This is a genomic window from Bradyrhizobium sp. HKCCYLRH3073, from assembly GCF_051167995.1.
In the GTDB taxonomy this organism is placed as follows: Bacteria; Pseudomonadota; Alphaproteobacteria; order Rhizobiales; family Xanthobacteraceae; genus Bradyrhizobium.
This window is the reverse complement of record NZ_JBNPUD010000005.1, coordinates 171,760-285,409: the sequence shown is the minus strand read 5'-3', so window position 1 is coordinate 285,409 and position 113,650 is coordinate 171,760. Positions and strand designations below refer to the sequence as shown.

Sequence of the window (113,650 nt, the reverse complement as noted above, 5' to 3'; positions counted from 1 at the left end):
GAAATTGCGCACCGGGATGATCCAGCGCGTGCGTCCGCATCAGGACGGCGAACTCCGCGAGATCCTGTTCGGTGACGCCGTATTCGTGCATGTAGCGCGAGGCGACGAGGCCGTAATAGGCAGGGATCGTCGGCCCGAGCGGCAACTCATAGTCGGGATGGCCGACTTGCGCCAGCGCCTGGATCGAGGCGTCGCGGCTCTGCCCGGTCAGGCGGTTCTCGCCGGCGACGACGAGCATGTGTCTGACGACGCCGGCTTCGACCAGATGATGCGCCAGCATCACCATCGCGAGGCCGGTGGCGCCGCCGACCTGCACGGCGTGGGCATAGGAGGGCGTGATGCCGAAATGCTCGGCGAACACGGTGGCAAGCATGATGTGCGGCGACACCGTGGAATAGCCGCACAGGATGCCGTCGATGTCACGCCGTGTCAGCCCGGCATCGTCGAGCGCAAGCTGCGCGGCCAGGCTCATCAGGTCGAGCGAGGAGCGGCCGTCGTGACGGCCGAACGAGGTGAGGCCGGTGCCGGTGATGTAGGTCATCGTGCCACTCGCTCCCCCGTCATTCCGGGGCATCGCGCAGCGATGAACCCGGAATCTCGAAATGAGAGACGATCGTGCACGACAAGCTCGAGATTCCGGGTTCGCGACTTCGTCGCGCCCCGGAATGACGAGGTCTGACGTACAGAGTCTATTTTTGATCGAGGACGATGCTCCGAGGACAACTGCGCTCCCCTCCCCCTTGCGGGGAGGGGTTGGGGGTGGGGGTAGCCACACAACGAGTCTTTGTGGGGTACCCCCCTCCCTGTCCCTCCCCCACAAGGGGGGAGGGAATGCTGGCATTGTGCGTCCATCACGTCTGCGTTCGCCATCTCAGTGCAATTCATCCTCAATACGATTTCGGCAGGCCGAGGACCTTTTCGGCGATGAAGCTCAGGATCAGTTGCGGGCTGATTGGGGCAATGCGGGGGATCAGGGATTCGCGCAGGTAACGTTCGACGTGGTACTCGCGCGCGTAGCCGAAGCCGCCGTGAGTCATCACCGCCTGCTCGCAGGCGTGGAAGCCGGCCTCTGCAGCGAGATATTTGGCGGCGTTCGCCGCTGGCCCGCACGCCATGCCCTGGTCATATTGCCAGCCGGCCTGCAGCACCATCAGCCAGGCCGCCTCCAGCTCCATCCAGTTCTTGGCCAGGGGATGCTGGATGCCCTGGTTCTGGCCGATCGGGCGGTTGAACACGTTGCGCGTCCGCGCATAGGCTGACGCGCGCGACAGCGCGAGCTGGCCGAGGCCGACGGCTTCGGCCGCGATCAGGATTCGCTCCGGGTTCATGCCGTGCAGGATGTAGTCGAAGCCCCGGCCCTCCTCGCCCAGCCTATCCTCGACTGGAATTTCAAAATCCTCGAAGAACAGCTCGTTGGAGTCGACCGGCTTGCGGCCCATCTTCTCGATCTCGTGCACCTTGATGCGGCCGCGATCGAAATCGGTGTAGAACAGGCTGAGCCCATGGGTCGGGCGCTGCACCTCCTCGAGCGGCGTGGTCCGCGCCAGCAGCAGGATCTTCTCGGCGACCTGCGCGGTCGAGATCCACACCTTCTGGCCGTTGACGATGTAGCGGTCGCCCTTGCGCACGGCGCGCGTCTTGAGCTGTGTGGTGTTGAGGCCGGTGTTCGGCTCGGTCACGGCGAAGCACGCCTTCTCGCTGCCATCGACGATGCGCGGCAGCATCCGCGCGCACTGCTCTTTGGTGCCGAACACGACGACCGGATTGAGCCCGAACACATTCATGTGGATCGCCGAGGCACCGGACATGCCGGCGCCCGATTCCGCGATGGTCCGCATCATGATCGCGGCATCGAGGATGCCGAGACCGGAGCCCCCATACTCCTCGGGAATGCAGATGCCGAGCCAGCCGGCGTCCGCCAAGGCCTTGTGGAAGTCGGCGGGAAAACCGCCCTCCTTGTCCTTCTTCAGCCAGTAGGCGTCGTCGAAGCGCGCGCAGATTTTGGCCACCGCATCACGGATCGATTCCTGGTTGGCGGAGAGCGCGAAATCCATCGTCTCACTCCCTGGCAGGCGCCGGCGTGGTCACGCCGTCGCGGATCATCGCGGCGATCTCCTCGTCCGAGAAACCAAGCTCGTGCAGGATCTGCGCGCCATGCTCGTTCGGCCGCGCCGCCAGACGCTGCGGCTCGGCCTTGGTCTCGGACCAGGTCGCGGAAACGCGGGTGCTGCGGATCGGGCCTTCGGTCGGATGTTCGACCACGGGAAAGAAATCGGTCGCCACGAGGTGCGGATCGTTCAGCAGGCTTTGGAGATCGTGCATCGGCATCACCGGAATGTCCGCCTTGTCCAGCAGTGCGGTCCACTCCGCCGTGGTGCGGGTCTGGAAGATGCGCGCGAGCTCGCCATAGACGATGTCGATGTTGGCGGCGCGACGGGCAAAGCTGTTGAAGCGGTCATCGGCGCGGAGGTCGGTGCGGCCGGATGCTTCGAAGAACGCGTCCCATTGCTTGTCGTTGTAGACGATGACGCAGATGTGGCCGTCGGCGGTCTTGTAGGGCCGGCGGTCCTGCGACAAATGCCGCGCATAGCCGCCGCGGTCGAGCGGCGGCTCATAGGTGAGACCGCCCATGTGGTCGCCCATGATGAAGGCCGACATGGTCTCGAACATCGGCACGTCCAGGCGCTGGCCGCGCCCGGTGCGGTCGCGATGCACAAGGCTGGCGCAGATTGCGCCGACCGCCGTCAGGCCGACGATGCGGTCGACCAGGGCATTCGGCACATAGCGCGGCGTGCCGTCGCCGGCGACGGCCATCAGGTGAGACAGCGCCGCCCCGCCCTGGATCAGGTCGTCATAGGCCGGCTTGGCCGCATAAGGTCCGTTCTGGCCGAAGCCGAACACGCCGGCATAGACCAGCCGTGGATTCAGCGCGGCGACCACCTCGTAGCCGAGGTTCAGCCGTGCCATCGCCTGCGGACGGATGTTGTAGAGCAGGACGTCGGCATCCTTGACCATGCGCAGCACGGCTTCCCGTCCCGCCGGCTTCTTGAGGTCGAGGCAGATCACGCGCTTGCCGCGGTTGGTGTTGAGGGTCACCGGCCCCATGCCGGGATGACGCCAGGGGCCGATCTTGCGGGTGACGTCGCCGTCGGGTGATTCCACCTTGATCACGTCGGCGCCGTAGTCGCCGAGCGTCTGGGCGGCATACGGCCCCATCAGCACGGTGGTCATGTCGATGACCTTGATGCCGGCAAGCGGTCCCATCGCGGCGTCAGCTCCCTCGTTCGTCGTTATGGACAGAGCTAACGGCACACCCGGTTCCGGGGCAAGCGGGCGCGCGCGTATGGGGCCATGCGTGGGATTGCGCCGTCGCAACATTCCGCCGCGCGGATCACTGCCGGACGCCCGCCGTTGCATCGCACCAGATGTTCCGTGCCAACACCTGCATTCTGCGATTCCCTTTCGCCGGGCAGCTGTGTCAGCATGGCAGTCCAACATCCAAAAAGACGATTGAGGGAGAACGCTGTCATGACGCTGTATCAGGGCAAATGCTTCTGCGGCACGGTCGAGCTCGAGGCCGATGGCGAGCCGGAGGCGATGGGTTATTGCCACTGCTCGTCCTGCCGCTCCTGGTCGGCCGGCCCCGTCAACGCCTTCACCTTGTGGAAGCCTTCGAACGTGCGCGTCACCAAGGGCGCGGAGGCGATCGGCACCTATCACAAGACCGACATGAGCCACCGCAAGTACTGCACCAAGTGCGGCGGTCATCTGATGACCGACCATCCGCCGCTCGGCATGATCGACGTCTATGCCGCGACCATTCCGACCTTGAAGTTCACGCCCGGCGTCCACGTGAACTACGCGGAGAGCGTGCTGCCCATCAAGGACGGCCTGCCGAAGCTGAAGGATTTTCCGGCCGAGTTCGGCGGCTCCGGCGAGATGATGCCGGAGTGAGCCAAGGTTCGCTTTCAACAGGCGGGCAAGCATCACCGGCCTCGCGACAGGATTTGTCCGAGCTCTGCTGATCGATGTGGCCCTCTCTTGAAAAAGAGGGCGCAGGGAAGGCCGGGTGCCGACTGGCACCCGTGGCCCCCGTGCGAAAGAAAGCACGGGGAGAGAACCACAGGTTCAGCCGGATCAACCCGGCCCTCCCTGCGCGATGGTCTTCACGCTTATTTCGCGCTCTCCTCGGTGCACCGGCTTTTGGCCACCGTCGCCATTGGGCTCATCATCACCCGCAGGCTTGGCATCAGCGTCGGGATGCCGGGACCACGCGACTTCACGTCCGCAACCTGCCGTTCGTCCACGCGAGCCAAGCTGCGCTGCGACACGTCGCGGCCACCGCATCCCTGCCTCAACGTTCGTGACGATCGCGAAGCGCCCCTCGTGGCGAAGCAGGATGGGGAGAGTGAACCATATATTCTGGAAAAACGAAACAACTATATTTTTCGCCCGGGGACTGGACAGGGCAAATCAGCTTGAATGCGCAAGAGAAATTCGCCGCTCGGCGCAGCCACAGGCAGCGTCATTCCGGGGCAAGGCCGCAGGCCTTGAACCCGGACTCTCGATCTTGTCTTGCATCTCGTGCAAACCAGCTCGGGATTCCGGGTTCAATCGTCAACGCGCAAGCGCCTCGACGATTGCCCCGGAATGACACTGAGAGTGAGGTTGCCGCGGCGGAAAAGGCATTGTTGGCAAAGCCGCGTCCCGAAGACTTGTAGCGACATCGCCCGCCGGCGTGATCAGCTCAAATCGGGATACTCTCCGCCGCTCGCTGCGGCGCCAGCTCCGGCGCTGGATCAGGCGGCCGCGTATCCAGCTCCTCGATCATGCCGCGCGCGATCTCGCGCTCGCCCATGATCACCATATCGGCGCCGAGGGATCTGAGATGCTCGACCTCGGCATCGGAATGGGCGCGCGCCACGATGTGCAGCGCCGGATTGGCGGCGCGGGCCTGCTCGACGATCTGTCCGGCCTCGAACGCCTCGGGAATGGCAATGACGAGCGCATGCGCGCCGGCCAGATTCGTCGCCCGCAGCACGTTGCTGCGCGCGGCGTTTCCGGTGATGGTCTCGACACCCGCGCTCTTCAGCTGCTTCAGGATGTCCTCCGACGTTTCCACCGCAAGGAACGGATGCCCGCGCTGCTGCAGCGCCTCGCCGACGAGGCGTCCGACGCGGCCATAGCCGACGATGATCGTGTGCTCGGTCAGTTGCGTCACCGGGATCTCGGCCGGCGGTGTTGCTGAAGGCGTCGAGGCATCGGCCCGGCGGCGCTCCAGCCGCGGCATCAGCCAATCGAGCGCGGCGAACATCAGCGGATTGAGCATGATCGAGATGATGGCGCCGGCCAGGATCAGGTCGCGCCCGGCTTTCGGCAAGAGATTCGAGGCGCCGCCGATCTCGGCGAGGATGAAGGAGAATTCGCCGATCTGCGCAAGGCTCGCGGAGATCGTCAGCGCGGTCGAAGCCGGACGGCGGAAAGCGATCACGATCAGGAACGCGGCAACCGACTTGCCGAACAGGATGATGAACAAGGTCGCGAGCAGCGGCCAGGGCTCGCGGATCACGCTTCCCGGATCGAACAGCATGCCGGCGGAGACGAAGAACAGCACCGCGAAGGCATCGCGCAGCGGCAGCGATTCCTGCGCGGCGCGCTGGCTCAGCGGGGACTCGCCGAGCATCATGCCGGCGAAGAAGGCGCCGAGCGCGAGCGACACGCCGAACAGCTTTGTCGAGCCGAAGGCGACGCCGAGCGCGATTGCGAGCACCGCCAGGCGAAACAGCTCGCGCGAGCCGGTGTGGGCGATGTAGTGCAGGATCCACGGGATCAGGCGGCGGCCGACCAGCAGCATCACCGCCATGAACACGCCGATCTTGACGAAGGTCAGCAACAGCACGCCGGTCAGCCCGAGCCCGAAGCGGGCGGCGAGCGGATCGGCGGCGGCGACGTCGCCATTGCCGTTCTGCAGGCTGGCAAAGGCCGGGATCAGCACCAGCGCCAGCACCATCGCGAGGTCTTCGACGATCAGCCAGCCGACCGCGATGCGGCCGCGCTCGGTTTCCATCAGCCGCCGCTCCTGCAAGGCGCGCAGCAGCACCACGGTGCTGGCGACGGAGAGCGCGAGGCCGAACACGAGGCCGCCGCCGATCGACCAGCCCATCGCCCAGCTCAGGGCCATGCCCATCAGGGTCGCCACCGTGATCTGCACAATCGCGCCGGGCACGGCGATCGCGCGCACCGACATCAGATCCTTGAGCGAGAAGTGCAGGCCGACGCCGAACATCAGGAGAATGATGCCGAGCTCGGCGAGCTCGGTCGCCAGCGCCTGGTCGGCGACGAAGCCGGGCGTGAACGGACCGACGGCGACGCCGGCGAGGAGGTAGCCGACCAGCGGCGGGAAACGGAACCGCTGCGCGAGCGCTCCGAAGACGAAGGCCAGTCCAAGGCCGGCGACGATGGTCGCGATGAGGGGTGTGTCGTGCGGCATCTCAACTTGTTGCACGGGAGGCGCAGCGATGCACCGCGACCAATTGTGGCAGAGTTCCGCAAATGCGCATGGGGATGGTGCACGGACGGCTGCGGAAATCGGTGGTGAATGGCGTCATCAGTTCCGTATGATGTGAAGCGAGCCATCACGGGGTGCCCTGTCCCAATGCCCGCCGATCTCGTCCAGACGTTTCGCGCCTTCGCCTATAATAATTCATGGGCCAATCACCGGCTGCTGACCGCCTGCGGCCAGCTCAGCGCCGAGGATTTCGCCGCGGAGCGCGCGGGCTTCTTCCCCAGCCTGCAGCGGACGCTGAACCACATCTACATCATCGACCTGTTCTACATCGACGCGCTAGAAGGCGGCTGGCTCGGCCCGATGGCGTGGCAGAACCAGGTGCCGTTCCCGCGTCTCTCCGATCTCGTCAAGGCGCAGGGCGCAATGGACCGCCGGCTGATCGCATTCTGCGAGGCGCTGACGCCGGCCCGGCTCGACGACACCGTCCGCATCAACCGCGAGAGCCGGGTGCAGAACGAGCGCTGCGACCGGCTGCTGCTGCATCTGTTCCAGCACGACATCCATCACCGCGGCCAGGCGCATGCGATGCTGTCGGCGACGTCCGTCAAGCCACCGCAGCTGGATGAGTTCTTTCCGGCCGATGACGCCGGCCTGCGCGCGAAGGATTTCGCCGAGTTGGGGTTCAGCGAGGAGAAGATCTGGAAGCCGTAGCCCAGATGACTGCCCACGACGCACACTCTCTCCGTCATTCCGGAGCGCGCGCTGCGCGAGCCCCGGAACGACGAGGAGGAGAGATCAGCGCGAGGCGCCTTCCCACAGGGCGCGTGGGAGCCGGTACATCACTTGCCGGCACAACGGGCTGTCCGCCTCGACGCGCGGATGATCGAAATCGGAGGCCTCGTCCCTGATCATGCCGAGCTTGCGCATGACGTTCTGCGAGGCTTCGTTGGCCGGCGCGGCGTAGGCGATGATCTCATCGAGACCGAGCCGATCGAAGCCGAAGGCGAGCGATGCGCGCGCGGCTTCCGTCGCGATCCCCCGCCCCCAGGCCGCGCGCGCGAGCCGCCAACCGATCTCGACCGCCGGCGTGAACGGCGCATCGAAGAACACGCGGAATAAGCCGGTTGCTCCGAGGAAGCTGCCGGTGGCGCGGTCTTCGACCACCCAGAAACCGAAGCCGTGCTCGGCCCAATGCTTGATCTGAAAGTCGATCCACTGATCGCAGGCCTGCCGCGTCGGCAGCGCGCGCAAGTATCGCATCACCGCGGTATCCGCCGACATCGCCGCGAACGGCGCGCGATCATCGTCGCACCATTCGCGCAAGATAAGGCGGTCGGTTTGGATGATCATGACAGATCACTGAGGAGGCTGACGACCAGATTACCCTGCCTTGAAGCCCCCCTGGGTCACCGTCATTGTGAGGAGCGAAGCGACGAAGCAATCCAGAATCCCGCGCGCGGCCCTGGATTGCGTCGCTGCGCTCGCAATGACGGTGGATGGCCCCTCTTGAAACGTAGCCTACTTCGTCGGCTCGAGAATCGACACATAGTTGGCCACCGCGGCGCCGCCCATGTTGAAGATGCCGCCGAGCTTGGCGTTGGGGAGCTGCATGCCTTCGGGCGCGGTGCCGGTGAGCTGCATCGCCGTCATGACGTGCATGGAGACGCCGGTGGCGCCGATCGGGTGACCCTTGGCCTTGAGGCCGCCGGACGGATTGACCGGCAGCTTGCCGTCCTTGAGCGTCCAGCCCTCCTTGATGGCGCGGGCGCCCTGCCCCTTCGGGGTGAGGCCCATCGCCTCGTACTCGATCAGCTCGGCGACCGTGAAGCAGTCATGGGTCTCGACGAAGGAGAGATCGGACAACGTGACGCCGGCCTTTTCCAGTGCGCGCTGCCAGGCCACGGTGCAGCCCTCGAAGGCGAGGATGTCGCGCTTGGACATCGGCAGGAAATCCTGCGCGTGCGCGGTGGCGCGCACGTTCACCGCTTTCGCGAAGGACTTCGCGGTCTCGCTGTCGGTCAGCACCAAAGCGGCGGCGCCGTCGGACACCAGCGAGCAGTCGGTGCGCTTCAGGGGGCCGGCGACATAGGGGTTCTTGTCGCTCTCGGAGCGGCAGAACTCGAAGCCGAAATCCTTGCGCATCTGCGCATAGGGATTGGCGACGCCGTTCTTGTGGTTCTTGGCCGCGATCAGCGCCAGCGCGTCGGACTGGTCGCCATATTTCTGGAAGTAGCCCTGCGCGATCTTGCCGAACACGCCAGCGAAGCCGCCGACGGTGTCGCCGTCCTCCGGCAGATAGGACGCCTTCAGCAGGTTCTTGCCGATCTCCGGCCCCGGCGTGCGGGTCATCTGCTCGACGCCGACGACGAGCACGATCTTCGCGGCGCCGGCAGCGATGGCGCGGATGCCCTGGTGCACGGCGGCCGAGCCGGTCGCGCAGGCGTTCTCCACCCGCGTCGCCGGCTTGAAGCGCAGTGCCGGATCGGCCTGCAGCACCAGCGAGGCCGTGAAGTCCTGGGCTGAGAAGCCGGCGTTGAAATGGCCGAGCACGATCTCGTCGACGTCGCCCGCCGAAATGCCGGCGTCGGCGAGCGCCTCATTGGCGACCTTGACGACGAGGCTCTCGACGGTCTCGGCGTCGAACTTTCCGAACGGCGTATGCGCCCATCCGACGATGCTGGCGGTCATGATTTCTCTCCCGAATGTCTCCCTGCTCAAATGGCGCTTTGCGCCATTGGAGTCCAGAGGCTGGTGGCGTTCTCAGGCCACGAACTTACCACCGAGCTCGTCCTCGATGTGAATCCGGATGATGTCGTCGAACGTCTTTTCCTCGGTGGTGAAGCCGAGCTCGCGGGCCCGCTTGGCCTCGAAATTCCGCGGCCAGCCGGCGACGATGCCGATGATGAAGGGATCCGGAACCCTCTGGATGCGGTTGGCAACGTTGTCGCCCGCCACGCGCCGAAGCGCGGCGATCTGCTCGCCGACGGTGGCCGTCAGGCCGGGCATGGTGAGATTGCGGCGCGGGCCGATCTTCGCGGTGTCCATCGTCGCGGCATGCAGCAGGAAGCCGACCGCCGAACGCGGCGTGGCGTGCCAATGCTGGACGTCCTCGGACACCGGCAGCACGGCCTCCTTGCCGGCGAGCGGCTCGCGCAGGATGTTGGAGAAGAAGCCCGAGGCGGCCTTGTTCGGCGCGCCGGGGCGGATGCAGATGGTCGGCAGGCGAATGCCGACGCCGTCGAAGAAGCCGCGGCGGCTGTAGTCGGCCAGCAGGAGCTCGCCGATCGCCTTCTGGGTGCCGTAGCTGAGTAGCGGCGCATTGACGAACTCGTCGCCGATGGCGTCGGGGAACGGCGCGCCGAACACCGCGATCGACGAGGTGAAGACCAGGCGCGGCTTGTAACCGTCGCCGATCAGCCTGACCGCGTCGAACAGCATCCGCGTGCCGTCGAGATTGATGCGGTAGCCCTTGTCGAAATCGAGCTCGGCCTCGCCGGAAACGATCGCGGCGAGATGGAAGATCACGTCGGGACGCGCGGCGACGAGCTTCTCGGCGAAGCCTGCGACGGCGAAGTCGCCGGCAATGGTCTCGACGGCGATGGGCGTGTCCGGCTTCGCCGGCGCGACGATGTCCTGCAAGGTCATACGGGTGATGGCCGCCTGGCCGAGGCGGCCGTCGCGGACCAGACGCTCGACCAGCTTGCGTCCGACCATGCCGGCGGCGCCGAGAACGAGAATATGCAAGGGGATGCTCCTTGTTTCTTGTTGTTTCACCATGCGCGACGACGATCATCGACGCAAAGCGGTGCTCATGACTGCGCCCTCTCCCCTTGTGGGAGAGGGCTACACTGCCGGTGCCGCACGCTCGCTTGGGTGAGGGGTTTGGTCCCACAAACTCCGCCATCGCGGAGAGAGACCCCTCACCCGGCGGCGCGCTTCGCGCGTCACCACCCTCTTCCACAAGGGGAGAGGGTGCACCGCCCGTGCGGTGAGATTGAAGTGCTGTGCGAGCGCCCTACTCCTTCACCGCGCCGGTCATGGCCGACACATAATGCTCGACGAAGAAGGCGTAAAGGATGACCAGCGGCAGCGAGCCGACCAGGGCGCCGGCCATCAGCGATCCCCATTTGTAGATGTCACCGTCGACGAACTCGTTGACGATGGCGACCGGCACGGTCTTGTTCGGCGTCGACTGCAGGAAGGTCAGCGCGTAGATGAACTCGTTCCAGCACAAGGTGAACGAGAAGATGAAGGCCGAGATCAGGCCGGGCACGGCGAGCGGCACGACGATCTTGACCAGGATCTGCCAGCGGCTGGCGCCGTCGATCAGGGCGCATTCCTCGAGCTCGAACGGGATGGTCTTGAAGTAGCCCATCAAGAGCCAGGTCGAGAACGGGATCAGCAAGGTCGGATAGACCAGGATCAGCGACAGCGGCGAGTCGAACAGCCCGTAGGCCTGGATCACCGAGGCCAGCGGGATGAACAGGATCGACGGCGGCACCAGATAGGCGAAGAAGATCAGCACGCCCACCGTGTCGGCGCCCTTGAAGCGCAGCCGCACGATCGCATAGGCCGCGAGCACGGATGCGAAGATCGACAGCGTGGTGGCGCCGACCGCGACATACATCGTGTTCCACAGCCAGCGCGGATACTGCGTCTCGAACAGCAGCTTGGAGATGTGCTTGAAGGTCGGATGCACCACCCAGAACGGGTTGTACTTCTCCATGTCGATCAACTGCTCGTCCGGTTTGATCGACGTCAGCCCCATCCAGTAGAACGGGAACAGCAGCACCAGGAGAATGATGCCGAGCGGCAGATACAGCGTGATCAGCCGTCGCGGCAGCGACTCGAGATAGCTCATGCCCTCGCTGTCGTCGTCGGCCGCGAGCGCGGCCGCCGTCGTCGTCGTGGCGTTGGATTGCGTCTTGGATTGCAGCGCAGCAGTCTCGGTCATTGGTCGGATCCTTGCTGCCATTTGCGCCGTTGCATGCCGAACCAGGAGATCGCGATCGCCGCGAGCAGGAACGGGATCATGGCGGTGGCGATCGCTGCACCCTCGCCGAGGCGGCCGGAGATGATGCCGCGCTGATAGCTCAAGGTCGCCATCAGGTGGGTGGCATTGACGGGACCGCCGCGGGTCAGCGCCCAGATCAGCTGGAAATCGGTGAAGGTGAACAGTACCGAGAAGGTCATCACCACCGCGATGATCGGGGTCAGCAACGGATAGGTGATGAAGCGGAAGCGCTGCCAGCTGGTGGCACCGTCGAGCGTGGCGGCCTCATACAGGGAGGGCGAGACGGTCTGCAGGCCGGCCAGCAGCGTGATCGCGACGAACGGTACGCCGCGCCAGATGTTGGCGATGATCACGGAGGCGCGTGCCCAGTTGGTGTCGCCCAGGAAGTTGATGTTCTGGCTGATGAGGCCGAGCTTGATCAGCGACCAGGAGATGATGGAGAACTGGGAATCGTAGATCCACCAGAACGCGATCGCCGACAGCACCGTCGGAACGATGAAAGGCACCAGCACGATCGCACGGACCATGGCCTTGAACGGCATCCGCCGGTTCAACAGCAGCGCCAGATAGAGGCCGATCGCGAATTTGATGGCGCTTGCGACGATCGTGTAGAGCAGCGTGTTGAACACCGCGAGCCAGAAGATCGCGTCATCCCACAGCCACTCGTAGTTCTCCAGCCCGACGAAGACGCCGGCGCGGCCGATCTTCTCGTCGGTGAAGCTCATCCAGACGCCGAGGCCCAGCGGATAGGCCAGGAACAGGATCAGGAATGCTGCCGCCGGCAGCATGAACCAGAGCGCGACGAAGTTGCGGTTGGTCTTGATGCGTTCCCACGCGGAGGGCTCGCCGGTCACGGCCGCGCCACGTGGCAGCGAAGTCTGAATGGTACTCATCGTATCGAGCAGCTCCCTTCGAACCTAGGGATGGGCAAACCGCAGCATGCCCACCGGCGTTCGGGACGGATGGTTCTGTTCCGCCATTGCGAGAAGCCCCCCGGGTCTCGCCGTCGGCGAGCCCGTGGGCAGGCTCCGTGACGAAGCAATCCAGAGTCGAGCGCACTGCCCTGGATTGCTTCGCTTCGCTCGCAATGACGGCGAGCACGGCGGGTTGCGCCCTTGCCCAGCCTACGCAGTCATCACCTCAGCGGAAGATGCGCTTGGCGGAGCGCTCGGCGCTCGCCATCGCCGTCTTCACGTCCTCGCGGCCCGTGCAGTAGTTCGCGAACATGTCGACCACGACGAAGTCGGCGATCGCGGCGGCTGCCGCCTCGCCGAGCTTGCCGACGCCGGCCGGCGTGACAGCCGTCGCCGCGACGTCGCGATACGGCGTGTTCTTCGGATCGGCGGTCCAGATCGGGTTGGCGTCGTAGGCCTTGAGGAAATGCGACAGGTAGCCCTGCGCCGCCTCGATCCACGGGTTGAACTGCTCCGGCTCCAGCAGGAAGGCCGTGAACGCCTTGCAGGTCTGCGGGAACTTGGTGAAGTTGTAGATCAGGATCGGGAAGCCGAGATGCAGCTCGCGGGTCTTGCCGTCGAGGCCCGCCGGCAGATGCGCGTGGTTCATGTCCTTCGCGACTTCCGGATTGTCCTTCTTCGCCGCGACGTAGATCGAGATGCCGTTCACCGTCAGATAGAGCTGTCCGGCCACGAACGCCTTGTTGTTGGACGAGTCGTTCCACGACGCGGTGCCCGGCACGAAATTGTCGTACAGGCCCTTGACGTATTCGAGCGCCTTGGCGGTCTCCGGCGAGTTGATGACGACCTTGTTGTCCTTGTCGATCAGGTTGCCGCCATGCGCCCACAGCGCCCAGTGCAGCCAGCCGTTGGCGTCGCCCGAGGCGTGGCCGAGCGCCATGCCGCCCGGCGTGCCGTTCTTGTTCATGCCCTTCACAAGGTCGGCGAAGCCCGCGAGATCCTTCGGAAACTCCTTGTGGCCGGCCTTCTCCATCGCCGAGATGCGGTAGTTGACGAGGCCGCCGGTGGCCGCCACCGGGATGCCGATCCACTTGCCGTCGAGCATGCCGTAGGCCTTGCCCGAGTCGGTCCAGCCGCCGCACTTCTTGCCGAGATAGTCGGCCACGTCGCTGACATCGGTGACCTTGTTGGAGAACAGGAACGGCAAGGTGTAGAGGCCCCACACCATGTCGAGGCCCTGACCGGTGTTGGCGGCGACCGAGGCCTTCGGCTGGATGTCGTCGTAGGATTCGTTGGAGACGTTGATGGTGACGTTGTTGGCCTTCTGGAACGCATCGACGATCTTCATGAAGGCCACGTCCTCGGCCTCGACGAAGCGCTTCCAGCGCAGAAGATTGATCTTGGCACCGGCTTCCGGCTTCCACGGCGAGGTCTGCGCCCAGGCCTTGGCATAGCCGAGCAGTTCGTCGGCCGACATCGTCGCCGCGGCCGCCAGCAAGGTCGCGCCACCCTTGAGCAGGGACCGGCGATCGGTGGGGAAATGAGTCATCTGAAGTTTTCTCCCGTTGAGTATTTGCTTGTTTTGTTTGTTGTCAGTTCTGCGCCTCGAGCGCCCGGATCAGAGTCTCCGGCCGCTGTCCTTGTCGAACAGATGCGCCGCCGACGCGCGCGGGCGCAAATGGATCTTCTCCCCGGGATTGACCTCGTGGCGGTCGCGGAACACCGCGATGATGTCCTGGGTGCCGATGCGGGCGACGATCTGCGTCTCCGAGCCGGTCGGCTCGACGACGACGACCTCGGCCTCGATGCCGTCATCGGCAAGCTCGAGATGCTCGGGCCGCACGCCGTAGACCACGGGGCGGCCGTCGGAGGCGGCCGGCGCGGTCAGCAGCGGCAGCTTGGCGCCGTTGTCGGTCTCGACATAGACCGAGCCGTTCGACTTGAGGTGGCCGTCGAGGAAGTTCATCGCCGGCGAGCCGATGAAGCCGGCGACAAACTGGTTGTCCGGCTTGTCGTAGAGATCGAGCGGCGAGCCCATCTGCTCGACGATGCCGTCATGCATGACGACGATCTTGTCGGCCATCGTCATGGCCTCGATCTGGTCGTGAGTGACGTAAACGGTGGTGGTCTTGAGCCGCTGATGCAGCTCCTTGATCTCGGTGCGCATCGCGACGCGCAGCTTGGCGTCGAGATTCGACAACGGCTCGTCGAACAGGAACACCTGCGGATCGCGCACGATGGCGCGGCCCATCGCGACGCGCTGGCGCTGGCCACCGGAGAGCTGGCGCGGATAGCGGTCGAGCAGCGGCGTCAGCGCCAGGATCTCGGCGGCGCGCGCGACGCCCTTCCTGATGTCCTCGGGCCGTGCGCCGCGCAGCTTGAGCGAGAAGCCCATGTTGTCGGCGACGGTCATGTGCGGATAGAGCGCGTAGTTCTGGAACACCATCGCGATGTCGCGCTCTTTCGGCTGCACGTTGTTGACGACGCGTTCGCCGATCGAGATGGTTCCGGAGGTGATGTTCTCGAGCCCTGCGAGCATGCGCAGCAGCGTCGACTTGCCACAGCCGGACGGCCCGACCAGCACGACGAACTCGCCATCCTCGATCGGAATCGTCACGCCGTGCAGCACCTCGAATCCGCCGAATGATTTGCGCACGTCGCGAATTTGCACCGACGACATCAATTTCCTCCTCAAAGACCGACAGCATTGGCTGCTTGCCGGCGGCATTCTGACCGTTGTTCTCGGCCGTTTGATCAGGCCGTTTGTCGTTTTGTAGTCCTGGTCGTGCAGTCTTGTTCTTGGTGGTCTTGTTGTTGGCTCCGGTCGCTCCGACTGGCTCCGAAACAGGGCCAGCTCGGCTGGCATTGTCCGCAGTTCAGTTCGCTTCCGCAATGTCTCGCTTAGCAACCGCGTGATAGCGCTGTCAATATCGCTTGTGTACCAGACCGCCTATGCTATGAGCGAGGCATGGGACGGAAACGCATCGAGCCGGGCAAAGTCCGGCTGACCGAAGTTGCGGCACTGGCGGGCGTCAGCCCGATCACGGTGTCACGCTTCTTCCGTAATCCCGCCACGGTCTCGGCCGGCCGCCGCACGCGGATCGAGAGCGCCGCCAAGGAGCTCGGCTACGTGCCGAACCTCGCCGCGCGCGCGCTCGCATCGCAGCGCACCGAAGTGATCGGCGTGCTGATACCGTCCCTCACCAACAACGTGTTCTCCGACGTGCTGCGCGGCATCTATGATGCGTTCGAAGGCAGCCGCTACAGCATCCAGCTCGCCAACACCCGCTACAGCGTGTTGCAGGAGGAGCGCCTGCTGCGGTTGTTCCTGATGCAGAAGCCGGCCGGCTTGATCGTGACCGGTCTCGACCAGACGGCGGAGAGCCGGTTGATCATCCAGGCGGCAGACTGTCCCGTCGTGCAGATCATGGAGCTCGGCGCCGACCCGATCGACATGATGATCGGATTTTCGCACGTCGATGCCTGTTTTGCAGCCATTTCACACCTTCTCGCGCAGGGCTGCCGCCGCATCGGCTTCATCGGCGCCCGCATGGACCCAAGGGTGCAGCGCAGGCTGCAGGGCTATCAGAACGCGATGAAGGGGGCCGGTTTGTTCGACCCGCGTCTCATCGTCACGGCGCCTGTTCCGACCTCGACCACGATGGGCGGCAGCCTGTTCTCCGATCTGCTGATGAAGGCGCCGGATCTCGACGCGGTGTTCTGCGCCAATGACGATCTCGCGCTCGGCGTGCTGTTCGAATGCCAGCGCCGGCACATCGCGGTGCCCGAGCAGATCGCGATCGTCGGCTTCAACGACATGGAGTTCATGGCCGCGGCGGTTCCGACGCTCACCAGCGTGCGCACCAATCGCTACGAGATGGGTCGGCGTGCGGCGACGATGATCATGGACGCCGTGGAAGGCCGTCCCGTGGCGCAGCGTGTCGTCGATCTCGGCTTCGAGGTGATCGAACGGCAGAGCTCGACCTTGCAGCGCGGCACCGCAAATCCGCAGCCTGCGTCGGGGCGCGCTTCCGGAACAAAATGGTAGCGCAACCAAAAACCATGCACTAGAACCACTCGAACCAACAACGACTTGAACGAAAGACGTAGGCGATCCTCGACAGCGGGCCGATGGCGCACAGACGACGGACCGGCCTCGCCACGTTTGCACTGCGGGAGAAAACACATGACGAACTCGAACGGGCATGCCGGCAACGGCGCTGACAAGAGCCGCAAGCTGCGCTCGCAGGCGTGGTTCAACGATCCGCACAATCCGGGCATGACCGCGCTCTATCTCGAGCGCTACCTGAATTACGGCCTGACCCGGGCTGAGCTGCAGTCGGGCAAGCCGATCATCGGCATTGCCCAGACCGGCAACGATCTCTCGCCCTGCAACCGCCACCACATCGAGCTGGCGCACCGCGTCCGCGAGGGCATCCGCGCCGCCGGCGGCATCGCGATGGAATTTCCGACCCATCCGATCCAGGAGACCGGCAAGCGCCCGACGGCCGCGCTCGACCGCAACCTCGCTTATCTCGGCCTGGTCGAAATCCTTTTCGGCTATCCGCTCGACGGCGTGGTGCTGACCACCGGCTGCGACAAGACGACGCCGGCCTGCCTGATGGCCGCGGCGACCGTGAACATCCCCGCCATCGTGCTGTCGGGCGGCCCGATGCTGAACGGCTGGCACGAGGGCCAGCGCACCGGCTCCGGCACCGTGGTGTGGAAGTCGCGCGAGCGGCTCGCCGCCGGCGAGATCGGCTATGAGGAGTTCATGGAGATCGTCGCCTCCTCGGCGCCGTCGGTCGGCCATTGCAACACCATGGGTACGGCCTCGACGATGAATGCGCTGGCCGAGGCGCTCGGCATGTCCCTGCCCGGCTGCGCCGCGATTCCAGCTCCATATCGCGAGCGCGGCCAGATCGCCTACGAGACCGGAACGCGCATCGTCGACATGGTGTGGGAAGACCTGAAGCCGTCGGACATCCTGACGCGCAAGGCATTTGAGAACTGCATCGTCGCCAACTCCGCGATCGGCGGCTCGACCAACGCGCCGATCCACATCAACGCGCTGGCGCGCCATGTCGGCGTCGAGCTCGACATCGACGACTGGCAGAAGGTCGGCCACGACGTACCGCTGCTCGTCAACATGCAGCCGGCCGGCTTCTATCTCGGCGAGGAATTCCATCGCGCGGGCGGCGTGCCGGCCGTGATCGGCGAGTTGATGCGGCACAAGCGCATCCACGAGGACGTCATCACCGTCAACGGCCGCAGCATGGGCGACAATTGCCGCGAGGCGCCGAAGCCGGACAACGACGTGATCTGGTCCTACGACAAGCCGCTGGTGAAGGATGCCGGCTTCCTGGTGCTGCGCGGCAACCTGTTCGATTCCGCGATCATGAAGACCAGCGTGATCTCCAAGGAGTTCCGCGACCGCTATCTCGTCAATCCGAAGGACCCGAACGCCTTCGAGGGCCGCGCCATCGTGTTCGAGGGTCCGGAGGACTATCACGACCGCATCGACGATGCATCGCTCGAGATCGACGAGCACTGCGTGCTGTTCATCCGCGGCGCCGGCCCGATCGGCTATCCCGGCGGCGCCGAAGTGGTGAACATGCAGCCGCCGGCAGCGCTGATCAAACGCGGCATCCTGTCCTTGCCCTGCATCGGCGACGGCCGGCAATCCGGCACCTCGGGCTCACCGTCAATTCTCAACGCGTCGCCGGAGGCCGCCGCCGATGGCGGGCTCGCAATCCTCAAGACCGGCGATCGCGTGCGCATCGACCTCAACAAGGGCTCGGCCAACATCCTGATCTCGGACGAGGAGCTTGCGACGCGGCGCGCCGAGCTGAAGGCCAAGGGCGGCTTCCCACACCCCGCCAACCAGACGCCGTGGCAGGAGCTCTATCGCAACACCGTCGGCCAGCAGGCCACCGGCGCCTGCATGGAGCTTGCCACGCGCTATCACAACATCGCCGGCACTGTCGGCGTGGCAAGGCATAATCACTAGACACGCCGCGCAAAGCCGGCCACCGTCATTGCGAGGAGCGAAGCGACGAAGCAATCCAGAGCCGCGCGCGCAGCCCTGGATTGCTTCGCTGCGCTCGCAATGACGAAAGAATCAACGAGCATCCCAAGGGAGACCCCATGTCCGACCGCCTCAAGGGCAAGCGCGCCTTTGTCACCGCCGCCGCAGCCGGCATCGGCCGCGCCTGCGCGATCGCTTTCGCGCGTCAGGGCGCGACCGTGTTCGCCACCGATATCGATGAGAACGGCCTGAGCACGCTGAAGAGCGAAGGCATTGCCGAGGTCGCGACGCTCGACGTGCGCAACACCGCGGCCGTGAACGCGATGGCCGATCGCGTCGGCAAGGTCGAGATCCTGCTCAACGCTGCCGGCTTCGTGCACAACGGCACCATCCTCGACTGCTCCGACGACGACTGGGATCTCTCGTTCGACCTGAACGTCAAGTCGATGCATCGCACGATCCGCGCCTTCCTGCCTGACATGCTCGATCAGGGCGGCGGCGCCATCGTCAACATCGCCTCCGCCGCCGGCGTGTTCAAGGCGGCACCGAACCGCTACGTCTACGGCGCGACCAAGGCGGCGGTGGCGGCGCTGACGCGCTCGGTCGCAGCCGATTTCGTCGGCAAGAAAATCCGCTGCAACTGCATCTGCCCCGGCACGATCGAAACGCCCTCGATGCTCGGACGGGCGGCCTCGGCCGGCCCGAACGGGCTCGAGATGTTCATCTCGCGCCAACCGATGGGCCGGCTCGGCACGGCGGAGGAGATCGCCCATCTCGCGGTCTATCTCGCCAGCGACGAGAGCGCGTTCACGACCGGCGTCGCGCACACCATCGACGGCGGCTGGACACTGTAGCTTCTCCTCATCCTGAGGAGCCGCGCAGCGGCGTCTCGAAGGATGAGGCCCGGATGTCAGGGGCCTCATGGTTCGAGACGCGCTGCGCGCTCCTCACCATGAGGGTCGAAAGAGGAGTCTTTCTTCATGAACCACATCGATCTCGCCAACCGCTGCGCCGTCGTCACCGGCGGCGCGCAGGGCTTTGGCCGCGCCGTCACCGAGCGCTTCAAGGCCTCCGGGGCCAAGGTCGCGATCTGGGATCACGACATCGCGCTGGCGGAGAAGACCGCGCAGGAGATCGGTCCGGAGGTGCTGGCGCTGCAGGTCGACGTCACCGACACCAAAGCGGTCGAAGGCGCGCGTGACGCGACGCTGGCCGCGTTCGGCAGCATCGACATCCTGGTCAACAATGCCGGCATCGCCGGCATCAACAAGACGGTGTGGGAGACCGATCTCGATGAGTGGCGCAAGGTGCTGCGCATCAATCTCGACGGTCCCTTCATCTGCGCCAAGGCGATCGTGCCGGTGATGCTGAAGCAGGGCTATGGCCGCGTCGTCAACATCGCCTCGATCGCCGGCAAGGAGGGCAACCCGAATGCCGCGCACTACTCGGCGTCCAAAGCCGGCCTGATCGCGCTGACCAAGTCGCTCGGCAAGGAACTGGCGCAGCACAACATCACGGTGAATGCGGTGACGCCGGCGGCGGCGAAGACCGCGATCTTCGACCAGATGACGGACGCGCACATCAACTTCATGCTGTCGAAGATCCCGAAGGGCCGCTTCGTGCTGGTGGAAGAGCTCGCCGCGCTGGTGTCGTGGCTGGCCTCGGAGGAGTGTTCGTTCTCGACCGGCGCCGTGTTCGACATTTCCGGCGGCCGCGCGACCTATTAGTTTGCGGCGGGGCGAGCAAAGGTGCCAACGCAGACGGCGATGGGCCCACCTTCGTCTCGCTGGCGATACGGATGTCCCGATCCATGGAGCTTGCCTGATGACCCACCACGGCGGCTGCTTCTGCGGCGCGGTGCGCTTCCAATGCACGGGCGAGCCGATCAATGTGCGCGTCTGCCATTGCCGCAACTGCCAGCGGGCGACGGGCGCGCCGTTCTTCGCCCGCGCGCTGTTCTCGCACGACGCTTTGACGATCACCGGCGAAACCGCGCGCTTCCCCTCCTCCGACGCGCTCGACCGCATGTTCTGCCCGCGCTGCGGAGTCAGGCTGTTCTCATGGCGCACCACGCGCCCGGTGGTCGGCGTGGCCCTGGCCTGCTTCGACGACCGCAACGCCTTTGCCCCGACCGAGCACATCTGGGTCTCGGAAAAGATCGATTGGGTGCAGCTCAGCGACGGACTGCCGCAATTTCCGGAAAATCCCGCGTAGCATCAAGGAACCATCGTGCCTATGTAGGGCACAACGCGTCCGGAAACCCGATCCTTGAACATCTCGCTCTACGGCATTTCCGTCTGGATCCTGCCGATCATCATCGCCATCACCTTTCATGAGGCTGCTCACGCCTTCGTCGCCTGGCGGTTCGGCGACGAGACCGCGTTGCGACTCGGTCGCGTCAGCTTCAACCCGGTCCGGCACATCGATCCGTTCGGCACGATTCTGCTGCCGGGCATGCTGCTGCTGTCCGGCTCGCCGTTCCTGTTCGGCTACGCCAAGCCGGTGCCGGTCGATTTTCGCAATCTGCAGCCGCTCCGCGCCGGCATGGTGATGGTGGCGCTGGCGGGACCCGCCACCAACATCGCGCTCGCGCTGGCGGCGGGACTGGCGTTCCACGCCCTTCCGCTGGTTCCACCTGAGGCCGCGCGGTGGGTGGCGAGCAATCTATGGAATATTTTCTCGTTCAACATTCTGCTCGCCGTGTTCAACATGCTCCCGATACCGCCGCTCGACGGGGGCCGGGTCGCGGTCGGTGTCCTGCCGGCGGTGCTGGCGCGGCCGCTGGCCCGGCTCGAGCCGTACGGCATGCTGATTCTGATCGGATGCCTGATCCTCCTGCCGCTGGCGGGTTCCCAGTTCGGTCTCAATCTTGATCTTGTGTCGGGGCTGCTCCGCGCCACGACCGATTCTCTGAAGCAGCTGCTTCTGCTATTGACGGGTAATGCCTAGATCTACCCGTCAGGGATGGTAACGAACGAGCCCCGAGGCACTCTTGGTCAAAGCCGCCGACATGATGATCGCACGCCGCGCCGACACCCGCGCCCGTGCCGATTTCGCGACCTGGAAGATGATCGCCAAGCTGAACGGCGCCTCCGGCCTGCCGCCGGCGGCGCAGGAATTCCTGGCCAGCTACAAGGCCCGCCTTGGCGACATGCCGGAGGACGAGGCGACCGAGGCCACCATCCGCGAGATGTACAAGGCCTATTATGCCGAGATGGGCGGCGGCGGCGCCCCGCCCGAGGTCAAGCCGGTCACAGCTGAGCCGGTGACCGACAATGTCACCGCCTTCCGCAAGCTGCCGCCGAAGCCGAAGGCGGCGCAAAGCGGGACGACCGCTCCGCGCAAGCTGCCGGTCGGGCTGATCTTCGCCGCGCTCTGCGTGGTCTATGTCGGGATCAGACTGTATTGGCAGTGACGCTCGCGGTCGGCCGCTCGTCCTGACGTCAGGTCTTGGTCGCCGGGAACTTGACGACGATGTTGAAGGGGATCTCGTCGTCGGAGACTTGCGCCGGCGGCTTGGGGAACGGGTCGGAGCGGCGGACCATCGCCACGGCCTCGCGGTCGTAGTCCGGATCTCCGGACGATTGGATCACGTCGACAGAGATCACGTTGCCGCGGCGGTTCAGCTTGAACGACACCCGCACGCTGCCGCCTTGCGTCTTGCCGGCCGGATATTTCTGGTTCTTCTTCACGATCAGGCTGAGCTTGCGCTGCCAGTTCGTCGTCTGCGGATCCCGGTCCTTGCCCATGCCGGTCGGATCGGGCGCCTTGACCCGCTCGGCGTCGGGCACCTTCGCATCGAGCGTCTTCCGCGAGCTGTCGATGGCCGAGTCGTGCGCCTCGGAGGCGTTCGTCTCGACGGCGGCGACCTTCTCCTCCTCCGTCGGCTTCTTGACCTCGGTGGGCGAGACCCGCTGGTCGGCCTCCTCCGTGGTGGTTGGAACACCCTTCTGCAGATCCGCCTGCTCGGTCTCGGCCTTCTGCTCCGGGGTCGCGACCGAAGCCGTCTCCGCGACGGAATCGACGCCGTTGGGCAGATCGTTCTCCTCGACCTTCGGTGCGGCCAGCTCGACATCGATGACGTCAGCGGCGGTGCCGAGCCCGCCGCCGTCATCGTCGCCATGGGCCGTGGTCAGCGCCACCGCGACGCCCCCGACATGGAGCGCGACGGCCACCATTGCGGCCGCGAACCAGGCGACCCGCGAAGTCGAAAGTCCGGTCTCGAGGTCACTCATCTCAGAACGGCCGCTCAGGGTTGTGGGGCCGGCGCCGCGGCGGCGTCACCCGCCGCGCTAGGCACGCGCTCCAGCGCCACCAGCTTGAATTTATAGCCGGCACTGCGCAGCAGCTCCAGGACCTCCATGACCTCGCCATAGGGCGCCGCGCGGTCGCCGCGCAGGAACACGGTTCGGTCGTCCGCGGCGTGATCGGCCATCACCCTGTTCAGCTCGGACAGCAGGTCGACCCGCTTCACGGGGCTCTCGCCGATCGCCAGCGTGAGGTCGGGCTTGATCGAGACGTAGGTCGGCTTGTCCGGCTTCTTCTGCGGCGTCGCCGTCGACGACGGCAGATCGATCGGAAGGTCGACGGTCGAGAGCGGCGCGGCCACCATGAAGATGATCAAGAGCACCAGGATGACGTCGATGAACGGCGTCACGTTGATGTCGTGGGTCTCGTCGAAATCGTCGTCGAGATCGCCTTCGGAGAGCGAGACGGCCATCGCCTGCTACTCCGCCGCCCGGACGTGAAGACCGCCATGGCTGCGATCGAGATCGCGCGACAGCAATCGTCCGGTGGTGCCGGAGGCGCGGTTGACGAGCTCGAGATAGCCCTTCGTGACCCGCGAGAAGTGGTTGTAGATGATGACCGCCGGGATCGCGGCAGCGAGACCGATCGCGGTCGCCAGCAGCGCTTCCGCGATGCCCGGCGCGACCACCGCGAGGTTGGTGGTCTGCGATTTGGAAATGCCGATGAAGCTGTTCATGATGCCCCAGACGGTGCCGAACAGCCCGACGAACGGCGAGATCGCGCCGACGGTGGCGAGCAGGCCCATGCCAGTGCGGACGCGGCGCGCTTCGGCGCGGACGATCTCGGTGAAGCTCGAGGCCGCGCGCTCCTTGATGCCCTCGTCACTGCCGAGCCCGGCCGAGAGCCGCGCCTCGGCGATCGCAGCCTGCAGCAGCACGGTCGCGACGTTCTTGCTCTGTCCGAGCGCGAGCTGGGCCTCGGCCAGCGACTTCGCCGCGGACAATTTGCGCAACGCCCCGACCAGCCGGCGACGCAGGACGGAAAATTCGAGGCTCTTGGCGATCAGGATCGTCCAGCTCGCGACCGAGGCCAGCGCCAGCATGATCATGACCGCTTTGACGACGATGTCGGCCTTGAGAAACATGCCGAGCGGTGACAGCTCGTCGAGCCCGGTGCTCACCGACTTGCCAGCTCGGGTGGCGCTCTCACTGCCCGCCGGCGCAGCGGTCGTTGCGGCCGTCTGGCCCGACGCAGGAGGAGCCATCGTCTGCGCTGTGCCCGGTGCCGGCGCGGAGAGATCGGTCGAGACCGCCGGCGCGGACCTGGCCGGCTCCTGCTGCGCATGTGCAGGTAGCCCCGCAGCAACAGACAGACATGACAGGACGATTGCAAACCTAACGAGGAACGATGTCATCATATCTCGGCCCATTAGACCTCGGCCCACTGCCGGATCAGATTGTGATAGATGCCGGTCAGCTTGACAGCATCGGGATCGTCCCTCCCGAGGCGTTCCGCCAAGCTCTGGATCGCCGTGTCCAGATCGAAGATCATGCTCCGGACGTGGGCATCCCGTATCATGCTCTGCATCCAGAAAAAAGAGGCGACCCGGGCGCCGCGCGTGACCGGCGTGACCATGTGAAGGCTCGATGACGGATACAGCACCGCCTGCCCCGCGGGCAACTTGACTTCGTGTGAGCCGTAGGTGTCCTCGATCACAAGCTCGCCACCGTCATAGCTGTCGGGCTCGGCCAGGAACAAGGTCATCGACAGATCGGTGCGGATGCGCAGGCCTGTCAAGGGATCGCCACGCACGGCATTGTCGACATGGATGCCGAAATGGTCGCCCCGCGCGGCGGTGTAGCGGTTGAACAAGGGCGGAAAGATCTGCAGCGGGATCGCCGCCGACAGGAAGCGCGGATTTTTCGTCAGCGCCGTGATGATGCGCTGGCCCAGCACCCGCGCCGCCTCGCCGCTGGGCGGCAATTGCTCGTTGCGCTTGACCATGGCCGACTGCGCCCCGGCCGTCGAGCGGCCGTCCTCCCAATCCGCCGCATCCATGATGCGGCGGAAGTCGGCCACCTCGTCTTTCGACAGAACGTCCGGGATGCAGATCAGCATGATCAAAACTTCGCAGTGGTGACGATGTAGAAGGCGCGCCCCGGCGCCACGGCGACGAACGGCACCGCGCTCCGATACAGCGTGTCGTAGTACAGCTTGTTGGTCAGGTTCTGCGCGTAGAGCTTCATCGTCCAGTTCTTGTCGAGCTGCTTCTCGACGAAGGCGTCGAAGCGCCAGTAGCTCGGCAGCTCGTTGCCGGTGTTGGCCGCGAAGGTGCCGCCATACACCTTGGAGCGGTAGACCGCCTGCCCGCCGATCTCCCAGCCATTGTCGAGCTTGTACTTCGACAGCATGCTGAACGACTGGTGGGCGATATTGGCGAGCTGCAGGCCGATGTTGGAGGCGACGCCGCTCTGCGTGACCTTCGACTGCATCAGCACCAGGCCGCCGAAGATGCTCCAGCGATCGGTAAGCTTGCCTTCCGCCTCGATGTCGATGCCCTGGATGCGGTAGGCCGCGCCCGAGGTGAGCAGGCCGCCGACGGTCTCGCGGGCATTGTCCTTGGTTGTCTGGAACAGCGCAGCTGAGACCAGCAGATGGCGATCGACCAGCTCCCATTTGGTGCCGAGCTCGGCCGCCTTGTTGCGCTCGGGTCCGAGCAGGACTGCGGTGTTGGCGGGCACGCCGCCGTAGTCGGTACCGGTGGCGTCGAGCTCGGAGCCGAACGGATTGGCCGAGGTCGCATAGGCCGCGTAGATGCTGCCGATCGGCATCGGCTTGTAGACCAGGCCGACATTGTAGTTGACCAGGTCGGCGTTCATCTTGAGGTATTTCGGCGAATTGGTCGACGAGCTCATGTTGTAGCCGTCATAGCGCACCCCGCCGTTCAGGATGATGATGTCCCGCCAATTGGCGGTATCCATCGCGTAGACGCTGTTGGTGTTGACGCCGTAGCGCGTCGGGTTGCCGGACAGCGACGGTGTGTTGCTGAACGGAATGTAGGTATATTGCGGCGAGTAAACGTTGACGCCGGTGACGGCGCCGTTACTGGTCGAGCCGCCGCCGAACAGCTCCGATGACAGTCCGGTGTAGCGGTCGATCGAGATGTTCTCGTTCGAGAACTCGGTGCCGAGCACGGCGGTGTGCTTGACGCCGCCGGTATCGAGCTTGAACGTGGCGTCGTTCTGGTTGGCCCAGACGTCCACGGTCTGATAGCGGCTCTGCGCACTGGCCGTGGTGGTCCAGAGCAGCGGATTCGCGTTGGTCGTGTTCGGATTCTGCGGCAGCGTGCCGATATAGTTGAGCAGCGAGTGCTCGCCGCGGAACTTGCTGCTGAGCGTGATGGCCTCGTTGACCTTGTACTCGGCCGCGGCGGTGCCAAAATCCTGCCGCGCGGTCTGGAAGTCGCGATTGAGGAAGCCATACCAGGTGCCGCGCGGAATGCCGGCCGAGGTCACCGGCACGTTGCCCTGCTTGTAGTAGGGCACGCCGAAATCGGGATAGCCGGACAGATCGGTGTGAACGTAGTTGGTCGTGATTTTGAGATCGTCGATCGGCGTCCACTTGGTCGAGAGAAAGGCGCCCCAGCGGTCGTCGGTGACGAAATTGCGCCCGGCGACGTTGGAGTCCTGGAACAGACCGCCGGTGCGCACCGAGACGGTCGGCGAGATCACCTGGTTGACGTCGAGCGTGACGCGCTTCTGCTGATCGGTGCCGAACTCGGTATCCATCCGCTTGAAGTTGGTGTCGCCGGCCTGCTTGGTGACGATGTTGATGGCACCGCCGGCCGTGCCGCGCCCTGCATAGGACGACGCGGGGCCGCGCAGGATCTCGATCTGCTCGGTGAAGAAGTTCTCGCGGATCGATACCGCGGGATCGCGGATGCCGTCGATGAACACGTCGTTGCGGGCATCGAAGCCGCGGATGAAGAAGCGGTCGCCGAATGCATTGCCGCCCTCGCCCGAGCCGAGCGTGACGCCGGCGGTCGAGCGGCCGATTTCCTTGAGCGCCGTGACGTGCTTGTCGGCAAGCACCTCCTTGCTCATCACCGTGATGGTCTTGGGCGTGTTCAGCAGCGGCTCGGGAAACTTGCCGGACGCCTGCACGCGGTTGACCTTGTAGGGCTCGGCGGCGTCCGCGTAGGGGTTGGCGTCCGGCGCGGACAGGCCGCCTGCGTTCGGGAACGCCACCGCGGCCTGCTGCGCCGCCTGTTGGCGGGCCGCCGCGCGGCGCAGGGCATTGCGCGCGCGGACCTGCTCGGCGGTCGGCTTGGAGGACGTCGGCTTGGCCCGCGCGATCGGCGCATCGACGTTGACGGGCGGCAGGTCGGATGCCGGCTGCGCCTCGGCCGACGACATCGACGCCACCGCCATCAGCCCGGCCACCGCCGACACCTTGGTGACGGAGGGCCCCTCTCCTCGTCCGTCATTGAACTTCATCGCTGCGGCTCCACGCAGCGACCGCGGTGCTCTCACCTGTCCCATTTATTTTCACGCGCCCCAGATTTTCATTCCACATCGCTTACGCGGATCATTCGCAGTGCGACGATGTGTCGTTGGTATCGGGCGCGTTTCAGGGGGTCAATTTGAGGAGCCCTAATTTGGCCTTGAATAGTTCCAGATCAAAACAATTCTAAAAACGCGCAACTAACAACGTGCGGAACTTGAAATCGTTCTAAACAGCGCGATTCGCCTCGCGCTGCCGTCGAATCACCACTGCGTCGCACGTCACTCCGGCGCAGGTCAGTTCGACGAGCCAGCCGGCCCGTCGCTGCTCGGCGGCTTCATCAGCGAGAACAGCTCGTCCACGGTCTGCACCGCGATCTGGCGCACGCGATCGGAATCGTCGATGCCGGCGATCCGCACGCCCTTGACGACGGCCCTGATCTCATCGCGAAAATCGGTCAGGAAGCGCAACGGATCGCGCTGCTCGTTGGCGACGCGTGCGATCAGACCAGTGACCAGGATCTGGCACGCGAGCATCTTTCCATTCAGTTCTTCCATCGTGAGCTCCCCATTCGCTATCGTCGCACGGCGCATCGTCGGACGACGCGGCCTCGCTCCGGTTGAATCCTGCCGCTGCCCGACGGCGCCATGACGGCGGCCGGACTCATCGGCTTCTAATCAGCTCCCATCGGGCGCGACAAGACGGCGAGAATAGGTCGGAGTGCGGCGTTCGCACGAGAGACCCGCGCGGCCCGCGAATGGTCCGGAGCGGCGCGCTGCCCAACGATGGCGGCAGAGGATCGCCACAGACCGCCCTGCTCTCGCGCAGGCCACGCTGCGCGGCAAGGCCAAGCTTGTCCGCGGCTTTTCGCACTCAAGATGTTTTACGATACGACACAACTCAAGATGAGACCGGTCTGCGCTGCGCCTCGGCTATTTGAGCGCCACCTCGGCTTTCGGATCGGACAGCGTCTTGATCCGATCCTTCAGGTCCCTGAGCGTCGACAGGCTGGTGGCGACGGCCTCGTCCGGAATGTCGTGCAGAACGTCGCCGGCGATCGCATCGCGCAGCTCGTCGAGATCATCGACGAGCTCTCGTCCCGCGGCGGTGAGATGGAGACGGTTCGCGCGGCGATCCCTCGGATCGTGCCTGCGCTCCAGCAACCCCTGCTCCACCAGCCTGTCGAGCAGACGCACCAGTGAAATCGGCTGCAGTTCCAGCACTTCTGCGAGATCGACCTGTGACATCCCCTCATGCGCGCGCAGCCGAAACAGCACCACCCATTGGGCGCGGGTCGTGCCGCGCTGTTTGGCACGATGATCAATATAGTTGCGCAGGATGCGCGAGCTTTCGACAAGCTGCGTAACGAGCTGCCGTCTCATATCCAGCGACATGGCTGTGAACTCCCTTGCGATCCCTCGAAGCTTGCCGATTGTTTAGGTTTGTCCACGCGCTCGTGTGTTTACACATTAATTGCGTGCGTACTATATCTGGCATGCTGGGAATGGTTTTAAAGACCGGTTATCCTGTTCGTCTCAGCATGTGGGCCAGCATGAAGACATCACGAACCCTCGGTTGGATCCTGCTTGTCGCGGCTCTCGGCGGCGCCGGCTATTATGGCTGGCAGCGTCATCAGGGCGCCGAGGCAGCGAAGAAGACCGCTGAGCAGAAATCGGCCCGACCGCAGGCGGTTCGGGTCTCGACCGTGCCGGTCGAGAAGACGGACTTTCCGGTCTTCCTCACCGGCCTGGGGACCGTGCAAGGCTTCAACACCGTCCAGGTCCGCACCCGCGTCGACGGCCAGATCGACAAGATCGCCTTCACCGAAGGCCAACTCGTCAAGGAAGGCGACCTGCTGGTCGAGATCGACCCGAGGCCGTTCCAGGCCGCGCTCGACCAGGCCAAGGCCAAGCGGGCGCAGGACGAGGCCAATCTCAACAACGCCAATCTCGACCTGCAGCGCACCACCAAGCTCGGCGAGTTCGCGACCCGGCAGCAGCAGGACACCCAGCGCGCCACCGTCGCACAGCTCACGGCGCAGATCGCCGCCGACGACGCCGCGATCGCCAATGCCCAGACCCAGCTCAGCTACACCCAGGTCAAGGCGCCGATCTCCGGGGTCGCCGGCCTCCGCCAGGTCGACATCGGCAACATCGTCAACGCCTCGAGCCAGACCGGCATCGTCTCGATCGCGCAGATCGAACCGATCGCGGTGATCTTCACCGCGCCGGAAGAGCAGTTGCCCTACATCAACGAGGCGCAGAAGACCGCCCCGTTGAAGGTGATCGCGTTCACCACCGACGGCAGGAAGCAGCTCGCCGAGGGCAAGCTGATGGTCGTGAACAACCAGGTCGACACGTCCAGCGGAACGATCCGGCTGAAAGCGGTGTTCGACAACAAGGACCACGTGCTGTGGCCCGGACAGTCGGTCTCGACGCGGCTCCTGGTGCGGACGCTGAAGGACGCCACGGTGGTTCCTGACGACGCGGTCCAGCATTCGACCAGCGGGCTGTATTCCTACACGGTGAGCCCGGACAACAAGGCCGAGCTGCGCAAGGTGAAGGTCGGCGTTTCGCTCGATGGCCGGACCGTCGTCGAAGAAGGGCTGACGCCCGGCCAGCAGGTGATTACCGGCGGTCAATTCAAAGTGCAGCCAGGCTCGGTCGTGACCACCGCGGTGGCCAGCTCGGAGCCGGCGCCAGCTAAGGTCCGGCAGGAATGAACGGCGGCGGCATCTCGGCACCCTTCATCAAATACCCCATCGGCACCTCGCTGCTGATGGCAGGTATCCTGTTCATTGGCCTAGTTGCCTACCCGCTGCTGCCGGTCGCACCGCTGCCGCAGGTCGACTTCCCGACCATCCAGGTGACCGCCAATCTGCCGGGCGCCAGCCCTGAGACCATGGCGACCTCGGTCGCCCAGCCGCTGGAGCGGCAATTCGCACAGATTCCCGGCATCGCCCAGATGACGTCGACCAGTTACCTGGGCACTGCATCGGTCACGATCCAGTTCGACCTGAATCGCAACATCGACGGCGCCGCCAACGACGTCCAGGGCGCCATCAACGCCGCCTCGGGCCAGTTGCCCAAGACCCTGCCGTCGCCGCCGACCTACCGCAAGGTCAACCCGGCGGACGCGCCGATCCTGATTTTGTCCGCCACGTCCGAGACGCTGCCGCTGACGACGGTCTCCGACTCCGTCGATGCGCAGCTCGCGCAGCAGATCAGCCAGATCTCGGGTGTTGCCCAGGTGATCATCGGCGGCCAGCAGAAGCCGTCGATCCGTATCCAGATCGACCCGGCCAAGCTGGTCGCCAAGGGCCTCTCGATGGAGGACGTGCGCAGCCAGATCGCGATCACCACGGTGGACAGCCCGAAGGGCAACATCGACGGCGAGCGTCGGGCCTACACCATTTACGCCAATGACCAGCTCACCGAGTCGAAGGACTGGAACGACGTCATCATCGCCTACCGCAATGGCGGTCCGTTGCGCATCCGTGACATTGGCCGGGCGGTGACCGGACCGGAGGATGCCAAGCAGGCCGCCTGGGCCAACGGCAAGCGCGGCGTGTTCCTGGTGGTCTTCAAGCAGCCTGGCGCCAACGTCATCGAAACCGTCGACAAGATCAAGGCGACGCTGCCGCGCCTGGTTGCGGCGATCCCGCCGGCCATCAAGGTCGAGCTGATGTCGGATCGCACGACGACCATCCGTGCCGCGGTCGAAGACGTCCAGTTCACGCTGCTCCTGACCATCTTTCTGGTGGTCATGGTCATCTTCATCTTCCTGCGCAGCTTCTGGGCCACGGTGATCCCGACGATCACCGTGCCGCTCGCCCTGCTCGGCGCCTGCGCGATGATGTGGGGGGTCGGCTATTCACTCGACAACCTCTCGCTGATGGCGCTGACGATCGCGGTCGGCTTCGTCGTCGACGACGCCATCGTCATGCTCGAGAACATCTCTCGCTATGTCGAGGAAGGCGAGTCCCCGATGGCTGCCGCCTACAAGGGGGCCAAGGAGATCGGCTTCACCATTGTCTCGATCTCGATCTCGCTGGTCGCCGTGCTGATCCCGCTCTTGCTGATGGGCGGCATCATCGGGCGCCTGTTCCGCGAATTCGCGGTCGTGCTGGCGATGACGATCTTCGTCTCGATGTTCGTCTCGCTGACGTTGACGCCGATGATGGCCTCGCGTTTCCTGCGCGGCGGCCACCAGGCTCATGGCAAATTCTACCAGTGGAGCGAGCGCGGCTTCGAGGCGCTGCTCAGGGCCTACGAGAAGGGATTGGACATCGCACTGCGCTGGCGCTTCACCACGCTGATGGTGTTCTTCGCCACGCTCGGCCTGTCGATCTACCTGTTCGTGCTGATCCCCAAGGGTTTCTTCCCGCAGCAGGACAACGGCCTGATCACCGCCGCGTCGGAGGCGTCGCAGGACATCTCCTTCAAGGCGATGCAGTCGCGCCAGGAGGCGCTGGCCAAGATCGTGCAGGATGATCCGGGCGTGGCCAGCGTCGCAATGGCGATCGGCGGCTCCGGCCGCGCCGGCAATACCGGCAATCTGTTCATCACCTTGAAGCCGCGTGACGAGCGTGATGCATCGGCGCAGCAGATCATCGCACGCCTGAGGCCGCAGCTGGAGAAGGTCGAGGGAGCCCGGCTCTACATGCAGGCCGCGCAGGACGTCCGCCTCGGCGGCCGGCCGTCCCGAACCCAGTTCGAGTTCACGCTGCAGGACTCCAATCTCGCCGAGCTCAACGAGTGGGCGCCGAAGATCCTGGAGAAGATGCGCTCGCTGCCGCAGCTGCGCGACGTCGCCACCGACCAGCAGGCCGACGGCACCACCGTGCAGCTCACGATCAACCGCGACACCGCCTCGCGGTACGGCATCTCGCCGCAGCTGATCGACGACACGCTGTATGACGCGTTCGGCCAGCGTCAGGTCGCGCAGTACTTCACCCAGCTCAACTCCTACCGCGTGATCCTGGAGATCCTGCCTGAGCTGCAGGGCAATATCGACACGCTCAACAAGCTCTACGTGAAGTCGCCGACCACCGGCGACCAGGTGCCGCTCTCGACCTTCGCCAGTTGGACCAACGTGCCGGTGCGGCCGCTGTCGATCAGCCACCAGGGTCAGTTCCCGTCGATCACGATCAGCTTCAACCTCGCCCAGGGCGTCGCGCTCGGCCAGGCCACCGATGCGGTGCAGCGCGCGATGGTCGAGCTCGGCGCGCCGGCAACCTTGAACTCGAGCTTCCAGGGCACCGCGCAGGCGTTCCAGCAGTCGCTGTCGACCGTGCCGCTCTTGATCCTCGCCGCGCTCGTCGTGGTCTATCTGATCCTCGGCATCCTCTACGAGAGCTACATCCACCCGATCACGATTCTCTCGACGCTGCCCTCGGCCGGCGTCGGCGCGCTCGCGATCCTGATGGCGTTCGGCTACGATTTCAGCCTGATTGCGCTGATCGGCGTCATTCTGCTGATCGGCATCGTGAAGAAGAACGGCATCATGATGGTCGACTTCGCCATCGCCGCCGAACGCGACCAGCATCTGCCGCCGGAGCAGTCGATCCGCCAGGCCGCCCTGCTGCGCTTCCGTCCGATCATGATGACGACGATGGCGGCCCTGCTCGGCGGCGTGCCCCTGATGCTCGGCAACGGCACCGGCTCGGAGATCCGCCAGCCGCTCGGCTATGCGATGGTCGGCGGCCTGATCGTCAGCCAGATGCTGACGCTGTTCACCACGCCGGTGATCTATCTCTATCTCGACAAGGTCAACAACGCCTTCGCGCGCTGGGGCCGCGCGCATATCGACCACGAGCCCGACGCGGCCGCTGCCGGCGGCGCCGTGAAGGAAGCGGCGGAATAACGATCCGCCGCTCCCCTGGACGTCGACTATTGTCGCGCCATCTCGGCGTTGCCGACGCTTTCGCCATCCAGGCTCTGCTCGTTCTGCATCGTCACGGTCACGTGCGACAGCCGTCCGGTGAATGCGAACGGCGCCGCGTAGTCCGACACCGGGCTGCCGCGGTCGTGGCCGATGTCGAGCCCCGACCATGAGATCAGCGTGTGAAAGGCCAGCTGCGTCGTCAGCGCGCCGGCCTCCTGGCCGTCGATCAGCAACGTGTACTGGCTCATGCCGGTGCGCGCGCCCTTGGCCGGCTCGGTCTGCCGCCTCAGACGTTCGACGCGCACGCCCAGGCGATGCGATCCCGCCGGCACCGGGCGGGCCGATCTGACGATCTCGTGGCGGCCGCCGATGTTGAGATCGTGCACGAGATGGCCGTCCTTGACGTAGAGGCTGTAGCCTGACGTGGCATCGCCATGGGCGATCAGTACGCCGGATGCGCCCTCTGCATCGATCTCGACATGGGCCTCGATCAGATAGTCGCGGCTGCGCACGTCGGGGGCGACGTCGGTCGGCACATGGCCCATGCCGGCGTGGAACGTGAAGCGCGTACGCGCACCGTGGAAACGCGCGGCGTTCTCGGCAAAGCGCGGGCCGAAGCGATCGTCGAGCGGCAGCACCTGGTGCGCCTCCGCCTGCTCCCACCACAGCTTCACCAGTGCCGCGAGCCGCTCCGGCTCGGCGGCGGCGAGATTATGCGTCTCGGAGAAATCCTGCGCCAGATGGAATAGCTCCCATTTGTCGTTGTCGAACGGCGTACCGGTGGGGTGAAACGCCACCGCCTTCCAACCGTCGTGCCAGAGGCCGCGATGGCCGAACATCTCGAAATATTGCGGCACGGGCTTCGACGGCGCGGACGGATCGGTGATGGAGGCGGCGAAGCTCACGCCCTCGAGCGGCATCTGCGGCACACCCGCGATCGTGGCCGGCGCATCGATGCCGATCAGGTCGAGCAGGGTCGGCACGAGGTCGCAGGCATGGACGAACTGGTGGCGGACTTCGCCGCGCGCCGCGATGCGCTGCGGCCAGGAGACGATGAAGGGATCGCGGATGCCGCCGCCATGGGTGTTCTGCTTGTAGCGGCGCAGCGGCGTGTTCGACGCCATCGCCCAGCCATGCGGGAAGTTCGAGTGCGTATCCGGCCCGCCGATGTCGTCGATCCGCGCGAGCTTCTCGGCGACCGGCTCCGGCTTGAAGTTGAATGGTCCCATCGCGTTGACGAAGCCGAGCGGCCCGCCCTCCTGGCTGGCGCCATTGTCGGACATGACGATCACGAGCGTGTTGTCGCGCTGGCCGGTCTTGTCGAGAAAGGCGAGCAGCCGCGCCAGGTGCTGGTCGGCATGATCGAGCATGCCGGCGAAGGCCGATTGCAGCCGGGTGAAGACGCGCCGTTCGTCGTCGGAATGCGCGTCCCAGGCCTTCACGCCGTCATTGCGCGGCGGCAGATCGGTATTTTCCGGCACCAGCCCCATCGCCTTCTGCCGCGCCAGCCGCTGCGCGCGCTCGGCGTCCCAGCCATGAGCGAAGGCCGGGTCGTAGCTCTCGATGATCTCGCGGGGCGCCTGGTGCGGCGCGTGGCAGGCACCGAGCGCGAGCCAGGTCAGCCACGGCAATTCCGGTCGGTCGGCGGTGTGGTCGGCGATGAAGCGAATGGTCTGATCGACCAGATCGGCAGTCAGGTGATAGCCGTCGGCGTAGCTGCCGGGCGGACTGACAGGGGTGTTGTCGAGCACGAGCTCCGGCGCATATTGATCGGTTTCGGCGTCGAGGAAGCCGTAGAAGCGGTCGAAGCCGCGCCCCAGCGGCCAGCCGTCGAACGGCCCGGTCGCGCCGCTCTCGGTCAAGGGCGTCACGTGCCACTTGCCGACCATGTAGTTGCGATAGGCATGGGTGCGCAGCATCTCCGCCAGCGTCCCTGCCTCGCGCGCGATCTTGCCGCGATAGCCGGGATAGCCCGAGTCGAAATTGGCAAGGCAGCCGACGCCGACCGAATGATGGTTGCGGCCGGTGAGGAGCGCCGCCCGCGTGGTCGAACACATCGCGGTGGTGTGGAAGCCCGAATAGCGCAGGCCCTGCGCGGCCAGCGCGTCGATCGCGGGGGTGCGGATGGGCGAGCCGTAGCAGCCGAAATCGGAAAAGCCGACATCGTCGAACAGCACCACCAGGATGTTGGGCGCGCCCTTCGGCGGCTGCTGCGGCGCCGGCCACCACGGCCTGGAGCCTGCAATGGTCCTGCCGATCGTGCCACCGAATGCGGGCTCGCTCATGCCTCGTCCTCCCTCTTGCTCGCGTCCCGGCCGCGCCTGGCAGCCCGCACGAGTTGTATCGTTCTGATGGCTCTGGGATCCGCGACGTCCCAGGCAGGGGCGGCACGGCCAGGCTTGCCTCAGATCATAATCATAATTATGATTATTGTTCTAGAGGGAGCCAGCGACATGCCTCAGCGGATCGCGCCGGACCACCTGCCCGGCGTCACCCCGTCGCGGCAGCAGCGCAGCCGCGAGACGACGCTTGCCCTGCTGACGGCCGGCGCGGAGCTGCTGCACACGCGCGGCCTCGCGGAGCTGTCGATCAGCGACCTCTGTGCGCATATCGGGGCAACGGTCGGCGCCTTCTACAGCCGGTTCGACAGCAAGGAGGCCTACTTCAACGCCCTGCTCTCGCTCACCCTGGCGGACGGGCGGAAGCAGCTCTCGAGACTCCAGCCGCCCGATCCCGCCCGCGCGGGCAACCTGAACCGGCAATGCCACCTGCTGGTGCGCGGCACCGTGCTGTGGATGCGCCGTCACAAGGGCGTGCTGCGCGCCGCGCTGGTGCGCAGCGAGCGCGGCGCGAACCACTGGAGCGGCTTCAAGGAGCTGGCACAGGCACTGTCGGAGCGTGCGGCGCTGCTGCTGCCTGGGGGCGGGCGCGCCGGCGCGGCGTCACGCACGCGGTCGGGAACAGCGGACGCGCGAAAGACGGTCGCGTTCGGCGTCCAGGTCGTGCTCGGCACCCTGGTGAACGCCATCCTCAACGATCCCGGCCCGCTGTCGATCGACGACGACGAGATTGCGGAACGGCTCGGCGCCTGTCTGGTCCTGCTGGTGCGCGGCGGCCCGGACGGCACGCCGCGAAAGCCGCGGGCCGCGAGAGGCGAGCGCTAGACCCGGCCAGCCCGTGGCGCGACGGGCGGCAGAGCACGTTGGAAATCCGTCATCCAGCGGCTTGCCAAAGCCTGATACATACGGGTAGAAGGACGCGTCGCCGCCGCCCGAGCTTTGCCGGCCGGCGCGCAGAACGGTGCCAAACAGTCCGGCAATTGCTTGAAACTGCAGGGCATTCCGTTGGGGAATGGTGTAACGGTAGCACAACAGACTCTGACTCTGTTTGTCTTGGTTCGAATCCAGGTTCCCCAGCCAGCTTGATCATCGCCGCGACGGCTTGAAGCTCCACCGCCTCGTCCTTGTGATCTGAGAAGCATCCGGCTCGGTTTTGCCCTACGCCCGAGATTGCATGCCCATGCGGGACACGCTGCGGCGTCCGCCCCTTCGGCACGCGGTCCCGCGCGTTAACGTCTGCTCATTGCGAATCGGCGAGAACGGAACAACCATTGCGAGCAATGGACCGGTTCCGTGGAGGACACACTTGCAAAGCAGCGTCGGCTCCCGCGCCTTCCAAAACGCAAGGCTGCAAAAGCGGGCCAAGAAACAGGCGGACGTGCTGCTGCCGGCAGCGGTCAAGGCCTACCGCGAGGGCCGGCATCCGGAGGCTCAGGCCCTGTGCCAGCAGATCCTGCAGGACCTGCCGCACCATTTCGGCGCCCTGCATCTGCTCGGCGTGTCCGAGCGGGACTGCGGCCGCTTCGACCAGTCGGTGCGCGTGCTGACACGCGCGACCGAGATCGATCCGCGCTCGGCCGACGCCCAGTCTGATCTCGGCCTGTCGCTGTCCCGGCTCGGCCGCCACGAGGACGCTCGCGCCCGCTTCGAGCGCGCCATCGCGCTCAGGCCGAACTTCCCGACCGCGCTCACGCATCTGGGCAACGCGCTGATGAGCCTCTTCCGTTTCGAGGAGGCGATCTCAGCGCATGACCGCGCCATTGCCCTGAAGCCCGACTATGCCGAGGCCTACGCCAATCGCGGCATGGCGCTGCTGTTCACGAGCCGCAACGACGAGGCCGGTCAGAACTTCGATCGCGCGCTGGCGCTGCAGCCGCGGTTGCTGACGGCCCTGTTCGGCAAGGGCGTGGCCAGCATGAACCTGCGGGAGTTCGATTCCGCGCTGGCCGCGCTGGATGCGGCGCTGGCGATCAATCCGAAGGCTGCCGCCGTGCTCGCCCAGCGCGGCCGGGCGTATCAGGAGATGGGCAAGTTCGACCAGGCGGAAGCCGATTTCGACGCCGCGCTCGCGCTCGAGCCGCTGCTGGAAGAAGCACTTTGCGGCAAGGCCGCGGTGACTCTCGTCCATGGCAATATCGCGCTCGCGATCTCCGTTATCAACAAGGTGCTGGCACAGAACCCGGACTCGGAGATCGCCTGGACCCTGCTCGGCGTCTGCGCTGCAGCGCAGGGCGACACCGCCACGGCGATCGAACATTACGACCGCGCGCTCGCGATCCGACCGAACCATGAGGACGCGATCACCAAGAAGATCTTCGCGCTGGATTTCCTGCCCGACACCGGGGTGGAACGTCTTCAGGAAGCGCGGAGATATTGGTGGGATGCGATCGGCTCGCGATTGGAGCGCCGCTCGCTCGGCGTGCGAAACATCGACCCCGACCGGCGGCTTGTCGTCGGCTACGTCTCGTCCGATTTCCGCGACCATTCAGCGGCCTTTGCCTTCCTGCCCCTCCTGCGCCATCACGATCGCAACAAGTTCGAAATCCTCGCCTATTCCTGTTCGCCGATGAAGGATGCCAAGACCGACCTGTGCCGCTCGCTGGTCGATCGCTTTGTCGACGCCTCGCTGTGGGGCGACGACAAGCTCGCCGATCAGATCCAGGCCGACAAGGTCGACATCCTCGTCGACCTCTCGGGGCATTCCGCCGGCCACCGGCTCACGATGTTTGCGCGCAAGCCCGCCCCGGTCCAGGTCTCGGCCGTCGGCAGCGTCACCGGGACGGGCCTGCCCGTCATGGATTATCTGCTGGCCGATCCGGTGACGATTCCACCCGCGGTCCGGCATCTGTTCGCCGAAAAGATCTACGACCTGCCGTCGCTGATCACGATCGAACCCCCGCCTCCCATTCCGCCATCGCCGCTGCCGATGCTTCGTAACGGCCACGTCACCTTCGGCGTGTTCAATCGCATCGACAAGATGTCCGAACCTGCTCTCAGACTCTGGTCGCAGCTGATGGCTGCAACGCCCGGCTCGATCATCGTCGTCAAGAACCACTCGATGGGCGATCCCCTGCTGCGCGACCGATTGGTTGCACGCTTCGTCGCTCACGGCATTACCGCGGACCGCGTCCGTTTTGCAGGAAAGACGACGCGCCAGGAGCATCTTGCGATGTTCGCCGAGATCGACATCTCGCTCGATCCGTTCCCGCAGAATGGCGGCATCTCGACCTGGGAATCGCTGCAGATGGGCGTGCCTGTGGTCACCAAGCTCGGCAGCGGCCCTGCCGCCCGCGCGGGCGGCGCGATCGCCAAGGCAGTGGGCCTGGACGCGTGGGTCGCCGATGACGACGAAAGCTATCTCGCGACAGCGCTGAAATTCTGCTCGCGGCCTGCCGAGCTTGCCGCGCTCCGCGCCGAGCTGCCGGCCAGGGTCTCGCATTCAGCGGCCGGAAACGGCGCGCTCTACACGCAGCATGTGGAACAGGGATATCGGACGTTCTGGCGCGACTATTGCCGGCAAGCGCCGATCCGCTAGCGTTTCCTGTTTTGATTGGATCAGGACCGACCGGGCCGGCAGAGCCTCGCGCCCGTGCGCCGTTCCACCCATGCGAGATACTCTTCCGACCGGGCCAGCACCTGCGCCCGCGACAATCCGAATTGCTCGAGCGAGTAGACATGCTTGAAACGGCGGCTGATGGACTCCGCCTGCAAGTGCCGTCGCATGAGGGTCTCGAACTCGCCCGTGAAATCGTAGCCGAACTTCGCATAGATGGTGCGAACGGTCGCGATCGGGTCGCGAGTCAAATCCTCGAACAGGACATCGATGAATTGGCCGGATCTCGCCTCCTCGTCGGCCTGCATCATCCGGGCCATCGACTGCTCGAACAGCTCGAGCATGCGCTGGCCGAGGTCGTGGGCATCGAGGCGCGGCGTATAGGCGATCTGCATCTGCGCGATCAGGCTGGCGAGGGCCGGAATGATCTGGCAGGGATCCCGATGCAGCCGAACGATCCGTGCGTCGGGAAAGCTCTTGAACAGCACCGGAAAGAACTGCGCATGAGCCAGCGACTTGCTGACCCAGTGCCCGCCGCGATGAAACAGTTGCAGGTGCTGAACCTGACGTCTGTAGCCGGCGTACAGCATGTCCAACTCTGACGGACTCACCCCTCGGAACCATTGCCAATAGTCCGGTGACCTCAGCCCGAGGATCATGTGCTGCGGGCCGTGCCACATCATGAGCTGGCACTCCTCGGGGGCCGCGGGGGCGAACTCATGGATCTTGTGCAGATCCGGCATCACGGCCGACCTAAAATCGGCGTGCACGCGAAGCCGGTCGATCCGCGGATCCGTCTCATACGTCTCCCGACGAGGCGGTGGCGACGGCTCCTGCAACTCCCAGAGCCGCGGTGCCCGCGCCTGGGGATCGAGGGCCAGCAGATGATGCAGAAACGTGCTTCCGGTCCGGCCGAAACCGACGAGAAACAGAGGCTTTGCAACGGGCACGTCGACGATGTCGGGGAAGTCGGCCACATCCTGCTCGAACTGAAGGTACCGCTCGAGCCAGCCATAGATGTAGTGGCTCGCCATGTAGCGGCCGAGATCGTCATAGTGGGTATCGCGTGCGATCGAGCCTGCCAGGCACCTGATCCCTTCGAGATGCAGTTCGCCGCGCGTCCCCAGCGGCACCGAGCCGACGCGGCTTTGCGCCAGGTCGAGCAACTGATCGACGTCCAGCACTTGCCTCGCGCCAAGTTCGCGATCCAGGGAGAGCATCCTCGTCAGGAGCTGTGCGGCCTTGGGCGAGCGCAGCTCTGGAGCGACGACGATGGTTTCGTCGGAATCGACTTTCCGGCGAGGCATGGAACGCTTCCCTGGGCGCGGTGAGGCGTCCATGCTAGCGAACGGCCCGCCCGATCACAACAGAGGCGCCGCGATCGAGGCTGAATGCGACGCTTGCGCTGCGTCGACGACGCTGTCCTGCCGGTCCCCGCCTCGCATCGTCTCCTCGACTTCACGATCTCGCCAAGGTGCGCCCGATCACGGAATTAACCCGTCATTCACCACGATCCTCATCCGGCCGGAACGATGCAATTTGCTTCAAATTGTCTGGCCAGGGAGACGGGACATGACCAAGCTGATGGACCTCGAAGACCAGATCGAACGCGCCGAGCGGCTCGCGCGCAGCATCACCGACACGCTGACGATCGAGCGGCTGCGCCAATTCGCGGCCGAGTGCCGGTGCGAGCGCGAGCGGCTGTCGCATCAACGCCACGTGGCCTGAAGGATCGCATCAGAGGGCGCAGCCGCTCACGAGCAGGTCGTCACCATGTTGGTGCAGAGCTGCCGCGTCCAGCCGACGCCTTTCTTGACGCGGATCCTGGCGAAGTCGCCGAAGCAGCCGAGCAGCTCGACCGCCTGGTCACCGCTCGCATGCGGGTCGAGCTTCGCGCTCGATGTGGCGTGATCGCGGTAGATGGCCGCGCCGTTCTGCAGGCCGCCGGCGCCGACGATGCTCCGATGCAGGAAGCCCCTGCCCTGAAAGATCACGGTCTCCTTGCCTTGCTCGACGTCGTTCAGCACGGCCCGGTCGATCTCGAACCAGTCACCCTGCTGCGCGGTGAGATGCACGACGATCCAGCCGTCGCTGGTCGGATTTTTCAGAACCTTGGTGATGCTGCCGCCAGGCTCGGCGCGGACATTGGCGCCGTTCGGATCGCGGTCGATGATGTCGGCCTCGACGTTGCAGGCCTCGCGATGCGGCACTTGCGCCGCCGCCATGCCCGGCACGATGAGCATCGCGGTCAGCAACAGAATTCTCGTCAGCATTGAGCGGTCACCGGCCTCCGGTCCATCCCGCATTGGTCGCGCCGCCGACGCCGCGGTTCAACACCGAGCAAATGGCGGCGACCAGCCGGGCTCACGGCGACCGCCGATCAGGTCTATCCGGAGGACATCATCGAGATGTTCCGGCATCCGGAGGTCTGGTGAGCGGCGCTACAGCCGACCGCCCGCGAGCGCGGCGGCGCGCGGCCGGCCGACGTCGTCCAGCGCCTGCGGCATCGGTGAGACCGGAAACACCGCGTTGATCTGGCCCGTCCCCGATGATGGGAAGAACGGCGTCACCACCTCGACGCCGCGGTCGTAGTGGTTCCAGCCGAGCGCGCCCAGCAGCATGGCCGTATCGTGCATGAAGCCCTCGCCATGGCCCTTGCTGGCATATTCCGGCAGCATGTCGCAGAAATCCGGCCACTCGCCGTGCTCCCACATCTGGATCACCTCGTGGTCGAGCCGCTCCAGGAACGGGCTGAACATCCGGTCGCGATACTCGTCGGCGGTGCCGTTCTGGGCGAAGCGGTGGCTCAGCGAGCCCGAGGCGAAGAAGGCGACCGTGCCGTCGTAATGATCCTCGACCGCGCGGCGGAACGCCCAGCCGAGCTTGGCGCTGTCGGCGAGATAATGCGAGGTGCACAGCGCCGAGACGGAGACGACCTTGAAGTGGCGGTCGGGGTTCATGTAGCGCATCGGCACCAAGGTGCCGTATTCCAGCGCCAGCGACGTCGCATCGTGGGCCATGGTGGCAACACCATGGGCGTTGGCGCCCTCGGCGAGGATGTGGCCCAGCTCCGGGTTGCCATCGTATTCATAGGTCATGTTGGCGATGAAGTGCGGCAGCTCGTTCGAGGTGTAGAGCCCTTCGAAATGCGGCGCGCAATTGATGTGGTAGCCGGCATTGACCAGCCAATGGGTGTCGAACACGACGATGGTGTCGACGCCGGCCTCGCGGCAGCGCCGGCCGATCTCGATATGACCGTCGATCGCCGACTGTCGCTTGCCCTTGGCCGGACCATCCAGCTCGCTGAGATACATCGACGGCACATGCGTGATCTTGGCCGCCAGTGCGAGCTTGCCCATCCTCTCGTCTCCCTTCCGGTCGTTCCACGGTCCGGCATCGCCGACCGTTTGCTTGGGAGGCAGATTACCCCTGCAGCTCCGCGAAAAAAAGGGCCGCGCGCGCGGCCCTTCCTCGGCGTCCGATCCATCGTCTGTCCCATGATCATGGGACAGAAAGCCACAGGATGCGGTCACGCCGCCTTGATGTCGATGGTCTTGGCGGCCTTCTGTACCTCGGGTTTCTTCGGCAGGGTGACCTTGAGCACCCCCTGCTTGAACACGGCCTCGATCTTGTCGGTGTCGACGCCGTCGGGGATCTGGAAGGAGCGTTCGAACGAGCCGAAGCTGCGCTCACGGACGTAATAGTCCTTCTTCTTCTCCTCCTTGTCCTCCTGCTTCTCGCCCTTGATCGAGAGCACGCCGCTCGCAACCTTCACCTCGACGTTCTTCTCGTCGAGGCCGGGCAACTCAGCCGTGACCTCATAGGCATTGTCGTGCTCGGCGACGTCGACCGCCGGCGCCACGGCAAAGGACCGTGCGCGGGCCAGACCCGGCAGTTGGTCGAACAGCGACGGTGTGCGCCAGATCCCGCCATGGAAGTCCTCGAACACGCGATCGATCTCGCGGCGCAGGTTCTCGAACGGCCGCCATCCCTGCATGGAGGGCGCACCTGCCTTCTCGGTGTTGACGGGCAGCTTGGTAGGTTCAGCCATAACATCATCCTCCTGCTTCACGCGAGGATCAGGTCTGCAACGGCATGGGCGCGACCAATGTCATCCGACGAGATCGGCCGGCATCCGCTCCCTCGCGCTTGACGGGAAAGATATAGCCGGCACGCCCGGGTTCCAGATTGATTGCGATCAAATCGCTGAGCGGCCGGACGGCTTTCGGATCGGTGCGGCAACCCATCCAGGTTGCTTTCGGGGTCGGGGCGTCCAGCGCCGAAGAGCCCTGAAGGAAGAGCCTTGGAGATGGTGAACCGGACGTTAACCCGAACGGCTCGCGCAACGCTTTAGGGAAGGATGCAGAAATCCTTACACTCCAAAGTGTTAGGCCCCATTGAGGAGGCGCGATCGCAACGCCCCGCGCGCCCCTCCGACGGCCGGACCGGGCGCCGGCGCGTTCACAAACATTGCCCGCTTAACAAATTTTCCAGTCCCAGCAGAGAAGGTGTCAGCTCAACAATTCACCACAGGTTTCATGACCGTGACATCCTTCGGACGCGTGATCTCGGTGCGGGGCTCCCAGGCCCGCGTCGGCATTCTGTCGAAACAGCAGATGAACGTCTCCGATATCCGCGCGACAGTCGGCCGTTTCATCAGCATTCGCTGCCCGAGCGCCACGATCATTGCGATCATCACCGAGGTGACCAGCGAGGACCTCTCGCATGCCAGCGAATACGTCGCGACGGCGTCGGTAGACCTGCTCGGCGAGATTCTCGGGCCGGCCGAACGGCCCAAGTTCCAACGCGGCGTCACCCACTACCCGACCATCGGCGACGCCGTCGACATGATCACGAGCGAGGAGCTGCGCACGATCTACACGCCGACCGCCGGCGACCACATCGACATCGGCGCGCTGCAGCAGGACACCTCCGTGCGCGCCTGTGTCAATGTCGAGGAAATGCTGTCGAAGCATTTCGCGGTGCTTGGATCGACCGGCGTGGGCAAATCGACCGGCGTGTCGCTGCTGCTCAACGAGATCCTGAAGGCGCGGCCGAACCTGCGCATCTTCCTGCTCGACGTCCACAACGAATATGGCCGCTGCTTTGGTGAAAAAGCGCTGGTGCTGAACCCGCGCAACCTGAAGCTGCCGTTCTGGCTGTTCAATTTCGAGGAGATCGTCGACGTCCTGTTCGGCGGCCGGCCCGGCGTGCCGGAAGAGCTCGACATCCTGGCCGAAGTGATCCCGCTGGCGAAGGGCATCTACACCCAGTACCAGAACACGGACCGCATCGGGCTCAAGCGCGTCGACCCCAAGATGGTCGGCTACACCGTCGATACGCCGGTGCCCTACCGCCTCGTCGACCTGATCAACCTGATCGACGAGCGGATGGGCAAGCTCGAGAACCGCTCCTCGCGCATCATCTATCACAAGCTGATCTCGCGCATCGAGACCGTACGCAACGACCCGCGCTACGCCTTCATGTTCGACAACGCCAATGTCGGCGGCGACACCATGGCCGAGGTCATCAGCCATCTGTTCCGCCTGCCCGCCAATGGCCGGCCGATGACGGTGATGCAGCTCGCCGGCTTCCCGGCCGAGGTTGTCGATTCCGTCGTGTCGGTGGTGTGCCGCATGGCGTTCGATTTCGGGCTGTGGAGCGACGGCGTCTCGCCGCTGCTGTTCGTCTGCGAGGAGGCGCACCGCTACGCCTCCGCCGACCGCTCGATCGGCTTCGGCCCGACCCGCAAGGCGATCTCGCGCATTGCCAAGGAAGGCCGGAAATACGGCGTCTATCTCGGCCTGATCACCCAGCGGCCGGCCGAGCTCGACGCCACCATCATCTCCCAGTGCAACACGCTGTTCACGATGCGCCTCGCCAACGAGCGCGACCAGTCGCTGCTGCGCTCGGCGGTGTCGGACGCCGCCGCCAACCTGCTCTCCTTCGTCCCCTCGCTCGGCACCCGCGAGGTGCTGGCGTTCGGCGAAGGCGTCGCGCTGCCGACCCGGCTGCGCTTCAAGGAGGTGCCGCTGCATCAATTGCCGCGCAGCGAGGCGACGATCGCCACCGTCCGCTCGGTGAATGCCGGACACGACATGCATTTCGTCAGTGCCGTGCTGGAGCGCTGGCGCGGAGCGACCTCGAGCCGGGACGCCTCGAGCGGCGACGGCGGCGCCGGCAACCTCGGGGATCGAGGAAGTATGTCCGCATCGCTGGACGCGCCAATGCTGCAGCCGTCGATGGGGCTCGATCCGGACCGCTTCTCCCTGTTGAAGAAGCCGCTGCGCTAAACACGGCGGCCGCCGCTCTCAAATCCCGGTCGATGACGCCCCGAGGAGGCGTTGCGGGCACGTCGCCAAAAGCAAGGTGATGGGCTGAGCTGGACCGTTGCGCCTGCGCGGCGATCGACTAAGGTTCGCCCCCTGCCACGCACGCCGGACCCGTTGCCATGACGCAAGCTCCCATCAGCCGCTTTCCCGTTCCCGCAATCGACGCCTTGCCGGACGACATCCGCACCCGGCTGCTCGGCGTGCAGGAGAAGAGCGGCTTCGTGCCCAACGTGTTCCTGACACTCGCGCACCGGCCGGACGAGTTCCGCGCGTTCTTTGCGTATCACGACGCGCTGATGGAGAAGGACGGCGGGCTGACCAAGGCCGAGCGCGAGATGATCGTGGTGGCGACCTCGAGCGCCAACCAGTGCCAGTATTGCGTCATCGCGCATGGCGCGATCCTGCGCATCCGCGCCAAGAGTCCCCTGATCGCCGACCAGATCGCGATCAACTACCGCAAGGCCGACATCACGCCGCGGCAGCGGGCGATGCTCGATTTCGCGATGAAGGTGGCGCTCGAGGCGCAGACCGTCGGGGACGCCGATTTCAAGGCGCTGGCCGGCCACGGTTTCAGCGACGACGACATCTGGGACATCGCCGCAATCGCGGCATTCTTCGCGCTGTCGAACCGGATGGCGAATGTCACAGGCATGCGGCCCAACGACGAGTTCTACCTGATGGGGCGGCTGCCGAAGACCAAGTGAGACGATCAGTCGTCCGACGCCGGCCCGCACCAGCCGGGCAGATAGACCGCGTCGTGGCTCTTTGCGGCCGCCAGGGCGTGCTCCATGGCGGCGGCGAAATGGGTCTCGACCGTCTTGCGCTTGACCTTGCGGCGCAGGAAGTCGGCCCATAGGAACTCGCTGAACGGCGTCGTGTCCTTGGCAAAGCCGCCGGCGCGGCGCAGCTCACCGGCCAGGCTGCGGAACGGATCGTCCTTCAGATTCGCGACGGTCTTCGGCAGGTCCTTGAAATGCCGCCGCACGCCCTTGGCGTCGTAAGGATAGACCCAGCGCTTGTTGTCCATCACGCCCCAGAACGCCTCCCGATCGACCATCGAGAGGTCGCCGATCACCGTGACCAGCACATCCTTGACGCCCTCGTCATGGAGCGCGCGGGCGAGGTGATGGTGGTCGACGACGTAGTGCCGCTCGTCGGGACCGAGCACCACCGGGATCATGTGCTTGCCGAGCAGCTCGGCCTGCTTCTTCTTCGACTTGTGCTCGCGCCAGCGCTCGCGCTTCTCCTTCACCTCGCGCATGCCGACGGTCATCTGGGTCGGGCGCAGCGACAGGATCGGCACGGGATGAAGCAGCGGCTCGCGGGTATTGGCCATGGCTGGGCTTCCAGGGGGATGATCAGCATTATGCCACGCCTGCCGAGCCGTTCCAGCGCATCTTCCCCGAGCTGCGACGCCGTTCGGACCGACCGCGGCAGGTTCCAATCACCCGCGGAGCAGGCGCCGACTGGATGCATCCGAGGAGGGAGATGTTTTGCTGATGCAGCTCAATTATGGCAAAGTTTCTTTGTGAGAGGTTGGGCCCGCGTGCTAAAAAGGACCATCGGAGTCGAGGCATGAAGTCCCAGCGCCCCATTGCAGCGGAGGAAGAGCATCGCGTGGTGCCGTTCCGGCCGCGCAGCAGTCCGGTGCGGCGCGCGGCCGAGGGCGGCAGTCCGCCGATTCAGCTGCACCGGCGCGAGCAGCCGACACTCGATCTCTCCCGGTATGAGCAGCCGCGTGAGGAGCCCGATGACTTCCGCCACCGCATCCTGGCCAACATCGCCGCCATCGCCTTCACGGTCGCGTTGACCGCGATCGGCATCTGGCTGGCGATGAGCATTGCCGACCTGCGCAAGACCCAGGACTGCCTGCTGACCGGACGGCGCGACTGCGCCCGCATCATCACTGAGACCTACACGCCCTGATCCCCTGCTGGACGCGGCTGCCGCGGCCGGCGGGGCATCACAATCCCGCCACAACCGCCGTGTCCGGCTCCATTGAACTCACCGCGTCGCTCCGATATACGGGCACACGACTCCCCGGGCGACGGGGGTAAAAGGGCTCGCATCAGACGCCCCCGGGGGCGCGGTGTCCTCCCGTCGCCACCTACCGGATTAGCTCCAAAATATCAAAGGCTTAGTGATGTCCTCAACATTCGATCAGGTCGCCACGATCATCGCTGAAACCTGCGACATCCCGCGCGACACGATCACGCCGGATAGCCACGCCATCGACGATCTGGGCATCGACAGCCTCGATTTCCTCGACATCGCGTTTGCGATCGACAAGGCCTTCGGGATCAAGCTGCCGCTCGAGAAGTGGACGCAGGAAGTCAACGACGGCAAAGCCAGCACCGAGCAGTATTTCGTGCTGAAGAACCTGTGCGCCCGCATCGACGAGCTGGTCGCCGCCAAGGGCGCGTGAGCGCCTGCCATGCAGATCGAATACTTCCTGCTCATCGACCGCATTCTCGATCTTCGGCTGGACGAGAAGGCCATCACCGTCGAAGCCAAGGTCCCCACCGAAAGCACGATCTTCGAAGGGCATTTCCCGGGCTATCCGATCATGCCCGGCGTTCTCCTGATCGAATCGATGGCGCAGACATCGGGCTGGCTGCTGCTCGCGCTCATGAAGTTCGAGCGGATGCCGTTCCTCGCCGCGGTCAAGGAGGCCAAGATGCGCGGCTTCGTGTCGCCGGGCGAGGTGCTGACCGTCGAGGCCAACGTGCTGCACGAGGGCTCCGGCTATGCCATGACCGAAGCGCGCGTGAAGGTCGGCGGCAAGCTACGCTCGAACGCGACGATCACCTTCAGCCACGTCCCCTTCCCCAATCCGGAGCTGCGCGGACACATGGACGCCGTCGCCGAGCGCGTCGGCTTTCCGCAACAGGTCCTACAGCGATGAGTGAGACGACAGCCGTGACCTCCGAGCCCGTCGAAGTCTGGATCACCGGTATCGGCCTTGCGACCTCGCTCGGCGAGGGACTCGATGCGAACTGGGAGGCCCTCAACGCCGGCCAGATCAACGTCGACGAGCAGGGTTTTGCACCCTACATCGTGCATCCCTGGGCCAAGGTGAATCTGGAAGCGCAGATCCCGAAGAAGGAGCAGCGCCAGATGGAGGCGTGGCAGCGCATCGGCACCTATGCCGCCGGGCTTGCGCTGGATTCCGCCGGCCTCAAGGGCAACAAGGACATCCTGTCCCGGATGGACATGATCGTGGCCGCGGGCGGCGGCGAGCGCGACATCTCCGTCGACACAGCGATCCTCAACGCGGAGGCCCAGGGCAATTGCACGCCCGGCTTCCTGAACGACCGGCTGATGAGCGACCTGCGCCCGACCCTGTTCCTGGCGCAGTTGTCCAACCTGCTCGCCGGCAACATCGCGATCTCGCACGGCGTCTGCGGCACCTCGCGCACCTTCATGGGCGAGGAGGTTGCGGGCGTCGACGCGTTCAAGATCGCCTTGGCCCGCATCGCCGGCCGCCAGAGCGACATCGCGCTGGTCGGCGGCTCGCACAATGGCGAGCGCAAGGATCTGCTCGTGCTGTACGAGTTCGGCGACTACAATCTGAAGAACGAATTCAAGCCGGTCTGGTCCCGCAAGGACCATCCGGGCTTCGCGCTCGGATCGGCCGGCGCGTTCCTGGTGCTGGAATCCAAGCCGCATGCGGAGGCCCGCGGCGCCAAGCCGCTGGCGCGGCTCAGCAAGGTCGTCGCCGACCGCGCCCGCCGCAAGGAGGCAGGCGCGGTGACCGGAACGCTGGACCGTCTATGGTCGGCGCTCGACGTCCACGAGGCCCCCGGCGCCATCATCACGGGCGCGACCGGTGCGGAGCCGGTGACCTCGGAGGAGCGCGCCTTCCTCGACCATCACAAGGCGTTCGCGGTGCGCTCGAGCGGGACCCGTTTCGGCCACACGATGGAAGCGCATTTCGCGCTTGGTCTGGCGCTTGCCGCACTTTCGATCTCGCGCGGCGCCCTGTTCGCACCGGGCGACGCCTCGGGTGTGGAGGCAGAGATGAAGGAGGCTCCGACCCAGATCGTGGTGGTCGGCGCCGGCCACTACCGCGGCGAAGGCATGGCCTTGGTCGAAGCAGTCAAGTGAACACGGTACGGCCTTAAGAAGACGCGACGGGGGACATCATGAGTGTACGCGACAAGTTTGGACGCCCCATCGTGGTCGTGACCGGGATGGGCATCGTCACCTCCCTTGGGGCCGGCAAGTCCGATAATTGGAACAAGCTCGTGGCCGGCGAGTCCGGCATCCGCACCATCACGCGCTTTCCGATCGACGGCTTGAAGACGACCATGGCCGGCACGGTCGATTTCGTCCCCGTGGCGCCGTTCACGTCGACGGGCCTGTCCGAGCGGCTCGGCCACATGGCCGTCGAGGAAGCCATCGCGCAGGCTGGAATCGGCAGCAAGGGCGACTTCCCGGGCCCGCTGTTTCTCGCCGTGGCGCCCGTCGAGATCGAGTGGCCGCAGCGCCTGGAGCTCGCGCATGAGGTTGGCGGCACTCAGTTCACCTATGACGACCTGCTGAAGGTCTGCGGCGGCGGCAAGTTCGTCAACTATCACCACCGCTTCCTGTTCGGCTCGGTCGCCGATTCGCTGTCCGACACCTTCGGCACCAAGGGCTCGCCGATCTCGCTGTCGACTGCCTGCGCCTCCGGCGCGACCGCGATCCAGCTCGGCGTCGAAGCCATCCGGCGCGGTGAGACTGACGTCGCGCTATGCGCCGCCACCGAAGGCTCGGTCAATCCGGAAGGGCTCGTGCGCTTCTCGCTGCTGTCGGCGCTGTCGACCCAGAACGACCCGCCGCAGGCCGCCTCCAAGCCGTTCTCCAAGAACCGCGATGGTTTCGTGATGGCCGAGGGCGCCGGTGCGCTGGTGCTGGAAAGCTACGACGCGGCCGTGGCGCGCGGCGCCAAGATCCTCGGCGTCGTCGCCGGCTGCGGCGAGCTGACCGACTCCTTCCACCGCACCCGTTCCTCGCCGGACGGCAAGCCGATCATCGGCTGCATCCGCAAGGCGCTCGCCGATGCCGGCATGGCGCCGGAGCAGATCGACCATATCAACGCCCACGGCACCGCCACGCCCGAGAACGACAAGATGGAATATGTCGGCGTCTCCGCCGTGTTCGGCGAGCACACCGGCAAGATCCCGGTGTCGTCGAACAAGTCGATGGTCGGCCACACCATCTCGGCGGCCGGCGCGGTCGAGGCGATCTTCTCGCTGCAGACGCTCGAGCATCAGCGTATTCCGCCGACCATCAACTACGACATTCCGGATCCCGCGATCCTGTTCGACGTCGTCGGCAACAAGGCCCGCGATGCGCGCGTCACCACCGTGATGTCGAATTCGTTCGGCTTCGGCGGCCAGAACGCCTCGCTGATCCTGACGCGCGAACCGGCCTGATCCGCCTGTCACATCGATGAGTCTCCTGCCCCTCCGGACCAAGCTCGTGATCCGCCGAGCCGTGAAGTCGGCCGGGGCGTCCGCCGTCGGCGCGCTGACGGTAGGCATGCTCAGGACCACGCGCTATTTCGATCCGCAGAAGACGGCCGACCGCTTCGCGCGCCTCGCGCAGTGGATCGGTCCGCGGCTGCGCGAGCAGCGCATCGGCCGCGACAATCTCACGGCGGCCTTTCCGGAGAAATCGCCCGAGGAGATCGAGAAAATCCTCGCCGGCGTGTGGGACAATCTCGGCCGCGTCGGCGCCGAGTTCGCCCATCTCGACAAGATCTGGGATTACGACGAGGCTCATCCGGAGCGCAGCCGGATCGAGCTGTCGCCGCGCACCCATGAGCTGTTTCATCAGCTCCGTCTCGACGGCAAGCCGGCGCTGATCTTTGCCAGCCACCTCGCCAATTGGGAGATGCCGGCGCTCGCCGCGGTCGCCCACAAGCTCGATACGGCGATCCTCTATCGCCGGCCCAACATCGCCGCCGCCGACCGCATCATCCAGGAGATACGGCAGGTCAAGATGGGCACACTGGTCCCGGCCGGCCGCGACGCGCCGCTGCGGCTGGCACAGGCGCTGAAGAACGGCCAGCACGTTGCCATGCTGGTCGATCAGTACCTGACCGGTGGCGTCGAGGTCACCTTCTTCGGCCGCAAGACCCGCGCCAATCCGATGCTGGCCCGTCTGTTACGCCAGGTCGAATGCCCCGTGCACGGCGTCCGCATCATCCGCCTTCCCGGCAACCGCTTCCGCGCCGAAGTCTCGGAGGAGGTGAAGCCGGTCCGGACGGCCGATGGTCAGATCGACATCCAGGGCACGACACAGGCGATCACCGACGTCGTCGAGAGCTGGGTCCGCGAATATCCCGAGCAATGGCTCTGGCTGCATCGGCGCTGGCGGTAGCCCGCGCCCGGACAAACTCCGCTGCGGGGAAGCAGCGCTGCAGCACCACTTACCGCTGACGGGCCGTTCAAAGAAAACGCTTACCTCATCCATCGACGCTCGCTACCTTGGTCGCGTATCCGACGGCTGTTCGGAAGCTGCAGGGAGGACAAGCGCGAATGTTTTCGCATGTGATGATCGGCACCAACGACCTCGACAAGGCCAAGGCCTTCTACGACAAGCTGCTGGGAACGCTCGGCGTGAGGCCGGCACGGGTCGACGGCCACCGCATCTTCTACATCACGCCGACCGGCATTTTCGGGGTGTCGAAGCCGATCAACGGTGAGCCGGCCACGCACGCCAATGGCGGCACGATCGGCTTTGCCTGCAACTCACCTGAGCAGGCAGACGCCTGGCATGCAGCCGGGCTCGAAGCCGGCGGCACCAGCTGCGAAAATCCGCCCGGCGTTCGTGAAGGCTCCGCCGGCAAACTCTATCTGGCATATCTGCGCGACCTCGACGGCAACAAGCTCTGCGCGATGCATCGGCTGGGGTAATCCCGCGGAGTCATTGCGAGGAGCAACGCGACGAAGCAATCCAGATCTTCTTCTCAGCCCTGGATTGCTTCGCAGCGTTCGCAATGCCGGCAGCAGCGCTGGCTACCGCCCGGTCTTCACCTTCGTCCAGAGCCGGTTGATGACGCGCTGCGTCGCGGGCTCGCGGGCGGTGATGACGAACAGCTTCTTCAGCGTCGTCTCATCCGGATAGATGTTCTTGTCGCCAAAGATTTTTGGATCGATCAGCTTCTGGCTCGCCAGGTTGCCGTTGGCATAGGACAGGAAGTCGGAGTTCTTGGCCGCGACCTCGGGCCGGTAGAGATAATTGATCAGCGCATAGGCTTCGGCCACGTGCGGAGCGTCAGTGGGAATCGCAAAATTGTCGAAGAACATCTGCGCGCCCTCTTTCGGGATTGCGTAGCCGATCTCGACGCCGTTCTTCGCTTCTTCCGCGCGGCTGCGCGCCTGCATGATGTCGCCGGACCAGCCGACGACGAGGCAGATCTCGCCGGTGGCGAGCGCGCTTAAGTATTCCGACGAATGAAACTTGCGCACGGATGGTGCGACCTTGCCGACCACCTCGGCCGCCTTCTCCAGATCGGCCTGCCTGGTCGAGTTCGGGTCGAGGCCAAGATAGTTCAGCGCCGCCGGAAAGATGTCGTCGGCGGAATCCAGCATGTGGACGCCGCAGTCCTTGAACTTGGCGAGGTTCTCCGGCTTGAACACCATGTCCCAGCTGTCGATCCGCGCGCCGGGCCCCAGGATCTTCTCGACCGCCTTGACGTTGTAGCCGATCCCGGTCGTGCCCCACATGTAGTTGGCGGCGAACTGATTGCCGGGGTCGTAGGTCGCCAGACGCTCGGTCACGGCGGGCCACGCATTGACGAGATTGGGCAGCTTCGACTTGTCGAGCGGCTGGAATATCTTGGCCTTGATCTGGCGCTGCAGGAAGTACGCGGTCGGCACCACGACGTCGTAGCCGGATTTGCCGGCGAGCAGCCGCGTCTCCAGGGTCTCGTTGGCGTCGAATGTGTCGTAGACCACCTTGATGCCGGTCTCCTTGGTGAAGTCGTCAAGGACACCGGGCGCCATGTAGTTCGACCAGTTGTAGAAGTTGACGACACGCTCCTCTGCGCGACCGGCCGCCCCCGTGAGCGTCAGCGCCGCGACAGCCAGCGCCAGAGCCGAACCCATGCAGCCGCGCGTCATCACTCGTGTCTCCTAGCGCCGGTGGATGGCGTCCGAGAGGCGCTCCAGCGCCGTATCCAGGGTGGCGTCCTTCTTGGCGAAGCAGAACCGCACCACGGACGTCACGGCATTCGTCTCGTAGAACGCCGACACCGGGATGGCGGCCACCTTGTAGTCGTTGACGATGCGACGGCAGAACTGCTCGTCGGTCTCGTTGAGGCCGAGCGGCGAAAGGTCGACGGTCAGGAAGTAGGTCCCCTGCGCCTTCAGCACGGGAAAGCCCAGGCTTTCGAGACCGGCCGTGAGCCGGTCGCGGCTGCGCGCGAGCTCGCTGCGCATGTTGATGAAGTAGTCGTCCGACTTGCCGAGGCCGTAGGCGACCGCGACCTGCAGATTCGGTGCCGTCGTGAAGGTCAGGAATTGATGCACCTTGGCGGCGACGCGCAGCAGATGCGGCGCGGCGCAGACGAAGCCGATCTTCCAGCCCGTCAGCGAGAAGATCTTGCCGGCCGAGCCGACCTTGATGGTGCGGTCGCGCATGCCGGGAATGGTGATCAGCGGGATGTGCGCGCGGCCGTCGAACACGACGTGCTCCCAGACCTCGTCGCAGATCGCGACCGCGTCGAACTCCTGGCAGAAGCGCGCCAGCAGCTCGAGATCCTCGCGCGGGTAGACCACCGCGGCCGGGTTGAGCGGGTTGTTGAACAGCACCGCCTTGGTCTTTGGCGAGAACGCCTGCCGCAGCATCTCCTCCGACAGCCGCCAGTGCGGCGGCTCCAGACGGACGAGGCGCGGAATGCCGCCGGCCTGGCGGATGATCGGCAAGTATGAATCATAGACCGGCTGGAAGCAGATCACCTCGTCGCCCGGCTCCACCACCGACAGGATCGCCGACGTCAGCGCCTCGGTGCCGCCGGAGGTGACCATGACCTCGCTCATCGGATCGAGATCGAGCTTGTGCCAGTGCTTGTAGTGCGCGGCAATGGCCTGGCGCAGCTCCGGCAGGCCCATCATCGACGGATACTGGTTGTAGCCGTTGAGGACCGCGTCGGCCGCGGCACGGCGGATATCCTCCGGACCCGGATCGTCGGGAAAGCCCTGCCCCAGATTGATCGCGTCGTTGTCGCGCGCGAGCTGCGACATCTGCTCGAAAATGGTGACGGGCAGGTCGGCAAAGACCTTGTTCTGCGAGATCATGATCGCCTGTCAGCCGCCAGTCCTGGTCGGCAGGCCAGCCGCCTTCCAGCCGAGCATACCGCCCTGGAGATGCTTGTCGTAGGGCAGACCGGCGGCCTGCGCGGCCAGCGAGGCCGTGACCGAGCGCTTGCCGGAGCGGCAGGCGAACACGACGTCCTTGCCTTGCGGATCCGGGATCAGCTTCGGGTCGAAGCCCGACAGCGGAACGACGACGCCGTCGGGATAGGCTTCCGCAGAAACTTCATTCGGCTCGCGCACGTCAACCAGAAGAATTCGCCCTTCCGCGATCCCCTGGGCCACGTCCTGCGGGGTCAAATCGTGCACAACAGCCACGCCCATCCTCCAAGCCTTCAGCAGGGCCATATCGGCCCCAATCTGGTCGCCAAACTCACCCCAGACGCTACGAAAATCAAGCGCTTCGGCACGCTGAGGAGACGGGTCTCGAGCTCAGATCGTAACCTGGGTGCCGACCTCCACCACCCGTCCGCTCGGGATCTGAAAATAGTCGGTCGCGTCGTTGGCGGAGCGGCTCATTGAGATGAACAGGTGATCCTGCCAGCGCGGCATGCCTGAATGCGCAGCCGGCTTCAGCGCACGGCGCGACAGGAAGAACGAGGTCGACATGATGTCGAACTGCCAGCCGAGCTTGCGCGCGATCGCAAGTGCGCGCGGCACGTTGGGCGATTCCATGAAGCCGAAGCGCAACGTCACCTTGGAAAACGTCGGACTGATCTGCTCGAGGCGAACCCGTTCGGACGGCTCGATGCGCGGCGTCGGCGCGGTCTCGATCGTCAGGATGACGTTCTTTTCGTGCAGCACCTTGTAGTGCTTGAGGCTGTGCATCAGCGCGGTCGGCGCGCTCAAGGGATCGCTGGTCAGGAACACGGCCGTGCCGGCCACCCGCTGCGGCGGACGCTTCTCAAGCATGGTCACGAGATCGGCGAGCGGGAATTCGAGCTTGCGCGACTTGTCGAACAAGAGCCGGCTGCCGCGCCGCCACGTGTACATCAGCGTCATCACGAAGCCGCCCAGCGCCAGCGGCACCCAGCCGCCTTCGAACACCTTCAGGAGATTCGCCGCCAGGAAGGTCAGATCCAGGAACAGGAACGGCGCGATCAGCGCGGCCGCCGCAATCGGCGACCATCGCCAGACCTTCCAGATCACGACGAAGCCCATCATGGCCGTGACGACCATTGTGCCGGTGACCGAGATGCCGTAGGCCGAGGCGAGCGCGCTCGATGACTTGAACATCAGCACCAGCAGCATGACCGAGATCAGCAGCAGCTTGTTGATGCGCGGAATGTAGATCTGGCCCGAATGCGCCTCGGAGGTGTGGCGGATCTCGAAGCGTGGCAGCAGGCCGAGCTGAATCGCCTGCCGCGTCAGCGAATAGGCACCGGTGATGACGGCCTGGCTCGCGATGACGGTCGCCATGGTGGCGAGCGCGACCATCGGGATCAGCGCCCACTCCGGGAACATCAGGAAGAACGGGTTCTCGATCGCCTTCGCGTCGGCGATCACCAGCGCCCCCTGCCCCAGATAGTTCAGCGCCAGCGATGGCAGCACGATGAACAGCCAGGCAGTCTGGATCGGCCGCTTGCCGAAATGGCCGAGGTCGGCGTACAGCGCCTCGGCGCCGGTGACGGCCAGAAACACCGCGCCGAGCGTGACGAAGCCGATGATCCCGTGATGCAGCATGAAGGTCACGGCATTCAGCGGGTTGATTGCCCACAGCACCTCGGGATGGCGCAGGATCGGCGGCAACGCCGCAATGCCGATCACCAGGAACCAGATCAGCATGATCGGACCGAAGAACGCCGCAACCTTGGCCGTTCCGCGCGCCTGGACAGCGAACAGCGCGACCAGAATCACGACGGTCAGCGGCACGACGTAGGGCTCGAACGCTGCCGTGACCAGCTTGATGCCCTCGATCGCCGACAGCACGGACAGAGCCGGCGTGATCACCGCATCGCCATAGAACAGCGCGCCTGAGATGATGCCGAGCAGCACGATGATGCTGGCGCCGCGCGCGACTCCGCGCTGGGCGAGCGCCATCAGCGCCAGGGTGCCGCCCTCGCCGTGGTTGTCGGCGCGCAGCAGGATCACGACGTATTTGAGGGTCACGACGACGATGAGAGCCCACAGGATGAGCGAGATCACCCCCATCACGGCGTGAGGCGCAGGCTCGCCGCTGCTGCTCGCAGCCAAGACCGCTTCACGCAACGCGTACAGCGGGCTGGTGCCGATGTCGCCATAGACGACACCGATGCTTCCCAGTGTCAGCGCCGCGAAGCTCGCCGTGGAATGGGCGTTGCCATGCCCGTTGGTCGCCGGCGCTTCCGCGGGCGTAGCTGCGACGTCGACTGTCATGGGGTAGCCCCCTCGAGGACTCGTTAATGCTTCACTGCACAACGCGGCAGAGCGCGCGGCTTATAGCGGCAGCGCGTTACGACGGACCCGTCGGGAATGCGCCTCAGCCATGCATTTAAGCATGCACGAGCCGTCAGGGAAGTCCAGCGATCAAATCGTTACCTGGGTACCTACTTCGACGACCCTGCCCGTGGGAATCTGGAAATAGTCCGTGGCGTCGTTGGCCGACCGGCTCAGACCGATGAAGAGATGGTCCTGCCAGGTCGGCATGCCCGACTGGGACGATGGCTTCAACGAGCGGCGCGAGACGAAGAACGACGTCGACATGATGTCGAACTGCCAGCCGAGCTTGCGCGCCACCGCGAGCGCGCGCGGCACGTTCGGGGATTCCATGAATCCGAAGCGCAGCCGCACCTTGGAAAACTTCTCGCTGATCTTCTCCATGCGCACGCGCTCCGAGACATCGACCCGCGGCGTCTGCGCGGTCTCGATGGTCAGGATCACGTTGTGCTCGTGCAGCACCTTGTTGTGCTTGAGATTGTGCAGCAATGCGGTCGGCACCGAGGTCGGGTCGCTGGTGAGAAACACCGCCGTGCCCTTGACGATGTGAGGAGGCCTCTTCTCCAGGCTGGTGATCAGGTCATCCAGCGGAACCTCGATCTTGCGCGTCTTGAGCACCAGGATCGCCGAACCACGCCGCCAGGTCCAGATCGTCACGACCATCGCGGCACCGAACAGCAGCGGAACCCAGGCTCCTTCGAGCAGCTTCAGCAGGTTGGCGCTGAAGAAGGTCATGTCGACGATGACGAAGGGAGCGATCACGGCGGCCGCCACGGCCGCGCGCAAGTTCCACAGCTTCCAGATCACCACGAAGCCCATGATGCCGTCGGCGACCATGGTGGTGGACACTGCGATGCCATAGGCGGAGGCGAGATTGCTCGAGGTCCGGAACAGCAGCACCAGCAGCAGCACGCCGATCAGCAGCAACCGGTTGACCCGCGGCAGATAGATCTGGCCGGCATGGCTCTCGGACGTATAGCGCACCTCGAAACGCGGCAGCAGGCCGAGCTGGACCGCCTGGCTGACCAGCGAATAGGCGCCCGTGATCACGGCCTGGCTCGCGATGACGGTCGCGGCGGTGGCCAGCACCACCAGCGGCAGCAGCAGCAGTTCGGGCACCATCCGGTAGAACGAATTCTCGATCGCGGCAGGATCGGACAGCACCAGTGCGCCCTGCCCGAAATAGTTGATCAGCAGCGCCGGAAGCACGAAGAACAGCCAGGCCGACTGGATCGGCTTGCGGCCGAAATGACCGAGATCCGCATAGAGTGCCTCGCCGCCGGTGACCGCGAGGAACACCGCGCCCAGGGTGACCAGGCCGATCGTGCCGTGCGAGAGCAGGAACTGCACCGCATAATAGGGATTGATCGCCGCGAGCACGGAGGGGTCGTCGCGGATGTGGACGAGTCCCATCAGGGCGAGGGTGGTGAACCATGTGACCATGACCGGGCCGAAGGCGGAGGCGACGCGCGCCGTCCCCTTGCTCTGGACCGCGAACAGTACGACCAGGATGAACACGGTCAGCGGCACGACGTAGTGCTCGAGCGCGGGCGCCGCGAGCTTGAGGCCTTCGACCGCCGACAACACCGAAATCGCCGGCGTGATCATCGAGTCTCCGATGAACATCGAAGCGCCGATCACGCCCAGCGACATCAGGAACAGGCTGCGCCGACCCAAGGCCCGCTGTCCGAGCGCCATCAGCGACAGCGTTCCGCCCTCGCCGTTGTTGTCGGCGCGGAGCAGCAGCAGGACGTATTTGGCCGTCACCACGATGAACAGCGACCAGAGGATCAGCGAGAGCACCCCGAGCACGATGATCCGCGACACCGGCTGCCCCTGAGCGGCGCCGTGCGCGGCCTCGCGAAAGGCGTAGAGGGGCGAGGTGCCGATGTCTCCGAACACCACGCCGATGCTGCCTAGCGTCAGCCCCCAGAACCCCGACGTGCTCGCGGTGTCCTGTCCTTCGGTCGATGTCGCGCTGGCCGTCATGTTGCTCGGAACGCATCTTCTCTGTTTGGCCCGGCGCGTGTGAACGTAGACCGTTCGCAGGTCAAGTCTCTAGCGTAAGCAGACCGCTGTTCCCAGGTCGCAACCAAACGGCATGGCTGACACGGATGTCGCATGCCGCATCGCGGCAAGTGCCTTTAGCCCAGGCATCCTGAGGCAGATGTCGGATCTACCCCCGGCGAATCAAGTGCCCGCTGATGCTCTTCGTTGCCGTTCGCAAGCCGCCATGCGGCATTATGATGCGGCAAGCGAAGCATCCCGGCTACGGCTTCAGATCGGGCGGCAATGGCGGGTCTTCCCGCATCAGGGTGATCGTCACGCGGCGGTTGGCTGCCAGCGACGGGTCGTCGGGAAACAGCGGCTGGGTGTCCGCCTTGCCGGAGACGGCATAGATGTGGCTCGCCGGCAGCCCTTCCCGCTCCAGGATCTGGCGCACCGCATTGGCGCGGTCCGCCGACAGGTCGAAGCCGCCATAGTCGCTGCGGGCGGGAACGAAGCCGGCGGCCGTGTGCCCGGTGATCTGGACCCGAAGCGGGGTCGCCTTGAGCGGGGCAGCCAGCTTCTCGATCAGGCGTCGCGTGCGGTCGAACGGCACCTTCGAGCCATCAGCGAACATCGACCGCCCGTCCTGGTCGACGATCTCCAAGTTGAGACCCTGCTTGGTCTCTTCGAACATGATGTGCTTGGAGATCTCGGTCATCTCCGGCATGTCCTGCAGCGCCTGGCGCAGCGAGGCGGACGCCAGCGCGAACTGGCGATCGATCTTCAGCTTGGCGCCATTGGTATGCTGGCGCTCCTCCTGCTCGGGGCTCGGCTCGCGCGCGGTCTCCTCCGGCGAGATGTGGGCGGCGTTCTTGAGCTTCGGCCGGGTCGGCAGGCCGTCGGATTCCACGATGCCCGAATAGCGCGACTCGGTCTGCACGCCGAAGGCGTCGCGCATCGAGCCTGCGACGACCTTCAGCTTGGCGTTGTCCATGGTCGAGAACGCGACCAGCATCACGAAGAAGCTGACCAGAAGTCCCATCAGGTCGGCAAAGGTCACGAACCAGCCGTGACCGCCGCCATGCGCATCGCCCCGCTTCTTCTTGGCCATTGCCTACCCCACCCCGGATCGCCCCGCCGCAGCCGATCAGGCCGGCACGGGCTCGCCTTCGGCGTGGCGATGCTTCTCCGGCAGATAGGCCAGGAGCATTTCGCGGACCAGGGCGGGACTCTTGGAGTCGCGGATCATCAGGATTCCGTCGATGATCAGCGTCCGGTTGGTTTCCTCGTCCAGCAGCTTGCCATGCAGCTTGTCGGCGATCGGCAGACAGATCAGGTTCGACACCAGCGCGCCGTACAGGGTCGCGAGCAGCGCGGTCGCCATGAACGGGCCGAGCTTCGAGGGGTCGGTCATGTTGGCGAACATCTGCACCATGCCGATCAGCGTGCCGACCATGCCGAACGCCGGGGCGCAGTCGCCGATGGCGCGATAGATCTTGCTGCCTTCGTCCAGATGCATCAGGAAATTGTCGCGGTCACGCTCGAGATTGTCGCGGATGAATTCGAGGTCGTAGCCGTCGGCCACGTATCGGATTCCCTTGGCGAGGAACGGCTCGTCGGTCTCGACCTTTTCCAGGCCGACCGGGCCCTGCTTGCGCGCGATCTCGGCGATGCGGGCGAGCTCGTCGACGAGCTCGCGGGCCGACAGGCGGCTCATGGTGAAAGCGTACTTCATTCCAAGCGGAACACCGTGCAGCATGACGCCCAGCGGGAAGCGAATCATGGTGGCTGCGATCGAACCGCCGAAGATGATGATTGCGGCGTGCTCGCTGACGAACATCTCGAGATCGCCGCCCAGCAGCATCATCGTCGCGATGACGATCACGCCAGCCACGAGCCCCGCACTCGTCATAATATCCATGAGTCAACTCCACCGCGTACGCAAACCACGGACCCTGCCGGACCGACGCGGTGCTTCTGGACCGCATGTCACGACACTAAATGTCCGCCATTAAGGACGAGTTACTGAATTCGGTAGGCATAATGAAAGGTAAACAGCAGCGCCGCAGACGACGCCGACCTCGCTCAAGCGACCGACGATCCGGACTTGAGCAGGTTCGCCGCGGCGAAGACGGCTGACTGATCGAATGATCGCTGCATCTTGTGGACCATCTCCAGCATCTGCGCCGGCTCCATCGTCGCCGATCCCACCTCGAGTTCGCGCGACAGGCGCGACAGCGCCGAGAAACCGAACGTCGCCGACGAGCTCTTGATCGAATGCGCCTCGCGCCTGAGTTCGAGGCGATCCTCGAACTTGGCCGCAAGCGTGCCGAACTTTCCGGACGTGTCGTCGAGGAACGTGCGCAGGACCTCCAGCGCATCCTCCTCGCCGAGCTCGGAGACCAGGATTTGATAGACGGATTCGTCGAATTGCACCCAGTCGGTCATGCGACAAGCCTTTCCTTGTGTGTAGCAGCGGCCGCGCGAAGCAGAGCGGCATTCAGTCGATCGCGCGTGACCGGCTTGGTCACGAAGTCGTTCATGCCGGCGTCGGTGCACGCCAGATGATCCTGGCTGGTGGCGTTGGCCGTCAGAGCGACGATGTAGATGTCCTGCGCGGGCGGCGGCAGCGAACGGATCATCCGCGTCGCCGTGAGCCCGTCCATCTCGGGCATCATCATGTCCATGAGCACGAGGTCGTAAGGCTGCTTCTGCACGGCTGCGATCGCCTGCGTGCCGTTCTCGACGATGTCGTAGCCGTGACCAAGCTTGTCCAGGAGCTTTTTGATGACGAACTGATTGGTCAGATTGTCCTCGGCAACGAGGATCTTCAGCGGCGCGAGGCTGCCCGGACGTTCCTCGGCGATCGTCTCGCCGACCGGCACGATGGTCGCCTCGGGCGCGCTCACCTGCTCGACGTCCGGCTGCGGCTGGACCTGGATCGAGAAGGTGAAGGTGCTGCCCTCGCCCACCTTGCTCTGTACCTTGATGTCGCCGCCCATGCAGGTGACGAGGCGCTTGCAGATCGCGAGCCCCAGACCGGTGCCGCCGAAGCGGCGCGAGATGGAATTGTCGACCTGCGAGAACTGCTTGAACAGCCGGCTGACGGCGTCTGCGGGAATGCCGACGCCAGTATCGGCGACCGAGAACACCAGCGTCAGGTTCGGCCCGGCAAGGTTCTCGGCACGCACATCGATATGGACGCCGCCCGATTCGGTGAATTTGAGCGCATTGCCGACCAGGTTGAACAGCACCTGGCGCAGCCGCGCGGGATCGCCGACCACGTAGTTCGGCACGTCCGGCGCGATCGACGTCGTCAGTTGCAGGCCCTTTTCCCTAGCGCGGGACACCAGCAACTCGGCGGTCGCCGTCACCGACCGGTGCAGGTCGAACTCGATGTGCTCGATCTCCAGACGATCGGCATCGAGCTTGGAGAAATCGAGGACATCGTTGAGCAGTTGCAGCAGGTAATCGGCCGACTCGCGCAAGGTTGTCGCGATCTTGCGCTGCTCCGGCGCGAGGTCCGCCGACAGCAAGAGATCGGCAAGGCCGATGACGCCGTTCATCGGCGTGCGGATCTCATGACTCATCATCGCCAGGAATTCGGAGCGCGCCCGCGTACCTGCCTCGGCGGCATCGCGTGAGGCGGCAAGTCCCGCCTGATAGCGCGCAATCAGGATCGTGATGATGCCGATGACCACCGTCAGCAACGCCCCGACCAGCAGATCACGATCGCGGTTGAGCTTGAAGGCGCTGAAGATCTCCTCGGAGGCCTGACCGACGATGACCACCAGCGGCAGATCCTTGATGCGCTGGAACGAGTAGATGCGCGTGATGCCGTCGATCAGACTTTTGAAGGTGTAGAAGCCGCTGCTTCTGTGCTGAATGGCGCTCATCACCGGGCTGCCGGCGAGCGAGGATCCCACGCCCCCCGGACCGGCCGAGGCCCGTGCGCGCACGATGCCGTCGAGACCGAGGAGTGTGACATTGCCCTTCTTGCCGAGATCGACCGAATTGTAGAAGCTCGACAGATATTCGGGGTCGAGCGAGACCACCACCACGCCGCCGAACGAACCGTCCGGCATGATGATGCGGCGGGTCAACTGGATCGACCATTTGTTGGAGACACGGCCGAAGATCGGCTTGCTGATGAAGAGAAAATCATCCTTGCCGTCGGCATGAACGCGGAAGTGCTCGCGGTCGCGCAGGTCGAGGCCGCGCATCTTCGGATCGATGTTGCTAGACAGCATGATGCCGTCCTTGCCGATCACGACGACCTGAAACGAGAAGTCGGACAGGAACTGGCTGTTCTTCGACCATAGCGACATGTCGAAGTTGTGCGGGTCCCTGGCATAGGAGTCGCGGACGTAGAGCAAGGTCTGATCTGCCGCGCGGATCGAGCGGATGATCTGCTCCTCGAACGCGCGGGCCAGATTGGCGCCGTTCTTCAGCGCCGACTGCTCGGTGCGCGTATACTCTTCGGAGATCGTGTAGAAGATGCCGGCCCACACCAGCGCGATCGCCGAGAGGCCGATCGCGGCACTGCCGAAATGTCCGATCAGCCGAACCATCCTGTCGACGGTCCGGTCGACCCGCCCGAACAACGGCCTCGATTTCGATATCAGCCTGCGCATGTCCTTCGCCCTCGGGCGACATGCCTATCGGGACGGGCTAGCCATCAGGTAAAGCTTGATGGATAAAATCTTCTCAACGAGCGACGGCCGCTTAACCTTCGGCGAGTCCCGGCCTGTTTGCGGGTAATTCGTCACCGCGTTCGACATTTTCGGCCGAAGCTCAGTCGTCCCCCCGTAGTCATCCGGATGCGGTTGCAGCGTCGCAGTTCGGCGAGCGCCCTGCGCAAGGCCGGCGAGCCGCACCGTCGAGCGGCACGGCTCGCTCATTTGGACCGGAGCGAAGCGACGCTCAATGAATCTCCGCCGACCGCTTCAAGGCGGCCTTGAGCTTCTCGAGCGAGAAATCCGCAGACCGCGCGATGTCCAGGATCGGCGTTTCACGGCGCGCGCACAGCTCGGCCGCCTCGGGAAGCTTCGCGGCGATGTCGGCGGGGATGACGATCGCACCATGGCGATCGGAGTGGATCAGGTCGTCCGAGCGCACGGTCATCCCGGCGACGCGGACCTCGCCGCCAAAGCTCTCGGCATGCACCCACGCGTGCGACGGACCGATCGAGCCCGCCAGAGCCTGGAAGCCGGCAGCCCATTGCGGAATGTCGCGGATCGATCCATCCGTGATCACGCCGAGGCAGCCGAGCGCCTTGTGGACGTTGCTCTGCACCTCGCCCCAGAACGCGCCGTAGCCGATGTCGGGGCCATCGATATCCTGGATCACGACGATGCGCGGACCATGACCGGTGCCGACATATTCGTAGTAGTCGGTGCGCCGCCTCGCCTGCTCGTCCGCCGGCAGGCCCGACTTGACGACGGACCGGATCGTCGCCGTCCGCGCGTAGCCGACCATGGGCGGCAGGTCCGGGAACGGGCACACCAGCGGCTTGGTCGTGTAGCCGATCAGGCGGCGCTCGGGCGCCACGATCTCCATCGCGTTGCAGATGGTCGGCGTGTCATAGCGCGCGAGCGCCTCGAGGACGGAAGCAGCGAGGGGCGCGGCGGCAGTGCTTGTCACGGGCGTTTCTCCGGATGATGCGGACGGCATTCGCGGGCCGTCCTTGGCCATCCGGTATAACTGAGGCGCCGAAGCCGGCAAAGCGCGGGCTCGGTCGGGGCGCCCTGCGCTCAGTGCAGCCGTTCCGGCGGCCGCTGCCCCTGCTCCGCCGCCGGCACGCCGGTCGGCGCAAAAGCCGTCGTGGATGAAGACGAGGCGTGCGACGCTGCAGCCGCGGCACCAAGGACCGCGGCGTGCCGCGCCGCCTGCTGCCGATACAGCCGCCAGCCGAACGGAAGGCTCAGGATGTAGAGGATCGATCCGGCCGACAGGATGTGCCAGGGATAGACCACCAGCAGCGCGACGAAGAACACCACCGCGGCGAACACCGGCAGCACGAGTTCGGGCGAGACGCGCATCCGCGCGGTCTTGCCGGAGAACACCGGCAGCCGCGACACCATCAGGAAGGCGATCAGCAGCGTGTAGAAAGCCGTCAGCAGCGCCGGCGGCCTCGGCAGGTCCAGGAACGCCAGATAGACGGGCAGCAGCACGGTGATGGCGCCAAGCGGGGCCGGCACGCCGGTGAAGAAATTGGCGGCGAAGGGCGGCTTGTTGGGATCGTCGATGCTGGCGTTGAAGCGCGCCAGCCGCAGCCCGCCGCTGATGGCGTACATCATGGCGGCGATCCAGCCGCCGTCGTGCAGCTCATGAAGCTGCCAGAAGTACAGGATCAGGCCGGGCGCCACGCCGAAATTGACGAAGTCGGCCAGGCTGTCGAGCTCGGCACCGAACTTCGACTGGCCCTTGATCATGCGGGCGATGCGACCGTCGATGCCGTCCAGGAAGGCGGCGAAGACGATGGCGCCGACGGCGAGCTCCATCCGCCCCTCGGTCGACAGCCGGATTGCGGTGAGGCCGGCGCAGATCGCCAGCAAGGTGATCATGTTCGGCACCAGCAGCCGCACCGGGATCGGGCGGAAACGGCGGCGGCGCAGTTCGGGAGAGTTCAGATCGAAGCTCATGATCACACCACGTGTGGTTTGTCCGGGACCTTGTGCCTGAACACGGCTCAAGGTCTCCTTAATGGGTCACCAGCGGGCAGCGACGGTTCACTGGCTCCGGAACGTCAGGCCGGGCACGGGCACGTCGAAATCGGCCAGGATCGTCTCGCCGGCGATGGCGGTCTGCCCCTCCGAGACCAGAACCTCAGTGCCGTCAGGAAGATAGACGTCGAGCCGCGAGCCGAAGCGGATCAGGCCGAAGCGCTCGCCCGCGCCAATGGTCTGCCCCTCGCGCACGAACGACACGATCCGGCGCGCCACGAGGCCGGCGATCTGGACCACGCCGATCCGGCCATGCGGCGTCGAGATCGCGAGCGAGTTGCGCTCGTTGTCCTCGCTCGCCTTGTCGAGCTCGGCATTGATGAAGGCACCCGGACGGTAGGAGATCTTCTCGATCCGGCCGGCCACCGGGCTGCGGTTCACATGGACGTTGAACACGCTCATGAAGATCGAGACCCGCAGCAGCGGCCGGTCGCCGAGGCCGAGCTCGGCCGGCGGCAGGGCGCGCGTGATCATGGAGATGCGTCCGTCGGCCGGCGCCACCACCAGCCCTTCCCGCTGCGGCGTGACCCGGATCGGGTCGCGGAAGAACAGCGCGCACCAGACGGTGAGCAGCGTGCCGATCCAGCCGAGCGGGGTGAATATCCAGAACAGGATCAGGCTGACGAGGGCAAATCCCCCGATGAAGGGGTAGCCTTCCGGGTGGATCGGCGGGATCTGAGCGCGGATGGAATTGCTGATCGACATGGCCTGCTTCGTTGAGTGTTGTCGCCCTGACCTCAGAGCGGACCGCCGCCTTGACTAGGTCGATGGCCGGCGAAGGTCAAAATGAATCCTTAATGCAGTCTTGAGTTCAGATCAGGGCGGTCCGCAGCATCATTCGGCGGCGCTGGCTACCCGTCCCGCCAGATCCGGCCCGGCGACGTCCGGTTCGCCCCGATCAGGCGGATTGCGGTTCGGCGCAGTCGCCTCATCGCCGATCTGCGCCAGTTTTTCACGCGCCTCCTCGGCCTCGCGCTGCCGGTTCCACATGCCGGCATACAGCCCGCCTTTGGCCAGCAGCTCGGCATGGGTGCCGCGCTCGGCGATGCGACCCCGGTCGAGCACGATGATCTCATCGGCCGCTACGATGGTCGAAAGCCGGTGCGCGATCACGAGCGAGGTGCGGTTGCGCGACACGCCATCGAGCGCCTCCTGGATCTCGTGCTCGGTATGGCTGTCCAGCGCCGAGGTCGCCTCGTCCAGCACGAGGATCGGCGGCCCCTTCAGGATGGTGCGGGCGATCGCGACGCGCTGCTTCTCGCCGCCGGAGAGCTTGAGGCCACGCTCGCCCACCTGGGTCTCGTAGCCCTTCGGCGCCATCCGGATCAGACCGTCGATCTGCGCGAGGCGGGCCGCCTCCTCGACCGCGGCGTCGTCCGCATCCCAGCGTCCGTAGCGGATGTTGTAGCGGATGGTGTCATTGAACAGCACGGTATCCTGCGGCACCATCCCGATCTGGGCGCGCAGCGACACCTGGGTAACATCGCGGATGTCCTGGCCATCGATCAGAATGCGGCCGCCGGAGACGTCGTAGAGCCGAAACAGCAGCCGCGAGATGGTCGACTTGCCAGCACCGGACGGCCCCACGATCGCGACCGTCTTGCCCGCCGGCACCTCGAAGCTGAGCCCCTGCAGGATCGGCCGCTCCGGCTCATAGGCGAAGCGGACATCCTCGAAGCGGACGTTGCCGGAGGTCACCACCAAAGGCGTCGCTTGGGGTGCGTCCTTCACCTCGGCATCGCGCGTGAGCACGCCGAACATCTTCTCGATATCGATGATGGCCTGCTTGATCTCGCGATAGACCATGCCCATGAAGTTCAGCGGCTGGTAGAGCTGGATCATCATGCTGTTGATCATGACGAAGTCGCCGACGGTGTTGCGTCCCTGGCGCACGCCCTGGGCGCACATCAGCATGGCCACCGTCAACCCGACCGTGAAGATCACGGCCTGCCCGGCGTTGAGCACCGCCAGCGAGGTATAGGTCTTCACGCTGGCCCGCTCGTAGCGCTCCATCGAGCGGTCGTAACGTTCCGCCTCGCGCGCCTCGGCGCCGAAATATTTCACCGTCTCGTAGTTCAAGAGCGAGTCGATCGCCTTGGTGTTGGCGTCCGTATCCGAGTCGTTCATGCGGCGCCGGATCTCGATGCGCCACTCGGTCGCGATGTAGGTGTAATAGAGATACGCCGCGACCATGGTCAGCGTGACCAGCACGTAGCGCCAGTCGAACTGCCACAGCAGCACCGCGGTCAGCAGCGAGACCTCGACGATGGTCGGGATCAGCTGCAGGATCACCATGCGCACGATGGTCTCGATCGCGTTGCGGCCGCGCTCGAGCACGCGGGTCAGGCCGCCGGTCTTGCGCTCCAGATGGAAGCGCAGCGACAATTCGTGCATGTGGACGAAGGTGATGGTCGCGAGCTTGCGCACCGCATGCATGGCGACACGGGCAAAAATACCGTCGCGCCACTGCGTCAGCACCGCCATCAGCACCCGAATCCCGCCGTAGCTTGCCGTCATGACGATCGGCGAGGCCACCAGCCAGAACGCCCAGTTATCGGGCGCGATCGGCGCGGTGTTGGCGCCGGTCAACGCGTCGGTCGCCCACTTGAAGGTGAAAGGCAGAACCAGCGTCGCCACCTTGGCCGCGAGCAGCAGCACCACGGACCACAGCACGCGCATCTTCAGATCGGCGCGATCGCTCGGCCAGATGAAGGGCCACAAATGGCGCAGCGTACCGGCCAGCGTTCCCTGCTCGAGGGACGATGACGGCTGGTTGGCGGCTGCTTCGGAGGAGGAATCGGGCGGCATCAAACGTTCTGGAACAGCGAGTGTTTTGGCATGTTGTGATGCCGGGGCGTTGCCTGCGTCATATAGAGTGTCCGGGCGCCGGATGCACCGGTACGTCGACGGAATCCGTTACCGCGGCGCAGTATTTGCATACTCGTTTTCGGACAAATGGACCCATTCAGCCTGCATCATCCCGTGAAAGCCCGCGAATCCACGTCCTCCGCCCTCGTCTTGACGCCTTTCAACTGCAGTGTCACACCGCTCCAATGACTGAAATCCGCACCGTTTGCGTCTATTGCGGCTCCGGCCCGGGGACGAATCCCAGCTTCATCGAATCGGCGAAGGCACTCGGCAAGGCGCTTGCCGAGAACGGCGTCAGGCTCGTTTATGGCGGCGGCTCCATCGGCATGATGGGCGCGGTCGCCAAGGCCGTGCTGGACCATGGCGGTGACGTCACCGGCATCATCCCCGACTTCCTGGTGAAGAAGGAAGTCATGATGCCACTGAAGGATCTCATCGTCACGCCGGATATGCACGAGCGCAAGCGGCTGATGTTCGAGCACTCCGACGCGTTCGTGGCCCTGCCCGGCGGCATCGGCACGCTCGAAGAGCTGGTCGAGCAGTTGACCTGGAAGCAGCTCGGACGCCACGCCAAGCCGGTGCTGATGGCCAATATCGACGGCTTCTGGGAACCGCTGTTCGCGCTGCTGGCCCACATGCGCGAGACCGAGTTCATCCGCCCCGGCTTCCAAATCGAGCTGCTCAAGGCCGAACGCGTCGAGGACATCCTGCCGCGCCTGCGCGAGGCCGCCGCCCGCGTCGCCAAGGAAGAGACCGAGATGGCGCCAGAGATCGCCAAGCGGCTCTGATCCCTATTCGGCCGGAAACGTCACCGCCTCAATCCGATTGCCGTCGGGATCGAGCACGAACGCCGCGTAATAGCGCACGCGGTCATGCGGCCGCAGCCCCGGTGCGCCGTCCGAGACACCGCCTGCCTCCAGCGCCGCGGCGTGGAATGCATCGACGTCGTCGGAGCTCCTGGCACGGAAGCAAAGGTGCGAGCCCGTCTCGGCGGATACCCGCGCCATGCCGGCGCGCAGATTGATCCAGAATTCCGGATAACTCTTGCCGAAGCCGATCGTGCTGGGACGTTCGACCAGGCGCGTCAAACCAAGCGGCGCCAACGTGCGCTCGTAGAACCGCGCGCTGCGGGCGAGACCGCTGACACCGACTGAGACGTGGTCGATCATGCGTTTGCTCCTGCCCTCTCCGCGTCATTGCGAGGAGCGAAGCGAAGAAGCAATCCAGAGTCGTGCATTCAGCCCTGGATTGCTTCGCTTCGCTCGCCATGACGGATGCATCACCTCACCCCGGCGCGCCTGATTTCACCAGCTTGTAGAATACCGAATCCATCAGCGCCTGGAACGAGGCGTCGATGATGTTGGGCGAGACGCCGACCGTGGTCCAGCGCTCGCCCTTTTCGTCCTCGCTCTCGATCAGCACGCGCGTGACCGCCTCGGTGCCGCCATTGAGGATGCGGACGCGATAGTCGATCAGCTTGAGGCCGTCGATATAGCCCTGGTACTTGCCGAGATCCTTGCGGAGTGCGACGTCGAGCGCATTGACCGGACCGTTGCCTTCGGCGGCCGAAATCAGCCGCTCGCCGGCGACGTCGACCTTGACGACGGCCAGCGCCACCGTGACGCGCTCGCCGACCGCGTTGTAGCGCTGCTCGACATTGACGTCGAACTGCTCGACCCGGAAATACTCGGGCACCGAGCCCAGCGTGCGCCGGGCCAGCAGCTCAAACGAGGCATTCGCGGACTCATAGGCATAGCCCGCGGCCTCGCGCTCCTTCAGCTCCTCGACCAGGCGCGTCAGCTTCGGATCGCTCTTGCTGAAGGGAATGCCGCCGCGCTCCAGCGCTGCGATCACGTTGGAGCGGCCGGCCTGGTCCGACACCAGCACCTTGCGGCGATTGCCGACGCTCTCGGGCAGAACGTGCTCATAGGTCTGCGGATCCTTGAGCACAGCCGAGGCATGGATGCCGGTCTTGGTCACGAAGGCGCTCTCGCCGACATAAGGCGCGTGCCGGTTCGGCGCTCGGTTCAACATGTCGTCGAGCGTCCGCGACACCTTCATCAGCCCCGCGAGCTGCTCGTCGGAGACGGCGATCTCGAAGCGCTCAGAGAACTCCGTCTTCAGCTTCAAGGTCGGGATCAGCGAGCACAGATTGGCGTTGCCGCAGCGCTCTCCGAGCCCGTTCAGCGTGCCCTGAATCTGGCGCGCGCCGGCGCGCACCGCGGCCAGCGAATTTGCCACCGCCTGCTCGGTGTCATTATGGGCGTGAATGCCGAGGTGATCGCCCGGCACCTGCTTGACGACCTCGCCGACAACAGCCTCGATCTCGTGCGGCATGGTGCCGCCATTGGTGTCGCACAGCACCACCCAGCGTGCGCCCGCCTCATAGGCCGCGCGTGCGCAGGCCAGCGCGAACGCCGCATTCTCCTTGTAGCCGTCGAAGAAATGCTCGCAGTCGAGCATCACCTCGCGTCCCGCGGCCTTCGCGGCCGTCACGCTGTCGCGAATCGAGGCGAGGTTCTCCTCGTTGGTGGTCTCCAGCGCGACGCGCACCTGATAGGCGGATGACTTCGCGACGAAACAGATCGCGTCCGCCTTGGCCTCCAGCAGTGCGGCGACGCCCGGATCGTTGGACACCGAGCGTCCTGCCCGGCGCGTCATCCCGAAGGCAGTGAAGCGGGCATGGCCGAGCTTGGGCTTGGCGGCGAAGAACTCGGTGTCGAGCGGGTTGGCGCCGGGATAGCCGCCCTCGACATAGTCGATGCCGAGATCGTCGAGCATGCGCGCGATCGCCTGCTTGTCGGCCAGCGTGAAATCGACACCGTTGGTCTGCGCACCGTCGCGCAAGGTGGTGTCGAACAGATAAAGTCGTTCTCTGCTTGTGCCTGCCCTGCTCATGCCTGCGCTCCCCCGGAGCCGAGCGTCTTCTTCATCGTGGTGTTGGCGAGCCACTCGCCATTGATGGAGACGCTGTTGCGCTGCTGCGCGACGTAGCCGCGCTTGCGGAAGAATTCGACCGCCGTGTCGCTGGCGTCGACCGACAGGCCGGTCGTGCCGCGCGCGCCCGCCAGCTTTTCAAGTGCGTCGCACAGCAGGGCGCCGACACCCTGCCCCGCCGCGTTCGGATGGACGTAGAGCATGTCGATGTGATCGTTGCCCTTCAGGGCGGCGAAGCCGACCGGCGAGCCCTGCAGCGTCGCAATCAAGGTGAGCTCGGATGCCAGCCGCTTGCCGAAACCCGTCTCATCCTCAGCAGCGGACGCCCAGGCCTCCTGCTGCTCCTCGCTGTAGTCGTCACCGGTCAGTTCCTGGATGCTGGCGACGAAGATCGCGGCCAGAACCGGCGCATCAGCGGGAAGGAACGGCCGCAGCGCGGGCCTCGGAAGAGCCTGTCCCATGCGTCACCACATGCCGTAGAGTTTCGTGACCAGCGCCACTGCGCCCGCGATCAGCACCAGCTTGAGCAGGATGTAGTACAGCCAGTGCCGCGGAAACGGGGTGTCGGGCCTGCTCATCGCGCAATCTCCCAGGTCGTGACCGGCTTGCCGTCGGCGCCTTTGCCATCCTTCAATACAACGCCCATCGCCGCGAGCGCGTCGCGCAGGCGATCGGACTCCTTGAAGTCCTTCCGCGCGCGGGCCGCGGTACGCTCGGCGATCAGGCCTTCGACCTCGGCGGCGTCCACGCCCTTGGCCTGCTGCTTTCGCGCTTCCCATTGCACGGCGGTCTCCGACAGGAAACCCGCAAAGCGAAGCGAGCCGGCAAAGGCAGCGCGATCCGACTCGCCGCCGGACGCCGCACGGCTCCGCAACGCGTGCAGCTCTGCGATCATCAGCGGCGTGTTGAGATCGTCAACGAGCGCCGCGATGATCTCAGGCTCCGGCTGCTCGCCCGGCGCATCGGCCGCGACGCGATACCAGTCGTCGAGCGTCTTGGCGCTCTCCTCCAGGCCCTTGACCGTCCAGTCCGCCGGCGAGCGATAATGCATCTTGAGCATGTTGAGGCGCAGCACCTCGCCGGGCCAGTCCGCCAGCAGGTCGCGAATGGTGACGAAATTGCCGAGGCTCTTCGACATCTTCGCGCCCTCGACCTGGACGAACTCGTTGTGCAGCCAGTAGTTCGCCATCACTGAGGTGCCATGGGCGCAACGCGACTGCGCGATCTCGTTCTCATGATGCGGGAAGATCAGGTCGAGCCCGCCGCCATGGATGTCGAAGATCTCACCGAGATAGGCCGCGCTCATCGCCGAGCACTCGATGTGCCAGCCCGGACGGCCGCGGCCCCATGGGCTGTCCCAGCCCGGCTCGTCCTCCGACGACTGCTTCCACAGCACGAAGTCGGCGGGGTTCTTCTTGTGCGCGTCGACGGCCACGCGCGCGCCGGCAAGCTGCTCGTCGAGCCTGCGGCCCGACAGCGCGCCATAGTCCGGCATCGACCGGGTGTCGAACAACACTTCGCCGCCCGCCTCGTAGGCGTGGCCGCGTGCGATCAATTGCTGGATCAGCGTCACCATGTCCGCCTTGCCGTCGGGGCGCGGCAGCACGAAATCGGTGGCACGCGGTTCGAAGGTCGGCGGCAGGCTGCCGAGCGCAGCCGCGTCGCTGCGGAACTGATTGGCCGTCACCTCGGTAACCTTCCGGATCGCCTCGTTCAGCGGCAGCCCGGGAAAGTCACGCGCGGCGCGGGCGTTGATCTTGTCGTCGACATCCGTGATGTTGCGGACATAGGTGACGTGCTTTTCGCCATAGAGATGCCGCAGCAGCCGGAACAGCACGTCGAAGACGATCACCGGGCGCGCATTGCCGATATGGGCGAAGTCGTAGACCGTCGGTCCGCAGACATACATGCGGACGTTGTTGGGATCGAGCGGCACGAAGGGGCGCTTCTCCCGCGATGCGGTGTCGTACAAACGCAAGTCCATGGTCCGTCCCCGAATACCCTGTGCTCACCGCCTCGCCGGACCGACAGGTCCATGACGAGGCGCAACGGGTGTCCTACGCCGAACGACCGACCGCGAGCGGACGGCAACGGCACGAATCACGCTTCCGACCTGCCGGCCGGGCGTCCTGATCATCTCTGTTGAGAAAAGACGGCCTCAGCCAGCGAATCGCTAGCGCGTAATCTCGCGGCAAATGCAGCAGATGGCGAGGAAACCGTTCATGAAACTCACCATGATGCAGCAGGCTGTCTCCGTCAAGAGCCGCAAAACGGCCGCTTTCACTGCCCAAATGCTCGCGCCCCGCCTCATGGTTAATCATTTTTAACCTTTTGGGCCTAACCATGAGTTGTCTCCTACACCCACCGGTGCACCATGCGAATCTCCCCGGCGCTGCTCGCCTGCTGTGTTCTCCTCGCCGCCGCGACCACCGCCACGGCGGAGAGCCGCATCTTCATCATCGCCAACGAAGCCGACGGCTACGGCGTCGACCAGTGCCTCGCCAAGGGCGACCGCTGCGGCGCCTCGGCTGCGCGCTCGTACTGCCAATCACGGGATTTTGCACAGGCCTCCTCCTATCGCCGCGTCGACCCCGATGAAATCACCGGATCGGTGCCGAAAGCCGGGGCAAACTGCGCCCATGGCGGCTGCAGAGACTTTGTCGCGATCACCTGCCAGCGCTGAGACGGCCGGGAACGGCTGTTCCCGCCACCTCGGCGCCCCGGAAACGACGTGACGATGCCCGACAAAGCGGCTATGGGATGCCCGCCGCTGCCGCGATTTTTCCGAATTCTGTGCTAGTCCCGCGGCCGCACCCATGGACCGGAATACCGCATCTTGATCGCATCCCTGTCTCCGCGCCTGTTGGCCCTCTCTGCGCTGCTCGGACTGACCCTGACCGGCTCGCACGCCCTGGCGCAATCCAGCTCCGATTCCTATGCGCAGATGCCGCCGGGCCCGCCCGGGCCGCAGGCCGGCGTCAATCCGATCTGCCCACGTCTGGAAGCGCAGCTCGCCTCGATCGATCGCGGCGGTGGCGGCGATCCCGCGCGTGAGGACCAGATCCGGCGTTATCAGGACGCGGCCGCCAAGCAGCAAGGCGAGCTCGACCGCGTCAGCATGCAGGCCAAGCGCATGGGTTGCGACAGCCCTGGCTTCTTTTCGATCTTCAACGGCCGCGCGGCCGAATGCCAGCCGGTGAACAACCAGATCCAGCAGATGCGCTCCAACCTCGACCAGATCATGGGCAGCCTGGAGCGTCTGCGCAGCGGTGGGTTCGGCGGTGAGCGCGACAACCAGCGCCGCTCGGTGCTGGTTGCCCTCGGCCAGAACAATTGCGGCCCGCAGTACCAGCAATATGCCAATGCAAACGCCAATCGCAGCGGCGGCGGCAACTTCCTGACCAGCCTGTTCGGCGGCGGGGCCGACAGCAATCCCGCTGCATCGCTGCCGCCGCCGAGCGCCGATCTCGCGGCGCCGCAGGGCACCTTTCGGACCGTGTGCGTGCGCAGCTGCGACGGCGCCTATTTCCCGATCTCGTTTGCCACCGTTCCCGGCCGCTTCGCCGACGACGAGCGCGCCTGCAAGGCGCAATGCCCTGCCGCCGACGCGACGCTGTTCACCTATCGCAATCCCGGCGAAGACATGAACCAGGCGGTCTCGGTCAACGGTCAGCCCTACACCGCGCTGCCGAATGCCTTCAAGTTCCGCACCGAGTTCAACCCGAGCTGTTCCTGCAAGGCGCCGGGCCAGACCTGGGCGGAGGCACTGAAGTCGATCGACGACCGAGCCACCGCCGCCGAGCAGGGCGACATCATCGTCACCGAGGAGAGCGCCAAGCGCATGCAGCAGCGCCAGACCGGCAGGGCGCCGGCGAACGCCGCCAGGAAGGGTGCCGCGCCGGCCGAGGCCGCAGCGCCAGCGACCGCGGACATCACGACCAGCGCTGGCGGCGACAAGCAGATCCGCACGGTCGGACCGACTTTCATCCCGCAGCGCTGATCGAGTCAGTCGCCGGGCCATGGGCGTCATCCCTCGAACGCGTCTGATGACGCGCGGTCGGCAAGCGCCCGGTCGTCGCGCGCCTCCAGCGGACTCGTGATCAGAGCGGGCGAGATGACCTCGCCCGACGGTCCCAGCGCGTCAGCGAACCGCCAGCGGTTTCGCAATGCTGCGAGACGACGCAACTGTGCCGGGCCGATGCCTTCGAGCGGCGCAAACCCGCCAGCCACGTCGCCGATCTCGGCCGTGGCGCCGACGACAACGGCCAGCGCGCCGGACAGGCTCGCCAGTGCCATCAGCAGCGTCGCGCGGACGCGGGCCAGCAATTGATGACGGGCGCTTCCCGCAAGCGGCCCGGGCAGCGCGCGCTCGAAGCCTTCGACGGCGGCCGCGATCGGTACCCGCTCGGCGGCGAAGCCGAGTCGCGCCGCGACCGCCATGGCCTGATCCAGCGACGCCTGCGACGTGCCGGGTCCGGACAGCATCACGCCGCGGACTTTGCCGGACCCGAGCGCATCGACCGCCAGGGCTGCGGCCAGCGCCGACTCGATGGCTCCGGTCAGGCCGAGCACGATGCCGGTGAAGCCGTGCTTCTCGACGTGGTCGCGCAGGCCGAGCATGCGGGCCGCGTAGTCCGCCTCGTCGCCCTCGATCAGCGTGGTGACCGGTCCCCGGCACTGCCAGCCATCGTCTCCCCTGCTCCATGCCAAGGTCGCGACTTCAGCGACGAAGCCCGGGAGCTGTGCCGCCACCGAGAGATCGGCGTTCAGCGCGAAGGACGCGCCGTCGAACACCTCGCCGTCCTGACCGCCGACCTGGTTGAGCCAGACGAGCGGCAGATCGCTTTCGGTGACGCGGGCCACGGCGGCCGACAGGCGCCGGTCGCCGCCGCTGCGCACGTAGCATGAGCGGCTCGGCACGACGATGAGCTCGGCCCCGGTTTCCGCCAGCGTCTCGACGACGTTTTCGTAGTTCGAGGAGTCTTCGAGCGAGATGTCCTCGCCGATCGCGACCCCGATGCGGACGCCCCGCACGCTGAGCGGGCCGGCCGCCGGGCCGCGCGTGAACACGCGCTTCTGATCACCATCGGCCAGGTTGGCCTTGAAGCGCGTCGCGGCGATGCGGCCGGCGTCGAGCAGCACGCAGGCATTGTAGAGCTTGCCGTCCTCGGTCCAGGGCGTGCCGATCAGCACCGCCGGCCCGCCATCGGCGGTCTCGCGCGCGAGCGCCTCGATCGCGGCCCGGCACGCGGCCTGAAATGCCGGCTTCAGCACCGGGTCCCGGGATGGATGCCCCGCCAGGAACAGCTCCGGCAGCACCACGAGATCGGCGCCGTCGGCCGCCGCCCTCGCCCGCGCCTCGCGCGCCTTCGCGGCATTTCCCGCGATGTCGCCGGCCGTCGGGTTGAGCTGGGCCAGCGTGATCCTGAAGAAGTCAGCGGCCATCGCTCAACTCATTCACAGCAGCCCGAGCCGCTCGGCGATCGCGAACAGCCAGAAGCAGCCCGACATCAGCAGCGCGACGCCGACTGCGGCCGAGCCGAGATCCTTGACCCGGCCGATCTGCAGATCGTGCTCGGTGGTCAGGCGGTCGGCGAGCTTCTCGATCGCGGTGTTCAGCAGCTCGACGACCAGCACCAGCACCACCGCGCAGACCAGCTCGACGCTGCGCATCGGCGTGACGCCGATGACATAGGCCAGCGGCAGCGCCAGCAGGAATGCGACGACCTCCTCGCGCACCGCCTGCTCGGAGCGGAGCGCGAAGGCCAGGCCATTGCGCGAGTTGAGCGTCGCGCGCCAGATGCGCAGCATCAGAAGCCCGCGACCGCCGGCATCGGTGCGGACTTGCCGCCGCGCTGCTGCTTGAGCAGCTCGGCGATCAGGAACGCCATGTCGATCGACTGCTCGGCGTTCAGCCTGGGATCGCACACCGTGTGATAGCGGTCGTTGAGATCCTCGTCGGTGATCGCCCGCGCGCCGCCGATGCACTCGGTGACATCCTTGCCGGTCATCTCGAGATGGATGCCGCCGGCATGGGTGCCCTCCGCGGCATGCACCGCGAAGAACGCGCGCACCTCGGACACGATGCGGTCGAACGGCCGCGTCTTGTAGCCCGAGGTCGAGGTGATGGTGTTGCCGTGCATCGGATCGCACGACCACACCACCTTGCGCCCTTCCCGCTGGACCGCGCGGATCAGTCCCGGCAGATGATCGCCGACCTTGTCGGCGCCGAAGCGGTTGATCAGCGTCAGCCGTCCCGGCTCGTTGTCGGGGTTGAGGATGTCGATCAGCTTGAGCAGTTCGTCCGGCTTCAGCGATGGGCCGCATTTCAGGCCGATCGGGTTCTTGATGCCGCGGAAATATTCGACATGGCCGTGATCGAGCTGGCGGGTGCGGTCGCCGATCCAGATGAAATGGCCAGAGGTCGCGTACCAGTCGCCGGTGGTGGAATCGACACGGGTGAAGGCCTGCTCGTAGCCGAGCAGCAGCGCCTCGTGGCTGGTGTAGAAGTCGGTGGCGCGCAGCTCCGGATGGCTTTCGAGGTCGAGGCCGCAGGCGCGCATGAAGTTGAGCGCCTCCGAGATGCGGTCGGCGAGCTCCTTGTAGCGGCGCGACTGCGGTGAATCCTTGACGAAGCCGAGCATCCACTGATGCACGCTGCCGAGATTGGCGAAGCCGCCGGTGGCAAACGCCCGCAGCAGGTTCAACGTCGCCGCCGACTGCCGGTAGGCGTCGAGCTGACGCTGCGGATTGGGGATACGCGCCTCGGCGGTGAAGGCGGTGTCGTTGACGATGTCGCCGCGATAGCTCGGCAGCTCGACGCCATCGATCTTTTCGGTGGGCGAGGAGCGCGGCTTGGCGAACTGGCCGGCGATGCGGCCAACCTTCACCACCGGCACCGCGCCGGCATAGGTCATGACCACCGCCATCTGCAGCAGCACGCGGAAGAAGTCGCGGATGTTGTTGGCGCCGTGCTCGGCAAAGCTCTCGGCGCAGTCGCCGCCCTGCAGCAGGAACGCATCGCCGGCCGCCACCCGCGCCAGCGCCTCCTTCAGGTTGCGCGCCTCGCCGGCGAACACCAGCGGCGGAAAGGTCGCAAGCTGCGCCTCGACCTCGGCCAGCGCCTTCTGGTCGGGATAGTCGGGCACCTGCTGCACCGGCTTGGACCGCCAGCTCTCCGGGCTCCAGCGCTCCGTCATGGCTTTCTACTCCCTCTGGACGGCCGCACGCTTATTCCCCGCACGGCGGCGCGCGCCTTATACACAGCCTGCCCCCGGACTGCCATCTGGAATTTAAGTCGTCCGGCCAAGCCATTGCGGCAGCGAAGGGATTCTGACCAGGTTGAGATTCCGGGTGATCCCGGAGCCGCATGCCTGCTCCCGTGTCCGCGAGCCCCGCGCCGCCGGCGGTGAAGACATGCAACACGCTCCCGCGACGCGGCTGCGCCCGAGCTATGCTGGACCTCGTTCGCCCTCCAAGAGGTCGGAGGGCGCAGGGAATGCCGGACGATGGCCTCGCCCATGGCCCGCCTGCGGAAGAAAGTGCAGGCGGCAGGTACCACAGGTTCAGCCGATCAACCGGCATTCCCTGCGCGATGGTCTTCACGCTTATACGCAGTCTGCCTGGTGCACCGGGCTTGTTGGCCACCATTGCCCGCGCGGCGCGTTAGCGCCGTCGCGAACGTGACACCAGCGTCGGGGTGTCAGCACGCTGCGACTTCACGTCCGCGCCAAGCCGTTCGTCCGCGCATCCTTGCGGATACGCTGCGGCTCCCTCGCGGCCATCGCTCCCCGCCTCGCGTGTCGTGACGATCGCGCGCAACGCCCCTCCGAGTGAGGCGGGATGCGCGCAATAGAGCATGATTTCTGATATTCGTAAAGACAAATCTTTGCCCGACCGCAACGACCCGCGACCACGCCGATCCAGACCCTGGACACACCGCTCGATCGCAGTGCCCCTCGTGTCGACTCTCCCCTTGTCCGCTCATGCTTACCGGCTACGATGTCGCCAGGATCGAACCCGATGCACGAAGACATCATCCATGTCCGCGCCATAATTAGGTTGTTGCCGGGCGAGGATAGCGGCCGGACGCAGCCGGTTCGTGCGGGCTATCGTCCCAACCACAATTTCTTCGGCTCTGAGAATCGCAACATGACCCTGGGACTCATCGACTTGCCTGCTGGTCTGGCGCTCCATCCAGGGGAAAGCATCGAGACTATTGTCCAATTCCTGAACTGGCCGGGGCTGGACGGTCAGATCTATCCCGGTCGCGAATGGTGCATCCAGGAAGGCTATAGATTGATCGGGACAGGAACAGTCCTCGAGGTCCTTGATCCGTCAACCAATGACCGTCGACGTGGACAGCGAAGCAAGCCGGAATAACGTCTTGGCGTTCATCCCCGACCCTGAAAATCGCCGCAAGGTATTCGATCCTGACAGCGGCTACGAACTGAGGGGCATCTTCGGCTCCGTGCCGAAGAACGAATTCTGGTTCGACTTCTGCTTCGACGACATCACGTTCATGGTCAAATCGAAGCTGTCGTGGTCAACAGACCGTTTGAGACTTACGTTCACCTTCAACGTCGCACAACTTTATCACAGCTACAGATATAGTCCCCGTCGTGGGCGGGGGCAGGAAACGATGTGCTTGGCAGATTTCCGCGCACAGGCCCTGCCTCATTTGCGCAACGCAGTCGTAGCTTTCGCCACTCGCGCCCGCGGCGATCCTCGCCTCCCCGGAGAACGCTTGAAGGCTGAGGTTGAATTCGCCGATCCCGCTTCGGAGGACTGCGGCGGCCAAATGCGGTAAAGGTGGTGGACAACGCATAAACGCAATTGCGTTCGTTCATGCAGCAGAGCCGCGGTGACCGTGTTCCTTCGTCCGGTCACACGACCAGCAGCACTCCCGACAGCAGCAGGATGCCCAGGATGATCTTCCTGAACAGCACGTCGTTGATCCTTCGGAAGGCGAGGATGCCGAGCGCCGTGCCGGCGAACAGCGCCGGGATGCTCAAGGCAAGATCGATGATCACCTTGGACGACAGATCCTGCCGGGCCAGCATCACCGCGAGCGAGGCGAGCTGAATGGCGGCAATGAACGGCTGCACGAGGCCGCGCTGCTCGGTCTTCGGCAGGCCATGCAGCTCGCACCAGATCGTCGGCAGCGCACCCGGCATCGCGGTGAGGCCGCCGATGAGACCGCCGCCGAAGCCGACGATGGCGGTGCGGCCTCGGTTCATCGGTTGAAGACTGCCCAGCGCAGGCTTGAACAGCATGTAGCCGGCGTAGATCGCGATCGTCGCGCCAAACACCTGCTGAAACACGCGCGCGTCCGCATTGTGCAGCAGCCAAAGCGCGAGGGGGACGCCCAGCAGGCCGCCCAGGATCAGGACGAAACTGTCCTTCCAGCGGATGCTGCTGCGAAGCGCCCAGAGGTTCGTCGCCTGCACGCCGACGCTGCACGCCATCATCAACGGCACGGCCTCCAAAGGCTGCAGACTGTGCAGCAGGATCGCGCCGGCCACGGCGGAAAAGGCGAACCCGGCCAGGCCGGAAACGAAGGCACCAAAGAAAACGGCGGCGCTGAGCAGCAGAAATGATCCTGATCCGGCCATGAAATAGCTCCGGCTGATGAAGTTGAAAATGAGCGGGGATCGTCAATCGTAGGGCTGGAGCGTTGCAGTCCCATCGGCCTGCGCTCCGCTTCGCGTGGCATCGCCCCGCAGCATCGTGGCTGCGACGACGTGCAGGAACAGGAAGACGGCGAGGACGCTCGCGGCCAACACCGCGCGGGGGATCATCGGCAGCTTGCGCCGCGGCCGAGCCTCGTTTGGCTGCATATCCGTCATCTCCATCACCTGATGCCGGGCTTGCTAGCAGTTCAGCGTCCCCTCAGCGTCCCCCGAGCAGAGTATAGCGTGCGGCGTGTTTCCGTGCAGGGCGAGGAGGAGTCGGCGTCGGTCAGTTCCTCGGCGCTCGTCATTCGCAACCGCTGCCATGGCCGCGGTCGATCGCAGAGCGCAGGCGGATCGGTCGTGCGCACACGACGCAACCCCCGCTCGCATCTGCCATCCCGACACGCCGCGCGCAGAACATGCATCGATCCGTCATCAGGCCGACACGCGGCAGGTGATATCGCGCGCCCCGCTATCCGGCATCATCGAGGGGAATCGACCAATGACACTTCGCCTATGGGCGGGCGCAATCGCGCTTGGATGCACCAGCCTGCTCGGCAGCGCGCTGCACGCCGCAGACGGAACGTTTAGCACGCTGACCTACAACGTGGCGGAAACGCCGACCGCCTACAATGGCGGCAGCGACGCGCATTCGCGCGTGATCAGCTGCTATCTGCGCCAGTTCGGCATCGTCAACGTGCAGGAAGATTTTCTCTGGCACGCCGCGCTCTACGACACCTGCGACAACCATCCCTATCGCACGCCGACCTCGGGCACGGCCGGCATCGGCGACGGCATGAATACGCTCAGCGCCTATTCGTTCGACGATCTCGATCGCGTGACCTGGACCAAGCGCGCCGATTCGGACGCGCTGACTCCGAAGGGCTTCTCGCTGATCCGCACACGGCTGGCCGAAGGCGTCTATCTCGACTTCTACAACCTGCACGCCCAGTCCGGCACGTCCTCCACCGATCTCGCCTACAGCGAGTCCGACGTGGCGCAGATTCTGAGCTACATCGAGGCGAACTCGGCCGGCAACGCCGTCATGGTGATGGGCGACACCAACACGCGCTATACCCGGGCCGGCCAGAACATGTGGGAATTCCTGCATCACGGTTTCAGCGACGCCTGGATCGAGACGGTGCGCGGCGGCAGCGTGCCGCCGATCGGCGATGCGCTGGTCTGCGGCGATACCCAGACGGCGCGGCCGGATTGCGAGATCGTCGACAAGGTGCTGTGGCGGAACAGCGGCTTCCTGAACCTGCAGGCGTCCAACTATGCCGACCGCCAGGACGCGCTGGATTCAAACGGCGCGCAGCTCTCCGATCATCATCCGATCGAGGTCGACTGGAGCTTCGCCACGGCCGCGAGCCGCAGGCTCAGCGACCAGTTCGGCGGCCCGCACGGCACGAGCTACAACGACGTCTCCGCGCTGCCGGCCAATCCGGTGGTCAGCAAGCTGACCATCCGCACCGGAGCCCGGGTCGACCAGGTCGAGCTGACGCTGTCCAACGGCTATGTCTACAGCCATGGCGGCACCGGCGGCACGGCGCAGAGCCTGGCGCTCGGCAGCGGCGAATATCTCACCTCGGTCAATCTGTGCAGTGATCAGTATCAGGGCCACACGCGCATCTTCCGGGTCGCGTTCGGCACCAGCGCGGGCCGCACTTTGTCGGGCGGCACGACGACGTCGAGCTGCACCAGCTACACCGCACCGAGCGGCTGGCAGATCACCGGCTTCCACGGCCGGTCCGGCGACGAGATCGACAAGCTTGGCGTCGTCTACGCGCCGGTCCCCACCGCCACAGCGCCAGCGCGCCAGCCGGTCCGCATCGTCAATCGCACGTCGGCGCTGTGCATGGACGTCAACGGCGGCGCGATGGCCGACGGCACCGCCGTGATCCAGTGGTACTGCACCGGCGCCGCCAACCAGACCTGGAGCTACGACGATGCCAGCGGCATGATCCGCAGCATGCAGGACCCCCACTACTGCCTCGACAACAGCGGCAGCTATGGCGACGGCGCGCAGCTCGTCATCTGGACCTGCACCGGCAACAACAACCAGCGTTTCCGCTACGACGCTGCGGCCGGCACGATCGCGGTGCGCAGCTATCCGGTCGAGGTCATGAGCCAGAACGGCACCTCCGTGGGCAACCAGCTGCTGACCACCTTGGCCTCGGCGGCGGGATCGCAGCAATGGACGCTGGCGCCTTGAGCCGACCATGAACGCAGATGATCCGGGCGGTCGCGCCGGCCGGATCATGCTGCGGTGGTCCCGGAACTCCACCGAAGCCGTCCGCGCACCCGTCGAACTTGCGGACCGATCGCTCCAACGAGAATTCACGCTTGACCTATTCATAACTTTACGGTTATGAGTTTATCCATAACCAACGGGTTATGGATAAAATGGCGCGATCGCCCGACCTCCTGTTCAGATCACTTGCCGACCCGACCCGGCGGGCCATTTTCGAGGGCCTGTGCCGGCATGGCGAGCAGACCGTCGGCGCGCTGACGGCCAAGGCCGGCGTGTCGCAACCAGCCGTGTCGAAACATCTCGGCGTGCTCAAGCAAGCCGGCCTCGTGCGCGAGCGCCACGAAGGCCGCCAGACGCATTATCGCGCGCAGCCGAAGGCGCTCGCCCCCCTGCTCGACTGGACCAGCCGCATGGCCGCGTTCTGGGAGAGCCGGTTCGATGACCTGGAAAATCTTCTCAACAGGATGGATCAATGACGAAAGCCGCGCCGGAAACCCGCACCGTCGTCGTCGAACGCGAGTTCGCGCATCCACCGGAAAAGCTCTGGCGCGCGCTGACGCAGCCGCATCTGATCGCGGAGTGGCTGATGGCGAATGATTTCGTGCCGGCGGCCGGTCATCGCTTCAAGCTGAAGGCCGACTGGGGCGTGGTTGATTGCCAGGTCACGACTGTCGAGCCGCACAGGACGCTGTCCTACAGCTGGGCCGCCCTCGGCCTCGACAGCGTCGTGACCTGGACGCTGACGCCGACGGCGGCGGGCACGCATCTGCGCATGGAGCAGACCGGCTTCGGACCGGATCAGACCCGCGCCTATCAGGGCGCAAGCTACGGCTGGCCGAAGTTCTTCGACGGCCTGGAGCAGACTCTGGCGCGGCTCGACTGAGCCGAACCGGACGAAAACTCATCATCAAGGAAAGAAACAGATGAATTGGAGCAACACGATCCGGCAGGTGCATCGCTGGGTGTCCATCGCCTTCACGCTCGGCGTCATCGTCAACATCGCGGCGATGACGCAGACGCAGCCGGCCTTCTGGATCGGCCTGCTCGCGCTTGTCCCGCTGATCGTGCTGCTCTGCACGGGGCTTTACATGTTCGCGCTGCCCTATCTCGCACGACCGCGCAACGCGCGGCAGGCCGGTTGACGAGACAGCAGCTTGGCCCGTCATTGCGAGCGGGGTGGTGTACAAGCGCGATCTGAGCGGCGATGCGCTGAGGGTGCGGGACTGCTCACTCCAGCCCGTTCGACGACACCCAGCCGACGACGCCGTTCCACACCGCCCGGCACGACGGAAACCGGCTGATGCCGTCGCCCGGCATCACGCAGCCGCCGACCATCGCGGTCTCGCCGGCCGGAATGCGGGTCAGGATGCTGGATTTCTGCCCGGGCTCGCTGCGCAGGTTGAGATAGCCCTGCGAGACGTTGCGCTTGACCACGCGCGGCACGAGATGCGGATTGGGCAGAATGGCTTGCGCGCGCTCCGTCGGAGAGTCGGTTGGACGCGCCGCGGTCTGGGTCTTCTTCAGCTCCTCGATGCGGGCGCGCGCCATCGAGCCGTATGGCGTGCTGCCGAACTGGCGCACGAAATCCTCGAGCACGGCGATGCTGGTGGTGTTCTGCGTCACCGCCCAGGCGCGCTCGGCCGGATCGGATGACGACGGCGCCGGCTGCGCGGTCGAGGCCGGCGCGAACGCTTGGCCCGCGAAGTAGAAGTCGCCGTCGACCGGCGAGCTCGACACCCAGGGCTGCTGGCTTCCAGCGGTCGCCCGCTTCACCTCCAGGCCGACCTGGTTGAAGGTCTTGAAGATGTCGAGACCCGGCTGCTTGATCGTCTCGGCCAGGGCCTTCGTGAACGGGCTGTTGCCGTCGCGGCCGTCGAGCGCGACGTTGCCGGGCTGGGTCGCGAACGAGATCAGCGTGCCCTCCGGCGCGCGCATCTGCGCAAGGCCGCTGCCGGCGTCGCGCAGGCCGCGGCCGCCGAACGGATTGTTGCGGCAGGCATCGAGGATCACGAGGTTGAGCTTGGTGCCCGCGCTCTCCATCTGCCGCAGCACGACATTGACGTCGAGCATCTGGAAATCCACGTCGGCCTCCCGCGTCGGATTGGCGTCGATCGGCACCAGATAGTTGGCGCCGCGCACCTGCACGCCATGGCCGGCATAGTAGACCAGCGCGACGTCGGCGCCGCGCGCGTTGGCGCCGAACTCCTGCACGGCGCGGCGCATCGCTGCCTCGTCAAGATCGAGCTGCGCGCCGCCGCCGACCAGGGTGAAGCCGAGCCCGGCCAGCGTCTGCGCCATCAGCGCGGCATCATGTCTGGGATTGTCGAGCCGGCTGACGGCGCGATAGGCCGAATTGCCGATGACGAGCGCGATGCGGGTGTCGGCGAGCGCCGGGCTGCATAGGAACAGCACGCTGCATCCGGCCAGCACCAGCCTCATCCATTGCCGCATCCGTCCGCCCTCGCCAACCTCGATGGCACGAGCTTATACGTCCGTCGCGGGAGGAGAAAAGCACGGCTTCACGACGGCCGGTCTCGTGAGGCCATGCCGGCCGTTCGAGGCCGCAGCAACCAGCAGAATGCCTCGCGCAGGATCTCGGTGCCGTCAGCCGGGTGCCAGGCGCCATGGGCGATCACGATCCGCTCGGGGTGCCACGCCAGCATGGTCTCCACGGCCGCCCGCAACTCGGCTCGGTGCCGCCAGGTAAATGTCAGCCGGAGATCGCGCGGCAGGCCGCCATGCGGCGGACCGACGCCCCCGATCCAGCTCAGGTAGCGCGCCAGGCCGGCGCCGATCTTGGCCGGCTCGAAATTCTCCATCAGATCGGTCAGGATCAGCGTGCGCGACGGGCGATGGAAGAACACGACCTCCGTCATATAGCTGCCGAGGACGGGCAAGGTCGCGATCTCATCATCCCACGGATAGCCAGTGCTGCGATCCAGCGGCCTGCCCTCGAAGTCGATGCGGCCCTTCGCCTGCGCGCGAATGCCAGGTGCCAGATAGATCGCCGCGTCGGGAAAGGCCGCCTGCCAGTCGGGGATCCACCAATAGTGGATGCGATTCGGACCGATGATGTCGCGCACGCGGCCTTCCCGGTCGATCTCGGCCCGCAGCGCCGGCGTCAACGGCGTGGGCGAGTGGATGAACAGATCGCCGGAGGCGCAGCGCACCACGGTCATGCGGGTGGGAAACGGAAATTTCAGCCCGGGAATGCCGAAGCGGATCACGGGCCCGTCGACGATCCAGATGTTCTCGGCAACGGGCTTCAGGGTGTTGAGCGGCGGATAGGTCGCAAGGCAATCATCCTGGGACATGCTGGTCGCTCTCCAACCGCCCGTTCACTGAACGGCTCCAAGATGGCAAGCCCGATCGGCCATGGTGTGGACCGTCGTCAGACCGTGAGCACTGGCCACCGCAGTCGCTACGGAGGCCGGCTGCGCACGAGCGCCAAGAAGCAGACGGCGTCCTACTCCGCCGCCTGCCGCACGTGGCGCTCGGTCACCGTGCGCATCGTCACCAGCTCCTCGGCAGCCGAGGGATGCAGCGCGATGGTGGCGTCGAAATCGGCCTTGGTCGCCTTCATCTTGATGGCGATGGCGACGGCCTGGGTGATCTCCGCAGCCATGTCGCCGACGATGTGGCAGCCGAGCACGCGGTCGCTGGTGCCGTCGACGACGAGCTTCATCAGCACGCGGGTGTCGCGGCCGGACATCGTCGCCTTGATCGGGCGGAAATTCGTCTTGTAGATGTCGACGCGGTCGTACAGCTCGCGCGCCTGGGTTTCCGTCAGGCCGACGGTGCCGACCTCGGGCTGGCAGAACACGGCGGTCGGAATGTCCGCGTGATCGACGCGCACGGTCTTGCCGCCGAACACGGTGTCGGCAAAGGCGTGGCCCTCGCGGATCGCGACCGGCGTCAGGTTGAAGCGATGGGTGACGTCGCCGATCGCGTAGATGCTCGGCACCGAGCTCTGCGAGAACGCGTCGACCGCGATGCCGCCGTTGCGGGGATTGATGGCGACGCCGGCCTTCTCCAGGCCGAGATTGGCCACCGCGGGATGGCGGCCGATCGCGAACATCACCTTGTCGGAGGCGATGCTGGAGCCGTTCGACAGATGGGTGGTGTAGTCCTGGCCGTGCCTGTCGACGCTGGTGACGGTGCATCCGGTAAGGATGGTGATGCCTTCCTTCTCCATCTCCGAGCGGACATGCTTGCGGACGTCCTCGTCGAAGCCGCGCAGGATGTTGTCGCCGCGATAGACCACGGTCACGTCGGAGCCGAAATTGGCGAAGATGCAGGCGAACTCGAGCGCGATGTAGCCGCCGCCCTGGATCACGATCCGGCGCGGCAGCTCGTCGAGATGAAACGCCTCGTTGGACGAGATGACGTGCTCGATGCCGGGAATCGGCGTGCCGTGGTTGGGCGCGCCGCCGGTCGCGATGAGAATGTACTTGGCGCGGATGGTCTCGCCGGTCGTCAGCCGCACGGTGTGGGCGTCCTCGAGCACCGCGCGGGTCTTGACGATCCTGGCGCCGGACTTCTCGACGTTGCTGGTGTAGGCCGCCTCGAGCCGCGCGATCTCCTTGTCCTTGTTCCTGATCAGCGTCGGCCAGTCGAAGGTCGCGGTCGGGATCGTCCAGCCGAAGCCCGCGGCGTCGGCGATCTCCTGGCGGACATGCGAGCCGATCACGAACAGCTTCTTGGGCACGCAGCCGCGGATCACGCAGGTGCCGCCCATGCGGTATTCCTCGGCGACAACAACGCGAGCGCCATAGCCGCTCGCGATGCGGGCGGCGCGCACGCCGCCCGAGCCGCCACCGATCACGAACAGGTCGACGTCGAATTCAGCCATCTCTCCCCCGACCCGTCTCCGTCGACTTGGCCTTTCGGCCGCAAGCCTCAGATCGGCTTGTTGCGCTTGCGCATCTCGGCGCGGAACTGTGCGGTGACCGTGTCGGAGAACTCCGCCGCCCACAGGTTCATCGCCTGCATGCTCATCTGGATCGCCTTCGGCTCCGCCGCAAGCAGCTTCTGGCCGATGGCTGACTTGTAGAAAGCGACGAGGTTGGCGATCTCCTGGTCGGAGAACTCGTTGCAGTAGATCTGCGCCATCTTCTCGCCGATCTCCTTCTCCTTGCCGGCATAGGTCTGCGCGACCACCACGGCGACCTCGTCGAGGTCCTTCTGGTAGTTGAGATTGGACTGCAGCAGCGCCTGCTTGGTCTGCTGCACGATGCCGGGGACGGCATTGGCGTACATCGCAGCCGCGTTCTTCATCCCCAGAATCTCGCGCGCGCCGGCCATGCAGGCGGGCGAGGCCGGCTTCAGCGCCGGTGCCTGGCCCTGCGCCGCAACCGGGCTTGCCGAGGCCAGGGCCAGCACGAGTCCGGCGGCCGGCAAGATTCTGAACACGCTCTTCATTCCAAGTCTCCTGTGAGTTGCCGCCCTGAGCGCAGCCTCGTGCCGCGCTCAGGGCCGCTGGATAACGCGAATTCCCTGTGCGCCTGCCAGGATCGCCGTGCTGCCGAGGCCGATGAACAGCCCATGCTCGACCACGCCCGGAATTGCGCTCAAAAGGTCCGCCAGGCGCGGGGGATCCACGATCTCCCCAAGGCGGACGTCGATAATCCAGTGGCCGCCATCGGTGACGAAAACGTGGCCGTCTGCGGACTTGCGCAGGCTCATCGGCCCGGACACGCCGGCCGTGGCGAAGGCGTCACGCATCTCGCGCTGGGTTGCGGCGAGGCCGAACGGAACCACCTCGACCGGCAGCGGGTAGCGGCCGAGCCGGTCGACCCATTTGCTGTCGTCGGCGATCACGATCATGCGATCCGAGGCGCTGGCGACGATCTTCTCGCGCAGCAGTGCGCCGCCGCCGCCCTTGATCAGGTCGAGCGCCGGATCGATCTCGTCGGCGCCGTCGATGGTGATGTCCAGCCGGTCGATCTCGTCGAGCGTGGTCAGCGGCACGCCGCATGCTTGCGCCTGCGCGCGCGTCGCCTCCGAGGTCGGCACGCCCACGATCTTGAGGCCGGCGCGCACCTTTTCCCCGAGCAGATCGACGAAATGCTTGGCGGTCGAACCGGTGCCGAGACCGAGCTTCATGCCGCTCTCGACCTCCTCCAGCGCACGCGCCGCCGCCTGCCGCTTCAATGCATCCATGTCGACCAAGGAACCCGCCCTTCGCACCCGGGGCCCCCACAAGCCGGGGCCGAAAGCCGGCGCATATCTAGCGATGTTTTGACGCGGGGCCTAGCTCTCGCCGGCCACGAAATCGGACAAAAAGCCATTGCGAGGCTCTTGCACGGACGCGAGCCGGCCGCTAGCGGATACCGATGGCCATCTCCAGCACTATCGTCTTCGATCTCGACGGCACCCTGGTCGACACGGCGCCGGACCTCATCAACGCACTGAACCACATCTTGCAGCGCGAAGGGCTGCGGCCGGTGCCATTGGCCTCGGCCCGCAAGATGATCGGGCACGGCGCGCGCAAGCTGCTCGAGCGCGGGCTGGAGGCGGAAGGCCGCTTCGCCAGTCCCTCCGACATGGAGCGGCTCACGGTCGATTTCATCGATTTCTACGCCGAGAACATCGCCATCGAATCGCGCCCCTTCGAGGGGCTGGAGGCGGCGCTCGACGAGCTCGCCGGCCGCGGCTGCCAGTTCGCGGTGTGCACCAACAAACTGGAATGGCTGTCCAGGCGGCTGCTCGACCAGCTCGGCCTGTCCTCCCGCTTCGCCGCGATCTGCGGCGCCGACACGTTCGGCGTTGCCAAGCCGGATCCGACGATCCTGCGCCAGACCATCGCGCAGGCCGGCGGCGAGGTCGGGGCCGCGATCATGGTCGGCGATGCCGGCACCGACGTCGGCGCCGCCCGCCGCGCCGGCGTGCCGGTGATCGGCTGCACCTTCGGCTATACCGACGTACCGATCGCGGAGCTCAATCCGGACCACCTGATTGACCACATGCGCGAGCTGCCGGCAGCCGTCACGGCCCTCAGCCCCTCGCTCAGGATCGCCTAGCCAGCTTGCGATTCGACTGCCGCATCGCGCCCTAACTCCCTGCCCGATCGACCTGAATCCGCACCTTGGGGTGCGTTAACGTTCTGTTGAGAATAGGGTTGACCGCAGTTGCGCCGCTGTTCTGACGCTCCTATGGTCGCCCTGGGATTGCGGCCGATGGCCGCAGGGTTGTGGGGCGGACATCATGATGCGGCGTGTCATCGCAATTGCGGTTGCGGGAGCCGGCTTGGCCGGTTGCTCGTCCTTCTCCATGGACAGCTTCAAGATGGCCGCGCCCGAGGTACCCGTGCAGCTCGACTCCGTGCCGCCGGGCGCCGACGCCAAGACCTCGCTCGGACCGGGCTGCAAGACGCCCTGCACCGTCTCGGTGCCGGCGCCCGATGCGGGCTTCAGCGTCACCTTCACGATGGACAAGTACCAGCCCGCGACCATCCCGGTGCAGGTGCTCCGCAACTCCGGCGATTTCAACACCTCGCCGCCGGTGGTGATGGATCCGAGCCCGGTCGTGGCCGAGCTGCAGCCGATGCCGGGTGCGCCGCCCAAGGCCGTCAAGCACATGCGGCCAAAGAAGCCGAAGCCGCCGAAATCCGCCGCTGCGCCGGAAGCACCGGCGACCACCGGGTCCGCCTTCCCCGCCCCCGCGCCGGGACGGCAATAACGGGCCATCGTCCCGCGCGTCCCCTTGCCAAGGCGAAGCTGCATTGCAGCATCGACGTTTCAACGTCGATGATTGTGAGGCGCGGCGATCATGATTAGATTGTCGTGAGACCGACATCCGGCCGCGCTTGCGCGGCCGCCGCGTGGCATCGCCGCCACCTGGGCCGCCACCAGCCAAGGCTTGCATCAAGGCTTTCCATCAAGGCTTTCCATCAAGGCTTTCCATGACCGCAGAGACGTTGAGTGACACCGCCCTGACGCGCCCGATGACCGACCCGTTCGGCCGCCGCATCAGCTATCTGCGCGTCTCGGTGACCGACCGCTGCGACCTGCGCTGCTTCTACTGCATGTCCGAGGACATGACCTTCCTGCCGAAGGCCGACCTGCTGACGCTCGAAGAGCTCGACCGGCTGTGCTCGGCGTTCATCCACAAGGGCGTCAAGAAGCTCAGGCTCACCGGCGGCGAGCCGCTGGTCCGGCGCAACGTGATGGGCCTGGTCCGCTCGCTGTCGCGGCACCTGAAGAGCGGCGCGCTCGGCGAGCTGACGATGACGACCAATGCGACGCAGCTCGCCAAATACGCCGCGGAGCTCGCCGATTGCGGCGTCCGCCGCATCAACGTCTCGCTCGACACGCTGGACCCGGACAAATTCCGCGCCATCACCCGCTGGGGCGACCTCGACCGCGTGCTGGCCGGCATCGAGGCGGCGCGCGCTGCGGGTCTCGCCGTGAAGATCAACGCGGTCGCGCTGAAGAACATGAACGAGGACGAGATCCCCGCGCTGATCGACTGGGCGCACGGCAAGGGCATGGCGCTGACCTTGATCGAGGTGATGCCGATGGGCGAGATCGGCGAAGGCCGCATCGACCAGTATCTGCCGCTGTCGCTGCTGCGCGGGCGCCTTGCCCAGACCTACACCATGACCGATCTCGACGAGACCACCGGCGGTCCCGCCCGCTACGTCCGCGTCGCCGAGACCGGCGGCACGATCGGCTTCATCACGCCGATGACGCATAATTTCTGCGAGAGCTGCAACCGCGTCCGCGTCACCTGCACCGGCACATTGCACACCTGCCTCGGCCACGAGGACGCCTCCGACCTGCGCAAGCCGCTGCGCGCCTCGGCCAGCGACGAGCAGTTGAGCGACGCGATCGACCGCGCCATCGGCCTGAAGCCGAAGGGCCACGACTTCATCATCGACCGCCGCCACAACCGCCCGAGCGTCAGCCGGCACATGAGCGTGACGGGCGGCTGACCGGAGTCCTCGACCACCGCGGCCTGCGACCGATCGCGGCCGGAGCCAGTCAGTGGGCCGGCCCCCCCTGACGTGGAGAGGAACAAACGACCGGCTTGCGGCACGTCCCGACGCGGCGTAGCTTTCAACCTGAGATCGTGCGTTCCAGAGCACGTTGTCGGTGAGACCTAGCGGGAGGCGGCGATGGCAGACCCAGTCGCTTGGCACCTGTCCGGTGACTATTTCGAGAATTGCAGCTGCAGCCTGCTGTGTCCGTGCCTGATGTCGGCCGCGCCTCCCCTGACCGCGCAGCCGTCCGAGGGGTTCTGCAACGTGCCGCTGCTGTTCCACATCGACACCGGCCGCTATGGCGATGTCGCGCTCGACGGCCTCAACGCGGCGGTGATGCTCCATGCGCCCGGCGTGATGGCGGAGGGAGACTGGTCGATCGCCGCATACGTCGATCAGCGCGCCGACGATCCGCAGACCGAGGCGATGGCCGCGATCTTCACCGGCGCCGCCGGCGGCCCGATGGCTGCGTTCACGCCGCTGATCAGCACCAATCTCGGCGTGCGCAAAGCCGCCATCACCTTCCGGATCGACGGCAAGACGCGATCCGCCGAGATCGCCGACATCCTGCACATGTCCGTCGAACCGCTGCCGACCATGCATCCGAGCGGCGAGATGTGGGTGAACATCGGCCATCCCGTCAGCCCGGACAGGATGGCGCTCGCCGTCGGCGCAGCGGGCAACACCTACAATGATCACGGCATGCGCTGGGACAATTCCGGCAAGAACGGCCTGTACGCGTCGATCAGCTGGTCCAACCAGGCCTAGATCGACGTGACGCAAGGCCGGCAACCCGCCTTGCAGATGACTGGCAGCGCCCTCGAAGCCGTGCTGCGGCGCGATCGCTGGATCGTCGGCGGCGCGATCGCAATCATGGTCGCCCTGTCATGGGCCTATGTTGTCTGGCTCGCCAACGACATGGACATGGGCGGCATGGACATGACCGGCTTCCGCATGATCCCGGCCGGCATCGGCATCATGTTGCCGGCCAGCGAGTCGTGGCGCGCGATCGAGTTTGCCTATGTGTTCCTGATGTGGGTGGTGATGATGGTCGGGATGATGGCGCCGTCGGCCGCGCCGATGATCCTGATGTACGCCCGTGTCGGTCGACAGGGCCGCGCGCAGGGCCAGCCGTTCGCTGCGACCGGCTGGTTTGCGGCCGGCTATCTGCTCGCCTGGAGCGGCTTTTCGCTGCTGGCGACCGTGCTGCAATGGGGTGTGGAGCGGACGGCCCTGCTGGATTCGCGGATGGCGATCGACAGCCACGTGCTCGGCGCCACCGTGCTGATCGCCGCGGGCGTCTATCAGTGGACACCGCTGAAGGGCGCCTGCCTCGTCCAATGCCAGTCGCCGCTCCTGTTCCTGATGCGCCACGGCGGCTTTCGCGGCGACCTGCGCGGGTGCCTGCTATTGGGCCTCCGGCACGGCGGCTATTGCGTCGGCTGCTGCTGGGCTCTGATGGCGCTGCTATTCGTCGGTGGCGTCATGAACGTGACGTGGATCGCCCTCCTGACCCTGCTCGTGCTGTTTGAGAAAGTCGCTCCGTTCGGACGATGGGTCGCGCGCGCGGCCGGGATCGCCTTCAGTGCCGCGGGCGTCTGGATGCTGGTGTCGCCACCGCAATGATGCGCGACGGCGCCATGCAGGCCGTCGCAACAGTGGCGTCGCCCTTGGTGCTGGATGCAGGCAATGTGGTAAGCAGCGGCCCAGCGCGGCGACTCTGCCGCCTGACATAGCGTAATCCAACTGACGCGAGACGCCCGTGATTCCCTGGAAGCTGATCGACACCGCGGACGTCCCCGGCGGCGGCGAGCCGCTGCGGCTGATGCAGCGCGGCAAGGAGTTCTCGATCAAGCTCGGCGCGAACGAGCTGATGAACAGCCGGCTGCACGGATCCGAAGAGGCGCTGGCGACCCTGAGCTGCGCCCGCATCAAGGCCGCGCCCGCTCCGCGGCTGCTGATCGGCGGCCTCGGCATGGGCTTCACCTTGCGCGCCGCGCTGAAGGTGCTGGGTCCGCAGGCCCGCGTCACCGTCGCCGAGCTGGTGCCCGCGGTGATCGCCTGGGCCCGCGGCCCGATGGCCGAGTTGTCCGGCGCAAGCCTCGCCGATCCACGCGTCGACATCCACGAGGGCGACGTCGTGAAGCTGATCGCCGCCGCGCGCGGCACCTATGACGCGATCCTGCTCGACGTCGACAACGGCCCGCAGGGACTGACGCGGCAATCCAACGACGCGCTGTATGATTCCTCGGGCTTGCGCACCGCCTTCACCGCCCTGCGCCGCGGCGGCGTGCTGGCGGTGTGGTCGTCACACCCGGACGAGCGCTTTACGCCGCGGCTGCGCAAAGCAGGCTTTGCCGCCGAGGAGATCAACATCCGCGCCACCGGCCGCGGCGGCGGCGCCCGCCACGTGATCTGGATCGCGACGCGGCCGGCGTGACGGCGGCAGCGTTGTTGCGGGGAGCCACTCAGGCGGAGAGCTCGTTCCTTCGCATCTCCCGCCGTTCGCATCGGAGTGGTGAGGCGCCAGCCATCGTCCTATGATGCATCACGGCTGCGAAGCCGGCGGATGCCCGCATCAACGCGCGAACGCCGCGAGGATGCGCCGTTCTCTGGCGTGTCGACGGACGCTCTGCAACGAGAGCGCGTGCCTGAATGGGAGATTGCCATGGACGACCGCGCCACGCGCGCTGCCCTGCAGCACCATTGGGATGCATCGGACGCCAACGATTTCGACGCCGAGCACGCCATCTATCGCGACGATGCCGTGCTCGATTATCCGCAATCGGGCGAGCGTATCCGCAGCCGGCGCAACATTCAGGAAAGCCGCTTCGTCCAGCCCAACCACAAGCGCTTCACAGTGCAGCGGATCATCGGCGGCGGCGATCTCTGGGTCACTGAACTGGTCCTGACCTATGACGGCGTGCCCTCCTACGTGGTGAGCATCATGGAATTCCGCGACGGCAAAGTGGTGCATGAGACGCAATATTTCAGCGATCCCTTCGACCGAGCGCCCTCGCGCGCACATCTCGTCGAGCACATCAACCCCGCCTGAAGGGCGATGAACGGCGACGGCAACCGCATTTCGGTGATGTCGGCATTTCGGTGGCAGCGCAGTGCATTTTCGTCCTCGGGTCGCCGCGTCGCTGCAGCGGCGTCCCGCATCCTCCGGCCACGCCGCCGAAAGCCTCACACCATCTCAGGTTGCTTTCCCGATCGTCCGTATTACGCTCCCGGCTCTCGACCGGGGGAATGTCGAGCGGGGTCCTTTGCATGGCGAGTCCCAAGATCATCATCCTGTCCGACGGGACCGGCAACGCCGCGTCGAGCGTGTGGCGGACCAACGTCTGGCGCATGTTCCAGGCGCTCGACCTGCAGAGCAATGCCCAGGCGGCCAAGTACGACGACGGCGTCGGCACATCGTCGTTCGTCCCTCTCGCCCTGCTCGGCGGCGCGTTCGGCTTCGGTCTCAAGCGCAACATCCTCGACGCCTACAAGTTCGTCTGTCGCAACTACGACCACGAGCATGGCTCGAAGATCTATCTGTTCGGCTTCAGCCGCGGCGCCTTCACCGTGCGGGTGCTGGCCGCGCTGATGCTCGACCAGGGCCTGATCGTTGCCGGCACCGAGGCCGAGCTGCACGATGGCGCCGTGAAGGCCTATCGCGCCTATCGCGCCAAGGGCTACCATTCGATCTGGCGGATCGAGGTGCCGTTCCGCTGGCTTCGCGATCATGTGCTGGTGCCGGTGATCGACCGCATCATGGGCCGCAAATATCTCGACCTCCTCGAGCGAAAACGCCTCCCGGCGATCGAGTTCATCGGGCTGTGGGACACCGTCGCCGCCTATGGACTGCCGATCGACGAGATGACGCGAGGCATCTCCAACTGGGTGTGGCCGCTCGAGCTGCCCAATCGCGTGCTCAACCCGCGGGTGACATGCGCGCGCCACGCGCTCGCGCTCGACGACGAGAGAACGACATTCCATCCGGTGCTCTGGACCGAGGCCGGCGAGACCAAGCCGCAGGATGCCAGGACGATCGATGACGAACGGCTGGTTCAGGTCTGGTTCGTCGGCATGCACGGCAATGTCGGCGGCGGCTATCCGGACGATTCCGTCTCCTACGTCCCGCTGACCTGGCTGGTCGGCGAGGCCATCAAGCGCGGCCTGATCTTCAAGACCGCGCCCGAGGCCGATCCGGATGCGATCAGGTCGATCGTCACGTCCCAGGACAAGGACGGACGCCTGTACAACTCGCGCTCCGGGCTCGGCTCCTACTATCGCTACGGCCCGCGCAAGGTGTCGGACCTCTGCAACGACCCAGCCGCGGGCGTGCAGGTGCCGATGCCGAAGATTCACGAAAGCGTCTTCGACCGCATCGACAGCGGCTGCAACGCCTACGCGCCCATCGGGCTGCCCGACAACTACCTGATCGTCCGCTACGACGGCACGCTGACGCCGCTCGGGCCGACCACGTTCGAAACGCCGGCCGGCGCGGCGGCCCGGTTCGCGGCCCAGGAAAAGCTGTGGAATCTGGTGTGGTTCAGACGCCTCGCTTATTTCGCGACGCTGGCGGCCTCGCTCCACCTCGCGGCGTTCTGGCTGTTCCACGACCTCGATCGCACGCACGAATACGCCTCCCGCATCAGGATGGTCTCCGAAGCCGTCCGGCTGGTCGAATCGTTCCTGCCGAACTCGCTGCACTGGTGGACGGACTGGTACGCCGCCAACCCCGAATGGTTCGCCGGCGGGATCATCATCCTGGTCGTACTGACTGCGCTCGGGACGTTCCTCAGCGACCGCATCGGCGACCGGATGCGCGTGATCTGGCGCGAACGCGCATCGCCCCCGATACCGTCCGGCCTGGTGCATCGGACCATCTACGCGCTCCGGACCAATCGCGCCTATCAGTTCGTCATCAGGAACGGCAAGCGGCATGTCGGCCCGTTCTTCCTCGCTGTCGGCACCGTGTGGCTTGCGGCCACGCTGATCAGCCATTTCCTGTTCAACGCCGCGGACTCGATGGGCGCCTTCTGCCATGGTACGCCCGCGCGCGAGCTCGTCGCGGTCGACAAGGGCATTCCGCAGGATGCCCGGGATTTCTCGACCGACGCGGTCTGCGCGCCCACCGGCTTGAGCGTCCGTCCCGGCTTCTCCTACGAGATCATCGTCACAATGACCGATCCGTGGGAGGACGCCGGGCGGCCGGTCACGCCCGCCGGCTATCGCACCTCGACGGTCCAGGGCTACGCCCGCTTGAAGTTCTACGCAGGCATCCTGCTGCGCCGCGTTCTGTTCCGGCCGTGGTATCGGCTGATCGCCAGGGTCGGCGAGACCGGCGTCGACGAATATTTCCTCGACCCCGTTCCCGCGCCCAACACGACACCTCAAGCCTACAAGGCGAGGTTCAAGGCCGACCGCGGCGGCGAGCTGTTCCTCTATGTCAACGACGCGGTGATCGGGTTACCCTGGATGTACGATGCATTCTATCCGAACAACACCGGCAAGGCGAAGGTGAGCGTCAGGCTGCTGTGAATCACCATCGCCGACGGTGTGGACCGGCGTATCGACATCGCGACGTCGATCGCGGTTCTCTGATGCAGGGACGAGGTCATCATCGATTGTCGGCGAGCCGCTTCGCTGTGTTCAAACACCTGCCTCACTGCTCGTCGTGCGGACCGTGGTCATGACGGTGCCCACCCTCGACGCAAGAGAAGCTCGCCGCGTCGTCGGTGCTGCCGCGGCCGTTGTATCGCGCGATCTTCGGGAACACACAGAGCGGCCGCGTCATCTGCACATCGGGCGCCGTGTCGTTGACGTACTTGGTCGCGACGACGGACCCCGGCGGCGTGCCGTTCTCGACCCAGTCTTGGAGCGCCGGAAGGAAGACGAACGCGTTGGGGCCAGGTCCGCCGCCGCAGTGATACATGCCCGGCACCATGTACAGGCGGGCGTAGCTCAGGGTTCGCTGCAGCCCGGCTCGCACGTGATCGCCGCCGAACCGATCTTCCGCGACGTCAGCACCGACCTGCGCTTCGTCTCCTCGCCGCGTCGCGAAGGACGGGCTGTCGAATTTCACAAGCGAGTTGAAGTAGTCGATCGTGTTCTGCGGCATCACAAGCTCATCGGCCCACCCCTGATACATGATGAGCCGGCCGCCGCGTTCCCGGAAGGCCGTGAGATCCGGGCTGGTGGCGTTCAGCGGCTCGGCCAGCATGGCCTCCACAGCCGGCAGGTCGCGATGGATGTCGAAGTTCGTGTAGTTCACGGCACTGCCGGGCTGCCCGAAGGTCGGACCATAGACCCAATAAAGGGGGCCATCGAACAGCGGCTCGGGAAGCTGCTGCTTGAGCATGATCCCCTTCGCTGACAGGTCCTCGGTCTCGCTGCCGGGCGCAAAGCCCGGGACGATCCTTTCACCGGTCACCGGGTCGACCGTGCCGGCATAATAGTTCTGCATCGTCGTGACCTGTTCCTCGGTCAGGCATGCCGGTGGCACGTCGCCGCCGGTGCATTGCAGGACTTTAGGATCGAACCGGCAGCGCCGCGGATTGTTCAGGAACTGGTCCGTTGCGACTCCGCCATCCCGCCCAGCGCATTGCGCCAGGACGGCCTTGTTGATCAGCGACATCTGACCGGCTTGCATCTGCCGCCCCGGCGTCGCATGCGTGTTGCGCCATCCGAGCGGCGTCGTCGCATACAGGTGTGTGCGATTGTAGGCCGGCGCGCCGACCAGGATGCCGTCATAGTCCTCGGGATAGCGTTGCGCCTCCATCAGTCCGCTGTGGCCTCCGGTGGAGCAGCCGAAGAAATAGGCCCTGGTCGCGCTCTGCTGATAGTATGCTTGTACGATCTCCTTGGCCCGCAGCGTCATCAGGTGGACCGCGCGATGGCCGAAATCCGTGATCCGCTCGGGATGCCCGTAGAGCCCCAGGCTCGGGGTCGCCTTGTCGCCGAGAGCGATCGCGAGCGCGTTGCCCTTGTTGCCGTCCGATCCGCAGTAGTGAACGGTGCATCCGGAGGTCCCGGTTCCCAGACCGGTGTAGGCAACAGCGTAACCGGCCTTGAGGCGGAACGCGAGGCCGCCATAGTCGTAGTAGCCGCCGAATCCGCCACTGCCGAGGCCGAGAAACCGCCCGCTCCACGTCGACGCCGGCAGCCAGACCTCGATCTTGATCGCCGAATCCACGGTCGGCGCGATCGTCGCGGCGACGCGGCAGAACGCCGGCAGGCCCGTGATGTCTTGCGCCGGATTGCTCCCGGGAACGGTGAAGACGCCGCTCGTGATGTCGGTCGCCAGCGTGATGGTGGTATGCTCGAGCGCGAGCGTCTGCAGGTTGCTGCACGGTGTTGCCGCACACGGCGTCGCGATCTCCGCGATCGCGGTCAGGCCTCCCAGGATCAAGCCGAAAAGACGCAACCCAAGCATGTCCGAGTCCCCGCTTCCCCGTCTGAGCCGACGGCGCATGTGGGCCGCCCCACAACATAAGGTCGCATCAGAATGTGAAGCCCGGAAGAACGTCACCGCTCAAGCCGAGCCGGTCTGCAAATATCTTCGCGTCGCGTGCCCGCGTTTTGGGAAACGATGTGCGGATCGGCCGAGCACAGACCGTTCGCTCAGCTTCGCCACCGGCATGTCAGGGATCCCGCCGCGGAGACTTTGCGCGATCGTCCGCGTCGCAGCCGACATCGACCAGCGAGCCACCGCGGGCCTGCGCTGGCGTCGCTGCGCCCTGACGAAATCTCGCGTCCATCGTTGCCGACACTGCATCGCATCAACACAGGCTGCGTCTGGCGTGCCGGAACCCCGACCAGTCGACCGAGTTGCAAACGCGGAGAGCGTCGAACGATGAGGACAAGATCTCCTCATCGCCCCCTCGCTCCCCTTTTGGCTGTTCTTGGAAAAGAGAGGCGACGATGAAAGCACCCCTTCTTCTTGCCGGCGCAGTGATCATCGGATCGGTCGCTCCGGCGCTTGCTGACGAATACTACATCGTGCAGGGACCGAGCCATCGCTGCACCATCACCACCACACGCCCCGCCGACCGCGAGGTCGTCACGCAGATCGGACCGATGGCGTTCACCAGCCGCGTGGAAGCCGAGGACCGCATCCGCCAGACCAAGGTCTGCGAGGACGAGGGCACGGTCGGCAGCTCCACCAGCACCACCACGGTCATCAAAGAGAAGTAGTCGGCGGCGTCATTCCTGTTGGCGTTTGCCGACAAGGTCGCGCCCATGTCCGCGGGCGCGACCTTTCTGTTTTCCACAGATCACTTCTCCATCGGAGCGACACCGCCGCTATAGGCGGTCTCGACGGCCATAAAAACCGGGGGCATCAGCTCCTTCCCGACACCGAACCGCTTCCACCCTGGTTGCGTTCCGCCGCAGCGTTGAGTACCCCAGCGCGGGATCGGATCAGGACATCATGGCCTCGCAATCGCTCAAGCTCGCCATCGGCAGCCTCGTGGTCGGAACGATCGTGCTCGGCCTGAAATATCTTGCCTATTGGATCACCGGCTCGGTCGCGCTCTACTCCGATGCCGTCGAGAGCATCGTCAACGTCGTCACCGCCGTGGTCGCGCTCGGCGCGGTGCGCATCGCCGCCAAGCCCGCGGATGCCAACCATCCGTTCGGCCACCACAAGGTCGAGTACTTCAGCGCGGTGATCGAGGGCGTCATGATCGTCGTGGCGGCGCTGCTCATCATCCATGAGGCCTACGGGAATTTCTTCAATGCGCGCGCGTTTTCGGCGCCTGCGGAAGGCCTCGCGGTGAACGCGCTGGCGAGCGCGATCAATGCGGTCTGGTGCTGGCTGTTGATCACGCGCGGCAAGCGGCTGCGATCGCCGGCGCTGGTGGCGGACGGCCGGCACCTGCTGACGGACGTCGTGTCCTCGGGCGGCGTCGTGGTCGGCCTCGGCCTCGCGGTGATGTTGCAGTTGCCGATCCTCGATCCGGCGCTGGCGGTGCTGGTCGCGGTGAACATCCTGTGGTCGGGATGGCAGGTGCTGAAGGAATCCACCAGCGGGCTGATGGATGAGGCGGTCTCCGACACCACGCTTGCGCGCATCCGCCAGATCATCAGCGCCCATGCCGATGGCGCGCTGGAGGCGCATGATGTCCGGACCCGTCATGCCGGCAAGCTGACCTTCATCGAGTTCCACCTCGTGGTGCCCGGAGAGATGTCGGTCAACCAGGCGCACGAGATCTGCGACCGGATCGAGGCGGCCTTGCGCGAGGACGACGAGCACAGCTGGATCACCATCCACGTCGAGCCCGAAAACAAGGCCAAGCATTCCGGCGTGGTGGTGCTGTAAGACCGCTGCGCACCGGACGTGGTTCGTCGGCCGCACCCAGGACTCCCCCGCCCTCACGCTCGGCCCGTTGACCCTCATTCGCCGGCCAGCGATCGCCCGGCCCCGGCGACCTGCGACAGCTGTGGCGCGGCGTCGCCACTCCCGCAACATGTTGCGGCAACGCCCCTTTTTGCCCATTTTTCCGATTGACGGCAACACGAGGCGCTGAAATGGTGCCCTCGTTTTTTGAGCCTGCCGGGCCGGATAGGCCGTTGCGCCATGTGCTGCGCAGCCAGAACGGGCCATGGGACGTCGCAAGACATTTGGGGGAGGATTGCGTTGCAAGCGTTGCTGAAATTGAGCCGTGGGATCGATGCGTTCACGACCTGGACCGGCAAGCGGCTGGCGTGGCTGATCCTGCTCGCCGTCATCATTTCCACGATCAACGCCATCGTCCGCAAGACGCTCGACACCTCGTCGAACTCCTGGCTCGAGCTACAGTGGGTGCTGTTCTCAGCGGTCTTCCTGCTGTGCTCGCCGTGGACGCTGCTCGACAACGAGCACATCCGCATCGACATCGTCAACGCCATGATGCCCAAATGGCTGCGTGACACCATCGACGTCGTCGGCCACGTGCTCTTCCTGATCCCGCTCTGCGTCGTGATGATCATCACCAGCGTGCCGTTCTTCCTGCGCTCGTTCGAAATCAACGAACAGTCCAGCAATGCCGGCGGCCTGCCGCAATGGCCGGCGAAATCGCTCATCATGATCGGCTTCGTGTTCCTGCTGGCGCAGGCCATCTCCGAGCTGATCAAGCGCATCGCCGTGATGCGCGGGCTCATCCCTGATCCCCACGCTGCGAAATCCCACGGGATCGAGGCCGAGGTCGAGCACCTCGTCGAAGCGATCGAAAAGAAGTAAGCGGCGGGCTGGGGGATACTTCAATGACAGCTTTTCTGATCGCCAACATGGCGCCGATCATGTTCGGCTCGCTGGTCGTGATGCTGCTGCTCGGCTATCCGGCAGCCTTCTCGCTCGGCGCCGTCGGCCTGTTCTACGCCCTCGTCGGTATCGAGCTCGGCGAATTCCGGCCGGACTTCCTGCAGGCGCTACCGGAACGCGTCTACGGCGTGATGAACAACGACACGCTGCTGGCGATTCCGTTCTTCACCTTCATGGGCCTGGTGCTGGAAAGATCCGGCATGGCCGAGGACCTGTTGGACACCATCGGGCAATTGTTCGGCACCATCCGTGGCGGCCTTGCTTATGCGGTCGTGTTCGTCGGCGCGCTGCTCGCGGCCACCACCGGCGTGGTCGCCGCGTCCGTGATCTCGATGGGCTTGATCTCGCTGCCGATCATGCTGCGCTACGGCTACGACCGCCGGCTTGCCTCGGGCATCATCGCCGCCTCCGGCACGCTCGCGCAGATCATCCCGCCGTCGCTCGTCCTGATCGTCATGGCCGACCAGCTCGGCAAGTCCGTCGGCGACATGTACGAGGGCGCCTTCATCCCCGGCCTCGTGCTGTCCGCGATCTATGCCGGCTACGCCTTCCTGACCAGCATGATCTTTCCGAAATCGGCGCCCGGCCTGCCGGCCGATGCGATCGGCTTTCGCGAGGACTCGGGCGACCGCGGCCTGAAATCGCTGGGCGTGCTGTTTCTGGCGAGCTGCGTGTTCGGCTGGTTCATGATGCGCGGCTCGGAATATCACGGCGCCGACTTCGTCGTGCTGAGCATGTTCTACGGCATCGTGTTCGCCTTCGCCGTCGCGGTCGTGAACTGGGTGCTGGAGCGCACCACCGGATACCGCTTCCTGTCCCGCATGGCGCAGCAGACCACCTTCGTGATGGTGCCGCCGCTGTTCCTGATCTTCCTGGTGCTCGGCACGATCTTCATCGGCCTCGCGACCCCGACCGAGGGCGGCGCGATGGGCGCTGCCGGCGCGATCATCCTCGGCGCGATCAAGCGGCGGCTCAGCTTCGACCTGGTCCGCCAGGCCGTCGAGTCCACCGCAAAACTGTCGGCCTTCGTGGTCTTCATCCTGGTCGGCGCGCGCGTGTTCTCGCTGACCTTCTACGGCGTCAACGGCCACGTCTGGGTCGAGCACCTCTTGACCTCCCTACCCGGCGGTCAGGTCGGCTTCCTGATCTTCGTCAACGTCTTCGTGTTCGTGCTGGCGTTCTTCCTCGACTTCTTCGAGCTCGCCTTCATCATCATCCCGCTGCTGGGGCCCGCGGCCGAAAAGCTCGGCATCGACCTGATCTGGTTCGGCGTCATCCTCGGCGTCAACATGCAGACCTCGTTCATGCATCCGCCGTTCGGCTTCGCGCTGTTCTATCTACGCTCGGTGGCGCCGAAGGAGTCCTATCTCGACCGCGTCACCGGCAAGCGGATGGAGCCGGTGACGACGGGACAGATCTACTGGGGCGCGGTGCCGTTCGTGGTGATCCAGATGATCATGGTGCTCCTGGTGATCCTGTTCCCGTCGATGGTCATGCACTACAAGGGCGCCGCCTCGACCGTCGATCCGAACTCGATCAAGATCGAGATTCCGCAGATCGATGCGCCACCGCTCGACTTCGGCCCGCCGAAATTCTGATGGCGCAGATGCTCCATCGTCGCGACAATGAAAAACCCCGGCGCGCTGCGCCGGGGTTTTGTTTTGTCTGGCTCCTGGAGCGATACGGCGCCGGCCTCAGCTCTGCGAGTTGCGCGCCATGAAGGCGTCGTAGCCGATCTCGGCGACCTGGAACCAGGAGTAGCCATTGCCGGCAAAGGCCGACAGCGACTCATAGGTCTTCTTGAAGTCGGGGTTGGTGGCCGCGACCTCGTTGTGCAGTTCCCGCGCGGCCTTCAGGCATGCCTGCATGATCTCCGGTGAAAACGCATGCAGCTTGGCACCGGCGGCGAGCAGCCGGCGCAGCGCCGCCGGATTGCTCTGGTCGTACTTCGCCATCATCCAATTGTTGGCATAATGGCCGGCGTGCTCGAGGATCTTCTGATAGTTCTTGGGCAGCGCATTCCAGCGATCCTGGTTGACGAAGGAGAGCAGTATCGGTCCGCCCTCCCACCAGCCCGGATAGTAGTAGTGGGGCGCGACCTTGACGAAGCCGAGCTTCTCGTCGTCGTAGGGTCCGACCCACTCGGCCGCATCGATCGTGCCCTTCTCCAGCGCCGGATAGATGTCGCCGCCGGCGATCTGCTGCGGCACCGCGCCGAGCTTCTGCAACACGCGGCCGGCAAAGCCACCGATGCGGAATTTCAGCCCCTTGAGATCGTTGACGCCGGTGAGCTCCTTGCGGAACCAGCCGCCCATCTGACAACCGGTGTTGCCGGCAAGCAGCGAGACGACATTGTACTTCGTGTAGAACTCGTTGAGGATCTCGCGTCCTCCGCCGAGCATGTACCAGGCCTGGTTGAGGCGCATGTTCGGCCCGAACGGGACCGACGAGCCGAAGGTGAACGTCGGGTCCTTGCCGAAGTAGTAGTACGACGCGGTGTGGCCGATTTCGACGGTGCCGTTCTGCACGGCGTCGAGAACCTGCAGGCCGGGGACGATTTCGCCGGCCGCGAACGGCTGGATCTGGAATTTGTTGTCGGTGGCCTCGCCGACCACCTTGGCCATGATCTCGGCGCCGCCATACAAGGTGTCGAGCGATTTCGGCCAGCTCGTCGGCATGCGCCATTTCAGCTCCGGCATCGATTGTGCGATGGCCGGCGCCGCGATCGCGGCCGCGCCAGCGGCGCCAAGCCCAGTCACCTTGATGAAGTCTCTCCGCTTCATAGTTCTTCCCTCCTGGGGGTCATTGTGTTCGTTTCCTGAGCAGCCTTCTTTGTGAGGCTTCAGTTCCAGTGTGGATCAAAGTGCGTCGGAGTGCCATTGCGAAAAGTTGCCGCAACGCAAAAGCCCGGCCTCTCACGAGGCCGGGCCCAAGTCGATCCGCCGATTGAAGCTACGATCAGCCGCGGGTACGCGAGCGGATCATGAAGCTGTCATAGGTGTACTCGGCGACCTGCCACCACAGATACTCGTCCGAGCGGTAGGCCTGCATCGCGTCGATGACCTTCTTGAAGTCGGCGTTCTTGGCCGAGATCTCGCCCCACAGCTCGTTGGTCGCCTTGAGACAGGCTTCGAGCACCTCGTTGGTGAACGGACGCAGCTGCGTGCCCCCGGCGACCAGGCGCTTCAGCGCCGCCGGGTTCACCTGGTCGTAGCGCGCGGCCATCCAGGTATTGGCGTTGACCGTCGCGTTGGCGAGGATCGACTGATAGTGCTTCGGCAGCTCGTTGTACTTGTCGAGGTTGGCGAAGGCGTGGACGGTCGGACCGCCTTCCCAGAAGCCCGGATAGTAGTAGTACTTGGCAACCTTCTGGAAGCCGAGCTTCTCGTCGTCATACGGACCGACCCACTCGGCCGCGTCGATCGTGCCCTTCTCCAGTGACGGGTAGATGTCGCCACCCGCGAGCTGCTGCGGCACGACGCCGAGCTTCTGCAGCACCTGGCCGGCGATGCCGCCGATGCGGAACTTCAGGCCCGAGAGGTCGGCGACGGTCTTGATCTCCTTGCGGAACCAGCCGCCCATCTGGGTGCCGGTATTGCCGCAGGGGAAGCCGATCACGTTGGCCGACTTCTTGAAGAACTCGTTGGCGAGCTCGTTGCCGCCGCCCTGATACAGCCAGGAGTTCTGCTGCCGGGCGTTGAGGCCGAACGGCACCGACGCGAAGATCGCGAAGGTCGGGTCCTTGCCGACGTAATAATACGACACCGTATGGCACATCTCGACGGTGTTCTTGGAAGTCGCGTCGAGCGCCTGCAGACCCGGAACCAGCTCACCGGCCTGGAAGACCTGGATCTGGAACTTGTTGTCGGTCATCTCGGCGACCTGCTTCGCCAGGTACTCGGCGCCGCCATAGATCGTGTCGAGCGACTTCGGGAAGCTCGAGGTCAACCGCCACTTGATTTCCGGCATCGACTGCGCGATCGCCGGCGAGGCCACCGCAGCCGTCGCCGCGGCACCGGCGGCCGAAACCTTCAGAAAATCACGACGCTTCATATTAAGGCATCTCCTTGTTGGGGGCGTTTCCCGTTGAAAAAGCATTTATCCGCCGATGCGATTGGCCGCACACGGTCGAAGGCGATCCGGGCCGGGCTTTAGCACGGAACCGGTCAAGCGAAAACGCGACGTTGGAATGACAAACGGTCCAATAGTCGCACGCGCTTCGCTGCAGTGCATCAAGCAGCGGCGATGGCGTCCTTGAGCTGATCCCGCACCGACGCGGCGATGGTCCTGTAGATCGCGGCATGCGGACCCTTCGGCTCGCTCTCGACCACCGGGTTGCCGGCGTCCGACGTCGAGCGGATGTCCATGTGCAGCGGGATTTCGCCGAGGAACGGCACGCCGAGCCGCTCGGCCTCGTGGCGCACGCCGCCATGACCGAAGATGTCGGACCGGGTGCCGCATTGCGGGCACTGGAAGTAGCTCATGTTCTCGATGATGCCGAGCACGGGCACGTTGACCTTGCGGAACATCGCAAGCCCGCGGCGGGCGTCGATCAGCGACAGGTCCTGCGGCGTCGACACGATCACCGCGCCCTTCAGCGGCACGTTCTGCGCCAGCGTCAGCTGGGCATCGCCGGTGCCCGGCGGCATGTCGACGACGAGCACGTCGAGCGTGCCCCACGCGACGTCGCGCAGCATCTGGTTGATCGCCGACATCACCATCGGGCCGCGCCAGATCATCGGGCTGTCCTCGTCGACGAGAAATCCGATGGACATGATCGACAGGCCGAAGCGCGACAGCGGAATCATCTTCTTGTCGTCGGTGAGCTTGGGCTTTTCCTGCAGCCCGGTCAGCCGCGGCACCGACGGGCCGTAGATGTCGGCGTCGAGCAGCCCGACCTTGAGGCCGAGATCGCGCAAGCCCAGCGCGAGATTGATCGCGGTGGTCGACTTGCCGACACCGCCCTTGCCCGAGGCCACGGCGATGACGGCCGCGATACCCGGAATCGCGGCCTGCCGGGACATCGGCGAGTCCGCCGGATGCTGGTGCGGACGATGCGCCGAGACCGGCTGCACCCCGCCTTGCCGCGGCGGCGGGGCGGCAGCGCCCGCCTTGCGCTCGGCGGTCAGCGCGATCATCGCCATGGTCACGCCGGGAATGGCGCGCACGGCGGCTTCGGCTTGCGCCCGGGTGTCTTCCCAGGCGCGAGCCTCGCTGGCCTCGACATTGATCGAGAAGAACACCTTGCCGTCATTGGCCGTGATCGGCGACAGCACGCCGGCGTCCGGCAGCGCCACGCCACGTGGCGAGCGGACCCGCTTGAGTGCCTCGATAACCTGCTGCTGCGTCACGCTCACGGCGCGTCTCCTGAAATAGCTCAGAACGCGCCACATCGTCGCGCCCTATCCTGTTGGCCGGACATGATCTTCCGTCGTCTGCGACGGCACCGCTCCGGCCCTGCGTTGCGCCGCTTCATAAAGCCGACCGGCTCAAAACGCCACCATGGTTCCGATGTCGGAGGCGGTCTCCACCGGCGCATCCTCAGCCCGCTCTTTCGCTGCCTCGTAATTGAGCTCGATCATCACGCCGTTGGGGTCGCGCACGAAGATCTGCCACAGCTCCCCGCCCGGCACCTGCCGCGCTTCGAACGGCATGCCCTTCTCCGCGAGCCGGGCCTTCATGCCGGCGAAGCCGCGGCTGACGAAGGCGACATGGTGGACGACGCCGGAGTCCGGCTTTTGTGCCTCGGAGGTCGGCGAGATGTCGACCAGATGCACCACCGGGCGGCCCTCGCTGTACATCCAGGCGCCGGGAAAGGCGAAGTCCGGACGGGCGCCGTTCTCGAGCCCGAGCACGTCTTCATAGAAGCGCACGGTCTCGGCGAGGTTGCGGGTCCGGATGTTGAAATGATCGAGCACGCCGACGCTGACGCCCATGCGAGACACTCCCTGGCTGGTTCGTTGGTTGACTGGATTTCGTTGCCGGATGGCGGCTTTGCAAGCCGTCATGATGATGCCTCTTTAGCACGCGGCGGCGCTTTCGCATCCGTCACGAAGCCGTTGCCCCCGCCTCGCAAGCCGGTATGGTGCGGCGTCCAGCACCGCCGCGACCCGCGCCGGATGCTGATGTGTTCCTTTCAAGAACAGCCCGGCCCTCTCAAGGCCGCCGGCAGAACCCCAAGGTCAAGGTAGCTCATATGGCTAAAGTCGCTTTCATCGGTCTCGGCGTCATGGGTTTTCCCATGGCAGGACACCTCGTGAAGAAGGGCGGTCACGAGGTCACGGTCTACAACCGCACCGCGGCCAAGGCGAAGGAATGGGCCGACAAGTTCGGCGGCAAGGCAGCACCGACGCCGAAGCAGGCCGCCGAAGGCCAGGAGTTCGTGATGTGCTGCGTCGGCAATGATAACGACCTGCGCTCGGTCACGATCGGCCCGGACGGCGCCTTCGCCGGCATGGCCAAGGGCGCGACCTTCGTCGACCACACCACCGCCTCGGCTGAAGTGGCACGTGAGCTCGACGCCGCAGCCACCAAGGCCGGCTTCAAATTCATCGATGCGCCGGTGTCCGGCGGCCAGGCCGGCGCCGAGAACGGCGTGCTGACCGTCATGTGCGGCGGCACCGCGGACGCCTATGCCGGCGCCGAACCGGTGATCGCGGCCTATGCCCGGATGTGCAAGCTGCTGGGACCGGCCGGCAGCGGCCAGCTGACCAAGATGGTCAACCAGATCTGCATCGCCGGTCTCGTGCAGGGCCTGTCCGAGGGCATCCATTTCGCGAAGAAGTCCGGCCTCGACGTCCCCGCCGTGATCGAGACCATCTCCAAGGGCGCCGCACAGTCGTGGCAGATGGAGAACCGCTACAAGACCATGAACGATGGCAAGTATGACTTTGGTTTTGCGGTGGAATGGATGCGCAAGGACCTGTCGATCTGCCTCAGCGAGGCGCGCCGCAACGGCGCCCATCTGCCGGTCACCGCGCTGGTCGACCAGTTCTATTCCGAGGTCGAGAAGCTCGGCGGCAAGCGCTGGGATACGTCGAGCCTGCTGGCCCGGCTGGAGAAATAGTCCCGGGACTTGTCGACACCATCAAGCGGCCGCCCTCGGTTCGACGGGCGGCCGTTTTGCATTGGGCCCGGTATGCGAGCCGGACCCGCCCCGTCGTCGACGCCAAATGCTCTGAATGGCATCGGAACGCTCCATTGCGCCCCCTGCGACTCGCTGATACCCGTTGCAATCGCTAATCGTTCGCATGTGTTACCAGATCGAGACACCCTCAGCCGGAATCGCCTATATGTAATGTTATAACATTACATATTCGCAAGCTTCAGCTAACCCTCGTCCGGGCATCGTGAACGTTACAGGGGCGCAGGCGCCGGCTCAGTCCGGACCTGCGGTGGGGATCAGAATGAGCGTGCGGACGATCTGGGGGTCGATATCGTTGGCGGGGCTTGTGGCCGGCTGGTCAGCCGGCCCGATGGCTCACGCGCAGCAAACGGCAAGCCCCGCCGTGACATCGGCGGCCAACACGTTGCTTCCGGATGTGACGGTCGACGCACCCCGGCAGCGGCCAGTGTCCGACCGGGCGCGATCGCCTGGCCGAGCGGCGGACCGGACCACCCGTCCCGTCCAGCAACGCGGGACCGCGCCAGCGCAGGCAGCGCCATCCGTTCCCTCACAGGCCACCAACGCGACCGCGACCACGCTCAACGGCAACGCCATCCCGGCAGCCGGCAGCCGGCTCGGCCTGGCCGCGCGCGAGGTGCCGGCGACGGTCGAGGTGATCGGCGCCGAGACGCTGCGCGAGCAGGGCTACTACACGACCGTCGACGCGGTGAAAGGCGCCACCGGCGTCAGCGCCGGCGATGCGCCGAACGACGTCGGCTTTGCGATGCGCGGCTTCCAGGGCAACCAGGTCAACGTCCTCTATAACGGCATCAACATCGGGCCGACCGGATTCACCGCGCTGACGATGGAGACCTTCAACCTCGACCGCGTCGAGTTTCTCAAGGGCCCCTCCTCGCTGATCTCAGGCCAGGGGGCGGTCGGCGGCACCATCAATTTCGTCACCAAGACCCCGCACAGCGGCCCGGTCGAGAGCGAGGCCTTCGTCGGCTTCGACCAGCGCGGCACATTCCGCAGCGGCTTCGGCTCCGGCGGCAGCACGACCGTCAAGGGCCTGGACTATCGTTTCGACATCAGCCGGACCAAGGAGGTCGGCTTCATCGACGACACCGAGTTCAAGAATGTCCATGTCTCCGGCCAGCTCGACTACCGGCTGTCCGAGAGCTTCAAGACCTTCTTTGCCGCCGAGTTCAAGGACTACAAGGCCAAGCCCTATGAGGGCACGCCGCTGGTGCCGGTGGCCTATAGCGGCGCGAACGCAACCAGCGGCATCGTCTCGGGCTCCAAGATCTCCGCCTACAACGGCAGCGATCTCGGCGCCGTCACGATCGACGGCCGCACGCTGTCGACCAACTACAACGTGGTCGACGGCCACAAGACCATCAAGGAATCCTGGGTCCGCAGCGGCTTCGAATGGGACCTGAACAACGCAGTCACGCTGCGGAGCCAGATCTACAACTACAACGCCAGCCGCGACTGGTACAATAACGAGGTCTCGGCCTTCAACGCGAACACCAATCTGGTCGATCGCGAGCGCTTCTTCGTCCATCACAACCACAACATGGTCGGCAACATCACCGACGTGATATGGAACGGCAGCATCTTCGGTCTCGCCAACCGGCTCGTCACCTCGGTCGAGAGCTCGCATACCGACTTCACGCGACCCGGCGCAGCCAATTTTCCCGGCGATTCAGTCCCGCTGATCGGCTTCGATCGCGGCACCTATGGTGAGCTGAGGACACAGCTTCAGACCGCCACGATCGACAGCGTCGCGCTCAATCTCGAAGACCACTTGAGGCTGACCAACAGCTTCGCGCTGGTCGGAGGGCTGCGCTACAACCCGTTCACGCTCGACCGCAACTGGATCCGCAATGGCGCCGAGCGGCCCGGCTTCCCCTATTCCAAGAGCTGGCAGCCGGTCACGGGACGCATCGGCTATACCTGGGAGGCGCTGCCGGGCACGATGTTCTACAGCCAATATGCGACGGCAACCGACATCTCGGCCGACAGCATCTTCATCCTCACTCCGACGCAGAACCTGACGCTGTCGGATTCGCGCAGCTACGAGACCGGCGTCAAGCAGCTCGCATGGAACGGCCGCGCGGAATGGACCTTCTCGGCCTTCGACATCGAGCGCAACAACGTCTACAGCGCCCAGGCCGGCCAGCAGCTCAACCTTGCCGGCAAGGTCAAATCGCAAGGCATCGAGCTGTCGGCTGCGGTGCGGCCGACGCCGGAGAGCAGGCTCTGGGGCAATTTCGCCTATGTCCGCGCCCGCTATGCCGATTATGATCTCGCCGGCGGCGGCTCGTTCTCGGGCAACACGCCGCCCAACATCCCCGCCGTCATCGTCAATGGCGGCGGCTCCTACCGCTTCCTCAATCCCGGCTGGTGGCCGGTCGAGCTCGGTTTCTCCGTCCGCCACGTGGGCGACCGCTGGAGCACCGATGCCAACACGGTGAAACTGCTCGCCTACACCACGGCCGACCTGTTCGCCTTCATCGACCTGCCGAAGGTGCCGCTGTTCGCCACCGCGACCAGCACGCGGCTCGCCTTCCGGGTCCGCAACGTCACCGACCGGCGCTACGCGGCCTGGAGCGATCCGTTCTATCCCGACCAGATCTTCCTCGGCGCGCCCCGCACCTACGAGGTCGAAGCCTCGTTCAAGTTCTGATGGCCGCATGATCCGGGCGCTGATCCTCACGCACCGCTGGCTGAGCATCCCGCTCGGTCCGCTGCTCGTGCTGTGGTTCGCGACTGGGATCGTGATGCACTACGTGCCATTCCCGGCGCAGACCGAGAGCGAGCGCTTCGCCGCGCTGCCCGTGCTCGACGTCGCCATGTCGCTGCACGGTCCCGCGGAGGCCCTCGCCAAGGCTGGAATCGACCATCCAGACCGCATCCGCCTGGTGCAGCGCATGGATGGCCCGGTCTATGTCATCTCGACCGCCGGCCGCAGCACGGCCATTCATGCCGACACGCTGGCCACAGCCGAGGTGAGCGCCCCCGACATCGCCCTGTCGATCGCACGCGCGGCAGCGCAGCGGCGCGGGCTCGAAGCCGACGGCGCCGCCGTTGCAGCTCTGGACGACTACGACCAATGGACGGTACCGAACCGGTTCGACGTGCATCGTCCGTTGCACCGGATCGCGCTCAACGATCCCGGCGGCACCGAGCTCTATGTCTCCTCGCGCACCGGCGAGGTCGTGCTCGACACGACTCGGTTCGAACGCGCCTGGAACTACGTCGGCAGCGTCGTTCATTGGATCTATCCGACCATCCTGCGCAAGGACTGGGCGGCCTGGAACGCTGCCGTGTGGTGGCTGTCGCTCGCGGCGGTCGTCGCCGCCGTGAGCGGCGCCCTGCTCGGCCCGATGCGGCTGAGATATCATGAGGCGCGGCTGTGCTCGCGCTACCGCGGCTGGCACCTGTGGCATCATTGGGCCGGCCTGATCTGCATGCAGTTCGTGCTGACGTGGATGGTCAGCGGCTGGCTGTCGATGGACCATGGCAGGCTGTTTGCGACCGGCCGTCTGACGCCGTCCGAGCAAGCCATTCTCGTCGGCGCGCCGGATTGGACCGACGCGACCGCGGGCGCGCTCGCGGCGGTGCATGGCGGGGTCCGCGAGATCGAGTGGTTCGCCTTCGGCGGCCGCCTCTATCAGCGCATCCGGCGCGCGCCGAGTCAGCAGCAGATTTCGCTGCTGGACGGCGCATCGGCACGCATCGTCGGCCGCTTCCTGCAGCCGGCCGAC

The 113,650-nt window shown here is 65.5% G+C and carries 103 protein-coding genes and 1 tRNA gene (2 of these 104 running past the window's edge); 48 read left to right on the top strand and 56 right to left on the bottom strand.

The window, feature by feature from the left end:
- From ACQR1X_RS15085 to ACQR1X_RS15075, 3 genes are all read right to left on the bottom strand, one after another.
- A protein-coding gene (locus tag ACQR1X_RS15085) for a thiolase family protein (RefSeq protein ID WP_316183646.1) crosses the window boundary here: on the bottom strand, positions 1-541 show its beginning. Its footprint begins 596 nt before the window's first position; only the first 541 of its 1,137 coding nucleotides appear in the window; the start codon lies at positions 539-541; the stop codon falls past the left edge of the window.
- A gap of 346 nt (positions 542-887) precedes the next feature.
- Entirely contained in the window at positions 888-2,054 is a 1,167-nt protein-coding gene (locus ACQR1X_RS15080) for an acyl-CoA dehydrogenase family protein (protein WP_316183645.1), read from the bottom strand.
- 4 nt (positions 2,055-2,058) lie between these two features.
- Complete coding sequence (locus ACQR1X_RS15075) at positions 2,059-3,264, bottom strand: CaiB/BaiF CoA transferase family protein (RefSeq protein ID WP_434899111.1); 1,206 nt, start codon at positions 3,262-3,264, stop codon at positions 2,059-2,061.
- 264 nt (positions 3,265-3,528) lie between these two features.
- Between ACQR1X_RS15075 and ACQR1X_RS15070 the strand changes: the two genes are divergently transcribed.
- Complete coding sequence (locus ACQR1X_RS15070) at positions 3,529-3,954, top strand: GFA family protein (protein WP_011926088.1); 426 nt, start codon at positions 3,529-3,531, stop codon at positions 3,952-3,954.
- A gap of 793 nt (positions 3,955-4,747) precedes the next feature.
- Here ACQR1X_RS15070 and ybaL read toward each other — a convergent pair.
- Positions 4,748-6,490: a YbaL family putative K(+) efflux transporter gene (gene ybaL / locus ACQR1X_RS15065; RefSeq protein ID WP_434892523.1), complete on the bottom strand. Its 1,743-nt coding sequence runs from the start codon at positions 6,488-6,490 to the stop codon at positions 4,748-4,750.
- A 165-nt stretch (positions 6,491-6,655) separates the two neighbouring features.
- Between ybaL and ACQR1X_RS15060 the strand changes: the two genes are divergently transcribed.
- Positions 6,656-7,219, top strand: a complete 564-nt coding sequence (locus ACQR1X_RS15060; RefSeq protein ID WP_434899110.1) for a DinB family protein — start codon at positions 6,656-6,658, stop codon at positions 7,217-7,219.
- Positions 7,220-7,303: 84 nt separating this feature from the next.
- Here ACQR1X_RS15060 and ACQR1X_RS15055 read toward each other — a convergent pair whose 3' ends face one another.
- The 7 genes from ACQR1X_RS15055 to ACQR1X_RS15025 all read right to left on the bottom strand — a co-directional run bounded on the left by ACQR1X_RS15055 (position 7,304) and on the right by ACQR1X_RS15025 (position 15,116).
- The gene (locus ACQR1X_RS15055; protein WP_434899109.1) at positions 7,304-7,858 is read right to left on the bottom strand and encodes a GNAT family N-acetyltransferase; all 555 of its coding nucleotides are present in this window, start codon (positions 7,856-7,858) and stop codon (positions 7,304-7,306) included.
- 168 nt (positions 7,859-8,026) lie between these two features.
- Positions 8,027-9,196 (bottom strand): acetyl-CoA acetyltransferase, encoded by a 1,170-nt coding sequence (locus tag ACQR1X_RS15050; RefSeq protein WP_434899108.1) that lies wholly within the window; start codon positions 9,194-9,196, stop codon positions 8,027-8,029.
- A 72-nt stretch (positions 9,197-9,268) separates the two neighbouring features.
- Entirely contained in the window at positions 9,269-10,252 is a 984-nt protein-coding gene (gene denD / locus ACQR1X_RS15045; protein WP_434884400.1) for a D-erythronate dehydrogenase, read from the bottom strand.
- Between the two features lie 271 nt (positions 10,253-10,523).
- Positions 10,524-11,462: a carbohydrate ABC transporter permease gene (locus ACQR1X_RS15040; protein WP_434899107.1), complete on the bottom strand. Its 939-nt coding sequence runs from the start codon at positions 11,460-11,462 to the stop codon at positions 10,524-10,526.
- Positions 11,459-12,415: a carbohydrate ABC transporter permease gene (locus ACQR1X_RS15035; protein WP_315803136.1), complete on the bottom strand. Its 957-nt coding sequence runs from the start codon at positions 12,413-12,415 to the stop codon at positions 11,459-11,461. The genes ACQR1X_RS15040 and ACQR1X_RS15035 overlap by 4 nt, the downstream gene beginning before the upstream one ends.
- 247 nt (positions 12,416-12,662) lie before the next feature.
- Positions 12,663-13,985 carry an ABC transporter substrate-binding protein gene (locus tag ACQR1X_RS15030; protein ID WP_315803135.1) on the bottom strand — a complete coding sequence of 441 codons (1,323 nt, stop codon included), beginning with the start codon at positions 13,983-13,985 and terminating at the stop codon, positions 12,663-12,665.
- Positions 13,986-14,054: 69 nt separating this feature from the next.
- Positions 14,055-15,116 (bottom strand): ABC transporter ATP-binding protein, encoded by a 1,062-nt coding sequence (locus ACQR1X_RS15025; RefSeq protein ID WP_434899106.1) that lies wholly within the window; start codon positions 15,114-15,116, stop codon positions 14,055-14,057.
- Between the two features lie 288 nt (positions 15,117-15,404).
- Here ACQR1X_RS15025 and ACQR1X_RS15020 point away from each other — a divergent pair, with 288 nt between their 5' ends.
- The 7 genes from ACQR1X_RS15020 to ACQR1X_RS14990 all read left to right on the top strand — a co-directional run bounded on the left by ACQR1X_RS15020 (position 15,405) and on the right by ACQR1X_RS14990 (position 21,879).
- Positions 15,405-16,484: a LacI family DNA-binding transcriptional regulator gene (locus ACQR1X_RS15020; RefSeq protein ID WP_316216299.1), complete on the top strand. Its 1,080-nt coding sequence runs from the start codon at positions 15,405-15,407 to the stop codon at positions 16,482-16,484.
- Between the two features lie 138 nt (positions 16,485-16,622).
- A complete protein-coding gene (locus ACQR1X_RS15015; protein ID WP_316180723.1) occupies positions 16,623-18,446 on the top strand; it encodes an IlvD/Edd family dehydratase in 1,824 nt (607 codons plus the stop codon).
- A 137-nt stretch (positions 18,447-18,583) separates the two neighbouring features.
- Complete coding sequence (locus ACQR1X_RS15010) at positions 18,584-19,318, top strand: SDR family oxidoreductase (protein ID WP_434899105.1); 735 nt, start codon at positions 18,584-18,586, stop codon at positions 19,316-19,318.
- Positions 19,319-19,444: 126 nt separating this feature from the next.
- Positions 19,445-20,191, top strand: coding sequence for an SDR family NAD(P)-dependent oxidoreductase (locus ACQR1X_RS15005; protein WP_434846583.1), 747 nt, complete (start codon positions 19,445-19,447; stop codon positions 20,189-20,191).
- Between the two features lie 97 nt (positions 20,192-20,288).
- The gene (locus ACQR1X_RS15000; protein ID WP_316180720.1) at positions 20,289-20,678 is read left to right on the top strand and encodes a GFA family protein; all 390 of its coding nucleotides are present in this window, start codon (positions 20,289-20,291) and stop codon (positions 20,676-20,678) included.
- A 54-nt stretch (positions 20,679-20,732) separates the two neighbouring features.
- On the top strand, positions 20,733-21,413 hold the full coding sequence (locus ACQR1X_RS14995; RefSeq protein WP_316216295.1) for a site-2 protease family protein: 681 nt from the start codon (positions 20,733-20,735) through the stop codon (positions 21,411-21,413).
- Positions 21,414-21,474: 61 nt separating this feature from the next.
- Positions 21,475-21,879 (top strand): hypothetical protein, encoded by a 405-nt coding sequence (locus ACQR1X_RS14990; RefSeq protein ID WP_316180740.1) that lies wholly within the window; start codon positions 21,475-21,477, stop codon positions 21,877-21,879.
- Positions 21,880-21,907: 28 nt separating this feature from the next.
- On the opposite strand, the gene ACQR1X_RS14985 is transcribed toward ACQR1X_RS14990, so the two are convergent.
- The 7 genes from ACQR1X_RS14985 to ACQR1X_RS14955 form a co-directional block, all read right to left on the bottom strand.
- Positions 21,908-22,699: an energy transducer TonB family protein gene (locus tag ACQR1X_RS14985; RefSeq protein ID WP_316237833.1), complete on the bottom strand. Its 792-nt coding sequence runs from the start codon at positions 22,697-22,699 to the stop codon at positions 21,908-21,910.
- Positions 22,700-22,713: 14 nt separating this feature from the next.
- Positions 22,714-23,184: a biopolymer transporter ExbD gene (locus ACQR1X_RS14980; RefSeq protein ID WP_434899104.1), complete on the bottom strand. Its 471-nt coding sequence runs from the start codon at positions 23,182-23,184 to the stop codon at positions 22,714-22,716.
- 6 nt (positions 23,185-23,190) lie between these two features.
- The gene (exbB, locus tag ACQR1X_RS14975) at positions 23,191-24,129 is read right to left on the bottom strand and encodes a tonB-system energizer ExbB (RefSeq protein ID WP_434884395.1); all 939 of its coding nucleotides are present in this window, start codon (positions 24,127-24,129) and stop codon (positions 23,191-23,193) included.
- Between the two features lie 11 nt (positions 24,130-24,140).
- Positions 24,141-24,830 (bottom strand): Fe2+-dependent dioxygenase, encoded by a 690-nt coding sequence (locus tag ACQR1X_RS14970; RefSeq protein WP_434899103.1) that lies wholly within the window; start codon positions 24,828-24,830, stop codon positions 24,141-24,143.
- 2 nt (positions 24,831-24,832) lie between these two features.
- A complete protein-coding gene (locus ACQR1X_RS14965) occupies positions 24,833-27,253 on the bottom strand; it encodes a TonB-dependent receptor (protein WP_434899102.1) in 2,421 nt (806 codons plus the stop codon).
- A 258-nt stretch (positions 27,254-27,511) separates the two neighbouring features.
- Positions 27,512-27,772: a hypothetical protein gene (locus tag ACQR1X_RS14960; RefSeq protein ID WP_316180739.1), complete on the bottom strand. Its 261-nt coding sequence runs from the start codon at positions 27,770-27,772 to the stop codon at positions 27,512-27,514.
- A gap of 375 nt (positions 27,773-28,147) precedes the next feature.
- A complete protein-coding gene (locus tag ACQR1X_RS14955) occupies positions 28,148-28,609 on the bottom strand; it encodes a MarR family winged helix-turn-helix transcriptional regulator (protein ID WP_315803121.1) in 462 nt (153 codons plus the stop codon).
- 146 nt (positions 28,610-28,755) lie between these two features.
- Between ACQR1X_RS14955 and ACQR1X_RS14950 the strand changes: the two genes are divergently transcribed.
- A complete protein-coding gene (locus tag ACQR1X_RS14950; RefSeq protein ID WP_409997941.1) occupies positions 28,756-29,937 on the top strand; it encodes an efflux RND transporter periplasmic adaptor subunit in 1,182 nt (393 codons plus the stop codon).
- A complete protein-coding gene (locus ACQR1X_RS14945; RefSeq protein ID WP_434899101.1) occupies positions 29,934-33,080 on the top strand; it encodes a multidrug efflux RND transporter permease subunit in 3,147 nt (1,048 codons plus the stop codon). The genes ACQR1X_RS14950 and ACQR1X_RS14945 overlap by 4 nt, the downstream gene beginning before the upstream one ends.
- Before the next feature lie 26 nt (positions 33,081-33,106).
- Here ACQR1X_RS14945 and ACQR1X_RS14940 read toward each other — a convergent pair whose 3' ends face one another.
- Entirely contained in the window at positions 33,107-35,386 is a 2,280-nt protein-coding gene (locus tag ACQR1X_RS14940) for a sulfatase-like hydrolase/transferase (RefSeq protein WP_434899100.1), read from the bottom strand.
- A gap of 168 nt (positions 35,387-35,554) precedes the next feature.
- Here ACQR1X_RS14940 and ACQR1X_RS14935 point away from each other — a divergent pair, with 168 nt between their 5' ends.
- The 3 genes from ACQR1X_RS14935 (at position 35,555) to ACQR1X_RS14925 (ending at position 38,975) form a co-directional block, all read left to right on the top strand.
- On the top strand, positions 35,555-36,265 hold the full coding sequence (locus ACQR1X_RS14935) for a TetR/AcrR family transcriptional regulator (RefSeq protein WP_434899099.1): 711 nt from the start codon (positions 35,555-35,557) through the stop codon (positions 36,263-36,265).
- A 181-nt stretch (positions 36,266-36,446) separates the two neighbouring features.
- A tRNA-Gln gene (locus ACQR1X_RS14930) sits at positions 36,447-36,520 on the top strand.
- A gap of 226 nt (positions 36,521-36,746) precedes the next feature.
- Positions 36,747-38,975 (top strand): tetratricopeptide repeat protein, encoded by a 2,229-nt coding sequence (locus ACQR1X_RS14925; protein ID WP_434899098.1) that lies wholly within the window; start codon positions 36,747-36,749, stop codon positions 38,973-38,975.
- 20 nt (positions 38,976-38,995) lie between these two features.
- On the opposite strand, the gene ACQR1X_RS14920 is transcribed toward ACQR1X_RS14925, so the two are convergent.
- Positions 38,996-40,333, bottom strand: coding sequence for a sulfotransferase family protein (locus ACQR1X_RS14920; RefSeq protein ID WP_316237842.1), 1,338 nt, complete (start codon positions 40,331-40,333; stop codon positions 38,996-38,998).
- A 232-nt stretch (positions 40,334-40,565) separates the two neighbouring features.
- Here ACQR1X_RS14920 and ACQR1X_RS14915 point away from each other — a divergent pair, with 232 nt between their 5' ends.
- Complete coding sequence (locus ACQR1X_RS14915) at positions 40,566-40,721, top strand: hypothetical protein (protein WP_434899097.1); 156 nt, start codon at positions 40,566-40,568, stop codon at positions 40,719-40,721.
- A gap of 26 nt (positions 40,722-40,747) precedes the next feature.
- Here ACQR1X_RS14915 and ACQR1X_RS14910 read toward each other — a convergent pair whose 3' ends face one another.
- From ACQR1X_RS14910 to ACQR1X_RS14900, 3 genes are all read right to left on the bottom strand, one after another.
- Positions 40,748-41,266 carry a hypothetical protein gene (locus ACQR1X_RS14910; RefSeq protein WP_434846591.1) on the bottom strand — a complete coding sequence of 173 codons (519 nt, stop codon included), beginning with the start codon at positions 41,264-41,266 and terminating at the stop codon, positions 40,748-40,750.
- Positions 41,267-41,434: 168 nt separating this feature from the next.
- Positions 41,435-42,352: a 3,4-dihydroxyphenylacetate 2,3-dioxygenase gene (hpaD, locus tag ACQR1X_RS14905; protein ID WP_315827378.1), complete on the bottom strand. Its 918-nt coding sequence runs from the start codon at positions 42,350-42,352 to the stop codon at positions 41,435-41,437.
- A gap of 170 nt (positions 42,353-42,522) precedes the next feature.
- Positions 42,523-43,044, bottom strand: a complete 522-nt coding sequence (locus tag ACQR1X_RS14900) for an Hsp20/alpha crystallin family protein (RefSeq protein WP_315714485.1) — start codon at positions 43,042-43,044, stop codon at positions 42,523-42,525.
- 487 nt (positions 43,045-43,531) lie between these two features.
- Here ACQR1X_RS14900 and ACQR1X_RS14895 point away from each other — a divergent pair, with 487 nt between their 5' ends.
- On the top strand, positions 43,532-45,286 hold the full coding sequence (locus ACQR1X_RS14895; protein WP_315803111.1) for an ATP-binding protein: 1,755 nt from the start codon (positions 43,532-43,534) through the stop codon (positions 45,284-45,286).
- A gap of 158 nt (positions 45,287-45,444) precedes the next feature.
- Positions 45,445-46,029: a peroxidase-related enzyme gene (locus tag ACQR1X_RS14890; RefSeq protein ID WP_315803110.1), complete on the top strand. Its 585-nt coding sequence runs from the start codon at positions 45,445-45,447 to the stop codon at positions 46,027-46,029.
- 5 nt (positions 46,030-46,034) lie between these two features.
- Here the strand turns inward: ACQR1X_RS14890 and ACQR1X_RS14885 are convergent, their stop codons facing one another.
- Positions 46,035-46,661: a ParB-like protein gene (locus ACQR1X_RS14885; protein ID WP_315803109.1), complete on the bottom strand. Its 627-nt coding sequence runs from the start codon at positions 46,659-46,661 to the stop codon at positions 46,035-46,037.
- 239 nt (positions 46,662-46,900) lie between these two features.
- On the opposite strand from ACQR1X_RS14885, the gene ACQR1X_RS14880 reads away from it, so the two are divergent.
- The 7 genes from ACQR1X_RS14880 (at position 46,901) to ACQR1X_RS14850 (ending at position 52,230) form a co-directional block, all read left to right on the top strand.
- A complete protein-coding gene (locus tag ACQR1X_RS14880; protein ID WP_315803108.1) occupies positions 46,901-47,251 on the top strand; it encodes a hypothetical protein in 351 nt (116 codons plus the stop codon).
- A 217-nt stretch (positions 47,252-47,468) separates the two neighbouring features.
- Positions 47,469-47,750: an acyl carrier protein gene (locus ACQR1X_RS14875; protein WP_006609130.1), complete on the top strand. Its 282-nt coding sequence runs from the start codon at positions 47,469-47,471 to the stop codon at positions 47,748-47,750.
- Between the two features lie 9 nt (positions 47,751-47,759).
- On the top strand, positions 47,760-48,230 hold the full coding sequence (locus tag ACQR1X_RS14870; RefSeq protein ID WP_315803107.1) for a 3-hydroxyacyl-ACP dehydratase FabZ family protein: 471 nt from the start codon (positions 47,760-47,762) through the stop codon (positions 48,228-48,230).
- Positions 48,227-49,432: a beta-ketoacyl-ACP synthase gene (locus ACQR1X_RS14865; protein ID WP_315803106.1), complete on the top strand. Its 1,206-nt coding sequence runs from the start codon at positions 48,227-48,229 to the stop codon at positions 49,430-49,432. Before ACQR1X_RS14870 ends, ACQR1X_RS14865 begins: the two co-directional genes overlap by 4 nt.
- Positions 49,433-49,470: 38 nt before the next feature.
- Positions 49,471-50,745 carry a beta-ketoacyl-ACP synthase gene (locus ACQR1X_RS14860; RefSeq protein ID WP_409997940.1) on the top strand — a complete coding sequence of 425 codons (1,275 nt, stop codon included), beginning with the start codon at positions 49,471-49,473 and terminating at the stop codon, positions 50,743-50,745.
- Positions 50,746-50,761: 16 nt separating this feature from the next.
- Entirely contained in the window at positions 50,762-51,694 is a 933-nt protein-coding gene (locus ACQR1X_RS14855; RefSeq protein WP_315803105.1) for a lipid A biosynthesis lauroyl acyltransferase, read from the top strand.
- A 158-nt stretch (positions 51,695-51,852) separates the two neighbouring features.
- Positions 51,853-52,230, top strand: a complete 378-nt coding sequence (locus tag ACQR1X_RS14850) for a VOC family protein (RefSeq protein WP_315803104.1) — start codon at positions 51,853-51,855, stop codon at positions 52,228-52,230.
- 102 nt (positions 52,231-52,332) lie between these two features.
- Here the strand turns inward: ACQR1X_RS14850 and ACQR1X_RS14845 are convergent, their stop codons facing one another.
- From ACQR1X_RS14845 to ACQR1X_RS14785, 13 genes are all read right to left on the bottom strand, one after another.
- The gene (locus ACQR1X_RS14845) at positions 52,333-53,439 is read right to left on the bottom strand and encodes a polyamine ABC transporter substrate-binding protein (RefSeq protein WP_316180696.1); all 1,107 of its coding nucleotides are present in this window, start codon (positions 53,437-53,439) and stop codon (positions 52,333-52,335) included.
- Between the two features lie 12 nt (positions 53,440-53,451).
- Positions 53,452-54,615, bottom strand: coding sequence for an aminotransferase (locus ACQR1X_RS14840; RefSeq protein WP_316180694.1), 1,164 nt, complete (start codon positions 54,613-54,615; stop codon positions 53,452-53,454).
- 9 nt (positions 54,616-54,624) lie between these two features.
- On the bottom strand, positions 54,625-54,954 hold the full coding sequence (locus ACQR1X_RS14835) for a rhodanese-like domain-containing protein (RefSeq protein ID WP_315714496.1): 330 nt from the start codon (positions 54,952-54,954) through the stop codon (positions 54,625-54,627).
- 108 nt (positions 54,955-55,062) lie between these two features.
- Entirely contained in the window at positions 55,063-56,985 is a 1,923-nt protein-coding gene (locus tag ACQR1X_RS14830; RefSeq protein ID WP_315803101.1) for a potassium transporter Kup, read from the bottom strand.
- A gap of 150 nt (positions 56,986-57,135) precedes the next feature.
- Positions 57,136-59,034, bottom strand: coding sequence for a potassium transporter Kup (locus ACQR1X_RS14825; RefSeq protein WP_434899096.1), 1,899 nt, complete (start codon positions 59,032-59,034; stop codon positions 57,136-57,138).
- A gap of 280 nt (positions 59,035-59,314) precedes the next feature.
- Positions 59,315-60,145: a flagellar motor protein MotB gene (locus ACQR1X_RS14820; protein ID WP_315803099.1), complete on the bottom strand. Its 831-nt coding sequence runs from the start codon at positions 60,143-60,145 to the stop codon at positions 59,315-59,317.
- 36 nt (positions 60,146-60,181) lie between these two features.
- Positions 60,182-60,955 carry a motility protein A gene (locus ACQR1X_RS14815; RefSeq protein ID WP_315714499.1) on the bottom strand — a complete coding sequence of 258 codons (774 nt, stop codon included), beginning with the start codon at positions 60,953-60,955 and terminating at the stop codon, positions 60,182-60,184.
- Positions 60,956-61,119: 164 nt separating this feature from the next.
- On the bottom strand, positions 61,120-61,482 hold the full coding sequence (locus ACQR1X_RS14810) for an Hpt domain-containing protein (protein WP_315803098.1): 363 nt from the start codon (positions 61,480-61,482) through the stop codon (positions 61,120-61,122).
- Positions 61,479-63,668 carry a hybrid sensor histidine kinase/response regulator gene (locus tag ACQR1X_RS14805; protein WP_315803097.1) on the bottom strand — a complete coding sequence of 730 codons (2,190 nt, stop codon included), beginning with the start codon at positions 63,666-63,668 and terminating at the stop codon, positions 61,479-61,481. The genes ACQR1X_RS14810 and ACQR1X_RS14805 overlap by 4 nt, the downstream gene beginning before the upstream one ends.
- A gap of 289 nt (positions 63,669-63,957) precedes the next feature.
- Entirely contained in the window at positions 63,958-64,677 is a 720-nt protein-coding gene (locus tag ACQR1X_RS14800; RefSeq protein WP_315803096.1) for an RraA family protein, read from the bottom strand.
- A 110-nt stretch (positions 64,678-64,787) separates the two neighbouring features.
- Positions 64,788-65,678, bottom strand: a complete 891-nt coding sequence (locus ACQR1X_RS14795; RefSeq protein WP_315803095.1) for a CDP-alcohol phosphatidyltransferase family protein — start codon at positions 65,676-65,678, stop codon at positions 64,788-64,790.
- Positions 65,679-65,765: 87 nt separating this feature from the next.
- Positions 65,766-66,500, bottom strand: coding sequence for a phosphatidylserine decarboxylase (locus ACQR1X_RS14790; protein WP_316216409.1), 735 nt, complete (start codon positions 66,498-66,500; stop codon positions 65,766-65,768).
- Positions 66,501-66,593: 93 nt separating this feature from the next.
- Entirely contained in the window at positions 66,594-68,567 is a 1,974-nt protein-coding gene (locus ACQR1X_RS14785; RefSeq protein ID WP_434899095.1) for an ABCB family ABC transporter ATP-binding protein/permease, read from the bottom strand.
- Positions 68,568-68,812: 245 nt separating this feature from the next.
- Between ACQR1X_RS14785 and ACQR1X_RS14780 the strand changes: the two genes are divergently transcribed.
- Positions 68,813-69,415 (top strand): TIGR00730 family Rossman fold protein, encoded by a 603-nt coding sequence (locus tag ACQR1X_RS14780; RefSeq protein ID WP_434846597.1) that lies wholly within the window; start codon positions 68,813-68,815, stop codon positions 69,413-69,415.
- A gap of 3 nt (positions 69,416-69,418) precedes the next feature.
- Here the strand turns inward: ACQR1X_RS14780 and ACQR1X_RS14775 are convergent, their stop codons facing one another.
- From ACQR1X_RS14775 to cysS, 4 genes are all read right to left on the bottom strand, one after another.
- On the bottom strand, positions 69,419-69,796 hold the full coding sequence (locus tag ACQR1X_RS14775) for a VOC family protein (protein ID WP_434899094.1): 378 nt from the start codon (positions 69,794-69,796) through the stop codon (positions 69,419-69,421).
- Between the two features lie 115 nt (positions 69,797-69,911).
- Positions 69,912-71,525, bottom strand: a complete 1,614-nt coding sequence (cimA, locus tag ACQR1X_RS14770; protein WP_434899093.1) for a citramalate synthase — start codon at positions 71,523-71,525, stop codon at positions 69,912-69,914.
- Positions 71,522-72,025: a GNAT family N-acetyltransferase gene (locus ACQR1X_RS14765; RefSeq protein WP_315781082.1), complete on the bottom strand. Its 504-nt coding sequence runs from the start codon at positions 72,023-72,025 to the stop codon at positions 71,522-71,524. Before ACQR1X_RS14765 ends, cimA begins: the two co-directional genes overlap by 4 nt.
- A gap of 113 nt (positions 72,026-72,138) precedes the next feature.
- Positions 72,139-73,548 carry a cysteine--tRNA ligase gene (gene cysS, locus ACQR1X_RS14760; protein ID WP_434899092.1) on the bottom strand — a complete coding sequence of 470 codons (1,410 nt, stop codon included), beginning with the start codon at positions 73,546-73,548 and terminating at the stop codon, positions 72,139-72,141.
- Between the two features lie 390 nt (positions 73,549-73,938).
- Between cysS and ACQR1X_RS14755 the strand changes: the two genes are divergently transcribed.
- Both ACQR1X_RS14755 and ACQR1X_RS14750 read left to right on the top strand, forming a co-directional pair.
- Complete coding sequence (locus ACQR1X_RS14755) at positions 73,939-74,247, top strand: hypothetical protein (protein WP_315803088.1); 309 nt, start codon at positions 73,939-73,941, stop codon at positions 74,245-74,247.
- 153 nt (positions 74,248-74,400) lie between these two features.
- Complete coding sequence (locus ACQR1X_RS14750) at positions 74,401-75,564, top strand: DUF2865 domain-containing protein (RefSeq protein ID WP_315803087.1); 1,164 nt, start codon at positions 74,401-74,403, stop codon at positions 75,562-75,564.
- Positions 75,565-75,590: 26 nt separating this feature from the next.
- Here the strand turns inward: ACQR1X_RS14750 and ACQR1X_RS14745 are convergent, their stop codons facing one another.
- The 3 genes from ACQR1X_RS14745 to ACQR1X_RS14735 are packed head-to-tail and all read right to left on the bottom strand — an operon-like array spanning position 75,591 to position 78,763.
- Positions 75,591-77,009, bottom strand: coding sequence for a nitrilase-related carbon-nitrogen hydrolase (locus ACQR1X_RS14745; protein WP_434884383.1), 1,419 nt, complete (start codon positions 77,007-77,009; stop codon positions 75,591-75,593).
- Between the two features lie 12 nt (positions 77,010-77,021).
- On the bottom strand, positions 77,022-77,375 hold the full coding sequence (locus ACQR1X_RS14740) for a diacylglycerol kinase (protein ID WP_434881172.1): 354 nt from the start codon (positions 77,373-77,375) through the stop codon (positions 77,022-77,024).
- Entirely contained in the window at positions 77,375-78,763 is a 1,389-nt protein-coding gene (locus ACQR1X_RS14735) for a class II 3-deoxy-7-phosphoheptulonate synthase (protein WP_434899091.1), read from the bottom strand. Before ACQR1X_RS14735 ends, ACQR1X_RS14740 begins: the two co-directional genes overlap by 1 nt.
- An 823-nt stretch (positions 78,764-79,586) precedes the next feature.
- Between ACQR1X_RS14735 and ACQR1X_RS14730 the strand changes: the two genes are divergently transcribed.
- Together ACQR1X_RS14730 and ACQR1X_RS14725 are read left to right on the top strand one after the other, a co-directional pair.
- Positions 79,587-79,946, top strand: coding sequence for a hypothetical protein (locus tag ACQR1X_RS14730; RefSeq protein WP_434887658.1), 360 nt, complete (start codon positions 79,587-79,589; stop codon positions 79,944-79,946).
- Positions 79,909-80,373, top strand: coding sequence for a hypothetical protein (locus ACQR1X_RS14725; protein ID WP_316180672.1), 465 nt, complete (start codon positions 79,909-79,911; stop codon positions 80,371-80,373). Before ACQR1X_RS14730 ends, ACQR1X_RS14725 begins: the two co-directional genes overlap by 38 nt.
- Positions 80,374-80,449: 76 nt before the next feature.
- Here the strand turns inward: ACQR1X_RS14725 and ACQR1X_RS14720 are convergent, their stop codons facing one another.
- Positions 80,450-81,178 (bottom strand): sulfite exporter TauE/SafE family protein, encoded by a 729-nt coding sequence (locus ACQR1X_RS14720; RefSeq protein WP_434899090.1) that lies wholly within the window; start codon positions 81,176-81,178, stop codon positions 80,450-80,452.
- Between the two features lie 42 nt (positions 81,179-81,220).
- Entirely contained in the window at positions 81,221-81,412 is a 192-nt protein-coding gene (locus tag ACQR1X_RS14715; RefSeq protein ID WP_316216225.1) for a hypothetical protein, read from the bottom strand.
- A gap of 328 nt (positions 81,413-81,740) precedes the next feature.
- Between ACQR1X_RS14715 and ACQR1X_RS14710 the strand changes: the two genes are divergently transcribed.
- The 4 genes from ACQR1X_RS14710 (at position 81,741) to ACQR1X_RS14695 (ending at position 84,634) form a co-directional block, all read left to right on the top strand.
- A complete protein-coding gene (locus tag ACQR1X_RS14710) occupies positions 81,741-83,453 on the top strand; it encodes a jacalin-like lectin (protein WP_434899089.1) in 1,713 nt (570 codons plus the stop codon).
- Between the two features lie 191 nt (positions 83,454-83,644).
- On the top strand, positions 83,645-83,968 hold the full coding sequence (locus ACQR1X_RS14705) for an ArsR/SmtB family transcription factor (protein WP_434884380.1): 324 nt from the start codon (positions 83,645-83,647) through the stop codon (positions 83,966-83,968).
- Complete coding sequence (locus tag ACQR1X_RS14700; protein ID WP_315803078.1) at positions 83,965-84,375, top strand: SRPBCC family protein; 411 nt, start codon at positions 83,965-83,967, stop codon at positions 84,373-84,375. Before ACQR1X_RS14705 ends, ACQR1X_RS14700 begins: the two co-directional genes overlap by 4 nt.
- A gap of 40 nt (positions 84,376-84,415) precedes the next feature.
- Positions 84,416-84,634: a hypothetical protein gene (locus ACQR1X_RS14695; protein WP_316180663.1), complete on the top strand. Its 219-nt coding sequence runs from the start codon at positions 84,416-84,418 to the stop codon at positions 84,632-84,634.
- An 85-nt stretch (positions 84,635-84,719) separates the two neighbouring features.
- Here ACQR1X_RS14695 and ACQR1X_RS14690 read toward each other — a convergent pair whose 3' ends face one another.
- The 5 genes from ACQR1X_RS14690 to rpiA all read right to left on the bottom strand — a co-directional run bounded on the left by ACQR1X_RS14690 (position 84,720) and on the right by rpiA (position 89,654).
- Positions 84,720-85,943: a caspase family protein gene (locus tag ACQR1X_RS14690; RefSeq protein ID WP_434899088.1), complete on the bottom strand. Its 1,224-nt coding sequence runs from the start codon at positions 85,941-85,943 to the stop codon at positions 84,720-84,722.
- A gap of 68 nt (positions 85,944-86,011) precedes the next feature.
- The gene (locus ACQR1X_RS14685; protein WP_434899087.1) at positions 86,012-86,806 is read right to left on the bottom strand and encodes a DUF4336 domain-containing protein; all 795 of its coding nucleotides are present in this window, start codon (positions 86,804-86,806) and stop codon (positions 86,012-86,014) included.
- Between the two features lie 152 nt (positions 86,807-86,958).
- Positions 86,959-88,344: a glutathione-disulfide reductase gene (gorA, locus tag ACQR1X_RS14680; RefSeq protein WP_316216220.1), complete on the bottom strand. Its 1,386-nt coding sequence runs from the start codon at positions 88,342-88,344 to the stop codon at positions 86,959-86,961.
- Positions 88,345-88,391: 47 nt separating this feature from the next.
- Entirely contained in the window at positions 88,392-88,913 is a 522-nt protein-coding gene (locus tag ACQR1X_RS14675; RefSeq protein ID WP_316216219.1) for a DUF2059 domain-containing protein, read from the bottom strand.
- A gap of 48 nt (positions 88,914-88,961) precedes the next feature.
- Positions 88,962-89,654 carry a ribose-5-phosphate isomerase RpiA gene (rpiA, locus tag ACQR1X_RS14670; RefSeq protein WP_434899183.1) on the bottom strand — a complete coding sequence of 231 codons (693 nt, stop codon included), beginning with the start codon at positions 89,652-89,654 and terminating at the stop codon, positions 88,962-88,964.
- Positions 89,655-89,827: 173 nt separating this feature from the next.
- On the opposite strand from rpiA, the gene ACQR1X_RS14665 reads away from it, so the two are divergent.
- The 8 genes from ACQR1X_RS14665 to ACQR1X_RS14630 all read left to right on the top strand — a co-directional run bounded on the left by ACQR1X_RS14665 (position 89,828) and on the right by ACQR1X_RS14630 (position 98,010).
- On the top strand, positions 89,828-90,514 hold the full coding sequence (locus ACQR1X_RS14665; RefSeq protein ID WP_316237859.1) for an HAD-IA family hydrolase: 687 nt from the start codon (positions 89,828-89,830) through the stop codon (positions 90,512-90,514).
- Positions 90,515-90,779: 265 nt separating this feature from the next.
- Complete coding sequence (locus tag ACQR1X_RS14660) at positions 90,780-91,172, top strand: hypothetical protein (RefSeq protein WP_316237942.1); 393 nt, start codon at positions 90,780-90,782, stop codon at positions 91,170-91,172.
- Positions 91,173-91,395: 223 nt separating this feature from the next.
- Entirely contained in the window at positions 91,396-92,427 is a 1,032-nt protein-coding gene (gene moaA / locus ACQR1X_RS14655) for a GTP 3',8-cyclase MoaA (protein WP_316180655.1), read from the top strand.
- Between the two features lie 183 nt (positions 92,428-92,610).
- Positions 92,611-93,243 (top strand): DUF1326 domain-containing protein, encoded by a 633-nt coding sequence (locus ACQR1X_RS14650; RefSeq protein WP_434899086.1) that lies wholly within the window; start codon positions 92,611-92,613, stop codon positions 93,241-93,243.
- A gap of 36 nt (positions 93,244-93,279) precedes the next feature.
- Positions 93,280-94,101, top strand: coding sequence for a DUF2182 domain-containing protein (locus ACQR1X_RS14645; RefSeq protein ID WP_315803069.1), 822 nt, complete (start codon positions 93,280-93,282; stop codon positions 94,099-94,101).
- 136 nt (positions 94,102-94,237) lie between these two features.
- Positions 94,238-94,915, top strand: coding sequence for a spermidine synthase (locus tag ACQR1X_RS14640; protein ID WP_315803068.1), 678 nt, complete (start codon positions 94,238-94,240; stop codon positions 94,913-94,915).
- 228 nt (positions 94,916-95,143) lie between these two features.
- Entirely contained in the window at positions 95,144-95,530 is a 387-nt protein-coding gene (locus tag ACQR1X_RS14635; RefSeq protein WP_315803067.1) for a nuclear transport factor 2 family protein, read from the top strand.
- A gap of 218 nt (positions 95,531-95,748) precedes the next feature.
- A complete protein-coding gene (locus ACQR1X_RS14630; RefSeq protein ID WP_434899085.1) occupies positions 95,749-98,010 on the top strand; it encodes a DUF2235 domain-containing protein in 2,262 nt (753 codons plus the stop codon).
- Between the two features lie 124 nt (positions 98,011-98,134).
- Here ACQR1X_RS14630 and ACQR1X_RS14625 read toward each other — a convergent pair whose 3' ends face one another.
- Positions 98,135-99,904, bottom strand: a complete 1,770-nt coding sequence (locus ACQR1X_RS14625; RefSeq protein WP_434899084.1) for a tannase/feruloyl esterase family alpha/beta hydrolase — start codon at positions 99,902-99,904, stop codon at positions 98,135-98,137.
- A gap of 488 nt (positions 99,905-100,392) precedes the next feature.
- Between ACQR1X_RS14625 and ACQR1X_RS14620 the strand changes: the two genes are divergently transcribed.
- From ACQR1X_RS14620 to ACQR1X_RS14605, 4 genes are all read left to right on the top strand, one after another.
- Positions 100,393-100,665 carry a hypothetical protein gene (locus tag ACQR1X_RS14620; RefSeq protein ID WP_316180645.1) on the top strand — a complete coding sequence of 91 codons (273 nt, stop codon included), beginning with the start codon at positions 100,393-100,395 and terminating at the stop codon, positions 100,663-100,665.
- A gap of 235 nt (positions 100,666-100,900) precedes the next feature.
- Positions 100,901-101,791: a cation diffusion facilitator family transporter gene (locus tag ACQR1X_RS14615; protein WP_315803064.1), complete on the top strand. Its 891-nt coding sequence runs from the start codon at positions 100,901-100,903 to the stop codon at positions 101,789-101,791.
- 318 nt (positions 101,792-102,109) lie between these two features.
- Positions 102,110-102,691, top strand: a complete 582-nt coding sequence (locus ACQR1X_RS14610; protein ID WP_315803063.1) for a TRAP transporter small permease subunit — start codon at positions 102,110-102,112, stop codon at positions 102,689-102,691.
- 23 nt (positions 102,692-102,714) lie between these two features.
- Positions 102,715-104,370 carry a TRAP transporter large permease gene (locus ACQR1X_RS14605; protein WP_434838964.1) on the top strand — a complete coding sequence of 552 codons (1,656 nt, stop codon included), beginning with the start codon at positions 102,715-102,717 and terminating at the stop codon, positions 104,368-104,370.
- 96 nt (positions 104,371-104,466) lie between these two features.
- On the opposite strand, the gene ACQR1X_RS14600 is transcribed toward ACQR1X_RS14605, so the two are convergent.
- The 4 genes from ACQR1X_RS14600 to ACQR1X_RS14585 form a co-directional block, all read right to left on the bottom strand.
- Complete coding sequence (locus ACQR1X_RS14600) at positions 104,467-105,555, bottom strand: TRAP transporter substrate-binding protein (protein WP_434899083.1); 1,089 nt, start codon at positions 105,553-105,555, stop codon at positions 104,467-104,469.
- A gap of 175 nt (positions 105,556-105,730) precedes the next feature.
- On the bottom strand, positions 105,731-106,825 hold the full coding sequence (locus tag ACQR1X_RS14595; RefSeq protein WP_315803060.1) for a TRAP transporter substrate-binding protein: 1,095 nt from the start codon (positions 106,823-106,825) through the stop codon (positions 105,731-105,733).
- A gap of 179 nt (positions 106,826-107,004) precedes the next feature.
- Complete coding sequence (locus ACQR1X_RS14590) at positions 107,005-108,129, bottom strand: Mrp/NBP35 family ATP-binding protein (RefSeq protein ID WP_434899082.1); 1,125 nt, start codon at positions 108,127-108,129, stop codon at positions 107,005-107,007.
- Between the two features lie 132 nt (positions 108,130-108,261).
- Positions 108,262-108,708 (bottom strand): VOC family protein, encoded by a 447-nt coding sequence (locus ACQR1X_RS14585; RefSeq protein ID WP_315803058.1) that lies wholly within the window; start codon positions 108,706-108,708, stop codon positions 108,262-108,264.
- Between the two features lie 260 nt (positions 108,709-108,968).
- On the opposite strand from ACQR1X_RS14585, the gene ACQR1X_RS14580 reads away from it, so the two are divergent.
- The 3 genes from ACQR1X_RS14580 to ACQR1X_RS14570 all read left to right on the top strand — a co-directional run.
- Complete coding sequence (locus tag ACQR1X_RS14580) at positions 108,969-109,838, top strand: NAD(P)-dependent oxidoreductase (RefSeq protein WP_316216211.1); 870 nt, start codon at positions 108,969-108,971, stop codon at positions 109,836-109,838.
- A gap of 340 nt (positions 109,839-110,178) precedes the next feature.
- The gene (locus ACQR1X_RS14575; protein ID WP_434899081.1) at positions 110,179-112,569 is read left to right on the top strand and encodes a TonB-dependent receptor domain-containing protein; all 2,391 of its coding nucleotides are present in this window, start codon (positions 110,179-110,181) and stop codon (positions 112,567-112,569) included.
- 7 nt (positions 112,570-112,576) lie between these two features.
- Positions 112,577-113,650, top strand: the 5' portion of a protein-coding gene (locus ACQR1X_RS14570) for a PepSY domain-containing protein (protein ID WP_316216209.1). It continues 357 nt past the right edge of the window; 1,074 of the gene's 1,431 nt are visible here — the first part of the coding sequence; it begins with the start codon at positions 112,577-112,579; the stop codon falls past the right edge of the window.

Bases quoted from the DNA above. Each gene is read 5' to 3' on its own strand.
- ACQR1X_RS14785 (WP_434899095.1), bottom strand. From the start codon at position 68,567: ATGCCGCCCGATTCCTCCTCCGAAGCAGCCGCCAACCAGCCGTCATCG.
- ACQR1X_RS14585 (WP_315803058.1), bottom strand. From the start codon at position 108,708: ATGGGCGTCAGCGTCGGCGTGCTCGATCATTTCAACATCCGGACCCGC.
- ACQR1X_RS14940 (WP_434899100.1), bottom strand. From the start codon at position 35,386: ATGAGCGAGCCCGCATTCGGTGGCACGATCGGCAGGACCATTGCAGGC.
- ACQR1X_RS14715 (WP_316216225.1), bottom strand. From the start codon at position 81,412: ATGACGGATATGCAGCCAAACGAGGCTCGGCCGCGGCGCAAGCTGCCG.
- ACQR1X_RS14920 (WP_316237842.1), bottom strand. From the start codon at position 40,333: ATGGACGCCTCACCGCGCCCAGGGAAGCGTTCCATGCCTCGCCGGAAA.
- ACQR1X_RS15055 (WP_434899109.1), bottom strand. From the start codon at position 7,858: ATGATCATCCAAACCGACCGCCTTATCTTGCGCGAATGGTGCGACGAT.
- ACQR1X_RS14635 (WP_315803067.1), top strand. From the start codon at position 95,144: ATGGACGACCGCGCCACGCGCGCTGCCCTGCAGCACCATTGGGATGCA.
- ACQR1X_RS14620 (WP_316180645.1), top strand. From the start codon at position 100,393: ATGAAAGCACCCCTTCTTCTTGCCGGCGCAGTGATCATCGGATCGGTC.
- ACQR1X_RS15060 (WP_434899110.1), top strand. From the start codon at position 6,656: ATGCCCGCCGATCTCGTCCAGACGTTTCGCGCCTTCGCCTATAATAAT.
- ACQR1X_RS14605 (WP_434838964.1), top strand. From the start codon at position 102,715: ATGACAGCTTTTCTGATCGCCAACATGGCGCCGATCATGTTCGGCTCG.
- ACQR1X_RS15020 (WP_316216299.1), top strand. From the start codon at position 15,405: ATGGGACGGAAACGCATCGAGCCGGGCAAAGTCCGGCTGACCGAAGTT.
- hpaD (WP_315827378.1), bottom strand. From the start codon at position 42,352: ATGGGCAAGCTCGCACTGGCGGCCAAGATCACGCATGTGCCGTCGATG.
- ACQR1X_RS14805 (WP_315803097.1), bottom strand. From the start codon at position 63,668: ATGCGCAGGCTGATATCGAAATCGAGGCCGTTGTTCGGGCGGGTCGAC.
- ACQR1X_RS14755 (WP_315803088.1), top strand. From the start codon at position 73,939: ATGCGAATCTCCCCGGCGCTGCTCGCCTGCTGTGTTCTCCTCGCCGCC.
- ACQR1X_RS14580 (WP_316216211.1), top strand. From the start codon at position 108,969: ATGGCTAAAGTCGCTTTCATCGGTCTCGGCGTCATGGGTTTTCCCATG.
- ACQR1X_RS14850 (WP_315803104.1), top strand. From the start codon at position 51,853: ATGTTTTCGCATGTGATGATCGGCACCAACGACCTCGACAAGGCCAAG.
- ACQR1X_RS15070 (WP_011926088.1), top strand. From the start codon at position 3,529: ATGACGCTGTATCAGGGCAAATGCTTCTGCGGCACGGTCGAGCTCGAG.
- ACQR1X_RS14900 (WP_315714485.1), bottom strand. From the start codon at position 43,044: ATGGCTGAACCTACCAAGCTGCCCGTCAACACCGAGAAGGCAGGTGCG.
- ACQR1X_RS14835 (WP_315714496.1), bottom strand. From the start codon at position 54,954: ATGGGCGTGGCTGTTGTGCACGATTTGACCCCGCAGGACGTGGCCCAG.
- ACQR1X_RS14685 (WP_434899087.1), bottom strand. From the start codon at position 86,806: ATGTCCCAGGATGATTGCCTTGCGACCTATCCGCCGCTCAACACCCTG.
- ybaL (WP_434892523.1), bottom strand. From the start codon at position 6,490: ATGCCGCACGACACACCCCTCATCGCGACCATCGTCGCCGGCCTTGGA.
- ACQR1X_RS14775 (WP_434899094.1), bottom strand. From the start codon at position 69,796: ATGATCGACCACGTCTCAGTCGGTGTCAGCGGTCTCGCCCGCAGCGCG.
- ACQR1X_RS14815 (WP_315714499.1), bottom strand. From the start codon at position 60,955: ATGGATATTATGACGAGTGCGGGGCTCGTGGCTGGCGTGATCGTCATC.
- ACQR1X_RS14575 (WP_434899081.1), top strand. From the start codon at position 110,179: ATGAGCGTGCGGACGATCTGGGGGTCGATATCGTTGGCGGGGCTTGTG.
- ACQR1X_RS14875 (WP_006609130.1), top strand. From the start codon at position 47,469: ATGTCCTCAACATTCGATCAGGTCGCCACGATCATCGCTGAAACCTGC.
- ACQR1X_RS14675 (WP_316216219.1), bottom strand. From the start codon at position 88,913: ATGAAGAGCGTGTTCAGAATCTTGCCGGCCGCCGGACTCGTGCTGGCC.
- ACQR1X_RS14810 (WP_315803098.1), bottom strand. From the start codon at position 61,482: ATGACCGACTGGGTGCAATTCGACGAATCCGTCTATCAAATCCTGGTC.
- ACQR1X_RS14840 (WP_316180694.1), bottom strand. From the start codon at position 54,615: ATGATCTCGCAGAACAAGGTCTTTGCCGACCTGCCCGTCACCATTTTC.
- ACQR1X_RS14740 (WP_434881172.1), bottom strand. From the start codon at position 77,375: ATGCTGCGCATCTGGCGCGCGACGCTCAACTCGCGCAATGGCCTGGCC.
- ACQR1X_RS14915 (WP_434899097.1), top strand. From the start codon at position 40,566: ATGACCAAGCTGATGGACCTCGAAGACCAGATCGAACGCGCCGAGCGG.
- ACQR1X_RS14860 (WP_409997940.1), top strand. From the start codon at position 49,471: ATGAGTGTACGCGACAAGTTTGGACGCCCCATCGTGGTCGTGACCGGG.
- gorA (WP_316216220.1), bottom strand. From the start codon at position 88,344: ATGGCTGAATTCGACGTCGACCTGTTCGTGATCGGTGGCGGCTCGGGC.
- ACQR1X_RS15000 (WP_316180720.1), top strand. From the start codon at position 20,289: ATGACCCACCACGGCGGCTGCTTCTGCGGCGCGGTGCGCTTCCAATGC.
- ACQR1X_RS14625 (WP_434899084.1), bottom strand. From the start codon at position 99,904: ATGCTTGGGTTGCGTCTTTTCGGCTTGATCCTGGGAGGCCTGACCGCG.
- rpiA (WP_434899183.1), bottom strand. From the start codon at position 89,654: ATGGATGCATTGAAGCGGCAGGCGGCGGCGCGTGCGCTGGAGGAGGTC.
- ACQR1X_RS15035 (WP_315803136.1), bottom strand. From the start codon at position 12,415: ATGAGTACCATTCAGACTTCGCTGCCACGTGGCGCGGCCGTGACCGGC.
- ACQR1X_RS14725 (WP_316180672.1), top strand. From the start codon at position 79,909: ATGACCGTCGACGTGGACAGCGAAGCAAGCCGGAATAACGTCTTGGCG.
- ACQR1X_RS14595 (WP_315803060.1), bottom strand. From the start codon at position 106,825: ATGAAGCGTCGTGATTTTCTGAAGGTTTCGGCCGCCGGTGCCGCGGCG.
- ACQR1X_RS14730 (WP_434887658.1), top strand. From the start codon at position 79,587: ATGCACGAAGACATCATCCATGTCCGCGCCATAATTAGGTTGTTGCCG.
- ACQR1X_RS15005 (WP_434846583.1), top strand. From the start codon at position 19,445: ATGAACCACATCGATCTCGCCAACCGCTGCGCCGTCGTCACCGGCGGC.
- ACQR1X_RS14935 (WP_434899099.1), top strand. From the start codon at position 35,555: ATGCCTCAGCGGATCGCGCCGGACCACCTGCCCGGCGTCACCCCGTCG.
- ACQR1X_RS15015 (WP_316180723.1), top strand. From the start codon at position 16,623: ATGACGAACTCGAACGGGCATGCCGGCAACGGCGCTGACAAGAGCCGC.
- ACQR1X_RS14885 (WP_315803109.1), bottom strand. From the start codon at position 46,661: ATGGCCAATACCCGCGAGCCGCTGCTTCATCCCGTGCCGATCCTGTCG.
- ACQR1X_RS14780 (WP_434846597.1), top strand. From the start codon at position 68,813: ATGACTGAAATCCGCACCGTTTGCGTCTATTGCGGCTCCGGCCCGGGG.
- ACQR1X_RS14665 (WP_316237859.1), top strand. From the start codon at position 89,828: ATGGCCATCTCCAGCACTATCGTCTTCGATCTCGACGGCACCCTGGTC.
- ACQR1X_RS15075 (WP_434899111.1), bottom strand. From the start codon at position 3,264: ATGGGACCGCTTGCCGGCATCAAGGTCATCGACATGACCACCGTGCTG.
- ACQR1X_RS14980 (WP_434899104.1), bottom strand. From the start codon at position 23,184: ATGGCCGTCTCGCTCTCCGAAGGCGATCTCGACGACGATTTCGACGAG.
- ACQR1X_RS14870 (WP_315803107.1), top strand. From the start codon at position 47,760: ATGCAGATCGAATACTTCCTGCTCATCGACCGCATTCTCGATCTTCGG.
- ACQR1X_RS14615 (WP_315803064.1), top strand. From the start codon at position 100,901: ATGGCCTCGCAATCGCTCAAGCTCGCCATCGGCAGCCTCGTGGTCGGA.
- ACQR1X_RS14865 (WP_315803106.1), top strand. From the start codon at position 48,227: ATGAGTGAGACGACAGCCGTGACCTCCGAGCCCGTCGAAGTCTGGATC.
- ACQR1X_RS14950 (WP_409997941.1), top strand. From the start codon at position 28,756: ATGTGGGCCAGCATGAAGACATCACGAACCCTCGGTTGGATCCTGCTT.
- ACQR1X_RS15040 (WP_434899107.1), bottom strand. From the start codon at position 11,462: ATGACCGAGACTGCTGCGCTGCAATCCAAGACGCAATCCAACGCCACG.
- ACQR1X_RS14945 (WP_434899101.1), top strand. From the start codon at position 29,934: ATGAACGGCGGCGGCATCTCGGCACCCTTCATCAAATACCCCATCGGC.
- cysS (WP_434899092.1), bottom strand. From the start codon at position 73,548: ATGGACTTGCGTTTGTACGACACCGCATCGCGGGAGAAGCGCCCCTTC.
- ACQR1X_RS14700 (WP_315803078.1), top strand. From the start codon at position 83,965: ATGACGAAAGCCGCGCCGGAAACCCGCACCGTCGTCGTCGAACGCGAG.
- ACQR1X_RS14990 (WP_316180740.1), top strand. From the start codon at position 21,475: ATGATGATCGCACGCCGCGCCGACACCCGCGCCCGTGCCGATTTCGCG.
- ACQR1X_RS14765 (WP_315781082.1), bottom strand. From the start codon at position 72,025: ATGGGACAGGCTCTTCCGAGGCCCGCGCTGCGGCCGTTCCTTCCCGCT.
- ACQR1X_RS14970 (WP_434899103.1), bottom strand. From the start codon at position 24,830: ATGCTGATCTGCATCCCGGACGTTCTGTCGAAAGACGAGGTGGCCGAC.
- ACQR1X_RS14880 (WP_315803108.1), top strand. From the start codon at position 46,901: ATGAAGTCCCAGCGCCCCATTGCAGCGGAGGAAGAGCATCGCGTGGTG.
- ACQR1X_RS14890 (WP_315803110.1), top strand. From the start codon at position 45,445: ATGACGCAAGCTCCCATCAGCCGCTTTCCCGTTCCCGCAATCGACGCC.
- ACQR1X_RS14600 (WP_434899083.1), bottom strand. From the start codon at position 105,555: ATGAAGCGGAGAGACTTCATCAAGGTGACTGGGCTTGGCGCCGCTGGC.
- ACQR1X_RS14705 (WP_434884380.1), top strand. From the start codon at position 83,645: ATGGCGCGATCGCCCGACCTCCTGTTCAGATCACTTGCCGACCCGACC.
- moaA (WP_316180655.1), top strand. From the start codon at position 91,396: ATGACCGCAGAGACGTTGAGTGACACCGCCCTGACGCGCCCGATGACC.
- ACQR1X_RS15025 (WP_434899106.1), bottom strand. From the start codon at position 15,116: ATGTCGTCGGTGCAAATTCGCGACGTGCGCAAATCATTCGGCGGATTC.
- ACQR1X_RS14650 (WP_434899086.1), top strand. From the start codon at position 92,611: ATGGCAGACCCAGTCGCTTGGCACCTGTCCGGTGACTATTTCGAGAAT.
- ACQR1X_RS14985 (WP_316237833.1), bottom strand. From the start codon at position 22,699: ATGAGTGACCTCGAGACCGGACTTTCGACTTCGCGGGTCGCCTGGTTC.
- ACQR1X_RS14895 (WP_315803111.1), top strand. From the start codon at position 43,532: ATGACCGTGACATCCTTCGGACGCGTGATCTCGGTGCGGGGCTCCCAG.
- ACQR1X_RS14855 (WP_315803105.1), top strand. From the start codon at position 50,762: ATGAGTCTCCTGCCCCTCCGGACCAAGCTCGTGATCCGCCGAGCCGTG.
- ACQR1X_RS15050 (WP_434899108.1), bottom strand. From the start codon at position 9,196: ATGACCGCCAGCATCGTCGGATGGGCGCATACGCCGTTCGGAAAGTTC.
- ACQR1X_RS14845 (WP_316180696.1), bottom strand. From the start codon at position 53,439: ATGACGCGCGGCTGCATGGGTTCGGCTCTGGCGCTGGCTGTCGCGGCG.
- exbB (WP_434884395.1), bottom strand. From the start codon at position 24,129: ATGATGACATCGTTCCTCGTTAGGTTTGCAATCGTCCTGTCATGTCTG.
- ACQR1X_RS14735 (WP_434899091.1), bottom strand. From the start codon at position 78,763: ATGACGGAGCGCTGGAGCCCGGAGAGCTGGCGGTCCAAGCCGGTGCAG.
- ACQR1X_RS14720 (WP_434899090.1), bottom strand. From the start codon at position 81,178: ATGGCCGGATCAGGATCATTTCTGCTGCTCAGCGCCGCCGTTTTCTTT.
- ACQR1X_RS14825 (WP_434899096.1), bottom strand. From the start codon at position 59,034: ATGACGGCCAGCGCGACATCGACCGAAGGACAGGACACCGCGAGCACG.
- ACQR1X_RS15080 (WP_316183645.1), bottom strand. From the start codon at position 2,054: ATGGATTTCGCGCTCTCCGCCAACCAGGAATCGATCCGTGATGCGGTG.
- ACQR1X_RS14910 (WP_434846591.1), bottom strand. From the start codon at position 41,266: ATGCTGACGAGAATTCTGTTGCTGACCGCGATGCTCATCGTGCCGGGC.
- ACQR1X_RS14630 (WP_434899085.1), top strand. From the start codon at position 95,749: ATGGCGAGTCCCAAGATCATCATCCTGTCCGACGGGACCGGCAACGCC.
- cimA (WP_434899093.1), bottom strand. From the start codon at position 71,525: ATGAGCAGGGCAGGCACAAGCAGAGAACGACTTTATCTGTTCGACACC.
- ACQR1X_RS14690 (WP_434899088.1), bottom strand. From the start codon at position 85,943: ATGCGGCAATGGATGAGGCTGGTGCTGGCCGGATGCAGCGTGCTGTTC.
- ACQR1X_RS14695 (WP_316180663.1), top strand. From the start codon at position 84,416: ATGAATTGGAGCAACACGATCCGGCAGGTGCATCGCTGGGTGTCCATC.
- ACQR1X_RS14795 (WP_315803095.1), bottom strand. From the start codon at position 65,678: ATGAGCTTCGATCTGAACTCTCCCGAACTGCGCCGCCGCCGTTTCCGC.
- ACQR1X_RS14955 (WP_315803121.1), bottom strand. From the start codon at position 28,609: ATGTCGCTGGATATGAGACGGCAGCTCGTTACGCAGCTTGTCGAAAGC.
- ACQR1X_RS15010 (WP_434899105.1), top strand. From the start codon at position 18,584: ATGTCCGACCGCCTCAAGGGCAAGCGCGCCTTTGTCACCGCCGCCGCA.
- ACQR1X_RS14710 (WP_434899089.1), top strand. From the start codon at position 81,741: ATGACACTTCGCCTATGGGCGGGCGCAATCGCGCTTGGATGCACCAGC.
- ACQR1X_RS14645 (WP_315803069.1), top strand. From the start codon at position 93,280: ATGACTGGCAGCGCCCTCGAAGCCGTGCTGCGGCGCGATCGCTGGATC.
- ACQR1X_RS14830 (WP_315803101.1), bottom strand. From the start codon at position 56,985: ATGACAGTCGACGTCGCAGCTACGCCCGCGGAAGCGCCGGCGACCAAC.
- ACQR1X_RS14960 (WP_316180739.1), bottom strand. From the start codon at position 27,772: ATGGAAGAACTGAATGGAAAGATGCTCGCGTGCCAGATCCTGGTCACT.
- ACQR1X_RS14745 (WP_434884383.1), bottom strand. From the start codon at position 77,009: ATGGCCGCTGACTTCTTCAGGATCACGCTGGCCCAGCTCAACCCGACG.
- ACQR1X_RS14820 (WP_315803099.1), bottom strand. From the start codon at position 60,145: ATGGCCAAGAAGAAGCGGGGCGATGCGCATGGCGGCGGTCACGGCTGG.
- ACQR1X_RS14660 (WP_316237942.1), top strand. From the start codon at position 90,780: ATGGCCGCGCCCGAGGTACCCGTGCAGCTCGACTCCGTGCCGCCGGGC.
- ACQR1X_RS15030 (WP_315803135.1), bottom strand. From the start codon at position 13,985: ATGACTCATTTCCCCACCGATCGCCGGTCCCTGCTCAAGGGTGGCGCG.
- ACQR1X_RS14965 (WP_434899102.1), bottom strand. From the start codon at position 27,253: ATGGGACAGGTGAGAGCACCGCGGTCGCTGCGTGGAGCCGCAGCGATG.